This window comes from Bradyrhizobium archetypum (assembly GCF_013114835.1).
GTDB lineage: Bacteria > Pseudomonadota > Alphaproteobacteria > Rhizobiales > Xanthobacteraceae > Bradyrhizobium > Bradyrhizobium archetypum.
Genome location: NZ_JAAVLW010000014.1, coordinates 1 through 82,276, shown reverse-complemented (window position 1 = coordinate 82,276; position 82,276 = coordinate 1). Strand labels below are relative to the sequence as shown.

Genomic DNA, 82,276 nt, shown 5'->3' with positions numbered 1-82,276 from the left:
TGGCCCGCATCAGGACCGCCTCGGGATGGGCCTCCGGCTCGAACGCCGACGGCGTCATGACGACCCGCGAAATCGGCTTTCCCCGTCCGGCATAATCGCGGACCACATCTTCGACGTCGTCGATCCCGCCGAGCACCGGCACGTTGCGTATCGACTGCCCGCGGTCCGCCGCCGACGGCGACAATACGCCGACCGGCCAAAGCTGCTTGACCGCACCGCTCTCGATCGCGCGCAGCAGCACCTCCGCATCGGCGGCGCGGCCGATCAACAACGTCGCCGACGCGCCTTCGGTCTGGGCGTGGCGGCGAACGCGGGTGTAACGGAAATAGCGATAGCCGAAGCGGAGCGCGCTCAGCGTGAACACCTGCAGAAACCAGTAGAGAATGATGGTGATACGGCCGAACAGTACCGGCGCCTTGCCGTTCGACGCACCGAAAATGAAGGCATAGTCCAGCACGACGAGCGCGACCGCCAGAACCGTCGCCACACGCAGGATGTTCAACGCATCGGGCAGCGAAATGAAGCGCCATTTCGTCGTCGTCAGCTTGAAGACGTAACAGATCACGACGCTGAAGGCGACGAAGAACGGCAGAATGCGCAACACCGGCGGCAGGCGCGCATAGAAGGCTTCACCCCCGTCGAAACGCAGGTAGAAGCTGGCGAGCAGCGCAACCGCCGTCGCCAGCGCATCATGCGCTGCAATCAGGTAGTTGCGACGGGTCAGTTGCGAAAGAGGCGTCATTCCTGTGGCCGGCCGCGGAAACGATGGGGATTCGCTGGGCGTCCCATGTCCGCTGATATCTTATCTCCGGCGCGCATGCCAGCAATCATGGCGGGGCCGTTGCGGACCCTTGCGCGGCGCCGGACCTGGCGCGCAGGACCATGCCTCCGGCTACCCCGACCCCCAGCACATACATCCAGCCTTCATGAAAATCGAAGATGTGGGAATTGAAGAGCGACGTGAAGATATTCTGCACCACGACCAAAAGGCCGATCCAGTTGGCGAACCCGTCGCCTCGGAACAGGAGCAGGTGCAGGATCCACATCGCGTACAATATGACGACACCGAAAAGGCCCCATTGCACCGCGACGTTGAGCGTCTGGTTATGCGGGTTTCCGATCACCTCGCTGCTGGCCTGGTAGGAACCGGGCGTGGCGACGCGCTCGAACAGGCCGCGCGTTGCGCCGGTGCCGTGACCGATCAGCGGTGCCTCGGCGAAGAAGCCAAGAGACTTCCGCCAGAACTCGAGCCGCAGCCCGATCGATGTCGGTATGTTTTGCTCCTTGTAGAGCCGATAATCCCGGCCAAACGTCTCCGCGGTTTGGCGCAATGCTGGCGATGTCTGCCAGGCCACGGCAGCGAAGGCGGCCGCCACGCACAGGATGATGACGATGCTGCGCCACCTCAAATGCAACAGCGCAAACACCGCAAACATGATCGGCACCGTCACCAACGCCGTGCGCGACACCACCAGGAACGCCATGTTGACAAACAAACCGAAGGCGATGGCGGTGAGCAGTACGGCCAACGCAATCCGCTTTTCCCGCAGCAGCATGATGACCGGATAGGCGAGCGCGACCGCGCACAGCGTGAATTCCTGGCTCTGCGCGATGTAGTTCTTGACAAAGATGCCGCGCGCGGCGAGCTCCGGCGTCCGCAACGAAAGTTCGGGACGCAAAAACACCAGCCAGGACATCAGCATCAGCAGCGTGCACGAAACGAGGAACGCCACGAGCACCCACGATCCGCGCGCCGAGCGCTCGAAATGATAGAGCAGGACCGGAAGCAGCAGGAGCTTCGCGGCCGGCCCCACGGCATAGAGCCTCGCGGCCCAAGTGGCGTCCGACCACAGGGTTCCGACGAGCGTCAGAACGAACAGCGCGATCGGCAGCGCGGAAATCGGGCGCTTCAGCGAGGCAACAAAGCCTTTCAACTCGACCGTCGGCGCAACCGTGACAAGCAGGACGGCGCCGAAAATACCGACTAGCGAGGTCGACCATGGCAGCGACAGCGCAAGCAGGACAGCGACGACGTCGCTCACCTTCATCCACGCGGCTGGATCGCGCCAGACCGGCAGCGCCTTGGCCATCGGCGTGGAAAGTGCGTTTGCGCTCACGCCTTGCCTCCCCTGGCGCGGCCGACCAGCGACGTCGTGCTGTGGCCGGGCAGAATGTCGACGAGCATGACCTCGCCGCCGTCGGCCTCGACGATTTCGTGGCCGACAACCTGTTCGCGGGTGTAGTCGCCGCCTTTGACCAGCACGCTCGGCCTCACCTTCGCGATCAGTTCGATCGGCGTGTCCTCCTCGAAGATCGCGACGAGATCGACCGCCTCCAGCGCCGCCAGCACCTCGGCCCGCGCCTGCTCGTCCTGAACGGGACGTCCCTCGCCCTTCAGCCGCTTCACCGAGGCGTCGCTGTTAAGGCCGACGATCAGTCGGTCGCAGGCGCCGCGCGCGGCCGTCAGTATCTTGACGTGCCCGGGATGCAGAATGTCGAAGCAGCCGTTGGTGAATCCGACCCGCAGCCCCTGCCTGCGCCAGTCCGAAAGATGCGTATCGAGGTCGCCGCCGGCCGGCACGATCTTTTCTTCTGCCGCCAGCGACGCATGCGGCAGAATCTTCCGCCGCAGTTCCGACGGCGTCACGGTCGCAGTGCCCTTCTTGCCGACCGCGACGGCCGCCGCCGCATTCGCTATCCGGAGTGCCGCCTCCCAATCGGCCTTGGCCGCAAGCGCCAGCGCCAGCGCCGCGGCAACCGTGTCGCCCGCGCCGGAGACGTCGCGCACCTTGACCGGCAGCGCCGGCACGTGGATCGCTTCGCCGCCGCGAACCACCAACGTCATGCCGTGTTCGCTTTGCGTCACCAGCATCGCCTCGCAATCAGCCAGATTCATCGCGTCCTGCGCCGCCTCGGCGATGTTCTGGTCAGTATCGGCGCGGCTGCGGGTGGCTTCGGCAAACTCCTTGCGGTTGGGTGTCAGCAGTGTGGCGCCGCGATAGATCGCGAAATTGGCGCTCTTGGGGTCGACGATCACGCGCTTGCCGAGCTTCTTTGCGGTGTCGATGATGTTGCGGATGACCCGTGCCGTCAGCACGCCCTTGGCATAGTCGGACAACAGCACGATGTCGGCGCGCGGCAGATGCGGCAGGATCGCGTCGATCAGCGTTTGCTCGACGTCGGTTGAAGCCGGAACGACCAGCTCCCAATCCGCGCGAAGCATGTGGGTGGAAAAATGTTCGGAGACGAAGCGCACCTTCCGCGTCGTCGGCCGCAAGGGATCCGATACCAGCACGGCCTCGATCAACGTCTCCCGCGCCAGATTCGCCTTCAGCTTCGCGCCCGCCTCATCCTCGCCGACCAAGCCTGCAAAGATGCAGCGCGCCCCGAGCGAAGCGATGTTGCGCGCGACATTGCCGGCGCCGCCGACATTGGTCTCGCTGCGCTGGACCGCGATGACCGGCGCCGGCGCTTCCGGCGAAACGCGTGACACCTCGCCATAAACGAACTCATCGAGCATGAGGTCGCCGACGCAGAGCACGGTCTGACGGGCAATCGCCCGGCTCAGGGTTTCGAAGTCGAACATCTGTCTATCCGTTGCCCGTCAGCGAAAGCGATCGGCGCGATTGAGGAAATTCTTCACATAGGTTTCGACCGCGTCTTCCAGCGCGGTGAAGCCGCCATTATACCCGGCGCGCAGCAGCCGATCGACTTCGCTCTGAGTGAAGTACTGATAGCTGCCGCGAATAGCTTCCGGCATGTCGATATACTGGATGTTCGGCTTGGCGCCGAGCGCTGTATAGGCCGACAGCATCAGCTCGCGAAAGCTGCGCGCGGTGCCAGTGCCGACGTTGAAGATGCCGCTGACGGCAGGCGTTCCGAGCAGCCACATCGTGACGCGGACGACGTCATCGACATAGATAAAATCGCGGCGCTGGTCGCCATCGGCAATCCCTTCGCGGTGCGACTTGAACAATTGCACGGGGCGCCCGTCCCTGATGTCGTCGAAGCGCCGCGCCAGCACGCTCATCATCGCGCCCTTGTGATATTCGTTAGGGCCGAACACGTTGAAAAATTTCAACCCGGCCCATTGCGGCGGCAGCAGTTCGCCGCGCGCGGCGCGTTCGGCGACTGCCATGTCGAACAGGTGCTTGCTCCAGCCATAGAGGTTCATCGGCCGCAGCCGCTTCAGCGCGTCCATGGACTGGTCGTCACCAAACCCCTGTTCACCGTCGCCATAGGTCGCGGCCGAGGACGCGTAGATCAGCGGCGTCGCGTTCGCCGTGCACCAGTCCAGGAGCCGCATCGACAGGCGGAAATTGGTCTCGATCACGAGGTCGCCGTCGGTCGCCGTGGTCTCGGAGATGGCACCGAGATGGATGACGGCCTCCAGCCGGCGGCCCTTCAGCCAGTCCATCAGTTCCGGCGGCGGCACGAAATCGGCGAGCCGGCGCTTGGCCAGGTTGCGCCACTTGCCGTCATGGCCGAGCACGTCGCACACGGCCACGTCCCGGCCGGCGTCATTCAACGCAGCCACGACGTTCGACCCGATAAAACCGGCGCCCCCGGTCACCAGCAACATGCCATCCCCTGCCATGATTGTCCGGGCAAAGCTTTGCCCCACTCCCGCGCGGCAGGCAACTTTGGTTCTTTGGCGAAGCGAATATCGATAGATGGCTTTACCTGCCGATGGGGAGCAGTTACCGACGGGACCACAACCGGTTAGCCAACAATATAGCCAAAGTATGAACGTTAATTCATTCGATGGGATCGGAACGGAAGATGCCGCCGATACAAGGCCTATCCTGATCGTGCCCTACATGTGGATCGGCGATTTCGTACGCGGCCATACCGTCGTGCGGGTATTGAAGAAGCGCTGGCCGAATCGCCCGGTCGACCTCCTGGTGACCTCCCTGTGCGCGCCGTTGGTCGACTATATGCCCGGTGTCCGGGCGGGCATTGTCTGGGACCTGCCGCGCAGCCGGCTTGCGCTGGCCAAGCAGTGGGGCCTCGCATCCGAACTGCGCGCCCAGGGGTATGGAACCGCCCTCGTCCTACCCCGCACCTGGAAGGCTGCGATTGCGCCCACGCTGGCCAGGATCCCGGAGCGCGTCGGCTTTTTCGGCGAGGCGCGGATCGGGCTGATCAACCGGATGCGCTGGGGCGAGAAGGCCCTGCCCCGCTTCATTGACAAGAATGCCGCGCTGGCGCTGCCCTCCGGCGCAGCGCTGCCGCCGGAATGGCCGGTGCCGCAGCTCGTGGTGCCTTCAGAGGAAGTCTCGCGCTGGCGTCAGGCCAATGGCCTAGGCACGGGCCCCGCGGTGGCGATGGCGCCCGGTTCCGTCGGCGCCTCGAAACGATGGACCTATTATCCCGGCGCCGCACGGCTGCTGGTCGAGCGCGGGCTCGATGTCTGGGTGATCGGCGGCCCCGGCGAGAAGGCGCTGGCGCAGGAGATCGTCTCCGCTGCCGGCGACAAGGCCCGCGATCTCACCGGCAGCGACCTGCGCAACGGTATCCTGGCGATGGCGGCGGCCGGGGTCGCGATCTCGAACGACTCCGGCCTGATGCACATCGCGGCTGCGATCGGCACGCCGACCATCGGCATCTTTGGTCCCACCAGCCCCTATCTCTGGGCGCCGCTGAACGGTCTCGCCGCCACGGTTCTCCAGACCAAATCCGTGCTGCCCTGCCAGCCCTGCCAGCGCACCGTTTGCACCATGAACGACCATCGCTGCATGCGCGACATCGATCCCTCCTATGTAGCCGATGTCGCCCATCGCCTGTTGGTCAGTCAGCCGAGCGTCCGATAAACCGCGGCGATCGCCTTCGCCTCTGCTTCGAGGCTGAACTTCTCTACGGCCCGCGCCCGTGCCCGCTCGCCCATCGCCATTGCCGATGCCGGATCGCGCATCAGCGGCTCCAGCGCGGCGACCAGCGCGTCGGCATCGCCCGGTGGCGTCAGCACGCCAGTCACGCCGTCCTCGACTACAAACTGCGCTGCGCCGGCGCGCGATGCCACCAGCGCCGCGCCTGCCGCCATCGCCTCGATCAGCGTTAGACCGAAGCCTTCGTTGCGCGAGGTGAAAGCGTAGATCGTCAGCCGCTGATACCAGCGCTGCACTTCCTCGATTTCGAGTTCGCCGGTGATGACGATGCGCGATCGCAGCCCTGCGGCCTCGATTCGCTGCTTCAAATCATTGGCGAACGCTTGCTGCTCCGGCACGATCGCGCCGACAATGACGGCCGTGAAATCGGGATAGCACGGCAACAGCCGGCACATCGCCTCGACGAACACATCCGTACCCTTCTGCGCACGCACGCGGCCGAAGCAGCCGATCGCGTAACGTCCCGGCAGTTTCGCCTCAGCAAATGCCGCCGCCCGGTCGGACGGCGGCGCATAGCGATCGGTATCGACACCGTGCATCACCACCGTCGCCTCGCGCCGGAGAAACGACGCCGATAGTTCGGAGGTCGCGATGATCGCGTCCATCTGCCGGATCAGCCAGCGCGTCAGCCGCTTGTGATGCCGCTGCGCCGCCGAGGTGAAGACGAGTTTCAGCGGCCAGCCGAGCGCGCGCAGCAATACGCCCACGATCATCTCGTCGTTGCGCCGCGCATGCCAGATCAGCGGGTTGCGGCGGCGCCAGAGTTTCAAGAGATCGGCAAAGCCCATCCGCGCGATGCCATCCGGAGCGTGCGGCCCGAGCCATGCCGCGCGGTACATTTGGGCGAGTTTCGGCGCCACCATGCGGTTGGTCGCCGTGACGCCCGAATAGCGCCAGTGCAGATTCGGCACGATCAGTTGCAGATCACTGGCCAAATGGTTCTCGATCGGCACGTCCGGCTCCGTTTCGGCCAGTTCCTATACGCAACATTAAGCATAGTGACCAGTTCGGGCTGGGCCGAAACCCCCTCTTCACCGCGAGCCCCCTAGCATCGCCTGAAATAAAACGGGAGAGGTGACCCATGACCGTGCTCGTCACCGGTGGCGCCGGCTATATCGGAAGTCATACGGTTCATGCGCTGGTGGATGCCGGCGAAAATGTCGTCGTGATCGATAACCTGTCCACCGGATTTTCCTCACTTTTGCCTCGTCCAGTGCCGCTGTTCATCGGCGACGCCGGCGACGAAAACCTCGTCGAGAGCGTGATCGCCCAGCACCGCGTCGAGAGCATCATTCATTTCGCAGGCTCCGTCGTGGTGCCGGATTCGATGCGCGATCCGCTCGGCTATTACCGCAACAACACCATGACGACCCGCAGCCTGTTGAATTCGGCGGTGAAGAGCGGTGTCAGCCGCTTCATCTTTTCGTCAACGGCAGCCGTCTATGGCAATCCGGACCAGGTGCCGGTGCCGGAACATGCGCCGACGCGGCCGACGTCGCCTTACGGCTCCTCCAAGTTGATGACCGAAATCATGCTGCATGACACAGCCAGCGCGCACGACATGAAGTATGTCGTGTTACGCTATTTCAACGTCGCCGGCGCCGATCCGGACGGTCGCTGCGGCCTCTCAACCGTCGGCGCGACGCATCTGCTCAAGATCGCGGTCGAGGCCGCCACCGGCCAGCGTGCCAAGGTCGACGTGTACGGAACCGACTATCCGACGCCGGACGGAAGCTGTATCCGCGACTTCATTCATGTCAGCGACCTCGCGCAGGCCCATCGCGCCGCGCTGTCATATCTGCGCGGCGGCGGAAGCTCGATCACGCTGAACTGCGGCTACGGCCGCGGCTATTCAGTGCTGGAAACCATCGAGGCTGTGCGCCACGTCTCGATGCGCAATTTCGCGGTGTCGTATGCGCCGCGCCGCCCTGGTGACATCATGACCATGGTCGCCGACACCGGCCGCATCCGCTCCGTACTGGACTGGACGCCGCAATACGACAATCTCGAAACCATTGCCGGCCACGCGCTGACTTGGGAAAAGCGGCTGTTCAGCGAGCGCGGCGACCACCCGCAGCGGGTGGAATCGGCCTGAAATCAGGCGCTTATTTGGCTTGAAAAACCCCGCTTTAGCAGGCAAGGAGGCATCGCACGAGCCCTGACGCGCCGGGCTATCCAGGCGCCGTCAATGGAACGCGGATGACCGAACTTCCAAAGCAACCGACACGAAAAATCACCGACGATCCCTATGGCGCGGCGATCCTGATTCGCCGCCTCGTCATGGAACAGGGCATCGTCTATTGGCGGCGCTATCTCTTGGCGTTCGCGCTGATGGGCCTGGCGGCCGGCGCTACCGCGGGCTCGGCCTATATTCTGGGCCAGGTGATCAACCAGGCCTATGTCGACAAGAACGTGCTCGGCATCGCGCTGTTGTCGGGCGTCACGGTGATCTTGCTGTTCGTCAAGGGCGTGGCGACCTACGGCCATTCCGTGATCCTGTCTAAGATCGGCAACGCCATCCTCGCCAACAACCAGCGACGGCTGTTCGCCAAACTGATGAACGAAAGCATCGGGTTCTATTCCGAGCGGCATTCATCCGAATTTTTGGCGCGGCTGACATCGGGCGCGCGATCCATCACCGAAGTGATGGAGCTCCTGATCAATGCAGTCGGGCGCGACGTGCTGCTGCTGATCTCGCTTGTCGCGGTGATGGTCGCGCAGGATCCGATCCTGTCGCTAATCGGCCTTCTGGTGGTGCCGCCCGCGATGCTGTTTCTGCGCAAGCTGGTGAAGCGTATCAAGGGGCTCGCGCACAACCAGTTCACCGGCAGCGCCGACATCATGGAGACCATGCAGGAAGCGCTGCAGGGCATCCGCACGGTGAAGGCGTTCACGCTGGAACAAGCCATGCAGCGGCAGATCGACGAGAACATCGCGATCGTCGAGCGCAACTCGAACAAGATGGCGCGGGTGTCAAACCGCGCCAATCCGCTGATGGAAATGCTCGGCGGCTTCGCGGTGGCCGGCTGCCTGCTCTACGGCGGCTACAGCGTGGTCGCGCTCGGCGCCACGCCGGGCCAGTTCTTTTCCTTCATGACCGCGTTCCTGCTGGCGACCGAACCCGCCAAGCGGCTGTCGCGGCTCAATATCGATCTGAACAGCAAGCTGGTCGGCGCCAGGATGCTGCTGGAAATCGTCGACAGCCCGGCGAGCGAGCCGCCCGATGACCACAAGCCGGCGCTCAAGCTCTCGACCGCCCGGGTCGAGTTCCGCGACGTCGCCTTCTCCTACCGGCGGGACGAGCCGGTGTTGAAGCGTATGAGCTTCGTCGCCGAGCCCGGCAAGACCACCGCGCTGGTCGGCCCCTCCGGCGGCGGCAAATCCACCGTGCTCGCGCTGTTGCTGCGGCTCTATGAGGTGGACAGCGGTGACATCCTGATCGATGGCCAGAGCATATCGGCGGTCTCGCGGCGCTCGCTGCGGCGGCAGAGCGGCTATGTCGGTCAGGACGTCTATCTGTTCCGCGATACGATCGGCGCCAACATCGCCTTCGGCAAGGAAGGCGCCAGCCAGGTTGAGATCGTGGCGGCGGCGAAGGCGGCCTGCGCGCACGACTTCATCATGGGCTTTCCGCTCGGCTACGATACGCCGGTCGGCGAACACGGCACGCAGCTCTCCGGCGGCCAGCGTCAGCGCATTGCGGTGGCGCGGGCGCTGATCCGCAACGCGCCGATCATCCTGCTCGATGAAGCGACTGCAGCGCTGGATTCGGAATCCGAGAAGGCAGTGCAGGAAGCGATCGACCATCTCTGCCGGAACCGCACCACCATCGTGATCGCCCACCGCCTGCACACCATCATGCATGCGGATGCCATCCTGGTGGTCGAGGGCGGCGAGATCGTCGAACGCGGCCAGCACGACGATTTGCTGCGGCGCGGCGGCCGCTACGCCTCGTTCTTCCGCCTGCAGCAGCGCGAAGCCGGTCCGCCCAGTCTGGCGCCGGTCACCGCAACCGCGTAAAAGCGACCCGCCGGTTTTATATTGTAACCCGTTGAGACCCTTTTCATGAACGCAGCTTCCTACGTCATTCCTGCTCCTCCGCAGCCCTCGCTCCCCGTCGTCGGTGAGACGGGCTCCTATCCGGTCCGCCGCATTTGGTGCGTCGGGCGCAACTATCTCGAGCACATCCGCGAGATGGGCAATGACGAGCGCGCGCCGCCGTTCTTCTTCGGCAAGCATGCCGACATGCTGGTGCCCGACGGCGCCACGATCCCCTATCCGCCACTAACCAAGGACCTGCATCACGAGGTCGAGCTGATCGTCGCGATGAAGAGCGGCGGCCTCAACATTCCCGCCGACAAGGCACTCGACCATGTCTATGGCTATGCGGTCGGCATCGACCTCACCCGCCGCGACCTGCAGATTGCCTCCCGCAAGAAGGAGCGGCCATGGGAGATCGGCAAGTCGTTTGACTACTCCGCGCCGTGCTCCGCGATCCAGCCGGCTTCCAAGATCGGCCATCCCGCCAAGGGCAAGATCTGGCTAACGGTGAACGGCAAGGAAGCGCAAAAGGGCGATCTCACCGAGCTGATCTGGAACGTGCCTGAAATCATCTGGCAGCTCTCGCAGCAGGTGAAGCTCGCCGCCGGCGACATCATCATGACGGGAACGCCGGCCGGCGTCTCGCAGCTCCAGCCCGGCGATCAGATCGAATGCGGCGTCGACGGCGTCGGCACGCTGAAGGTTGCCATCGGCAAGCCGGAATAGGCCGCGCGAAAGCAAGACATAGAGCCCCGGACCTGATCCGGGGCTTTTTCGTTGCGGGAGCCGCAGGATGCGGTGGAGCGCAAGCGATACCCATCAAAGCGGTCGCGCCTGCACGCCAAGCGAAGATGTGCTGCGTTGCGGTTGCAAGATCCGCAAAACTGCCGCAGATTTCGGATATAGCCGGAGAACAACGGCAAACATCAGATTGGAGGGCACGTCCATGATCAAGGTCAGCGTAATGTATCCCAATACACCCGGCGGGCGCTTCGATCACGACTATTACCGCGACAAGCATATGCCGCTCGTGAAAGCCCGCATGGGCGAGGCCTGCAAGTCCTACACGGTCGACAAGGGGTTAGCCGGCGGCGCGCCCGGCGCTCCCGCCACCTATGTCGGCATGTGTCACATCTTCTGCGACTCGATCGAGGCATTTCAGACCGGATTCGGGCCGCACGCCAAGGAGATCATGGCCGACATCCCGAACTATACCGACCAGTCTCCGGTCATTCAGATCAGCGAAGTGGTCGTCGGTTGATGCCGTAGCCGTCGGTTTCGATGCTTAGGGCGGGTGAGCGAAAGCGTAACCCGCCGTCTTAGGCGCATCCATTACCATCGGGCGCCCCTATTGCGCGCCACGAGGGTCTAATGATTGCGGTGCGCGCGTTCATCGCAACGCCGACAGAACGATCAGTCCAACGATCCCGACCATCAGGCTGTATTTCAGCGTGTAGTAAACCTTGCGGTTCCACTCCTTCACGCGCCGGCTGGCGAGGTGGACGTCGTATAGCTTGCCGAAGACCTTGTTGAGCACACCGACATGCTCGCCTTCCATGTTCTGCGTCGCGGAGGCCTTGACGATGTGGTGGCTGACCCAGCGGTTGATCGCGGTCATGAAGCCGTATTTCATCGGACGTTCGACGTCGCAGAACAGGATGATACGGTTGACGTCGGTGGCGTTCTCGGCGCTGTGGATGAAGGTCTCGTCGAACATGAAGGCCTCGCCATCGCGCCAGACGCACGGCACACCGTCGACCAGGATCCGGCATTTGTCCGAATTGGGCGTGACGAGGCCCAAATGATAACGCAGTGAGCCCGCAAAGGGATCGCGGTGCGCGCCGAGCTTGCCGCCGGGCGGCAGCATGGCAAACATCGCGCCGTGAACCGTCGGGATCGAATTTAGAAGTTCGACCGTCTTCGGACACAGGCCGCGGGCCGAGGGAAGAAAGTCGTCATACCATTTCAGGTAGAACCGCTTCCAGCCGCTCTTGAAGAACGAGTAGAAGCCCCAGTCGTTGTTCTTGGCGGCGGCGCGGATAAAGCCCTCGTCGAACAGCCGCACCGCCTCCTCGCGGATCGTCTCCCAATTCTCGCTGAGCTTTGCCAGTTCAGGAAAGCGCTCGACCGGGATCACCGGCTGGTTCGGAACCGCCGAGCCCGCATACATCAGCACATTGTAAGGCGCGAGATAGGTTGAGTGATCGCCGAGCTGACGCGCGATCCGAAGCCGCTCGCGGCCGCGGAAATGCACGTAGAGCGTGGACGCGACAAGGATGTAGAGGACGACAAGTTGTGGCGCGAAAAGCTGCTGCAGCATTTTCCGGTTCCTGTACCCGTGATGCGCGGAATTGATCCGCTGCCCGATAGGCCTGGGCTGGTGCTGGTTCCGTTGATTACATTTCGGCCCATATTTCACCATGCTACCGGAGCGGGAGCAAGGTCCGAAAGCCCGTTCGAGGTGTTGCAAGAAGGCGTCAGCGCGGCAGGCAGCAAGCACTCGATCTTCTCTGCGCCCCTGGCGAGCGGTTCTTGCACAGATGATATGGCGAGATCGCGAAGTCATACTCCCTTGTCGTCACCCGCGAAGGCGCGTGACCCCAGCAATCCAGAGAAGCCATGGATTAGTAGCCGCGGCGTACTAGACGCCTTCCCGCTGGAGCCTGTCATCGGGCGCGCGTTTGCGCGACCCGGTGGCGGGGCATGACGGCTTTACTTGCGTCGAGACTGCCTCTCAGCTCCGCAGTGCCTGCAGTCCCTTGAACGTGAGTCGCTTCGGATCGCGGACGCCGGCCAGGTAGAACTTGCGGATGAAGGCAATCGCTGCCTCGCGGTCGCAATCAGTCAGCGCCACCAGGGCATCGACGGCAATTCGCTGGGCATCCATGGGCTTCCTCGTGCTGTCAGGTGCCGCAAGTCACTCAGCGTAGCAGCACGCCGGTTAATCTGGCGTTAACCGTGAGGATAGTTTGGACGATTCGCCTTCACGCCCGTATACGCGAAATGACGCATGGAGTATCCGGACACGGGCCCTGAATGCTGCCGGCCTCACGAATACTGCATCACGCCGTCGTCGATCTTGCCGTAGCGCAAGCTGACGATATCGAGCGCGTAGTTCTGATACAGCCGCCACGGCCGCTTCGACCCCTGCTTGGGCAATTTTGCGATCGAGCGCTGCACATAGCCGGACGAAAAATCCAGCGACGGCAATTCCGTTACCGACGGATCGACATTATGCGGCATGCATTGCTTATAGCCGTTCCGCTCCATGTAGTTGATCAGACGGCAGACATATTCGCAGGTCAGATCACACTTCAGCGTCCATGATGCATTGGTGTAGCCGAACGCCGAGGCCAGGTTCGGGATGTCCGAATACATCATGCCCTTGTAATTCAGCGTGCGCGCGAAATCGATCGTGCGGCCGTCGACGCTGACCTCGAGGCCGCCGAGCACCTGCAGGACCAGGCCGGTCGCGGTGACGATGATGTCGGCTTCGAGCTCGCTGCCGTCCTTCAGCCTGATTCCGTGTTTGGTGAAGGTATCAATCTCGCTGGTGACGACGGAAGCGCGCTTGTCGCGGATCGACTTGAAGAGATCGCCGTCCGGCACCAGGCAGAGCCGCTGCTCCCATGGATTGTAGCGCGGCGTAAAGTGCTTAGCCACGTCGTATTCCGGCCCCAGCGCCATCTTGACGCCGCCAAGGATCAGTTGTTTGGCGCGTTCAGGCTTGCGGCGGCAGAGTTGGAAGAAATACATGCCGAACAGCACGTTGCGCCAGCGGATCAGATGATAGGCGAGTTTCGCGGAGAGATTCTGGCGCAGCTTGTTGGCAAGCGCATCTTCTGCCGGCCGAGCCACGACATAAGTCGGCGAACGCTGCAGCATGGTGACATGCGCTGCCGCCTTGGCCATTTCAGGCACCAGCGTCACCGCAGTCGCGCCCGAGCCGATCACCACGACGCGCTTGCCGGCGTAGTCAAGGTCCTCGGGCCATTTCTGCGGGTGCACGATCTGGCCTTGGAAATCCGCCGAGCCGGAAAACTCCGGCGTGTAGCCTTCCTCGTATTTGTAATAGCCCGAGCACATGAACAGGAAATTGCAGGTGAAGCGGACCGTCTCGGTCGCGCCCTCGTCCACCGTGCGCTCGGCTTCCACCGTCCATCGCACATCCGCCGACGACCACGACGCGCGTTTGACGCGGTGGTGAAATCGGATCTTCTTGTCGATGCCGTTGTCGATCGCGGTCTCGCGCACATAGTTGAGGATCCGCGGCCCGTCGGCGATCGCCTTCGGCTCGGTCCACGGCCGGAACGAATAGCCCAGCGTGTACATGTCGCTGTCGGAGCGGATGCCGGGATACCGAAACAGATCCCAGGTGCCGCCGATGCAATCGCGGCCCTCGAGGATCACGTAACTCTTGCCGGGGCACTTCTCCTGCAGGTGATAGCCCGCCCCGATGCCGGACAGGCCGGCGCCGACAATGAGGACGTCGAAATGTTCTGCCGTGTCGGTCATGGCGATCTCCCTGCTTTCAGATGTAATGGGCAGCAGGCAGAAATTGCAACTCGCATTGTGAGCTCACCGCAGCGATACATGATGTATCGAAGCGCCGGCAGAATTCGACGGCCTTTCCGGCGCGAAAGCGCCAGAAATCACGGCAGCTTGTACAGCCCGGCCAGCAAAAAAGCCCCGGATCGCTCCGGGGCTTGTCGAGGCTCTGTGTTCGCTCGGTGGCGGCGTCCGCACCACAGGCGGCCTGAAATCAGTAGCGGTAGTGATCCGACTTGTAAGGACCTTCCGGCTTGACGCCGATATAGTCGGCCTGGTCCTTGCGCAGCTCCGTCAGCTTGACGCCGATCTTGGCGAGATGCAGGCGGGCCACCTTCTCGTCCAGCGTCTTCGGCAGCACATAGACCTTCTTCTGGTACTTGCCGTCCTTGTTGTTGGCGAACAGCTCGATCTGCGCCAGCGTCTGGTTGGTGAAGGAGGCCGACATCACGAAGGACGGATGGCCCATGGCGTTGCCGAGGTTCACGAGGCGGCCTTCCGACAACAGGATGATGCGGTGCTTGTCGGGGAATTCGATCTCGTCGACCTGTGGCTTGATGTTGGTCCACTTCAGGTTACGCAAGCCGGCGATCTGGATCTCGTTGTCGAAGTGGCCGATGTTGCAGACGATGGCGCGATCCTTCATCGCGCGCATGTGGTCAATGGTGATGATGTCCTTGTTGCCGGTGGCGGTGACAAAGATGTCGGCGCGCGGCGCGGCGTCTTCCATCGTGGTGACTTCATAGCCTTCCATCGCCGCCTGCAGCGCGCAGATCGGATCGACTTCGGAGACCATGACACGGCAGCCGGCCTGGCGCAGCGAGGCGGCCGAGCCCTTGCCGACGTCGCCGAAGCCCGCGACCATCGCGGTCTTGCCGGACATCATCACGTCGGTGCCGCGGCGGATGCCGTCGACCAGCGATTCACGGCAGCCATAGAGGTTGTCGAACTTCGACTTGGTGACGCTGTCGTTGACGTTGATGGCGGGGAACAACAGCGTGCCCTTGTTCGCCATGTCGTAGAGGCGATGCACACCCGTGGTCGTCTCCTCCGAGACGCCCTTGATGTTCTTGGCGATCTCCGCGAAGTAGCCCTTCGGCTTCTCCCTCAAGAGGCGCTTGACGAGCGCATAGAAGATCTCCTCTTCCTCCGAGGTCGGCTTGTCGAGGAACGCGGTGTCGCCCTGTTCGGCGCGATAGCCGGCATGCACCAGCATGGTGGCATCGCCACCGTCATCGAGGATCATGTTGGGCGTGCCGCCGCCGTGCCAGTCGAACAGTTTGGCGGTGTAGTCCCAGTATTCGGTCAGCGTCTCGCCCTTGACCGCAAATACCGGAATGCCGGCGGCCGCGATCGCGGCGGCCGCATGGTCCTGCGTCGAATAGATATTGCACGACACCCAGCGGATATCGGCGCCGAGCGCGGCCAGCGTCTCGATCAAGACCGCGGTCTGGATCGTCATGTGCAGGGAGCCGGCGATGCGGGCGCCCTTCAGCGGCTGCTTGGGTCCGAATTCCTCGCGCGTCGCCATCAGGCCCGGCATTTCGGTCTCGGCCAGCGAGATCTCCTTGCGGCCGAAATCGGCGAGCGAAATGTCCTTGACGATGTAGTCGGTGAAGGCGGACTTGGTGGGGGCGTTCATGAGAGCTTCCTGCTTTCTAGTCGTCATTCCGGGTCGCCCAAAAGAGGCGAACCCGGAATCTCGAAATGATGGATAAGAATTCCGGGTTCGCTTGCTGTCGCGAGCGCCCCGGAATGACGCAAAAGTCAGATCGCGCGCTTGAGCGGTTCGACGAGATCGGTCTTCTCCCAGGAGAAGCCGCCTTCATTGTCGGGCGTGCGGCCGAAATGGCCATAGGCTGCGGTGCGAGCGTAGATCGGCCGGTTGAGGTCGAGATGGGTGCGGATGCCGCGCGGCGTCAAATCCATCGCCTTCGCCGCCGCCTTCTCGAGCTGGTCCTCCGGCACCTTTCCGGTGCCATGGGTATCGATATAGATCGACAGCGGCCGCGCCACGCCGATCGCGTAAGCAAGCTGCAGCGTGCAGCGATCAGCAAGACCAGCGGCAACGATGTTCTTGGCGACGTAGCGCGCGGCATAGGCCGCCGACCGGTCGACCTTGGTGGGGTCCTTGCCGGAGAACGCGCCGCCGCCATGCGGGGCCGCGCCACCATAGGTGTCGACAATGATCTTGCGGCCGGTGAGGCCGGAATCGCCATCGGGACCACCGATGTAGAACTTGCCGGTCGGATTGATGTGCCAGATGGTCTTGCCGTTGATCCACTCCTTCGGCAGCGCCTCGCGGACATAGGGCTCGACGATGTCACGAATCTGATTGGAGGAGAGGTCCTCGATCAGATGCTGATGCGAGACCACGATCTCACGCACAGCGACAGGCTTGCCGTTCTCGTACTGCACGGTGACCTGGCTCTTGGAGTCCGGACCAAGCACCTTCTCGCGGCCGGAGTGACGCGCTTCTGAAATCAGCCGCAGGATCTTGTGAGCATAGAAGATCGGCGCCGGCATCAGGTCGGGCGTCTCGTTGGTGGCGTAGCCGAACATGATGCCCTGGTCGCCTGCGCCCTCTTCCTTCTTCTCGCCCGGTTGCAGCGCATCGACGCCCTGCGCAATGTCGGCCGACTGCGGATGCAGCAGGATCTCGATGTCGGCCTTCTGCCAGTGGAAGCCTTCCTGCTCGTAGCCGATGTCCTTGATCGCTTCGCGCACCACGCTTTCGATCTGGTCGTTGGTGACCGACGCCGGACCGCGGGTTTCGCCGGCGATCACGACCTTGTTGGTGGTAGCGAGCGTCTCGCAGGCCGCACGGATCTGCCACGGATCGATGCCCGCCTTCGGCCCTTCTCGGTAGAACAGGTCAACGATCTCGTCGGAAATCCGGTCGCAGACCTTGTCGGGATGCCCCTCGGAGACCGACTCGCTGGTGAACAGGTAAGACGCGCGCATCAAGCAGACCCCTTTTTTCGTCGAACTCCGACGGTTGTTTGTGAATGTGTTCCTGAAGTGTCAGTCGCGACGGCGCGAAATGACGTAGGATTCGTCGTAAAACCAAAGCCCATTATGCTTGCGCAGAACCTCTCTCGTGGCATCGAGGGTCCGGCTGTTTTCCGTCATTTCCGCCAGCCGGTCGTCTTCGATCTGGGCGACATACACCGCCGCATTCCACGCTGCAAAGGCCGTCGAGGTTCCGATCGAACCGGTGACCTCGTTGGGCAGCGCTTCCATATCATAACGGAAGATGGAACGGTTATCGGCGTAGGCATTAAAGTTAAGGTCCCGCCCAGCCGACCCCAGCTCATATTTCACCGCGCGCAATAGCTCATGGCGGCTTACCGCGAAAGGATTTTCTCCGGGCCAAACCGACTGGATGATTTCGAGGCCCGGATCATGGCCATGGGAGTGGATTCCAATCAAACGGCCCCCTGCCCGCAGGGATCGAGCCAGTGGGGCAATGATCCGCTTGGCGCGGAAATTCACAGAGGATTTGGCCCGATAGGGCTGGGAAGCGATCACAAGGTCGAAATTGGCCTCGGTCCGGCCCGCCCGGGGGATAATCGAATCAAGCAGGAACCGGTGATCGTCGCGGTACAGCACCAACGCGACCGGGCGTTCATAGATCGGCATGCCCGATTTGGGGCTGATATTGGCCCGCCAGTTCTGTTCCAGAAACGGTCCCAACTCGGCGATCTGGGTCTCGAATTCCCCCGAAGAGGCTCCGCGCAGGGCGACCTCATGCCAGATCATGCCGGCAGCCGCGGCTGGTGAGGCCGGCGTCAGCCAGGGTGCCTCTGCATAATGCATGTTGGTCAGGACGACGACGGTCGCCGGGTGCTCGAACAGCCTGTCCGGCACCTTATCCAGTGTCAGGCGAACGTCCTCGAGGCTGAGCTCCTTGCCGGCGATGTAGAATGGCATATGGGGGAAGCGGCCGTGCATCGAGCGCATCACCCGCGCCAACACCGTGCCGTCACCGACGCCGGCGTCGAAGACGCGAAGCGCCGGCGGCCGCGGGTGCAGGCTGGACAATTCCAGCGCCACCCGCTCGGCGATCACCCGCTTCTCGCTGCAGGTGTGGACGAACAGCAGGTATTTCTGGCGGTTCTCGAAAAAGCGGAAATTGCTGCGCGGATCGCGCTTTTCCGGCGGCACGTCAAGGCCCCGCGGCGGCGGAAGGGCGCCGGTTGATGCCGCGATATAGGCCTGGATGCGGTCCAGCGTATCGACGGTGATGCGTTTACCCTCGCGTAGCCGATGCACCAGCTTGCCGTCATTGACGGCACGCCGTCCGAACGTCGTCTCCGCCATGTCGGCATGACGGCAGAATTCGGTGATCTTGCTGAGAATCTGGTCGTTCTTCATCGCGAAGAGTTGGGAAATCTCGGTGGGCAGCATCGGATGGCTGGATCGTCCTACCACGATCTGCCCACCGAAGGGAAGCCCTCCGCGGACGGGGCCGGCCTGCACCGGCGCCAGCCTTGAACCGCCATTCCGTGGGAGGCAACAAAGCGGTGTCGGCTACTTGCGATTGCCAATCATGGGGACCTGATGCGCCGCACAATCCTGCTACTTGCCCTGCTCGCCGCCGCGCTGTGGCCCGCGCCTTCCACAGCCCAGCCGCGCAACCAGCTTGGGCCGCTCTGCACCACGGACACCACGCCCGCCGATCAGCAGATCGACGCCTGCAACAAGATCATCGCGCTGAAGGTGTTTTCCGGCGAGAAGCTCGCGACCATCTATTTCTGGCGCTCGGTCGGCTGGAACAAGAAGGGCAACTACAACCAGGTCATCGCCGACGCCAGCGAGGCGATCCGGCTGCACGCAAGCACCGCTGCGTACAATCTGCGCGGCTCAGCCTACTACGACAAGGGCGAGTACGACATCGCGATTGCCGATTTCAACGATGCGCTGCGCATGGGGCCGCCGAGCGGTATCATCTTCCACAACCGCGGCAACGCCTGGCGCGGCAAGGGCGAATACGCCAAGGCGATCGCCGACTACGACCAATCGATCAAGCTCGGCCCGCCGTCCGCGTTCTCCTGGCAGAACCGCGGCATATCGAAACAGGCGCTCGGCGATCTCGATGGCGCAATATCTGACATCAACGAAGCGATCCGCCTCGATCCGACACTGCCGCAGCCCTTGAGCAGCCGCGCGGTGATCTGGCGGGCGAAGGGTGACCTCGACCGCGCCATCGTCGACAGCACGGAAGCCATCCGTCTGGCCACGGCCAAGGCGCCGGTCAACATCATGACGCCGCCTGGCAGCGTATTGATCTCGGCCTACATCCATCGGGCCCTCGCCTATGAGGCCAAGGGCGATCTCGACCGCGCCAGGCAGGATTACGCTGCAACCCTCGAAGGCAAAGCCTCCGACGCCGGCAGCAAGGCCAATCAGGCGACCGCGAAAGTTCGCCTCTCGTTATTGTCAGAGACGGTATCGCCCGCACCGCGAACGGCAACCGCACCGCCACCGCGGCCAGGCGGCGCGGTGGCGCCAGCTTCGCCAGCGGACGCAGCGCGGCGGACTCCGCCTGCCGCAATGGAGCAGCGTCAGCGCGCAGAGACCGGCAGGCGCGTTGCACTGGTGATCGGCAACGGCGCCTATGCGCATGTCAGACCGCTGCCCAATCCGACCAACGATGCGCGCGCGATGGCAAAAAGCCTGCGCGACATCGGATTCGTGGTGACGGAAGGCACCGACCTCGACCGCATGGCGATGCAGGCAACGATCCGCGACTTCCTGCGCGAGGCGGCGCGGGCGCAGGTGGCAGTGGTCTACTACGCCGGCCACGGCGTGCAGATCGACGGCCGCAACTATCTGGTGCCAATCGATATCCAGCTTCGCCCCGGCAGCGGTGTCACGGAAACCATGATGGACCTGGATACGATCATGGCCGGCCTCGATGATCAGGTCCGCACCAACATCCTGATCCTCGATGCCTGCCGCAACAATCCGATGGCGCCGAAGCTGGCTTCCACCGGTCCGGCCCGTGACATCGAAGTCGGTTCAGGGCTGGCCGCGCCGGCTAGCCTCGGCGCCGGCGCGACGCACGGCGCGGGCACGCTGATCGCCTTTGCGACGGCACCGGGACAGGTCGCGCTCGACGGCGAAGGCGCCAACAGCCCGTTCTCGGCGGCGCTGTCGCGCCATATCGGCACGCCCGGGCTTGAGGTGCAGCAAATGCTGACGCGCGTCCGCGCCGAAGTCTTCGCCGCGACCAAGGGCAAGCAGGTGCCGTGGTCGAACTCGTCGCTGCTGGGCGAGGTTTACCTGGCGGAAAGGTGATTGCCGGTGGTGCCGTCATTCCGGAAATGGTGCGCGAGCACCAGACCCGGAATCTCGAGATCCTCAGATGCGCAACTGCGCATCAGAGTTCGATGCTACGCATCAACCCGGGATGACGCTGCGCGTCATTTCCCCCACACCTCGTTCGCCACTTCCACCGCGAGGCTGAGCTTCGCCCACTGCTCTTCCTCGGAGAGGATGTTGCCCTCCTCGGTTGAGGCAAAGCCGCATTGCGGCGAGACCGCAAGCTGCTCCAGCGGCGCGAACTTGGCGGCCTCTTCGAGGCGGCGCTTGACGTCGTCCTTCTTCTCGAGCTCGCCGAACTTCGAGGTGATGACGCCGACCACCACGACCTTGTTGCCTTTCGGCAAGTAGCGCAGTGGCTCGAAACCTCCGGCGCGGTCGGAATCATACTCGAGGAAATAGCCGTCGTAATTGGTGCCGGCCAGCATGGTCTCCGCGACCGGCTCATAGCCGCCGGAGGAAATCCAGGTCGAGCGGAAATTGCCGCGGCAGACGTGGGTGGTGATCACCATGTCTGCCGGCCGCTCGGCGATCGCATAATTGATGATGCGCGCATAGATCTCCTGCAGACCATCCGGATTGTCGCCGCGCTCGCGCGCCTTCTGCAACTCCTCCTGCGAACAGAGATAGGCCCACACGGTATCGTCGAACTGCAGGTAGCGGCAGCCGGCGTCATAGAACGCCTTCACCGCCTTGCGATAGGTCTTGCCGAGGTCGAGGAAGAATTCCTCCAGATCGGGATAGACTTCCTTGGAGATCGACTTGCGGCCACCGCGGAAATGCAGCACCGCGGGCGACGGGATCGTCATCTTCGGCGTGACATGCGCGGTGTCAGCATGCTTCTTCAGGAAGCGGAAATGATCCAGCATGGGATGGTTGTCGGGAAAGTCGAGCTTGCCGATGACGCGGACGGCGTCGTGGCGGGTCTCGACGCCGGCGAACTGAATGCCAGTTTCGGGGTGGAACAGCTCACAGCCGGTGAGCTTGGCGAGAAAATCGAAATGCCACCAGGAACGGCGGAATTCGCCGTCGGTCGCCAGCTTCAGGCCGATCGAGGCCTGCTTGTGCACGACCTTTTCGATCTCGAGGTCTTCGGCCTTGCGCAGGTCCTCCGGCGTGATCTCGCCCTTCTCCAGCTTGGCGCGCGCTTCCTTGATGCGTGGCGGCCGCAACAGGCTGCCGACCTCGTCGGCGCGGAACGGGGGTTTGGTTCTCTGCATGGTCTCAACTCCCATCAATCTAGTGCGCGGCGGCACCGGCGACGCCGAGATAGCGCTCCAGCACCGCAGGATCGGCCTTCAACGCGCTGCTGGCCGCATCATGCACGATCGCACCGCGTTCCAATATCACAACCCGATCGGCCAGCCCCAGAATCTTTTGTGCGTTCTGCTCGACGATAATCGAGCAGATGCCCCCGGAGCGGGTGATGGTACCGAGCGCTCTTAGCAATTCCTCAACGATGATCGGCGCCAGTCCCTCGGTCGGCTCGTCCAGCAGCAACACCTTCGGATTGAGGGTCAGCGCGCGGCCGATCGCCAGCATCTGCTGCTCGCCGCCGGAAAGCTGGTTGCCGAAATTGTTGCGGCGCTCCTTCAGACGCGGGAACATCTCATAGACCTTTTCCACGGTCCATGCGCCGGGTTGCGCCACCGCGGTCATGTTTTCTTCGACCGTCAGCGAGCGGAAAATATTGCGCTCCTGCGGTACCCAGCCGATTCCTGCCCGCGCGCGCTGGTCCGGACGCATCGCGGTGATGTCCAGCCCGCCAAGGCCAATCGTGCCGCCGAACCGGCGGGTGATGCCGACGATCGAGTTGATCAGCGTGGTTTTGCCGGTGCCGTTGCGTCCCAATAACGCCAGCACCTGCCCTTCCCCGAGTGTCAGCGACATCGAGGGCAGCACAACGGCTTCGCCGTAGCCGGCGCGCAAGGCATCGATCGCGAGAAGATCACGCATCGGCCGCCTCGCCGAGATAGACTGCTTTCACTTGCGGGTCGCGCGCCACTTCGTCGGGCGGGCCCTCCACCAGCATGGCGCCGTTAACCAGCACCGAAATGCGGTCGGCGAAGGAAAACACCAGATCCATATCGTGCTCAATCAGCAGCACGGTAACGTCGCGCGGCAGCGCGGCAACGGCGGCCAGGATATCGTGCCGCTCGCTTTCGGGAACACCGGCGGCCGGCTCATCGAGCAGCAGGACGCGGGGCCGGGTCGCGATTGCCACTGCGATCTCGAGCAGGCGCTGCTTGCCGTAGGGCAGCGTCGCGGTGCGCTCGTTCATCACGTCGAGCAGATGAAAGCGCCCGAGCGTCTCCGCGATCTCCTGGTTGACGTCGCCGCGGGTGCCCATCCGCCGCCACCAGTCGCCGCCGCGGCCAAGCCGCTCGGAGACGGCAAGGCCGACAGTTTCGAGCGGGGTCAGATCGGCATAGAGCTGGTTGATCTGGAACGTGCGCGACAGACCACGCAGCACCCGCTTGTGGACCGCCAGGTCGGTGATGTCATTGCCTTCGAGCAGGATTTGCCCCGCATTCGGCTTGAGCACACCGGTCAGGAGGTTGATGACGGTGGTCTTGCCGGCGCCGTTCGGCCCGATCAAGGCATGGCGGGCGCCCTGCTCCACCTTCAGCGACAGGTCGCGCGTAACCCGCAAGCCACCGAACGACTTTTCCAGACCCCTGGTTTCGAGCGCGATCGTCATGGCGCATCGCTTTCGGGAACGGCAACGCCGGCCTTGCGTCCGAAGATCTGGCGAATGACGAGGTTCGGTCCCCACAGCACCCAGCGATGGATGCGCTCGCGGCCGACCAGCACCATCACCACCAGCACGAGCCCGATCCAGAACAGCCAGTATTGCGGCGTGATGGTCTGAAACAGTTCCTGCAGCATCTTGAACACGACCGCGCCGATCAGCCCGCCATACAGATAGCCGGTGCCGCCGATCACCAGCACCAGCATCAGATCGGCCGAGCGCTCGAAGGCGAACACGTCGAGCGAGGCCAGCGCCGTGGTTTGCGTGAACAGCGCGCCGGCGATGCCGGCATAGAATGCCGCGACCGTATAGATCGCGATCAGGCGGCGGTTGACGGGAACGCCGATCGCCGACGCCCGCAGCGGATTGTTTTTGATCGCGCGCAGCGACAGGCCGAACGGTGAGTTCACGATCCGCCGCGCCAGCAGAAACAGCAGGAACAGCACAATCAGGGAATAGAAGAAGCCGGTCTTGCCGAACATGTCGAAGGCGAACACGCCGAGGATCGGCTGCATCTCGATCCCCTGCAGTCCGTCGGTGCCGCCGGTGATGTTGGAGAAGCGCTCCGCCAGCGCTTCCAGGAGTAGCGCAATGCCAAGCGTCACCATCAGGCGCGTCAGGTCGACGCCGCGGATGACGAGAAAACTGGTGAGGAAGCCGAGCGCCATGGCAATGAGGCCGGCGACGACCAGTGCGATCACCGGCTCGTTGATGATGCCGTGCAAGGCCAGCAGCCCAGCCGAATAGGCGCCGACGCCGAAGAACGCGGCATGCCCGAGCGAAACAATGCCAGCGTAGCCGAGGATCAGATCGAGCGACAGCGTGAACAACGCCAGCCGCAGGATATCGGTCATGATCAGATAACGGGACGGAAACAGGAACGCGCAGGACAGCGCGAGAATCCAGAACGCGATCTCGGCCGGACGCCAGCGGGCGCGAGCGATGGCGTGGGATGAGACGTCGGAGACTGCGGTCATCGCAAGCTCATCGCGCGGCGGCGCGACCGAACAGACCGTTCGGACGCCAGATCAGGATGACGATCATGATGGTGTAGATGACGAAGGGTCCCATTTTCGGCACATAATACTTGCCGGCGACGTCACCGATGCCGAGTAAAAGCGACGCCAGGAACGGCCCGGTGATGCTGGAGGAGCCGCCCACCGTCACCACGATCAAAAAGTAGATCATGAACTTCAGCGGAAAATACGGATCGAGCCCGAGAATCTCGGCGCTGAGCGCGCCGCCGAGCCCCGCCAGGCCGCAGCCGAACGCAAAGGTGAAGGCAAACACCTTGGGTACGTTGATGCCGAGCCCGCCCGCCGCGCGTGGATCGTCGACCGCCGCGCGCAGGCGGCTGCCAAATCGGGTCTTCGACAGGATCAGTTGCAGCGCCACCGTGAGCAGGCCGCAGATCACGATGATCATCAATCGGTAGCGGCCGATGCCGACGCCGAAGAGGTCGAACTGGCCTTCGAGCGCCGCCGGCAGCTTGATGAAGATGCGCGACGATCCCATGATGTAGTCCACCGCCGCCACCGACATGAAGGTCAGGCCGATGGTGAACAGCACCTGATCGAGATGGCTGCGGGTGTAGAGGTGGCGGTAGAGCGTGCGCTCCAGCGCCACACCGATCAGCGCGCTGACGACGAAGGCCAACGGCAGCGCCGAGAAGAACGGCCAGCCCTGGTTATTTACCAGCACCGCGCAGATATAGCCGCCGGCCATGGCGAAGGCGCCATGGGCGAGATTGACAAAATTCATCAGCCCGAGCGTCACCGCCAGCCCGCAGGCCAGCACGAACAGCAGCATGCCGTAGGCGACACCGTCGAACAGGATGGTGAACAGCGTGGTCATGAATTACGCCGGAAGACCTTGATGGGTTGTCATTCCGGGGCAGCGCGCCAGCGCTGAACCCGGAATCTCTTTGCAATAACCTCCAGATCCCGGGTTCGCGCTGACGCGCGCCCCGGGATGACCTTCGGTCACTTCTTCGTCTTGCCGGAATCCTTCACTGCCTCGAAGGTCGCGAACTCGACGTTGTAGAGTTCGCCGTCGACCTTCTCGACCTTGCGGATGTAGATGTTCTGCACGATGTCGCGGGTTTCCGGGTCGATCATGATCGGGCCGCGCGGGCTTTCCCACTTCATGCCCTTCATCGCCGCGATCAGCGCGTCGCCATCGGTCTTGCCGCCGGTCTTCTTCAGTGCCTCGTAGATCAGTCGGATACCGTCATAGCCGCCGACCGCCATGAAGCCCGGGCGCTGGCCGAACGCCTTCTTGTAGGCGGCGACGAATTCCCTATTTGCTGCCGAGGGATGGGCCGCAGAATAGAGATGCGCGGTCACCGTGCCCAGCGCGGCGTCGCCCATGCCGTTGAGCAGGTCGTCGTCCATCACGTCGCCGGGGCCGATCACCTTGATGCCGGCCTTGTCGAGGCCGCGCTCGGCATACTGCTTCATGAAGTTGCCGCCCTGTCCTGCCGGCACGAACACGAAGACGGCGTCGGGTTTGGAATCCTTCATGCGCTGCAGAAACGGTGCAAAATCAGGATTTTGCAGCGGCACCTTCACCTCTTCCACGATCTCGCCGCCGCCGGCGGTGAAGTTCTGCTTGAAGAAGTTCAAGGCGTCGTTACCGGGCGCATAGTCGGAGGTCAGGGTCGCAACCTTCTTGATCCCGTTCTTCGCGGCCCAGTCGCCAATGATGGTCGATGACTGCGCCAGCGTGAACGACGTGCGGACGATGTAGGGCGAACGCTCCGTGATGATCGAGGTGCCCGCCGCCATCACGATTTCCGGAACCTTGGCCTGCGTCGCCAGCGGCGCGGCTGCAAGAGCTGCCGGGGTCACGCCGAAACCCGCGATGAAATTGACCTTGTCATTGACGATCAATTCCTGCGCGAGACGCTTGGTGTTGTCGGGAACCGCTGCGTCGTCCTTGAGGATGACCTCGATCTTCTTGCCGGCGACGGTGTCGCCGTTCTGCTGCATGTAGAGCTTGACCGCGTTGTCGATCTGCTTGCCGGTCGATGCTTGACCGCCGGTCATCGGCAGGATCAGGCCGATCTTGACAGTTTCCTGGCCGTGCGCTGGTGAAAGCGCCAGCATCGCGGCGACGGCGCCTGCGGCAGGCAACATGTGACTGCGAATGAACATGAACGTTTCTCCCCCTGGTCGGTCTTGTGCCTCGAACCGAGTCCCCGGCCCTTGCCGCACCATAGCTCAGTTTCTTCGGCCGAGTAGCGCGGCAACATGGCGTCCTTCGACGCCCCATTGTCAATCGGACGATGGGCGTGCCCGTAAGCTGCGTTACGGCCTCGCCTGCCCGGTAGCAGCGAAAGGTTCTAGGTACTATATCACCATCAAACTTCCCGCCCGTCCGCATTTGTACGATTGTACAAATAAACTGACCCTGTCAACAAAGATGCGCCGTTTCGATCCCGGGGACGGGCGGGCCTAAATCCACCACCTCAAAGGGTAAGTTTGTATCCTGCTGCCGATGCCGACCAGCGCGCGCCATATTGCCACGATCGTCGCCCTTGCCCTCGCGGGCTGCGGGCTGGGCGCTTGTGGAACCATCAATGAGAAACTCGCGGCCGGTGTCAGCGACGCCATTCCGGCGTGGGCCGGCGGCTTGCCTGCAGATGCCCCGCCGCGTCCGGGAACCGCGGAATACGATGAGTTCATGAAGGAGCGCGAGCAAAAGCGACTGTTGCCGGCTTCCGAACGGGGCGAGGAAACGAAGCCCGCGTCTTCATCCCAGGGCGAAACTCGTTAGCGCCGTCGCAGAGCGCGCTCAATCCATGAACACGACCGTCTTGCGACCGTTGAGAATCACACGGTCCTCGAGGTGATGGCGCACGGCGCGCGCCAGCACGCGCCGCTCGATATCGCGGCCCTTGCGCGAGAGATCTTCCGGCGTGTCGCGATGGCTGATGCGCTCGACGTCCTGATCGATGATCGGACCTTCGTCGAGATCGCGCGTGACGTAATGCGCAGTAGCGCCGATCAGCTTGACGCCGCGCTCATGGGCCTGGTGGTAGGGTCGCGCGCCCTTGAAGCCCGGCAGGAAGGAGTGATGGATGTTGATGCAGCGCCCGGACAGTTTTGCCGACATTTCATCCGACAAAATTTGCATGTAGCGCGCCAGCACGACGAGATCGGTCTTGGTGTCCTGCACCAGGTTCCAGACCGCCTCCTCCTGCTCGCGCTTGGTTTCCTTGGTGACGGGCAGATAGTGGAACGGGATCTCGCCAAAATCGAGCGAGCCATAGGTCTCGCGCGGATGGTTGGAGACAATCGCGGTCGGGATCATCTCGAGTTCGCCGGTACGCCAGCGATAGAGGATATCGACCAGGCAATGATCCGACTTGGAGACGAGCAGCATCACCCGCCGGCGGGTGGCGCGGTCGCGCATCTGCCATTCCATGCCGAAGCGATCGGCGATCGCGGTAAAGCCGGTCTGCAGCGCCTGCAATTCGACCGCGAGATCGGCCGCGGTGAATACCACCCGCATGAAGAACTTCCCGGTCTCGACGTCGTCGAACTGCTGGGCGTCCAGGATGTTCTGCCCATTATGGGCCAAAAAGGTCGACACCGCGGAAACGATTCCGGGGCGATCCGGGCAGGACAGAGTCAGGACGAATTGATGATCAGGCATGGCGGGACTTGATTAGAATTCAGGCAGAAGGATGAAACCTCGGATTTGCGGCTCTGCTCTATCACCGCGGAGGTGCTTGCGCCAATCCGGAAACCGGGGTCAGGATGAACAAAGCGCGAAGCAAAAGCGTTGGAGCGAGATCATGGCTGACAGATTGAACGGTTACCGCATCCTGATCCTGGAAACGCGCGAGGAAGCGCAGTTTTCCCGCCTACTCACCGAGCAGGGCGCCGACGTGCTGCAATGTCCGATGTTCACCATCCACGACGCGCCTGACCCGGCGCCGGTCGAAGCTTGGATCAGGCGCTCCATCGAAAAACCGTTCGACGATTTGGTGCTGCTGACGGGCGAAGGCCTGCGCCGGCTGATGAAGGTCGTCCGGCGCATCGGCGTCGAACAGGAATTTGTTGCCTCGCTCGGCAAGGCGCGCAAATTTGCCCGCGGACCAAAACCGGGCAAGGCGCTGCGCGAAATCGGGCTGGAGCCGCAGATGACGACGGAGAAGCCGACCTCCGAAGGCGTCGCTGAAATGCTGTCGCGCCTCGATCTCAACGGTCATCGTCTCGGCCTGCAGCTTTACCCGGACAAGGACCACAGCGTCCTGATCGGCGCGATCAAGGCGCAGGGCGCCGAGGTCGATACCGTGCTCCCCTACACCTATGATGCACAGGCTGCGGACACCAACATCATCGCTGCGATCGACGAGATGGCGTACGGCCGCGTCGACGCGATCGCGCTGACCAATCTCGGCCAGATCCGCCGCCTGATCGAGGTCGCCCGCGCGCGCGGCTGCGAGGATCGGTTACGCGAAGGGCTTGACCGCACACCAATCGCTTCGGTCGGACCGGCAGTGTCGGATGAATTGAAGTCGCACGGCCTGCGCACCGACATCTATCCGGCCGAGGACGCGTTCTTCATGCGGCCACTGATCTCGGCGATGGCGGCAGAGCTAGGCAAGAAGCCGCCGCGGGCGGTGGCAAGAGGCTGACAGACGGCTTGTGGCCGGCTCAACGTCCGCTTTACCGCTGAAGCAGACATTGCGCGCTGATCTGCGCATGTCGGTAAAGGGCCAGAACCGGAAGTGAGCACTACTTGCATCTCAACTGCGACTGGCTAGTTGACCGTGATATTCGCCGCTTTGATCAGCGGCCACCATTTTTCAATCTCGGACTGGTGATGGGCGGCCAGCGCCTCGGGAGTCTGCTGGTCGCGCGGCGGTACATCCATTCCGAGTTCGCTGAAGCGCTGACGCACCGCCGGGTCGGCCAGCGCCTTTACGACCGCCGAGTTGATCCTGGCGATCACGTCCTTGGGCGTGCCTTTGGGCGCCCACAGGCCGTACCAGATCTCCAAGTGGAGCCCAGGCGCGCCTGCCTCGTCCACCGTAGGGATGTCGGGGGCGGACGCCAAGCGTGTCTTCGCTGTGACCGCGAAAGCCTTGAGCAGACCACGCCGCGCATGCGGCAAAGAATTCGATACTTGGTCGACGACGAGGTCGATATGCCCCGCCATGAGGTCCTGCAAGGCCGGGCCGGTGCCGCGATAGGGCACGAACCGGAATTGGGTGCCAGTAATCCTCTGAAAGTACAGTGCGGCGATGTGCGACCCCGATCCGGGGCCGCTGGTCCCCGCCGACGCCTTGTCTTCGTTCGCCTTGAGCCACATGATCAGTTCATTCAGGTCGGTCGCCGGCACAGCGCTCTTGGAGACAATGAGCATGGGATTGCTCGGCAGTAGAGAGATCGGCTCGAAATCCTTCAGCAGATCGTACTGGAGCGGATAGACGGCGCCATTCACGACATGCGTGCTCCAATGGCCGAAGCTCAGCGTGTAGCCATCAGGCGCCGCCCGCGCGACGCGGCCGACACCGATCGAGCCCGCCGCCCCGACAACATTCTCAACAACAATGGATTGGCCCAGCGGGACTCTCATACCCTCGGATAGAATCCTCGCCGCCGTATCGGACGGTCCACCCGCGGCAAACGGCACGACCATCGTGACCGGGCGCAACGGATACATCTGGGCGGATGCGTCTGTGGTGCTGATGGTCGTCGTTGCAACTACAGCCATCATCGCTGCTCCGAGGCCGGGGCTTCCGAGCCAATGGTTCGTATGCATGGTCTTACCCTCCTTCGAGGGACCGGGAACCGGGATTGAAACACAAAGGCTATGCCTCGCGCCGGCAGAAATGAAATACATAGCGTGGCGGGTTGGTATAATCTGCGGTTATGCGGCTGGAAGCACGATTGCGCGCCTTTGCTGCGTTTGCCCGCCGACGCTCGTTCTCGGGCGCCGCACAGGAGCTCCGTATCAGTCAGCCGGCGGTCTCCAAGCACATTGCAGATATCGAGCGCGAGCTTGGCATGTTGTTGGTTGAGCGGCGCACACGTGATGGCACGTTGACCGCGGCTGGAGAGTTCCTCGCCAACCACGTGTTGCGAGCTGAAGGTATCTTGGTGCAGGCCGCGCGTGGCGCCGCCGAATTTTGCAAGCCGGGATCAGGCTCACTGACAATTGTCGCGTCTGGCGTTATCGGCACTTACCTCTTGCCGGAGGTTATTGCGCAGTTCCAGCATGCCTACCCAGGGGCGCGCGTTGCCCTGGAGCTCGGAACGTCGACCACAGCGGTCGAGTCACTCCGCTCTCATCGTGCCGAGCTTGGGTTCATTGGCAGGTACGTGACGGCGCCAGAGATCGAGGCTGAGCCGTTGCTTGAGGACAAGATACTCCTTGTAGGGCCGCCCCGACTTGCCAATGAGAGATTGTCCCGTAACGAACTCCGATCACTGACCTGGATCTCGCGCGAGGAGGGGTCGGCAACACGCGCTCTCGCTGAGGCTGCTTGCGCCGACCTCGGGATCGCGCCGAGGCGACGGCTAGAACTTCCGTCCTGGGAAGCCATCAAGCTCGCGGTACGGCGCGGATATGGCATCGCCGCGTGCAGCCGCTTTGCGGTAGAGGAGGAGCTGCGGGCCGGCTCTCTCACCCTCATTCCCGTTCGCCGGTGGAACGTCCAGAAGACGATGTCAATCATTCGCGTGCGCGACGCGGCCCTCACTCCCTCAGCCGAGCAGTTCCTGAGGCTGCTTCGCGCGCGCTGGGGTCGAATGCCATCGCGGGGCCCGCCACGAAAGCGACGACGAGGTGACCAAAAGAACTCCCGCTGAAGTCTGACTCGAGCACCGCTGCGTTCCAATCATCCGAAAGCGTCGCCTTCGGGTCTTGGTTGTGTAAAAACGTCTTAGCGGAAGCATAGACGCGTCGCGAGCTTGACGACCTGGTGGGGCGCAGTCGTTTTGTCGAGTTTGGCGGCTTTTTCGACATGGAAGCGCTCCTGATGCGGATATGAGCGGTCTTGGGCGGTTCTTCACAGGCAACGAACGCATGTCTGCGATGACTATGCCCTCATCGCCGCCATGAGCGGTTGGATACCCATGATGTTCATGACGCGCGTGAGATTGTAAGCCAGCACATGAAGTGCCATCTCGGCGGCAACCCATGGCAGCGTCTTCATCAAGAAGTGGGTTGCTCCCATCCGGGCCTTGATGGTGCCGAAGGGATGTTCGACCGTCTCGCGCCGCTGGCGCATCTTCTCCGGATGCGCGTCGAGTCGACGCTGAACGGATTCGAGAAGGTGTTCATGCTCCCATCGGGTGCTGCCATCGATCGCAACGCTGGCTTCCTCCGCGAACAGGCCCATGGCGCGGCAGAGCGCAACAAACCGAGCACAGACCAGCCGGATGGCACGGCCGTTGTCCTTGCGGAAATTCGCAATCGTCTTGTGATCGGGAATAAGGCGGCCGGTGAGCCACATTACCTCAACATTGCGTCCGGCCTCACGCTCGAGCCGGCGGCTCGACTGAACCCGGTTGAGGTAGCCGTAGATGTAGAGCTTCAGCAGCACCGACGGATGATACGAAGGCCGGCCCGTTGCCTCGCGATCAACGCCGCCGAATCCAAGCTCGGCCAGATCGAGTTCGTCGACAAAGACGTCGATGACGCGAACTGGATTGTCCTCGCCCCAGTCTTCCACGCATTCAGGAAACAGAGTGCTCTGCCCACGATCCGCACCCTCAATGAAGCGCTTCATCCGATCCCCCACAAATCGTGCGGGAATCATATCGCGCGAATCACGTCAGGCGCAGCGTTTTCACACAACCAGGGTCACTTGCGGACATCACGACGCAGTTGGTCCGCGTCTGCTTCGCGCCCGCAAGCAGACATTGCCGATCGCGGCCACAAATCCTTGCCGCGGCGCGTTGGATGAATTGGCGCCCTAATCCACCTTGGCGCCGGCGAACTTGACCACCTTGCCCCACTTCTCGGTTTCGTCCGCGACCAGCTTGCCGAAATCGGCGGGCGAGCCCGGCAGCAGGATCGCGCCGATCTCGGCAAAGCGCGCCTTTGCCTTGGGATCGGCGAGGATTTCATTGACTGCCTTGTTGAGCCTATCGACGATTTCCGGCGGCGTGCCCTTTGGGGCGGCGAGGCCGTACCAGGCGCTGGCCTCGTAACCCGGCAGATAATCGGCGACCAGCGGCAGGTCCGGCAGCACGTCCGAGCGCGTCGTGCTGGTGACCGCGAGCCCGCGCAGCTTGCCGGATTTGACGTGCTCGGCGCAGGTCGGAAGGTTGTCAAACATCACATGCATCTGGCCGGACAGCATGTCGGTGAGCGCCGGCGCGCCGCCTCGGTATGGCACATGCTGCATGTTGATGCCGGTGAGCATCTTGAACAATTCACCCGACATGTGGATCGTCGAGCCGTTGCCTGACGAAGCCATGTTGAGCTTGCCCGGATTGGCCTTGGCGTAGGCGATCAGTTCGGGAATCGACTTGATCGGTAGTGACGGATGCACCACCACGACATTGGGAAAGCGGATGATGCCGGCGATCGGCTCCATCTCCTTCATGAAATCGAACGGCAGCTTGTCGTAGAGCGTGGCATTGATAGCGTTCGCCGGCGCCACCAGAAGCAGCGTGTAGCCGTCGGGCGCGGCGCGCAGCACCTGCTCGGTTGCGATATTGGTGCCGCCGCCTGGCCGGTTCTCGATGACGAAGGATTGGCCGAGCTTTTCCGACAGCCACTGCCCCATCAGGCGCGCGGTGAGGTCCGCCGAGCCGCCCGGGGTGTAACCGATCACAAGGCGGACCGGCCGCGAGGGATAGGCTTGTGCGCTTGCGATGCTCCACGTGACCGGAAGTGCGGCGGCACCCGCAACGAGCTGCAAGAATTGGCGACGCTGATATTGCATCATGCTTCCTCCGACGATACTGCGCCGGCAGCTCTTGCGGCCGCTCGGCGTGGGCATCCTAGAGCATGATCGGGAAAATTGGGTACCGATTTTCAGCCGGGCAACGCAAAACGCTTTTCGCGTTGATGGTGGCTGACCGTGCTTTCGTTCGGCGAGCTAGACACTCACCGCGTGCTCGCTGAGGTAAGCCTGATAGGCGAGCCTGATGCCATCTTCCAGCTTCGTAGTGGCGCGCCAGCCGAGCCTGGCCAGCCGGCTGACATCAAGCAGCTTGCGCGGTGTGCCGTCCGGCCGCGAGGTGTCGAAACTGATCGCGCCGACATAACCGACAGCCGCTGCGACCAGGCGTGCGAAGTCAGCGATCGTGATGTCCTCGCCGGTGCCGATATTGACCAGCTCGCTATTCGAATAGGTCTTCATCAGATGGATGCAGGCATCCGCGAGATCGTCGACATAGAGGAATTCGCGCCGCGGCGTCCCGGTGCCCCAGACCACGACCTCCCTGGCGCCCGCAACCTTCGCCTCGTGAAAGCGGCGGATCAGCGCCGCGACGACGTGGCTGTATTCGGGGTGATAATTGTCGCCGCTACCGTAGAGATTGGTCGGCATCACGTTGATGAAGTCGGCGCCGTATTGGCGGCGATAGGCCTCCACCATCTTGATCCCGGCGATCTTGGCGATCGCATAAGGCTCGTTGGTCGGCTCCAGCGGGCCCGTGAGCATCGAATCCTCGCGCAACGGCTGCGGCGCCAGCTTGGGGTAGATGCAGGACGAGCCAAGGAACATCAGCTTCTCGGCGCCATTGACATGGGCGGCATGGATCACATTCGCCGCAATCGCCAGATTGTCGTAGAGGAATTCGGCGCGCAGCGTGTTGTTGGCGACGATGCCGCCGACCTTGGCCGCCGCCAGAAACACCACCTGCGGACGTTTGGCGGCGAACCATTTGTCGACCGCGGACTGATCGCGCAGATCGATTTCGCTGCGGGTCACCGTCAGCAGTTCGACGTCCTCCCGCGCCAGCCGGCGCACCAGTGCGGCGCCGACCATGCCGCGGTGGCCGGCGACGTAGACCGTCTTGCCCTTCAGCTCAAACGGAACGCTTGCCATCGGCCGCCTCCCGCCGCGCGTCAGCGAGGTCGCTCGCAACCATCTCCTTGACCATCTGGGTGAAGGAGGTCTTGGGTTTCCAGCCCAGCTTCTCCCTCGCCTTGCTGGCATCGCCGACCAGAAGATCGACCTCCGTGGGGCGGAAATAGACGGGATCGATCCTGACAACCGTCTTGCCGGACTTCCTGTCGACGCCGGTCTCCTCGACGGCCTTGCCGCGCCATTCGATGCGGCGGCCGACTTCGGCAAAGGCGAGCTCGACCAGCTCGCGAACCGAGCGCGTCTCGCCGGTCGCCAGCACGAAATCGTCGGGCTTGTCGGCCTGCAGGATCAGGTGCATGCCCTCGATGTAGTCCCGTGCATGGCCCCAGTCGCGCTTGGCCTCTAGGTTGCCGAGATAGAGCGCCTCGTCGAGGCCAACCTCGATGCGGGCGACGCCGCGCGTGATCTTGCGGCTGACAAACGTCTCGCCCCGGATCGGGCTCTCATGGTTGAACAGGATGCCGTTCGAGGCAAACATCCCATAGGCCTCCCGGTAATTGACCGTGATCCAGTAGCCGTACAGCTTGGCGACGCCATAGGGCGAGCGCGGATAGAACGGCGTGGTCTCCTTCTGCGGCACTTCCTGCACCAAGCCATACAGCTCGGAGGTCGACGCCTGATAGAACCGCGTCTCCTTCTCCATGCCGAGGATGCGGATCGCTTCAAGAAGCCGCAGCACGCCGATGGCGTCGGCATTGGCGGTATATTCCGGGCTTTCGAAGCTGACGCCGACATGGCTCTGGGCGGCGAGATTGTAGATCTCGGTCGGCCTGATCTGCTGCATCAGCCGGATCAGGTTGGTGGAATCGGTCATGTCGCCGTAATGCAGCAGGAACGGTATCTTGCGGGCATGCGGATCCTGGTACAGGTGATCAATGCGCGCGGTGTTGAACGAGGACGACCGACGCTTGATGCCGTGAACCTCGTAGCCGAGGCCGAGCAGATACTCGGCAAGATAGGCGCCATCCTGTCCGGTGACGCCGGTAATCAACGCCACGCGCCGCTTTGAGTCCTGACCCGCCATATCTTCTCCAAACGCTGACGTCGCGGAGCGCATTAGCATTGCGCCGGTGCCAAGTCTATCGCCAAAGCCCCTTTGAAATCAGGCTGTTAGGCGCCTAATCACCGTGGTTACGCAGCCGTTCGAGTTCGATGATGGTGACGCCGCCATATTCGAGCCGCAGCAGGCCTTCCTTCTCCAGCCGCTTCAAGCACTGGTTGGCATTCTGTCGCGAAATACCGGATAGCGCTCCGATTTCTTCCTGGGTGATCTCGAGATGGCGCGTCATGTCCGGATAGAGAATCGGGTTGAACAGCGAGGCGATGGAGCGCGCGACGCGGCTGGTTGCTTCGAGCGTGCGGCCGTGTTCCACCGCGCCGATGAACTGGCCCAGCCGCTCGTTGAGCTGCCGGACCAGGAAGCGGTTGAAGGCGACGCTGTTCTCGAACAGCCAGAAGAAGGTGGCGCGATCCATCAGCGCCAGCCTCGTATCCCGCAGCGCGACCACGTCATAGCGGCGCGGCTCGCCCTTCAGCATCGAGCCCTCACCGAACCAGGCGCCGGCGGTGAGGCCGGCGAAAGTCGCCGCCTTGCCGCCGCTCGACACGGTACTCATCCGGGCAAGGCCCGTGACGATCCCGGTCCAGTAGTCGAAGGGATCGCCGCGCATGAAAATAAACTCGTTGGCGCGATAGGATTTCTCCACGATGCCGGCTCGGGCAGCCTCGATTTCCCGCTCGTTCAGTTCACGCGACCAGGCCGCGATGCGCTTGAGGTATTCCGCAGCAATCATGATCGCATCGACCGTCGCGTCCCCGTCGACTTCCTTGCTGCACCGCAACAGAAGTAGCCTGGCAAATTTTCCCGACGATTGTCAGGCAAAAGACATTTCAAACTATCGCATTGCCCTAAGGAGGGCCACCTCGGCCGGTGCGCCCCATGGCGCGCTGGTCGGGGTGCGGCGTTACCACGCGTGATGCCAGCCGCGGTCGACATCGTTAGTCGGATGGCCGGAAGGTCACTGCGGATGTAAGATTGCGGGTGCAATTGCGAACGATAGATAAAGAGCGCGGCAAGCGCCTTATCTGGAGGGAATGAGTGGCTCATACGTTGGAAGTGCGCGGCGTGTCGCTGCGCTTCGGCGGCGTCCGTGCGCTGACCGAAGTCTCATTCGGCGTGAACGAGGGCGAATTGTTCTCGATCATCGGCCCGAACGGCGCCGGCAAGACCTCAATCGTCAATTGCATTTCCGGCCGCTACAAGCCGACCGAGGGCCAACTGTTCTACCGCGGCAAGGACATCACCGGCCTCAATCCGAACGCGCGGCCGGGGCTCGGCATCGGCCGAACCTTTCAGAATCTGGCGCTGTTCCACCATATGAGCGTGCTCGACAACATCATGGTCGGCCGCCATCACCTCCTGAAGAACAACTTCATTACCGGCTCCCTGTACTGGCTGACCGGCGCCCGGCGCGAAGAACTCGAGCACCGCCGCAAGGTGGAAGAGATCATCGACTTCCTCGACCTGCAGTCGGTGCGCAAGGCGACCGCCGGCACCCTGCCCTACGGCCTGCGCAAGCGCGTCGAACTGGCCCGCGCGATGGCGCTGGAACCGCAACTGATCCTGCTGGACGAGCCGATGGCCGGCATGAACTTCGAGGAGAAGGAGGACATGGCGCGCTACATCGTCGATCTCAACGAAGAGTTCGGCATGACCGTCATGATGATCGAGCACGACATGGGCGTGGTGATGGACATCTCCCACCGCGTCATGGTGCTGGATTTCGGCCGCAAGATCGCCGAGGGCGATCCGGCCTCGGTCCTCGCCGATCCCCATGTGAGGCGCGCCTATCTCGGCGAGGAGGACGAGATCCTCGTCGATCCCGATGATACGCCGGCGCCTCGGGAGAGCGCGGCATGATGGACTACGCCGGACGCGCCGCCCAAGCCGATACCTTTCCAAAGCTGCTGCGTCTCAACGCCAGAGAGCACGGCGGCGAGATCGCCTTGCGCGAAAAGGATTTCGGGTTGTGGCGTGTCTTCACCTGGAACGATTACCAGACGCGCGTGCATGATTTCGCGCTCGGCCTGATCGAACTGGGCCTTAAGCGCGGCGACGTCATCGGAATCATCGGTGACAACCGCCCGGACTGGGCGGCGGCGGAAATCGCAACGCATGCGATTGGCGCGATGAGCCTTGGCCTTTATCGTGACGTGCTGGACGAGGAAGCGGCCTATCTGCTCAGCTACGGGGAAGCCAAGCTGGTATTCGCCGAAGACGAGGAGCAGGTCGACAAGCTGCTGGCGCTGGCCGATCGTGCGCCCGACCTCAAGCACATCGTCTATTCCGATCCGCGCGGCATGCGCAAATACGACGATCCGCGTCTGATGGAGGCGGAAAAGCTGGCCGCCATGGGCCGCGAGCGCGCCGCGCGCGAGCCTGGCAGCTACGACCGGCTGGTCGATGCGACAAGCGGCGAGGACGTCGCGATCCTCTGCACGACTTCGGGCACGACGGCGAATCCCAAGCTGGCGATGCTGGCGGCGGGACGCCTCCTCAAGCATTGCGCGACCTATCTGGCGTTCGACCCGAAGGGGCCGGACGACGAATATGTCTCGGTGCTGCCGCTGCCCTGGATCATGGAGCAGGTCTACGCGCTCGGGAAAGGGCTGCTCTGCCGGATGAAGGTCAACTTCGTCGAAGAGCCCGAAACCATGATGCACGATTTCCGCGAGATCGCGCCGACCTTCGTGCTGTTCGCGCCACGGCTCTGGGAATCGATCGCCGCCGACGTGCGGGCCGGGGTCATGGAGTCCTCGCCGCTGAAGCAGAAGCTCTTCGACATCGGCATGAGGACCGGGCTTTCGGCGCTGGCGCAGGGCAAGCATTCGATATTTGCCGATCAGCTCCTGTTCCGCGCGCTGCGCGACCGCCTCGGCTTCACGCGGCTGCGGTCGGCGGCCACCGGTGGCGCGGCGCTCGGACCTGACACCTTCAAGTTCTTCCAGGCGATGGGCGTGCCGCTGCGCACGCTCTATGGCCAGACCGAACTGCTCGGCGCCTACACGCTGCATCCTGCCGGCAAGGTCGATCCTGATACGACCGGCGTGCCGATGGCCGATGACATCGAAATCCGCATCGACAATCCGGATGTCAACGGCGTCGGCGAGATCGTCGTCCGCCACCCCAACATGTTCCTCGGCTATTACAAGAATCCTGAAGCATCAGTCGCCGATATCAAGGACGGCTGGATGCATTCCGGCGACGCCGGTTATTTTAACGATCAGGGCCAGCTCGTCGTCATCGACCGCATCAAGGATCTCGCTGAGACCTCGCGCGGCGAGCGCTTCTCGCCGCAATATCTGGAAAACAAGCTGAAATTCTCGCCTTACATCGCCGAGGCGGTGGTGCTCGGCGCCGGCCGCGACACGCTGGCGGCGATGATCTGCATCCGCTACTCGATCATCTCGAAGTGGGCGGAGAAGAACCGCATCTCGTTCACGACCTATACCGACCTCTCCTCGCGCCCCGAGGTCTATGCGCTGCTGCGCAAGGAGGTCGAGGGCGTCAACGCCACGCTGCCGCCGGCGCAGCGCATCTCCCGCTTCCTCCTGCTCTACAAGGAACTCGACGCCGACGACGGCGAGTTGACCCGCACCCGCAAGGTCCGCCGCAGCGTCATCAACGAGAAATACGCCGACATCATCGACGCGATCTATGCCGGCAAGAGCGACATTCCGGTCGATACCGTAATCCGCTTCCAGGACGGCACTACGCAGCGTATTCGCACCACGCTGCGCGTGATCGATCTCGGTGGGCCCGCGCCGATGGCGGAGGCCGCGGAATGAGGATGAAGTTTGCCGGCGGCGCCTCAAAACTGATCGTCATGCGCGGGCTTGACCCGCGCATCCATCCGCTTCGGAAAAAGTGCTTCTTCAGGCGATGGATCGCCGGGTCAAGCCCGGCGATGACAGCTTGCACGTCTGGTGACTTCGCATGAACACCCAGCTCCTCATCCAGCTCCTCGTCAACGGCCTAGTGGTCGGCACGCTTTATGGCGTGGTCGCGATGTCGTTCGTGCTGATCTACAAGGCGACGCAGGTCGTGAACTTCGCGCAGGGCGAATTGCTGCTGATCGGAGCATGGGTTTGCTGGTGGCTGCTCACCAAATATCAGGTGCCGTTCTATCTGGGCATGCCGATCACGTTGGTGTTCATGTTCCTGTTCGGCATCGCGATCCAGATCGTCATCCTGCGCCCGATGATCGGCGAGCCGATCATTTCCGTGATCATGGTGACGATCGCGCTGTCGACGGTGTTTTCGGCGCTGATGAAGTGGATGTTCGGCGTCAACCTGCAGCCGTTCCCGCGCATCTTCCAGACGCAGAACGTCAATTTCCTTGGCCTGCAGGTGCAGACCGTCTATCTGATGAGCCTTGCGGTATCGGTCGCGATGATGATCGGGATGGCGTGGTTCTTCCGCCTCTCCAAATACGGCCTTGCGATGCGCGCCACCGCCTTCAACCAGCAGGTCGCACAGTCGCTCGGCATATCAGTGAAAAGCGTGTTCGCGATGGCCTGGGCGATCTCGGCGACCGTCTCCGCCGTCGCGGGTGTCGTCGTGGCCGTCGTCAATGGCGTCTCGGCCGGGCTCTCCGCCTATGGCGTCAAGGTGTTTCCGGCGGCGATCCTGGGCGGCCTCGACAGCGTCGGCGGCGCGGTGCTCGGCGGCATCATCATCGGCCTATTGGAAAACGTCGCGCACTTTCTCGACAGCGAATATCTGCACTGGGGCAATCTCTACGAGATCGCGCCGTTCTACGCGCTTATCATCATTCTCATGATCAAGCCGTACGGCCTGTTCGGCACCAAAGATATCGAGCGGATCTAAACATTATGGCAGGCCAGACCCTCATCCCCGCCGGCGATTTCCGCACCACCTACGCGGCGGATACCACCGTGTTTCCGACCCCGACCAGCCGCAATGCGATGATCGCGGGCATCGTGCTGGTCTGCTTTGCGCCGTATGTCGTCAGCGCCTACGTCCTTAGTCTGTTGATCCAGATCGGTATCTTCGCCATTGCGGCCATCGGCCTCAACATCGTCGTCGGTTTCACCGGTCAGATCTCGATTGGCCACGCCGCGTTCTTCGGCTTCGGCGCCTTTACCTCGGCCTATCTCTCAAACCAGTTCAGCATCCCCGTGTTCTTCTGCATTCCGCTCGCGGGTGTGGTCACTGCCGCGGTCGGCCTGATCTTCGGCCTGCCCGCCGCGCGGCTGAAGGGGCTTTATCTGGCGATCGCCACGCTGGCGGCGCAATACATCCTGCTTGATTTCTTTGCGCGCGCCGAATGGTTTACCGGCGGCAGCGTTCCCGCCAGCGCCGAGCCGTTCTCGCTCTTCGGCTACACGCTGCGTGGCGACAGGCAATACTTCTATGTCGTGCTGGCTTACGTGATCGTCTGCTATCTCCTGGTCACCAACCTGATCCGTTCGCGTGACGGACGCGCATTGGTCGCCGTGCGCGACCATTATCTGTCCGCCGAGATCATGGGCATCAACCTGACAAAATACCGGACACTGTCGTTCGGGCTTGCCGCCTTCTTTGCCGGGGTCGGCGGTGCGCTCTATGCGCATTACAATCAGGTAGTTTCCAACGAGGGTTTTGGCATCGACCGTTCGATCATCTTCCTGGCCATGATCATCATCGGCGGGCTCGGCTCGATCATGGGCACGCTGATGGGCACCGCGTTTATGGTGCTGCTGCCGGAATCGATGGAATGGCTCAGCGTCGCGCTGCGCGACAGCCCGATCGATCAATTTCTCGGACTAAAGAATAACATCGCTTTCTTGCGCGAGATGGCCATCGGCGTGATCATCATCGTCTTTCTGGTGTTCGAGCCGGACGGACTCGCGCATCGATGGCGGCAGATCAAGGCATACTGGAAACTCTACCCGTTCTCGCATTGAGGTCGGAACGGGACGGACAACGAGAAGACCTCGAGAAGTAACCGGGAGGACTATGTCCATGACGATGAAGACACTGTTGAGCACAGCCTCGCTCGCTTTGCTGTTGGGTTCTACCGCGGCATCGGCCCAGGCGCCGATCTCCTTGGGGCATCTCGCCGACTATTCGGGACCGACCTCGGACGTTGGAACGCCGTTCGGACAGGGTGTCGCGGATACCTATGCGTGGATCAACAAAAGCGGCGGTATCAACGGCGCGAAGGTCAATGTCGACACCGTCGATTACGGCTACCAGGTGCCGCGTGCCATCGCCCAGTACAAGAAATGGTCTGGCGCCGACAAGGTCGCTGCCATTCTCGGCTGGGGCACCGCCGACACCGAGGCACTGACGGGCTTCTTGGCTCAGGACAAGATCCCCGACATCTCGGCCTCCTATGCCGCAGCACTCTCCGATCCGACCGGCGCCGGCGGCAAAGCCAAGCCCGCGCCCTATAACTTCTTCTATGGCCCGAGCTATTCGGACGCGCTTCGCGGCATGCTGACCTGGGCCGCCGAGGACTGGAAGGCCAAGGGCAAGTCCGGCAAGCCGAAATACGTCCACATGGGCGCCAACCACCCCTATCCCAACGCTCCGAAGGCGGCAGGTGAAGCGATTGCCACCGACCTCGGGTTCGAAGTGCTGCCGCCGATCGTGTTCGCGTTGACGCCCGGCGACTACAGCGCGCAATGCCTGACGCTGAAGAGTTCGGGCGCCAATTACGCCTATCTCGGCAACACCGCGGGCTCCAATATCTCCGTGCTCAACGCCTGCAAGGCAGCCGGCGTCGACGTTCAGTTTCTCGGTAACGTCTGGGGCATGGATGAGAACGCCGCCAAGGCTGCCGGTACTGCCGCCGACGGCGTGGTGTTTCCGCTGCGCACCGCGATCGCCTGGGGCGGCAACGCGCCCGGCATGAAAACGTTCACGGAGATCTCGAAGATGTCGGACGCGGCCGGTACCGCCTATCGTCCCGTGCACTACCTCGCCGGCGTCTGCACCGCGCTCTACATGAAGGAAGCGGTCGAGTGGGCGGCCAAGAACGGCGGCGCTACCGGCGAGAACGTCAAGAAGGGCTTCTACCAGAAGAAGGACTGGGTGCCGGCCGGCGGCGAAGGCATCTGCAATCCCTCCACCTTCACCGAAACGGATCACCGCGGCACGCTGAAGGTCGATCTCTATCGCATGAAGGTTGCCGGCGCGACCGACGCCCCGCTTAGCGATCTCGTCAAGAACGGCGCCATCAAGATGGAGAAGGTGAAGACGATCGACCTGCCGCGCAAGCCCGACTGGCTGGGTTGGTGAGGTCAGGAGGCGGCAGTAGACGCCTCCCACTCAACTGTCATCCTCCGCGAAAGCGGGGGATCCAGTACGCCGCAGCCACCTCGGTCGATCGCAGGCGGCTCTGGAATGCTGGATCACCCGCTTCAGTGCGCAATTGCGCACAAGGCGGGTGATGACGGCGATGGGTGGAGTGAAAGCGCGCTCCACTACTAACGCCAGGATGAAGAACATGACTGAAGCAACCGAACTCAACCGCCCTGCGAAGACGACCGCGCAAGCCGCTCCGCTGCTCAGCGTGCGCAACATCGAGGTAGTCTATGACAAGGTCATCCTGGTGTTGCGGGGCTTAAGCCTCGAGGTGCCGAAGGGCGCGATCGTGGCGCTGCTCGGCGCCAACGGCGCCGGCAAATCGACGACATTGAAAGCGATTTCCGGCCTGCTCAAGACCGAGGACGGTGAAGTCATTCGCGGCGAGATCCTGTTCGACGGCGAGCGCATCAACGGCATCGATCCCGACAGAATCGTCCGCCGCGGCATTTTCCAGGTGATGGAGGGACGCCGCATCATCGCCGACATGACGTCGATCGAAAACTTGAAGCTCGGCGCCTTCACCCGCACCGACAATGAGATCACCGACGATATCGACATGGTGTTCAGATATTTCCCGCGTCTGAAGGAGCGCACCGGGCTTGCCGGCTATCTCTCCGGCGGCGAACAGCAGATGCTGGCGATCGGCCGAGCGCTGATGGCGCGGCCTAAGATGATCCTGATGGACGAGCCGTCGATGGGCCTGTCGCCGCTGCTGGTCAAGGAAGTCTTCTCCATCATCAAGGAAATCAACCGCGACCTCGGCGTCACCATCCTGCTAGTGGAGCAGAACGCGCGCGCGGCGCTGTCGGTCGCGAGCCATGGCTACATCATGGAACAGGGCAAGGTGGTGCTCGACGGCACGGCCGACGAATTGCGCGACAATGAGGACGTCAAGGAATTCTACCTCGGCGGTGCCGGTGACCAGCGCAAGAGCTTCAAGAACCTGAAAAGCTTCAAGCGACGAAAGCGGTGGCTGTGAGCGCCATCCATCTGGCTCTAAGCGAGCACCTGCTCCGCTTCCGTGACTGCGCAGAGAACATGATAGAACGAAGACGCAGGAATGGTAGCGACCAGCGAGTTGCCCTCGCGGTCGAACTGGTCGTACCAGCCGCCTGCCACGGGGTGGCTGAGGTAATGCCGTTCAAGCCGCGCCAACGCCGCGCGCGCTTCATCCGCAGCCCCCGCCTCGCCCGACTCGGCCTGCGCGATCCACGCTTTTGCAATTTCGGTCTGCGGCCACAGCCGGCGCGTGTGCCGCCGGATATTGCCGTTGGCGTCACCCTCGTCGATCAGGCATCCCGTCGCGGCATCGCGATAGCGCAGCGCGGTTGCCAGCAATTCGCCGCGGTAGCGCCCCGTGGGGCAACCGGTGATGCGCTCAAAGCCTCTGAGCAGCCATGCCCACTCCGCCTGGTGCCCCGGTTCGACGCAGATAGGCTCGATCTTCGACCAGTCTTCCTCGAAATATTCGCCCAGCACCTGTCGCGGCTTGTCGTAGAGGTTGGCCAGAAACAGGCTGAAGAAGTTGCCGGCCCGGTTCTGGAACACAAGATCATGTGTTGCGTCGAACGCGGCAATCATCGCCTCGAACAGATGCATCTGCGGGTTCTGCCGGCGCGGCAGCGAAATCGGCAATCCTTCGTGGACCCCACCATGTGGCGAGCGCAGTTGCGTCTCGACAAAGTGGCACAATGCGTCGATCTCGGTGCGGATCTGCGCATCGCGATCAAGACCGTAAACGGCAGCAAGGGCGAGCAGGATAAAGGCGTGGTCGTAGGAATCGCGCAGCGGGTCCAGCGTGGCGCCGTCAGGCGCCAGCGTGTGGACAAAGCCCGGTCTGCCGTCGGGAGCCTTTGCCTTCGCCAGAAGATGCTCAAGCCCCTTGAGCGCGATCGCGCGGCCCTCGAGATACCAGCCCATCTGCGCGGCCTTGGCGTAGCAATAGATCTGACGGGCCTGCACGAAGACCCGGCGCGGCGCCATCGCATCGGCGCGGCCATCCGGACCAAGCCGATCGATAAAGCCGCCCGCCTTGTCGTCCCAGCCTTCGGTCGACCACAGCGGCAAGCAGTGCTCAACAATGCGAAGCTTCAGCTTGGCAACGATATCGGCCGAAACCGCGCCATCTTCTGCCGCAGCGGTATGTCCTTCAGCCATTGCGCCCCCTAGAACACGAGCAATACCGGTAGCCGCCGTCTGATAGCACGGCGACGGCGGCACGCAATCGGCCCCTTGTTGCGGAATCCTCAGTCATGACCGATCACTACGATGCCCTTGAAACCCGCGAGCCGGCCAAACGCGAGGCGGAGCTGTTTTCACGCCTGCCGGACGTGCTGCGCAAGGCGCTGGCCGCACCGGCCTATGCCGAGCGGCTGAAGGGCATCGATCCCGGTTCCGTGACCAGCCGTGCCGCGCTGGCGCGCCTGCCGGTGCTACGCAAGTCGGAACTCCCTGCCCTGCACAAGGCCGCACCGCCCTTCGGCGGCTTCGTGGCGGGGCCGCCTGGATCGTTCGGACGGCTGTTCACCTCGCCCGGCCCGATCTTCGAGCCCGAGCCGGTTCACGCCGACCCCTGGCGGGGCGCACGGGCGCTGTTCGCGGCCGGCTTCCGGCCCGGCGACGTCGTGCTCAACACCTTCAGCTATCATCTGACGCCCGGCGGCTTCATCTTCGACGCCTCGGCGCGGGCACTGGGCTGCGCGGTCATCCCGGCCGGCCCCGGTAATACCGAGCAGCAGTTCGAGCTGATCGAGGCCTATCGTCCGATCGGCTATAGTGGCACGCCCGATTTCCTCAAGATCCTGCTTGATGCGGCCGCAAGCGCAGGCCGCGACCTTTCCTCGATCAAGCGCGCGCTGGTTTCCGGCGCGGCCTTTCCGAAATCGCTGCAGGACGAAGTCAAGTCGCGCGGCATCGACGCCTACCAGGCGTTCGGCTCCGCCGATCTCGGCCTGGTCGCGTTTGAGACCTCGGCGCGCGAAGGCATGGTCGTCAACGAGGATCTGATCATGGAGATCGTGCGGCCCGGCACCGGCGATCCGGTGGCATCCGGCGATGTCGGCGAGATCGTCGTCACGTCGCTCGATCCGCATCACCCCTGGATCAGGCTTGCGCTCGGCGATCTCAGCGCAACGCTCCCGGGGGCGAGCCCGTGCGGGCGCACCAACATGCGCATCAAGGGCTGGATGGGCCGCGCTGACCAGACGACCAAGATCAAGGGCATGTTTGTCCGGCCCGAGCAGATCGCCGAGATCGGCAAGCGCCATCCCGAACTCGGACGGCTCCGCCTCGTGGTCACGCGGTCCGGCGAGACAGATGTGATGACGCTGAAGGCGGAGTCGGCATTGGCTGGCGGGACGCTACAGGGCGAACTCGCGGCAACGCTGCGCGCGGTGACGAAGCTCGGCGGCAATGTCGAATTGGTCACTGCAGGTTCGTTACCTAACGACGGCAAGGTGATTGCGGACGAGCGCACCTGAGCGATTTATCAAGAGGCGACTGGACAATACCTCCTTATGTTTTCAATAACTTACACATTTCATCTTGTGATTTTGCTCGCATATCTTGCATCGCCGATTTCTTCAACCGTCATGATGAAGGTTCTATGGTATTAAAACACCTCCAGCTACTGTTCCTCCGCGGACAGCGTCTGCTGCAAACGCGGAGGCGGTTTCGATTCAACAACCCGAGGTCTATCGAGCTGTTCGGCCGCTTTCAGGCTGAACAGACGTTTTAGTGCCCGGTCGATGCCTGCATCGAAACGTTCTTCAATATCTAAATCGGCCATCAATCGTTCGTTGGTGAGGAAGTTAGCGGCCGTCTCGGCGTAGCAATCCGATTTCGGCTGACGCTTCCGCACCATTGGCAAAAGCACACCATCTACTTCCTCCTTCAGCGCGACGATCCACTGCGTGGCAGTTTCGTAGGCATCGCCAGGCACCTTTTCCTTGAGGTGTTCTTTAAATTCCTTCGGCAGGAAGTCGACGATCATGGATACGCTAGACTTGCTCCGATCGCGGTAAAGAGCACAACTGAAGGCCATGAGGCGCTGATAATCGTCGAGCGCGTGCGGCCGCAATTCAGACGACCCATTTGTCAACCGGTACATCGTTATTTCCTGATTCTTGTCCATGAGCGGTGGCGGCTGATCCCACAGGACCGCATTTTCGACACGCTCGAGGGCCGCTTGAGTGTCAAAGCGCCGCTTGTCTCGGATTCGCCGTTTGCGCCACATGAAGGAAGCGACTGATTGAATGCAGTCCTCTTGAAGTGGCCCTCGCGGCTGGTACTGATCGATCAGGTCACGATGAAGTTTTTCGAATTCTGCGGAATTCTCCCAAGGAAACAGCTCCATACGGGAGAAGCCCCCGTGTTTCAGCGCGTTCGGCTTTCTATATCGACTCGGCGAGTCACTTTTTTTCTTTACCCCCGCGACCATTTGTAACTCCGCAAATTTTCATCTCGAGCAAGAGCGGCAAGATGCTTTGAGCGAGACCTTTCACGTGGCTTCTTCGACAAAGCGTGGTGAATGGTGATGCGTTTTAGAATGATGTAGGCGCCCCGATACCGCTTGCCTGCTTGAACATGCAATCTAGGCGGACTTGTCCGCTCATTGATCCTTGCGCGTTACCGCCACTTCGCTTTCCACAGACTTTTTTCTAGCCAAACTGTCGCCTTCTTCGCCGCTGCCCGAATCTCATCTGCAAGATAATCATCTTCGGATCTCCGGATGATTTGCCGGCAAAAAAGCATTGGCCAGGAGTTTCGAAACGTACCTGGCTGCTTGGCGAGCTCGAACATATGCCTCCGTAAGAGGCCTGCAGGTCGGCTAACTCCCCCTGAACCGCCTTCAGCTCGCGCTCAACGCCGGCTCGGCGGAAGTTACGATGTCACCGTTTCGGGCGATCCGGTCTAATCCTGCTTTCGTCCTTCGTCTAGCAAAGCCTTCCCATAGGGCGATGAGAAATTCGAAGCAGCAACCATCAGCCAGCATAATCGATCTGTCGAGCGTGCTTCATCTTGCGCAGAATGTCAGAGGTCGCCGGGTTTATAGATTTTTCTCGAAACGAGGCGACAACTTCTGGGCATGTGCCTCGCAGCAGTCTGCGGCGACTCTTAGTATGTGCAATCCGGACGTGCCCGTGCCAGCTTCGCTTCGGACCTGCCGCGGTCGATGGCGCGCAGGATCATGAAGCGCTCATGCACAATTGACGGGCGATTTGCCCGCTTGCAGGTAAAGGCCTCGTCCTCCTGAGCCAGGAGACACTCCGCTTCGGTTTGGCCCTTTCCGAGAGATTGCGCAATGCAGGTCCGGCGCGCCTGGAGCGGCCTTGCATCACCACCCGCCGGTCAAGAATGAGGAAACGACGTTTAGCGGCACTCATTGCCCGCGTCCTTTCTTGGCAGGTGGCGGCGGGCCGGGTGGCGCTGCTGCATTCGATCCTTGGAGACTATCCACCCGAGCGGAAAGCCCGCCCAGCTGTTCCGAAAGCAGCTTACGCTGGCCTTGCTCAGCCGATATCTGTCGCTGTAGACCGCTGATCTGTTCCGCGGCATGTTGCTGTGCTGCCTGGAGCTCTTGGATCGTTTGCTGGAGATTGGCCACAGTATCTCTAGCCGTCTTGTCAACGATTTCGGCAGCCAGAGACGGCTCAGCATTGGGGTGAACAGCCTCTAATGGCGAGGACTCGGATCCGGTTCGATTGCTGGCCCAAAGCACTGCGACAATGGCAATCGCGAGGAGAAGAAGCAGAACCCACGGCATATGCGGCGCGGTCGTCCTGGCTCGCTACTGATGCGGCTCTTGGGCGTGAAGTCGCTCATCATTTGGCTACTAAGCCGACAATGATCGATTCGTTCCCGTCAACCGGTGATAGCCGTGGCCGTTCTCGCTAGCGCCCTCCCCTCGCCTGGGATTGGATGGTTCGCAGGGCGGGAAGATGGCAACAGGGACCTATTAGTGCGGTGATGATGAATTGTTCGGTGCATTCAACAGAAACCAGCAAGGCCGGACGTATTTTTCACTTTGACGATGACCATGAGTACACGATCGAGAAAATCTCTCGGAGAAAATGGAATTTACGCACCAAGCGGATCAGCCGAGAAGCGTTCTGGCGCTGAGTGACACCTCATACCGTCAAACAACACAGAAGCCTCCTTCAATGCTGTTCTCAACCGAGCAACATCTTGCCGTAGCAAAGCTGGTGCGGAAAAACTGTGCAAATGGTAGCTCGACCGACCGCGAGCGTTTCGTTCGAATCTCGAACAGTTTTGTTGTCTGCGCCAGTCTGGCAGCAAAAGGTCGGGGTAGCATCTGCTTGGACAATTTTGGCTGGTCATCCGCCGATCCCGACTGGGATGGACTTGAGACAAAAATTGGCCGGCTGAGACCGCCTTACCATTCAGTCATCACCGTTAGTCCCGGGTCAGTTCTAGCTGCTCTAACGGGCGAACACGGCTCAAAATCTCAGAGGCGCGGTAGCGCACGCCTAGCTCCGCCCGCGACCCACTGAATCAATTGCGAAACGGATGATATCTGCTGGGTCGTCGTGCGCCGTCGCGAAGTGCTTGTTCTAGTGGTGCCTTGATGAGGATAGACAGAACCTCGAAGCGGTCTCGATGGGGGTTGCCAATCCGGGATCGACTTCGAACTAGCGCGCCACCTCCGGCCCAGTGAAATGGTCTAACGTCCATCATCATGTACTCGTCTTGAACGGGATCCGGGCAAATTGTGATCTTGAATTCTGTCTACTCTGGGTGTTTCATATACGCCGGTTGCCCCACACAACGAAGTTGATCTCCGCTGCTGTAGTATTCCGGAGCGTTGATCCATGGTCAATGCGCTCGTCATCCGCCGCAATACGCAACTGGAAAAAGCCCAGAGGGCGCTTCGCGCTGCGCAGTATGTGCGAATGTCGACCGACTTTCAGCGATACTCGATCCAGAACCAGGCCGCCGCCATCGCGGCTTATGCGCAGCAGCGGAACCTTACTATCGTTCGGACTTATGTCGACGAAGGACGCAGCGGTCTGAGGATTAAGGGGCGGCCGGGGCTTATCGAACTGATTGAGGATGTCCAGTCAGGAACCGCGGATTTCGACCATATCCTGGTCTACGACGTCAGCCGATGGGGACGCTTCCAGGACGTCGACGAGAGCGCACACTACGAGTTTGTCTGCAAGCGAAACGGCATCAAAGTTGCCTATTGCGCTGAACAGTTCGAAAACGACGGAAGCCTTGTATCGAGCGTTGTCAAGAACATCAAGCGTGTGATGGCGGCGGAGTACAGCCGAGAGCTTGGCGTGAAGGTGCACACTGGTCAGAGCCGAGTCGCAGCCCTCGGATATCGCGTTGGTGGCCCGCTCACGTTCGGCCTCCGCAGGGAACTGATCGATGAAAGCGCGGGTCCAAAAGGCAGGCTTAAAAAAGGGGAGCGCAAGGCTTTGCAAACGGATCGCGTGCGGCTTCAGCCCGGATCCGAAGAGGAAACCGCCATCGTCAAGTGGATTTTCCATCAGTTCGTCGTCGAACGAAAATCCTACAGCCAAATCGCGCGGGAGCTCAATCAAGCGAAGATCACCAATCAAGGGCGTCCCTGGAGCGGCGCCATGATCCGCATCATTCTTGTGAATGAAAACTATATCGGAAACATCGTTTACAACCGCACCACGCGACCCATTGGACAGAAGCTGATCAGCAATCCCAGGGATCGGTGGATTCGAGGTTTGGCGTTCATCGATCCGATCGTCGATCCGAAACTCTTCGCGCGCGCCCAAAAGATATTGGCCGAGCGGCGTATCCAGATCCCGGAAGATCAGATGTTGCTAAGGCTGCGGACGGCTCTCCATCGAAAGGGAAAGCTGAGTTGGACCATTATCGACAACACGCCCGGCCTTCCCGCTGCCTCGACATACTGGGAGCACTTCGGAACGTTGCGAAAAATCTACTCCCTGCTCGGGTATGATCCCTCGCGTTACTGCGACTGGATCGACAGTCGTGTTTATTGGTCTGACGTTTTGGTGAAGCACGCTACGCAAGTGGCCGAGGCACTAACGATAGATCAGAAAGCTAACGCTGTCGTCGAACAAAACGGCGCCGGCTTGATGGCGAATGGAAAGCTTAGGATCACCTTTCTGGTGGCGCGACATCTGCCGAAGAGAAATCCTTCCCCGCAGTGGAGAGCTCGCCGCGGGAAAATATCAGCCGGAGTCCTGATCGTATTTCGACTGAACGAACTCAACAAAGGCATTAAAGATTATGTGGTGATACCCGCTTCATGGGGCACCGGGGCTTACGTTGCGCTTTCGGATAAGGTTTTGGCTCGCGAAAAGGCCGTGCGCGTCGATAGCTTGGATGAGGTGATCCGAGAGATCAAAACCAGATTGATGGAAACCGACCATGCCGTGCCAACCAAGCCAAGCCGACAGAACAAGCGAAGGAAACTAAGCCGGTCCAAGACCAAGAACGGCGGCGGGCGGCACTGACGGATCGCAGATAGAGGTAAGCGCCCAACACCTTGCCGTAGTTTCTTCTAAAATCGCCGTTGAGCTTCGAAATCTCGACAAGCTCGGAACATTGATCGGACATATGCGAACCTCCTGGGAAGCAACCAGGTGCCGCATAATCAACTGATTTGCCTGGGCGGTCAACTGAATTTCTGATTTTCAGAAATGAGCACGAAGTGACGGGTTGTTGCCTCTAAGAAATCTGTTGAAAAGGACGCTATCAAATTCGCGCGATACCGGATCACGTCCATCAGCGCGTTGAGGCCATCCGTAACTCATCCCAGACCGTTGCACCTATCGCATAAGTGCGGGCGATTGTTAGAACCGCTATCCGCGGCATAAGCCATCTCCGCACCGCTGCCATTCTTTAGAGCCCGCCAGAGATTTCTGCGACGAGTTGTCAATCCCATCTGAGAGTAATGCCTATTGTCCATCCAAGACTCGCCCAAGGGTGGGTGGCGGCAAAAGCAACTCTCGGGTCGGAGCTACCTTCTGGGCTTGTTTAGGCGGACGCCCTCACCTCCTCCATTCTCATCGATGAACTGAACTCCGGCCGCCTCAAAAGCCGATCGGACAACCTGGAGTGTCGACCGGCGGGGCTCATGCGTACCGGCCTCCAGCTGCCTGATCGTCACGATGCCGACCTTTGCTCGGTCCGCCAACTCCTGTTGGCTCCAATCGAGGAGGCCTCTCGCTGCCCTGCACTGCATCGATGAAATCATTTCTGCGCCCTTTCGACAATTATGTCGAAAATGGATTGATTTGTCCAAAATATCTATTATAGTCACTTCTGTCGTTTTTAGATGGAGAAGGCAGATGCTTCCAAAGGATGGTACGCGGACAAGGCTAGGTTTTATTGGAGGATCAGACGCTCGATTCATAATGGGGGATGACCAAGCAAAGTTAGTGCGGTTGTGGCGCGAGAAGAGAGGTGAGCTCGAATCTGAAGACCTGAGCCAAGATCTCATCGTGCAGCTTGGTTGCATCACCGAGGACCTGAACCGTGCTTGGTACGAACGAAATACCGGTCACACCGTCGGGGATGTACAAAAGAAAGTTCGTCACCCGATCCACAAATGGATGGCAGCAACGCTGGACGGCCGAGTGCAAGAGACAGGGGGCGTGTTTGAAGCCAAGTTCATGCTGCCTTGGAATTTCTCCGAGGAAGCTGCAGCCGAGAAACACATGGCCCAACTACAGCACAACATGTGGGTAGTTGCTGCGCCGTCAGCCGTGCTCTCGATCATTACTGGCGGTGGTAAATGGGTCGAGATCAAGGTGCATGCCGACCCGCTCTACCAGCACCTCCTCCTCACAGCAGAGAAGAAGTTTTGGCGGTGCGTGCAGACGGGCGAGCTCCCTTCCCTCTTCGGGATCGAAACGCCACGCCCACGGCTCGAAGCTGTGAAGGTTGTGGACATGTCGCCATCGAACTCGTGGGCAGAGCTCGCGGCAACCTACTTGCGCACACGCGCGGCGCACCAGGATCACGAGATCACCAAAGCAGAACTTAAGAAGCTCGTGCCTGAAGACGCAAAGGAAGCTAGCGGACACGGTATCCGAGCGAAGCGCTCGAAGTCCGGTGCGATCAGTTTTGACCCGATTCAGATGGAGAACTCAAATGCACCAGTCCAGTGAGCGCATCGGCGCCATTGCGGCGGCGCTTGCCAAAGCGCAGGCTGAGCTGACCAACCCGGAAAAAACCCTGGTTGCGACCATCCGCTCGCCCTTTCCACGCGAGGAGGACCGCACCTTTCGCTACGCCTCTCTTGCTAGCGGCTTGGATATTGTGCGCAAGGCCTTAAGCCAGCAGGAGATTGCAACCATCCAAACCACCCGGATCGAGCCGAGCTCGGGGCAAGTTCGTCTGACCACTCTGCTTGCCCATTCATCCGGCGAATGGATTTCGGCCGACTGGCCGGTATGTGCCGCGAAGGACACTGATGCGCCGCACCGGATGGGGGCGGCCTTGACCTATGCCAGGCGTTACGCCCTGTTCGCACTGGTTGGTATCGCTGGCGAGGACGACTTGGACGCACCTGACGCCTTGCCCGGCCTGCCACAGCCCCGGCCGAATGCGACGCACGCAGCCGACGACAAACGCAATAAGCCCGTTCTGCACCGTGCGCCAACGCTTAGCCAAGATCAGTCCGCCCAGCTGCGGGACCAGATGCTCGATGAGATCGGCAGCTTAACCACGGAGAATGAGCTACTCGCCTGGGCCAAAGACGGACTATCTCGGAAGAACGCTCTGCTGGAAGCAGATGCCCGGTTGATCGAGATCGCCTATCAGCAGAAGATCGGCGAAGCCGCGCATCCTTCTGAAAATGTCGCGACCTCACCGGCGGAACCGTCCGTCCCCGGCGTCCTGCAAAATGCGGCGGCGACGCTTGCATTGCCGAAGGAGCCTACGCGCAAGCGAAGCAAGGGGCACCTATCCTTCGTACGAGGACAGCCTTGCCTGATCTGCCAACAAACCCCGTCGGACCCACACCACCTGAAGTTCGCGCAACAGCGCGCCTTAGGACGCAAGGTCAGCGATGAGTTCACGGTGCCACTCTGCCGCACCCATCACCAAGACTTGCACCGGCACGGCAACGAAAAGGCCTGGTGGGCAAATATGCAGATCGCGCCAATGCCTATTGCCAAACAACTGTGGGACGCTAGCCAGACCGATGGCCAGGAAAGAGCCGCGATAATGGCAAACGCCGCACACACATCGATGTCCAAGGGACTCGCAACATGAATGCGCCCTTCAATACCGCTCAAAACCTTACAAAATCCGACTTGCCCGCGGAGTTCGAATCTCTCTCGCCCCCACCCTTACTTCTGCACTCCCTCGAAAAATACAATCTGATGCGCCAAGCAATATTCGCTGACCTCGCACCAAGTAGCGTGATAGAGTGGCTGCTAGCGATCGATGTGGTGGAATTATCCTGGGAGATCCAGCGCTACCGAGTATTGCGGCACAAACTGTTGGATCACTACCGCGAAAAAGCTATCGAACAGACTCTTCGCCGGATCGATCTCGCCGAATTGCCGCCCGAGATGGAGGACGCCGCGCACGACTACATCCGACGAAACGCCCGGATCTGGCGAGTAGACCCTACGGCGGCACGCGAAATGGACGGACACCTTGCGACCTACAGGTACGACTCGAATGCAATCAACACTCAGGTCTATCTGCAGGCACGCGATGTCTTCTTGGCTTTTGAGGACCCTGCTAAATAGCGCTCAAACCCGCCGCATGTCTTTACCCCGTTAGATGAACAATCGCCGCCACATGGGAGATAACGCAAAGCGCCGTCATCGTTCAGAATGATAGAGGACGAGGGCACCTAGTTAGCTGCTCGGGGCCTAAACAGAGATGCAGAACGGGCCAATTCCCGGTGCCCTAATTAGGACGCTCCGAACTTGAAATTTGGACGGACTGCGCTCCCGTGCTTTCAGCCACCCGCCAATCGAGGTGGCCTTACTCGTCCGCCAGCACCATGAGGCCCCAAGCCATCGTCACGGTGATCGGTATGGCCAACAGAGAGGGGCGCCGGCAAAGGCTCTCAGCGACCGAGCAGGCAGAGCCGCCCGACCATCCATCGCTGTAAGCTAATCCAATGAAAACTATCGATAGTGTGGCGAGACACGCTGCCATAACGATCGCAGAAATACCAAGGCTACGCATTTTCAGCACTCAAGAACCAACCGGAAAATATTCCAATGGAACCCAAGCAGAATTCTGTCGAGATGAGGGCCAGGTTCCATCGTCTTGAGGAAATATGGTGGCAGAGAGTGCATCGTGGATGGCTTTAGCCTGAAGTTGCCAACAAAGGTTCGCTCAAGGAACGTGACCCGTCCCTCCGTGAATTAATGCTGCGCGAGATCCTCCCTTAGTTGCCGAGGATCCTCCCTTAGTTGCCGAGGATCCTCCCTTAGTTGCCGAGAATGACCTTCTGACCTAGCCCCAAAATTGCCTCCCTCATAGAATGCTCTGCTGGAGGAGGATGCCGGTTGATCGAAACCGAGTAGCAACAGAGGCTTCGAAAAATTACCCTACCCGCGGAGTCAATGGACGGCATCGAACAGCGCGAAGCATCCACCAACGATGCCCCGAAACGGGTGGGGGGCTCATCTTGCTTTTTCCAAGGACCCCGTCAGAATGCTTGCAAGGCGCACCTCTTGCTCGTCCGCAGTCAGCCGTTCCTAATCTACAAACGAGTTGGCTCAGAGACCCGCATCACCTGAAGTTCGCCCACAGGCAAATCGGGCCATCGCGGAAATCAAATTTGAAAACATGCATCGGACAGGGTGTCCCCATCCTACGCGCGCCTTTTCCTGTATCTCGCTCGATCCGCGGCCTCGCGCCACCGTCGAACAACCTCGGCAACAACGATGTATGTGCCGACCATTAACAAAATTGCCTCAATCATGGCTTGCCCGGACGGGTTGCGAATAACTGGACTTTACTCCTTCCTTAAATGGTTGCAAAGGCGAAGTCCTACAACTGATGAGGGTTCCCGAATGCGCTTGGTCCGGTACAAACACCTCGCCCATGCAAACGAACGCCGGCCAATTCCATGATACGACAGGATGCTATCGATGAGTAGCCTCCTTTATTGGCCTCTTACGGCCTAAACTTTCGATGTTTGTGCTTGTGAACCCAACGATTGTCCGAACGCTATGTACGAAATAAAGAGACCGGCAGTCTTCTTCGATCGCGACGGAGTGCTGAATGAAGACAGCGGTTATGTGTTCGAGATCGCTAAGCTGAAGTGGATAGATGGCGCACGCGAAGCGGTGAAAGCCGTCAATGATGCAGGGTGCTTTGCATTCGTAGTGACAAACCAGTCGGGGGTGGCCAGGGTATTTACGAGGAAACTCACATTGAAGCGTTGCATCAACATATGGTGGACTTGGCCAAGTTCGGAGCTCACGTAGATGCATTCGAATACTGCCCTTTTCATCCTGACGCATCGATAGAGCGATACCGGCGGGCAAGCTATCGGCGCAAGCCTGCTGCAGGAATGATCAACGACCTCTTGGAACGTTTCCCCGTGGATGTCAGTCGGAGCATTCTCATAGGCGACAAGTCTACTGATGTAGAAGCAGCCCGGGCCGCGGGAATAAAAGGATATTTGTACGCAAGCGGCCAGCTCGCCGACTTCGTCAGGCCGCTCTTGCCTCACAATAAGGCGCGCCCAACTGAGTGAGCCTGTCGCGTTGCAATCCTGTCCGATACCAAATAGACACGCAGCTCAAATCTGCTCCAGGAGGGCGATGCGTACTGCGCTGCCATGGAGCACACCAATCGCCATTTTGCTGATTTTTTAGGAGGCATCATTGCATCCACAAGTTCCTAGGCGGCGCGTGGCGCTGATCACCGGCGTCACCGGCCAGGACGGCGCCTACTTGGCCGAATATCTGCTTGGCCTCGGCTATGAGGTCCACGGCATCAAGCGGCGCTCGTCCTCGTTCAACACGGCGCGGATCGATCACCTCTACCAGGACCCGCATTCCCGCCAGGTGCCGTTCCTGCTGCATTACGGCGACATGACCGACTCGACTAACCTGATCCGGCTGATGCAGCAGATCAGGCCGACCGAGATCTACAACCTCGCCGCCCAGAGCCATGTCGGCGTCAGCTTCGAAAGCCCGGAATATACCGCCAATGCCGACGCCATCGGCGTGCTGCGGCTGCTGGAGGCGATCCGCATCCTCGGCATGGAGAAGGAGACGCGGTTCTATCAGGCCTCGACGTCGGAGCTCTACGGCCTGGTCCAGGAGGTGCCGCAGAAGGAGACCACGCCGTTTTACCCGCGCTCGCCCTACGGCGTCGCCAAGCTGTACGGCTACTGGATCACCGTGAACTACCGCGAGGCCTACGGCATGTTTGCCTCGAACGGCATCCTGTTCAACCACGAGAGCCCGATCCGCGGCGAGACGTTTGTCACCCGCAAGATCACCCGCAGCATCGCCCGCATCGAGGTTGGCCTGGACGAGGCGCTCTATCTCGGCAACCTCGAAGCCAAGCGCGACTGGGGCCATGCGCGGGACTATATCGAGGGCATGTACCTGATCCTGCAGGCGGATGCGCCCGACGATTTCGTGCTGGCGACCGGCGAGACCCGCTCGGTGCGCGAATTCGTCGAACTGACGTTTGCCGAAGTTGGCCGCCGCATCGAGTGGCGCGGCCAGGGCGTCGACGAAACCGGCGTCGACGCCAAATCCGGCAAGACCGTGGTCCGCATCGATCCCGTCTATTTCCGGCCGACCGAGGTCGATCTTCTGGTCGGCGATGCCAGTAAGGCGCGCGAGAAACTGGGCTGGAAGCCGAAGACGTCGTTCGTCCAGATGGTCAAGGAAATGGTCGCGAACGATCTCGATGAAGCGCGGCGGGAGGTCGCCAATGGCAAGCCTGCCGTTTGAGCTGAAGGGCAAGACGGTCTACGTTGCCGGCCACCGCGGCATGGCCGGCGCCGCGCTGGTGCGGCGGCTGGCTGCAGAACACGTCGAACTGCTGACGGCAACTCGCAGCGAGGTCGATCTGCGCGATCAGGCCGCGGTCAACCGCTGGTTTGCCGTCAACCGGCCCCAGGTGGTGTTTCTGGCGGCCGCCAAGGTCGGCGGCATCGTCGCCAACAACACGCTGCGCGCCGAATTCCTCTATGACAATCTGGCCATTGCTTCGAACGTGATCCATGCGGCGCATGTCCATGGCGCCGAGAAGCTGATGTTCTTAGGCTCCTCCTGCATCTATCCCAAGCTGGCGCCGCAGCCGCTGCGCGAGGATTCCATGCTGACGGGGCCGCTGGAGCCGACCAACGAACCTTATGCGATTGCCAAGATCGCCGGGATCAAGATGGTGGAGGCCTATCGCAGCCAGTACGGCGCCGACTTCATCAATGTGATGCCGACCAATCTCTACGGCCGCGGCGACAATTATCATCCTGAATACAGCCATGTCGTCGCCGCCCTGATCCGCCGCTTTCACGAAGCCAAGATTGCCGGCGCCGACAAAGTCGTGGTCTGGGGCACCGGCACGCCGCGGCGCGAATTCCTCTATGTCGACGACCTGGCCGACGCCTGCATCCATTTGATGATGACCTATTCGGATCGCGAGCTGGTCAATATCGGCACCGGCGAGGACATCACGATCGCCGAATTCGCCCACGTGGTCGCAGCAACCGTCGGCTACAGCGGCGAGATCGGTTTTGACACTTCGCGCCCGGACGGCACCCCGCGAAAACTGCTCGACGTCAGCCGCTTGGCAAAACTCGGCTGGCGGGCCGGCACGAAGCTTGAGGACGGCATCCGGCTCGCCTACCAGGCTTATCTCAGTGAAATCCGGGAGCCAGCCGAGTGTTAGCCACCGAGCGAAGCTCCGAAGCACGCCGCTCTTGCCCAGGTTGGCGCGCATCTCCATCTGTCGGGAAAGTCAACAAGTAAGAACGGGTGTTTTCGATGGCCCTCATGAGGTTCGCGGCGTTTTAGCCAGAAAATGGCTATGCCCTCTGATTTAGCATCAGCGTTGCTAATGGCGAGACGCTGGCTTCAGAAAGAGATGAGAACAGAATGGACGATGGTCGACTTGTTGTCTTGCTAACGGGTGCGAATGGCTTCGTAGGCCAGAATCTTGCCCCCGTGTTGAAACGTAACGGCATGATCGTTAGACAAGCCGTGCGAAAGCCCTCGCCCGACGCAACTTCGATAATGATCGGAACTATCGGTCCTCATACCAACTGGGCAGAAGCGCTCGCCGGTGTCGATGCGGTGGTGCATTTGGCAGCCCGAGTTCATCACCCACGCGAAGAACATGCTGCAGACGTTTACCAATCCATCAATACCGATGGCACGTTGCACCTTGCCCGGTGCGCAGCCGAAGCGGGGGTTAGCCATTTTGTTTACCTGAGCACAGTCCTCGTTAATGGGAGCAGCACTGACGGTCGACCTCCCTTTCGTGAGAATGACCTCTTAACGCCCCGCGGAGTCTACGGAGCGTCGAAAGCTGCCGCAGAAGCAGGCCTTGAAGCTATGGTGAAGTATACAAGCATGAATTTTACGATCATTCGCCCGCCACTGATTTATGGTGCAGGCGCGCTCGGTAATTTTAAACTGCTGGCTGCGGCGGTGAATAGAGGGATCCCGTTGCCGTTCGGTTGTATCCAGAACCGGCGCGCCTTTCTAAGCGTCGCAAACTTAGCGTCGTTCATAGTGCACCGACTTACTCATCAGCACGGTAGGTTCGACATCTTTTTAGTGGCTGATGAGGAGCAAATTTCAACGCCAGAATTTGTTCGACGGATCGAAAAAGCTTTAGGCAAGAAATCGCACATCGTGCCTTTTCCGTTGTTTGCACTCAACGCGTTATTCAGGATCAGCGGTCGTTCTGAAGCCTACAATAGTGTGGCCACATCGCTGGAGATCGACATGTCTAAAGCTCTGAAGACCGGATGGCGGCCACCGCTTGGTCTAGACGAAGGTCTTCGGAATGCTCTGGCTCCACTCTAGTTCTCAGACGGCATTGACTCGTTCGTGATGACCTCCATCGGGATTAGCCTCACTAAGTCGTGCTACCATAGCGCTGTCTTGCACGCTGGACTGTAGCTACAAAGTCCGACGCAAACGAAGCCACGCGAGAGTGGACATCCGGCAAGAGATTTCTGATCAATGTGGGTTCAGAATTCTGCGATATCTTCGCAAGATGATCGGCGAGTGATGAAGCGTCATCGACATCGAAATAGTCAGCTTTGCCATCTGCTTGTTCACGATGTACGTCAATGCTCGACAAGACCATCGGCACGCCAAATGATTTGGCCTCCTCCACCGTAGTACTCCAACCCTCGAATCGGGACGGATTGAGAAGAGCCGCGCTAGCCCGAAGCAGCGCATAGACCTCAGCCAATGGAATCATACCCAAGTATCTGAATTCTTGCTCAAGCCCTCGGTCGACCACTTGTTGCATAATCTTATCAACGAGTTGCGGCTCGTTTGGATCAGGTGCTCCGGATGCCACCACAACGACACGCTTGCCACTATTTGAGAGCAGTGCAAGCGCATCGATTACAACTTGGTGGTTCTTGTGACGCCAGAATTGATTTGGAAGATAGAAATAGTTTGGCGGCAGGTCGTAGTTTCGAGCGACTTCAACCGGATCCAATCTCAAGAGCTCGGGAGCAGGCTCGCTCGCGAACTTCACAACGGCGGTTCTTCCTTTTGCATTGGGATAGCTTTTTAAGCAGTCTCGCTCTGCGCTCTCGCTGCTGAGCATTATCGTCCGGCCCGACATGATCTGCAACCGAAAGCCAATGTCGCGGCGCCATCGAGCGCGCGTGGAAAACAGATGTGGAAGTGCCAGATGCTGCATGTCCGGAATCCACGCGACGCTTGGGTAATAGGTAGACCAGCCAAAGAAGCGCGCCGACTCAAAAACTGCATCAATTTGTTTCCGTCGAAACTCCGATGCCGCCGCAAAGTCCCGCCCAAGACATATCGGCGTGAGAGACTGCAATGCTCCTCGATCAAACGCGGTTGATTGCAGGATTTCGACGTCTGGAATTCGACCCAACGCTTCGAGATCAGAGAAATCGTCGCGTTCGCCGGCGAACACGACTGGCCTGATTGCGCCCTGACAGTACTGCCGCAAGGCGGCAAATAGATTGCGCTGGTAGTTATATCCTCCGGCCCAGCTTTCGCGGGAAATCATGGTGAAGGCGAGACGAATTGGGCTCCCGTTGCTCAACGAGTATCTTCCTTGAACCAATGGACGTAATCGGCGATGCCTCGCGACAGCGGAATTTCCCACGCAAAAGGTAAAGTTCGAACTTTCCCGCCATCTGCGACGAGGCTGAACGGATCGCCGGGACGAACTACACCGGAGAAACGCACGCTAGCCTGCTCACCCCAGCTTTTCGTCAGGATATCGGCAACCTCGGCGACCGTCGTACCCGAACCACACCCACCGTTGATCACCTGCAACTTTTCCTGTTGCGGCCGTGTCGCCAAACTTGACAGGAGCCTAACCACGTCGCGCACGTCGACCCAATCGCGGACTTCGTCTCCCGTGCCGCCCAGCATGAGTTCGCGCTCGCCTCGCTGCAGGCGCGAGCACATATCCCACAGGAGCTGCTTACGGAGAAACATGCCGTAGACGGAGAACAGGCGAACCACCATCGTTCGCAGTCCAAAATGAGCGGCATAGCTCCTACAAAGCTGTTCCATCATCAGCTTGTGGTAGCCGTAAGGCGAGAGCGGCCGTGGTTCGGCTTCTTCAGATAAGATTCCGGAGTGGTGCGCGCCGTAGACAGCCGCGCTGGAGGCGACAATCAGCCGGCAATTTGGAGCGGAATGGCGCATCCACTCAAGCAGCCGCGCCGTGCTATTGACGGTGCGCGAAAAGTCTTCAAAGGGCTGCGCGATCGATAATCCGACCGAAGCTCCGCCGGCAAGATGGAAAATCGCTGACGGCTGTTCGGCCCGCTCCGCCAGCGCGTTTAGATTGGCAGCGTCGATTTCGCCATTCAGCCAGTGCTCCAGACCTATTCGACGCTTTTCAACGTCTCCGATCGCGCCGTGCCCAATGCCATGAACGCGATCGCCGCTATCAGCCAGCAGCCGGACGAGATGCCGACCGATGAAACCATTGGCACCGGTAACCCACATGCTCATGCCGGTCCCTTGTGACAGACAAATGAGTAGAGCCGGCCGGGTCGGTGGTCAAAGCGCTCTGCCATTGAAAGCAGCGATGCGAAGATGCTCGTGGAAGCGAGTGCGGCACCCCAAACGGGCTTGATCGGAATTTTGTCCGTCAATCTTTCCACGACGGCCGCTCGCAGCGTCTCAATTGTATATGGAAACAGATTGATCGGACTCTTCAGCGGCGCAAGCACCTCGATCGTGGCAAATCCCGCAGTCCTCAGAGCCCCGACATATTGATCGAGAAGAAACGCGCGCTCACCGCCATAGAGGTGATGAAGGGGATGCTGATCGAGGAATTCCCTAAGGTCGGCTTCCTTGCTTATCACGTGTTCTCGCGCGGCGATCAGTATTCCGCCGGGGCGAAGCACGCGGAACACTTCCCGACAAGCGCTGTCCAGATCGCGCATATGGTGCAGCACGGCGCGCGCGAAGACGACATCGAACGTGCCCTCAGCGAACGGAAGGTGCTCGGAGAATTCCTCGACCACCTCGATCGGCAGACGGGCCTCGGCCGCGAGCCCACGGATCGCCGCCGTCCCGACCACCGCACTGGGATCAGGCTCGAGCGCAGTGACTGTAAATCCGCTCCGCGCCAGCGCATAGCTGGCAATCCCACGACCGGCGCCAACGTCGAGCGCCTTGCCGGTCCGGTGCTGCAGGAGCTTCGAAACCGCCTTCCATTCGGCACCGGCAAAATAGCGTTCGGCGGCATCGATCAGAGGGTCGTCATAGAAGGCATCGAGCACGAGTTGGCGCTTGTCCGGCTGGTTGCGCAGCCAGATCACGGCATCTTCCCACGTCGTGAAAGGCTTCTCGTTAAACATAAACTTACTAACCCCGCGCGCTGGTCAGATCAGTTCCTGAAATTTCGTCCATTGCAGCTGTTTGCTATAGCGCTCTCTCACCATGACGCAACCCGCCCGAGCGATGGATCTCGCCAAAGTTTCATCTCTCATGAGCCTTTGGATCAACTCCGGTATTTGCTCGGGCGAGGAATATTCCAACATGGTTTCGCCATCGACGAAACCCTCCGGATAACGCCCTGCGTCCGTCAAAAGGACCGCCCCGCATCCCGTCGCCTCAAAGCATCTCATATTACCGCGATCCTCCCCAGCCATGTCTACCGCACCATTGAATACGATACTGCTTTTGGCGATCGCGGCATACGCATCTCTGCCATACAACGGATCGGCGCGATTCTTGCGAATTTCGTCAGGATGGCGGTATGAGCGAAGTGCCGGCACAGGAGGAAGAAAATTTGCCAGTCGGGTGAGGCGCGAATCTTCGAGGTAAAAGCGCGCCCGGATGCCAGGCGTTGAAGCGGCAGCCCGGAGTGCCTGGCTGCGTTTGACGTGGTGGCGCGAGAATCCTCCGATGAAGATGAGGTTAAGTTCATCACTTCGGCCTGCGGCATACGTATCCATCACGGGATCGTGCGCCGGGAAAAAATACGCAACGCGACAGCCTTTTTGTCGCCAACGCTCGAGAATTGAAGGAAAGTTGCATACGATCAGGTCGTATTTTGTCAGGTCTGCGCTTCCGGAGGGCGCGGCTCGCCAGCCGATGGACTTCTTCACGCATCCGGGCAATTTCGCAACAAACTCGCTACCGTAACGGATCGGATCGAGATTATAGAATACCTCAGTGCGATGCTGCTCGATCTGCGCGAGCAGAATTTGCTCCAGGTTCCTTGTCCGCAGACCATTCTCTTTCGCCCACAGCACCTGCAGGCTTTCATCGTCGCCATTGGTGTAGAACGCATCAGGGCTATCGGTGAGCACGGGCAGAAGAATATGGGACGCAGTGAATCTCGTATCCAGAAATTGCGCTCGTCCCGCGGCAAAGCTTCGATAAGGCAGCTGACGACGATGGACACGGAATCCACGTGATAAGCCGTTGTTCTGGAAAACGCGCATAACTATCGATCCGCTGGGTTTGCGTCAGGCGGGGGGCCCAATGAACGGATTACCGTCGCCGGATTCCCAACTGCCAAGGTGTATGGCGGAATATCGCGGGTAACAACCGAACATGCTCCGATTACAGCTCCCTCTCCGATAGTCACTCCTTTCAGCACGCTCACATTGAATCCGATCCAGGCCCTGTCGCTCACCACCACTGGCGCATGCGCGATGTGCTCCCAGCCTTTCCGGCCGGCACCCCATTCGCGAACATCGTTCCGACGATTCACCCAATCGATGCTATGGGAATCGTGATCCACAATCGTAACTCCCCACGACATGATAACATCGTCGCCGATGACGAGGCTTCGATAGCAGATCAGATGGCTTCGTCCGATAAATGTGCGATCTCCGATCTGAATCTTGCCTCCGGTTTCCTCGAAACTAATGTCGGCGTGAACGATCGAATCTTCTCCTACGGACAAGGTGTTGCCGGCCACCCGCCTGATACGGCGCCATGCGATCGCCGATCCACGTCCGATATTCACCGCATGCGAAAGCCGGCTCTTCCAACCGAGGATGGCATCGACGCTTGTCAGGATGAGGCTTCGCATATCAGGACCTTGCCAGCATCCATTTCATATTCAGATACGGCCAGACGCGGCCGACTGATTCCCATTCCCACGTCTTCGACGATGTCAGGCGGCCGACCGTCCTGCGTAGGCCCGCTTCGTCCACCAGTTCGGCGAAGGCGGGCACCTTTTGATCGAGCAGACTGGCAGTCCAGCCGGCGAGTGGTCCGTTCAACCATTCGGGCATCGGCGAGTTGAATCCCACCTTCCGGCGTCCCTCGCGAATGGATTCCGGCATCAAGTTAGCCATTGCCCGCCGCGCGATAGCCTTTGAATAGCCATCGGAGAACTTGCACGACTCCGGCAATGCCATCGTGTACGTCACCAAACGCCAGTCCATGAACGGCATCCGGACCTCGATGCCGTGGGCCATCGATAGTCGGTCGAAATTTCGCAAGATGGTCGGCAGCACAGTGCTGTGAAACATCCCGTAGAGCCGCCGGTTCAATGGGCCCCAATCGCGGGGCAGCACGTCGTCATCGCCGACCAGCGGAAGCTGAGCTGGAACGTCGCGCAGACCGCCACGCAGGAAATAGTGTCCCCGGCGTTTGATCATCAGCGTCCGCAACAGATCGGCGCCTCGCTTCGCCAGTGCCGAACCGGAGGCAAGTCCTGCAAGCACGTTTCGCATCCAGAACGCTCCCGATTGCCCGTCCTGAAGATAAGCTCCCATCAGTTCGTCTGCGCCGTGGCCATCCAGCGACACCGTCACGTTGTGCCGCCTGAGCTCTCGATAGATCAGCCAGGCGGCGCTCGGAAGCCCGATATAGACGTCATCATTGTCGTCGAGGATTCGATCGAGTTCGGTCAACGCGTCGGCCCGCCCGATCTCGAGGAATGTCGGCACAACATCCGCCCAGGCCGCGGCCTCCTCCGCCATCGGCCGCTCATCATTCGAGGCGCCGGGAAACGTCGCAACGAAGGCATGACGCCACGAGGTACTGTCCCGCGGGCCCATGCCGGCCTTTTCGTGCGCGGCCATGGTACAGATCACGGCCGACGAATCGAATCCTCCCGACAGGCAGGTCCCGATCGGGACATCGCTGCGCATCCGAAGCGCGACAGCATCTTGAAATAGCTCGCGAAAACGCTCCAGCCGTTCGGTTTCGTTGGACGGTATCGCCGGCAGGTGATCCACCGTCCGCCACCAGCGCCGGATTTCCAACCTCCCCCGGCGCAACCACATGCAGTGACCACCCTGCAGCCGACGCACCTCCTGGTAAAGCGTCCGCTCGCTGCCCTCGACCCCGAAGGCATCGAGCATGAGCCGGCGCGCCACATCGATATCCAACGACACGTTAATCAAGCCACTTCGCACCAGTGCGCGCTGCTCGGATGCAAAAACAAAGCGCTCCGATGTCAGTGCATACAACAGCGGCTTGATGCCGAAGCGGTCGCGCGCCAGAAACAGTTCCTCGGTTTTGGTATCGAAGATCGCCAGCGCCCACATTCCATTAAAGCGTGTCAGCATGCCTTCCCGCCAGGCTTGCCAAGCGGCCAGAATTACCTCCGTGTCCGACTGGCTGCGGAAGATTGCCCCCTGCGCCTCAAGCTCGCGCCGCAGTTCGAGGAAATTGTAGATCTCGCCATTGAACACAATCACGTGGCGGCCGTCGCCGGAAACCATCGGCTGATAGCCTCCATCGCCGGGATCGATGATTGCCAACCGGCGATGGCCAAACGCCAGATTGCGCTTCGCGCTAAACCAGCTTCCCTCTCCAAGGGGGCCGCGATGCGCGACTAGGTTCGTCAGTCGCGAGATCTCCGTCGGTTCGACCACATTGCCGCGGAGGTTCACGATACCCGCAATACCGCACATGCTTATGCAACTCTCATCGGCAAGAAACGACGTGCAATCAGGCGCAAATCGCGCCTGCAAGCCGCACCGTGCGGTCCCACTCCCGAAACAACGACAACAACTACAAAGATGATCCCCGCGGCCAGACCATATGCTACCCCAACATACCACCAAAACGGGATCAGTTCGGAAATAAATCCGGCGGCGCAATATCGCAAGCCAAGCGCGATTACGATCCCCGCTCCCAAGGGTAGCAGCACAAAGTGAGCCACCCGCGACCACAATCCGATGAGGCCAAAGCTCTGGCGCAGGAGGATCATGGTTACGATGATCTGAGCGATCATGCCAATGCAGGAACTCCAACCTGCGGCCCGCCATCCGAAATAGGGCAGAGCCACCGCACTGGTGGCGAGGGTAAATACTGCGGTCACCAGCGAGATCAGGGCGTTAGAACGGGACCGGCCGCTGGCGACAAGATAGGATGCGAAAACGTTGGCGCTGCATCCAAGCATACCTGCCACCGCCAGCACCACCAGCAGTTGCTCCGCCTGATCACCGACCTCTCGACCGGCCCAAAGCTGAAGCAGAGGGCCTGACACGGGAATCAGCGCGCCGAGCGCAGTCGCGGCCAGCACGTTGAGCACCCAAGAGGAACGAAACAGGAGATCCGCAATGCGATCACTCGATTCCTTTTGCAGACTACTAAAGAATGGGAACAGGATCTCTCCGACTTTAAGGATGCCGATATACATGGCTTCCTCAAGCCGCTGGGTGATTGTGTACAAACCAACGAATTGAGGCTGGAGGAACGCACCGAGCAGGTAGCGATCTGCCTGCCCCGCGACAAGGCCGCTGGTTTGTGCAGCGAATTGCCAGCCGCCAAGATGGATGAGTTTGCCAAGTGGAGCTCTGTGAAGCGCCGGACGTGCCAGCCAGTCCCCAATTGAAAGGCGCGCCAGCAGCATCGCGCCTAGCAGGCTTGTCGCAAAGCCCAAGGCCTGGCAACCGACAAACGTCGAAGCCTGCGGCCAACGCGGGACCAGGATGACCATTGATCCCGTCGACACGAGCGTGCTGACGGTGCTGATCAAAGCGATACGCCGGTAGTCCTGGCGCGCCGTGAACAAGGCGAGGAACACGGCGGAAAGGGCTTGGCACAGCCAGCCGCTGGCGCCAAAGACAAAAGTTAGGCCGAGATCCTCGGCGGTCCTGCCCTGCAGGCCGAAGGCCAAGCGCGCGGCCAGCGGGCCGACCATAGAAAGACTCATCACGATCACCAGGCCTATGCCCCCCGCCAGCATCAAAGCCGTGGCGAAGAGGCGGCGTGAGGCCTCACGCTCACCTGGCGATAATCGCTGCGCCAGTTCCCGCGTGGTTGCCAGCGCCAGAGCATTGCTGAATGCTAGCGCTGGCGCGACGCAAGCCATCACCAGGCCAGCGACGCCAAAGGCGGCGAGACCGATGCGGAACGCCACGAACGGCAAAATCAGGAGGTTCAAACCCACGCTGATGAGAAACGCGGCCACATTCCACGCGGAATTTCCCAACAGACGATGACTTTTCCTTTCGGCTGTCAGATCAGCGATCATGCTGCAAGTTTTCCAAACCAGCTTTCATCTCAAAAACCTCTGATCAGCTCAATCACTTCGTCAAGTTGTTTCGTGGTGATTTCCGCATACATCGGTAGAGATAGGATCTGGCCTTGGTCACGATGCGCATTTGGGAACTGTTCGACGCGATGCTCCAAGCGAGCATAGGCGGGCAGAAACGGCAGGGCCGTTGGGTAATTGATTGCGGTCTGGACGCCCTTGGAATTCAGATGGGCAGCCAATGCGTCGCGACGCGCGTGACGGATTGTGTACAGATGATAGACATGGCTGCGGTCCGGCGCGGTCGCGGACACCAAGACATCCTCAATCTGGTTGAGGCCCGCGTCATAAACTTTGGCGGCATCCTGGCGCGCCTTGGTCCAGGCGGCGAGATGCGGCAATTTGGCTGATAGGATCGCCGCCTGCATGCCGTCGAGGCGACTATTGATGCCCTCGATCTGATGCTGATGTTTCACCAGCCCGCCGTGGCGCGCGAGCATGGTCATGTGCTCCGCCAGCGCGCTGTCGTTGGTAACAACGGCGCCCGCGTCGCCCATCGCGCCCAAATTCTTTCCCGGATAGAACGAATAGGTTGCGGCCGCGCCGAACGTGCCAACCTGCTGGCCCTTGAAGCGCGCCAGATGTGCTTGTGCGCAATCCTCCACTACCCAGAGCTTGTGCTTGCGCGCAATGGCCATGATTGCGTCCATATCAGCGGGCTGTCCATACAGATGCACCGGGATGATGCCGACCGTCCGCGGTGTGATCGCGGCCTCAACCGCCGCGGGATCGATTGTGAACGTGGTTCCGTCGGTATCCGCGAAAACCACGGTGGCGCCGGCATGGGTGATCATCGCCGAGGTGCTGATCCATGAATGCGCCGTGGTAATCACCTCATCGCCCGGCTCAACTTTCAGCGCCGCCATGGCAAGATAGAGTGCATCGGTGCCGTTGGCGCAGGATACGCAATGCTTAACGTCGACGGCCGCCGCAAATTCCCGCTCGAACGCGTCGACATAGGGGCCACGAATAAAGGCATTGTCGCGAATGACTGACGCGATCGCGCGGTCGATATCGCTCTTGATGGTCTCGTATTGCAGCTGCAAATCGGCAAACGGTACCGGCATTCGAACAACTTCCTATCTTCGCGAGGCTAGCCGGCGCGCCGGGTTACCCGCGTAGGTGCCCGCCGTAGTTATATCCTTGGTCACGACCGAACCCGCTCCGATCACGACATCATCGACAATGCGCACCGGCATGATCGTGGCGTTAGAGCCGATCGAAACCCGATTACCTATTGCCGTTTCCCGCCACAGTTCCTTACGGCCACGCGCGGGACCGCCGCTCGAAAAGGTATCATTAACGAACGTCACGCCATGGCCGACAAAGCAGTCCTCTCCGATCGTCACCAGTTCGCAGATAAAGGCATGCGATTGCACGCGCGTGCGTGCCCCAATAACTGCGCTCTTCTGGATTTCGGTAAAGGGTCCGACAAAGCAGTCATCGCCAATCTTGCAGCCATAGAGATTGCAGGGCTCAACGATTCTGACACGCGAACCGAATTCGACGTCACGCACACTGACCTGATGGATGTCGGGCTGGCTCACGACACCACACCCAGCCGGCTTAGCTTGGGCGTAAAGCGCAGCGCGACTTGCTCGCCAGTCTCGATAGACTCATAGAGAGCCGAGATTAGTTCCAGACTTTTGCGTCCTTCAAGACCGTCTACCAATGCTGCACGTTGATGGATCAGACAATCGACCACATGCTGATAATAGGCCTGATGACCGAAGCCGTAGACGTTTGGCGGATTAACAGAAAATTTCTCGATTACCTCCTTGTCCGCGGGGAGGTGGTCGACAAACTGCCAATGCCTAATCTGATTGACGGCGAAACCCGCGATTTCAACCATACCCTTTTCCCCCAGGATGGAGAGCGAGCCTTCGATATCCGTGGGCCGCGCGGCGGTGGTCGCCTCGATGATTCCCAAGGCACCGTTGCGGAATTTCAACGTCGCGACCGCGGTGTCTTCAGTCTCGATCCTTGCAAGTGCCGTAATTGCTCGCGCGTGGACGCTCACTACATCACCAAAGAACCACTCCAGCATATCGATATGATGGCTGGCCTGATTGGTGAGCACGCCACCGTCATAAGCCCACGTACCCCGCCAATCGTCCTGGTCATAGTAGGCCTGGTCGCGACACCAACGGACGCGCACGGTCCCCAGAACAAGCCTTCCGAACCGGCCGGCTTCTAGCGCCTCGCGCGCTTTGATAACGGGTACGTTGAAGCGGTTCTGCTTGACCACGAACAACTTGGTGCCGGCTTCGTCGCAGGCCCGGATCATATCGTCAGCATCCTGCAGGCGGAGTGCCATCGGCTTCTCGACCACAACATGTTTCCCGGCTCTCGCGCAGGCGATCGCGTGCTGGGGATGTAGCCCGCTGGGCGTCAGCACCACGACGGCATCGATGTCCTTCCGCGCAAGAAGATCGTCAATGTCGTAGTGCGCCGGAACGCCGAATTTCGACGCGACGCCGTCGGCACGCGCACGGACGGTATCGCAGACGGCGATAAGCCGTGCACGGTCGATATGATTGCCGCCCAAGAGGTCGGAGTGACGCTTGGCGATGCGTCCGCAACCGAGCAAGCCAAATCTGATCATGAAAGCTATCCTATGAGCCCAAAGGCTTGCCCCTTGGACGCCGCGCGCATCCGGCTGAGTTCCTAGTTTCGGCAATCTGCAATACTAGGAAAAGCGCAAAACAATCAAGAGGGTTGAGTTCCCGTGACGTGTATCGGAAACTGCACCCCTCAAAGGGGAGCCCGCGCGTCTCATGAAAAACCCAATGTGCCAGCGCCCGAATCGGGCGCATTTTAGGTGCTGCAGTTGCAACGACCCTTCGGGTCGGCCCCTTGGCAAGGTGACTTCAACTCTTGGAACTTTCAGCCTCACCACAACCTGCGGCTTTTGACCCCATGACTGCGGCCAGCTTCCTATTGGCCACCTCGTCCATATTCGGCGCCGCCCTATATCTCTTTTATAGGTGCCGCGGCCGCATCTCGGCCACCTCCATGCTGCTCAGTTTCCTGCTGGTGCTTTATGGTCCAGCGTACCTCGTTTACATGCTCTACTACAATCAAAGCTCCTTTATCTATCAAGAGCTGATGCAGGCACCTTACTTCGATGAAGCCGTAAAATCTCTGAACCTTGCGATTACGATTCTGTATCTGTGCTGCATCTTGGGGATTGAATTGATCGACCGCTTGGCAGGGCGGAGAACAAAGAAGCTGACCGAAGCACTGGACAACTGGAACGCTCATCCGCCTCGGAGCGTATTCCGGTTTAGGGGTTGGTTGATTGCGGTTAATATCGGCTTGATCGCATTGATGATCTGGACCTCCATGCGAGAACTGCATCTCGCAGTAATATTGGGGTACTTTGAGACAGCGGGTTCGCAAGCGGCCAAGGCAGATTATCGCCTGTCGTATGCCGGCAGTGATTCCTATCTCTACCGAATCGCCCTGATGTCGGTCGCACCTTTTTTCCTGATTTGGGGATTTCTCGAAGGTCTGATCAAGCGCAACTGGCTGTTGCTCGGAAGCTCCTGCGTGCTGTTCGCCCTCACTTTACTTGGCCGGGTGGAAACGCTCAGCAAAGCGCCCATAGCTCTGCTCGGGATGCAAATTGCCTTCGCTGCGCTGCTCTCCTTCCGGAACCGAATTGGCTTGAGCGTTGTCGTCGGAGCCGTCGTTGCGGCTCCCCTCCTGTTTTATCCTCTGATCGAACTATCGATACCCGAGGCCTCGCGCCCTATGTCAGCCACAGAGTTTTTCTTTTGGCGCACGTTCTTCATCTCGAACGAAGTGCTGCTGGAATACTTCAACGCAATTCCATATTACATCTCTCACACTTGGGGCTCCAACATCCGCATTGTGGCCACTCTCTTTGGCAAGGAATTTCGGCCGGCTTACGAAGAGGTTGCCTTGTTGTGGCGGGGCCAACCTGGCTCGACTAGCAACGCAATGTTCATTGCCGACGCCTGGGCGGATTTCTCTTTCTTCGGAGTCGCTGCAGCCAGCGTTCTGGCCGGAGCGATATGTAGAACGGTTGACGTTATCTTTGTTGCCGAAGGCAAGTCACCTATGACTATAGCGCTCCTTGCATGTTCATTCATCGGCATTATCCACCTCATGCTCAGCTCGATACAATCGGCAATGCTCAGCGGCGGATTGGCTAGCATTCCGCTGATGCTATTTGTTTTCGTCAAGGCACGGAACCTTCTGCGCCTGCGCAAGCTGCGATGGCACAGAATGGTCGCGCCCTAAGTGAGGACAAATGGCTATACTTAAGTCACTTGCGCTTATCTTCGCCCCGCTGTTCGGGATTATTGGCCTGCCTGCAATTGTGAGCGGCCAGTCCGTCAGTAACAACGAAATCAGACTCGGAACGATCTTCAGCCGCGATGGACGGCCCGAAGACCGACAGATACACATGCGAGTGCTCACCGAATACTTCAGGGAGATCAACAACGAAGGCGGAATTAACGGCCGTCCGATCGAGATCGTCTCGTACGACGACGAGGGAGATTCAAAGAAGACACTGGATTTGACACGACAGCTCGTGGAGCAGGATCGCGTAGCGTGCCTGTTCGATCTAAGCGCCCGAGCGAACGAAGTGATCCGCCCCTATGCGCGCTTCAAGAAGATACCCGTTCTGTTCCCCTCCCCAACGGCTTTCCGAGAGGCGGAAATACTGGGAAGCTACATATCCCAGCATTTTCCAGATGCCACCGTGGCCGTGCTTAGACCAGCGGGCAGGTCTGGGACAGAATACCTCAACGGATTTTACGAAGGTTTGGGAATGGAGCGCGCGCGAACTGCAATTACGAATGCTCAAGAGATTAAGAGTCTCGATCAAAGTGTGAACCAGGTCGAGCCAGTAAGTAGAGGTCGTGCGGGGTTGCTGGTTATGTTCGGCCCAGCCGATCAGCTACTAAAGCTGACAAGCGACCTTGCAAAGTTGGAATGGAACCCCCTTCTTATCGTCAACGGTGCCGCATTGTCGCTCGACCTGCAACAATTCACCTCTTCTGCAGGCATAGTCTCAGTATCGACTCCGAACCATATCGCCGCGGTCAATTCAGCATTTAGCCATAAGAATTTGAGGCGTGAAGATCGGAACTCCACCGCTGCGGCTTATGGCTACGTTTTGGCAAAATCCATCGTATCTACGTTACGAAGCTCCAGCGAGATGAACCGTTGCGAACTGAATGTTGTGCGTTCCAAGGGCCATATTTGGGAAGTAGTCGATTCGAGGATCCCTTGCGAGCCCAGTCCAAGGCCGCAATGAGCTCAGGCACTATTTTGGCCCGGTGCCCCAGTTCAACATGTGAAATCGCACACGACTAGATGCCGAACCATCGTTCGAGGACAACACGCTGACCGCCAAACCCAATACCAGGAACAGCGGCAGATCTCTTCCGATCTGACCGTAAGCCATGCTGAGCATGATCATAAAGGCATTGAGTAAGAACACGAAACGCAGGTCGCCATCGGGGCGAGCCGGCTTGAGGAGCAACAGGGGTATCAGGGCGATCAAGGTCAGAAATGCTGCCCCACCCATCCAACCGAACTCGACAAATGCTTGCAAAAGGTCGTTATGAGGTGACGCACCTTCGAAACACCCCAGTCGGCCAAACGACATAAATCCAAAACCAAAAAGACCAGCGCGGGGAATAAGATTGGCAGCGTCCGAAATGAGCTGCTTTCGAATAGCGATCGAGTTTCGCGTATTCACGCTCTCGCAATCAGCCGTCGTCGCTTCCGGATTTCTCCGTGCAGCGTAAGATGGAGGAAGGATCGTTGCCGAGCCGCCGCTCACCTCTCCCCTTGCTCCCTCGATCGCGTACCGCACATAGAGATTTGCATTGTCGAAACGAGCAAGCAATCCCAAAGCAGTTGACGCAACAAGGATAGCTAACATGCTTAGCGCAAAGCGGCGCTGCTGCTTCAACAACAATGCAGAGAGAGCCGTGCAAACCATGATCGCGAGCAAAGAGAACCGAACCATTGAAGCGGCAAAAACCGCCATCGAGAACGCGATCAGTAGGACCAGCACATTCCGAATCCAGGTAGGGCTCCGATATTCCGATGATAATAGCAGAATAATAAGGATGCCGAGCGAGACCGAAAAAGCTGTTGTCGCGTTATCAAACCCCAACACAAACGGTCGCCCCAACTCGCCATGTAAAACTAGATACGGGACCGTTAGCGCCGTTCCTACCGAAAGGATCGCGAGCGATATCCAAAAGCAAACCGCTCTCAATACAGGCACATCCTCTTTCACAAGCGATCGCCCGGCGAAATATGCCGATACTGTCAGGCCCAGCAAGACAAGTTCCCGCAAGTCGACCTGCTGAGGATTCCTGGAAAATGATATGCCCGCGCAAGCAATCAGGGTGAGCACGGGAATATCCAGTATGGAGAAGCGGAAACCCTCCAACGAGCCAAAAACCGCAATCATTATCACAGTCAAGCTCAGATACGACGCGGTAAATGCGCCGTAACCGTTCAGCCCCAATGATCCGTATATCAGGGCAAATACAGACGACGCAGAGATAGCCAGAGCGAAGGCAAAACTCGCTGCCTTTGGCACTCTAATCATTGTCCTGCCCCCCATCCGTCGATCCCTAATGATATCTCCAAGCGCGCAAAACGCAAACTAAGGCCAGATACTTGGGCCTGAAAGCATTGAGATCTTATCCTCGACTCTTTCGGAGGCGCCTTTGATCGCATGAATCTGGGTTCCTCTCGGGCCACATCTCCACATTCACGAGTTCACCGCGAGCCTCGGATCGAAGCGCTCGACCGCCATCCGAGGGTCGCCAGCGGCGCGTCCGAGGGTTTGCTAAACCGGCATACCCGCTATTTCCGCTTGACAAAATAGGAGGAAGACATACCGATGCGCGCAATCTTGCATCTATCTGTTCCGGGATGCGCGCGTGATCGCACGAGCCGTAACTATGTCCCGCAAATGAATTCAAAGTTGGCGATCACAAACTTGATACAAGTGGGCAAATGGCAAAGCAGTCCCAACTGACGTTGTTATTGGATGGAGGGCTTGCGAGTAGAACCTTAATAGAACCAATCTCAATGAGAGCAAAGGATCGTACGCGCGATCGGAAACATGCTCTCAGCCGACCTTCCACTTTGTTTCGTTCTGCTTCCAGTGCCATTTTCCCGAAATAACCGTCAACAACCGATAGGTCGCAGATGAGGTTTCTGATTACAGGAGGCTGCGGGTTTATCGGCTCGGCGGCGGTGAGATATCTGGTGCAAGCCGGCCATCAGGTTCTTAATATCGACAAGCTGACCTATGCAGGCGATTCCAGAACTGTCGCCGCTGTTGCCGACTTTCCCAACTACCGCTTTGAGAAACGCGATATACTGGACCGCGATGATATCGCTGTGTTGTTTCAGAGGTTCGCGCCGCAGGCGGTTTGGCATTTTGCTGCCGAGACCCACGTCGACCGCTCAATTGAGGATCCCGGTAAGTTCATAGACACGAACGTGACTGGCACGTTTGCGATGCTGCAATGCGCTCTTCAGTTTTGGAGCAATTTGAATTTGGTGGAGCAGAGTGCCTTCCGATTCATTCACATTTCCACAGATGAAGTTTACGGCAGCCTTGGCGATCAGGGGCTTTTCAACGAAACGACTGCTTACCGCCCTAATTCACCTTACGCAGCGAGCAAGGCGGGAGCCGACCACTTGGTCCGCGCATGGTATGCGACCTTTGGCTTGCCCACGATAATTTCCAATTGTTCAAACAACTACGGACCCTTCCAAAACCGAGAGAAACTGATTCCTACGATTATCCGAAAAGCGATCGCCGGCCAACCGATTCCAATCTATGGTCAAGGCCAGAACGTCCGCGATTGGCTCTACGTGAATGACCATGTGGCAGCAATCGCGGCCATTTGCACCAAAGGTACGGTGGGCAGCAATTACAATATTGGGGGACTCTGCCAAGTTAGCAACATAGCGCTAGCAACAGAAGTTTGTAAGCTTTTGGACGAACGACGGCCACGCCGAGACGGCCAAGGTTATGCACAGTTGATTCAGTTTGTCGCCGATCGGCCGGGGCATGACTATCGCTACGCGATAGATTCAACGAAAGCTCGGCAAGAACTTGGCTGGCTACCTGCGGAAAGTCTGCAAACCGGCTTGTCCAAGACGGTGGATTGGTATCTCGAGCACATGGATTGGACATTGGATGACTTAAATGCCGATGACCGTCTGGGGCTAAGACTGTCGGTCGCGCAATCGACACAAGGTCGATCATGAGTAAATGGAAAGGCATTATTGTCGCCGGAGGGAGCGGGAGCCGTTTGTTTCCGCTTACTCACGTCGTGAACAAGCACCTACTGCCAGTCTACGACAAGCCAATGATTTACTACCCACTCACCACCCTTATGCTCGGCGGGGTGCGGGACTTTGTCATTGTTTCCAATCCTCAAGCTCTCGATCAAATGAGCACGTTGCTTGGCGACGGGAAGCGTTGGGGGATCACTATTGTGTACCGCTCGCAAGATCGACCAGGCGGAATAGCGGAGTGCTTTCGCATAGCGGCGAACGACATCAAAGGGTGCAATGTCGCACTCGCACTTGGAGACAACATTTTCTTCGGTGCCGGCCTCCCCCGCTTGTTATTGGAGGCAATGGCTCAAGAAAGTGGGGCGACGGTATTCGGCTATGAGGTGGCGGATCCCTCGGCTTATGGAGTGGTTGTCCTCGATGACGGCGGCCGCGCAATAGACATAGAAGAGAAACCAAGAAATTCGCGATCGCGTCTCGCCATTCCGGGCCTCTATTTTTATGACGAGCGTGTTCTCCAAATTTCGAATGAGATTGGGCCCTCAGCACGTGGAGAGCTTGAAATAACGGATGTGAATCGCCGGTATCTAGCGATGGGTGATCTGAGGGTGAGGCTGTTCGGTCGGGGCGTCGCTTGGCTGGACGGTGGAACACATCGCGATCTCTTCGAAGCGGCTCAATTTGTGAAGGTAGTGGAAGAACGTACAGGACTCAAAATCGCCTGTCCGGAGGAAGTCGCCTTACGCATGAAGTTCATTGATCAGTCTGCATTTGAGCGTCTGATTGATCCGAACCCCAAGACCGAATACCAACTTTATCTCCGCTCGCTTCTCGAAGCCTCTCCGCTGACCGAGAGATAGTGGCAATACGATCGATGGATGCTGGCTTGGAAGACGTGCCGACTGAGATCGTTCCATTCAATTAGCCGTATGCAACGCCGCGCTCGATCTCGCTGCATTGCTGCTCGATATCAAGAGCGGCGATGAAGTCATCCTGCCCTCCTATACGTTCGTGTCGACCGCGAACGCCTTTGTGCGGCGCGGCGCGGCCGTCTTTGTCGATATCCGGGAGGACACGCTCAATATCGACGAACAACTGATCGAGGCGGCATTCACACAGCGAACCCGCGCGATCGTGCCGGTACACTATGCAGGCGTGTCCTGCGAGATGGACTCAGTCGTCGAAATCGCAGAGCGCCACAACCTAAAGATCGTGGAGGATGCCGCCCAAGGCATAATGGCAAGCTACAAGGGCGCGCGCTTGGCGATCTCGGCAGCTTCAGCTTTCATGAAACGAAAACATCAGTTCGGGCGAAGGCGGCAGCCTTCTGGTAAATGATCCCGAATTGGTGTACCGCGCCGAGATCATGAAAGAAAAGGCAGTGACCGAAGCAGGTTCTTCGTGGCAAAGTTGATAAGTATACTTGGCAAGATGTTGGCTCCGCCCTTTTTGCCGCACGAGATCACGGCTGCCCTTTTGTGCGCTCAACTCGAGCATGCAGAGCGGCTTACAGCGGGCGGCTAGCGAGCTGGAATCGCTACCAGGAAATGTTAGCTCGTTCTCGCCGAACTCAAGCAGTGGGGATGACGCAACGTTTCACTACGTGCCGCTGCATTCATCGCCACCCCGCCAGCGGTTCGGACGGGCCCATGGCGAGCTTTCACTGACGGCGTCACTCTCGGAGCGACTTGTGCGGCTGCCGATGTGGTTGTGTTTGAATGAAGCACAACAGCGGGTCTGTGATGCGCTGCGTGCTAATCTTTTGAGCTAGCTTGCCTATCGACCACCTCTCAAGCAGAATGCGTGCTAGCGAATCATAACGCTATCGATTGATTTGTCGAGCTCGTTCGCAAGCTTGTCGCGCAGCGTCGCGGGTTCGGGTCGGCTTAAGTACAAACTGCTCGAATTCAGTCAGTGGGACATCTCGCACGGACCGAACGGACCCAACTTCTTTGTAATCACGCAGAATATCGATCCCATAGCGCTGAAGCAAATTCGCTGAAAAAGCCGTGGATAAACCCGGCTCCGTGAGTATCCACATAGCAGCAAGGACGTCACAACTTTCGCTCGCGAGGGCAGCGATGAAGAACTGATTGCTCCCCGTATATCCCGCCAGTATCCAGCTGGCTCCCGGCGGGCGTGCGCCCATTGCATAAACTGATCCGGGACTTCGGCCGCTAAGGTCAAGCAAAGGATCGCCTGTCGAGAGTCCGTTGTCTGCGGCTATTCGCCTTAGGTTTCGGGTATAGGTCGCCGCTTCATCCGTCAGGAAAAGGGTGGCGTTGTTGGGGCCGATTTCAGTCTCGTTCGTCTGCTGAAGTAACTGTTGTGTTTGCCGGTAAGGATTTGCTATCGCGGTCAAAACGACGCCGGTGGTGACTAGGAGAGCTCCAGCAGTAATGGGAGTGAGGCTTCGCCATACCGCATTTCTCGCCGACAGCTCCGCGCCGATGACAATGCTGCCCAAAAGCCAGAAAAGCCCCGCGCGCCCACCCTGTTCCCAATAGTTGTTACCTGTCCCAAACGCATAGACGTAAGGCAAAGTAACAAGAAATGCGGCGAGTGCAACACTGTTGCGCGAGGGGAGCCGAGAGCTCCATTGGGAAGCGAAGAAGAAAGATAATACGACTGCGAAGTTGATCGCCCAAAAGTACATAGGCTGAAAGGGATAATGGGGAATGTTCGGCAACACCGCGCGTGTGCTCGCCGCGATGCTCAATCCCGTTAGAGCGATCGCTGTGACCGCTGCGCCGACTCTTGCGGCGGCACCTGCCCGCGTAGCAAGAAATGTCGCAGCGAAGGTTACGGCTAGCAGCAAGAGAAAAATGACTTGCTGTACTTTGCCGAAAGAGAAAGAGTCCATGCGAAACATACGCGCGATAGGTTGGTCTGGCGTGAGTAGAGCACCAACTCGAGCACCATTCAGAACACGATCAACGAACCTGCCCAGCGAACCGTCAATTGCGAGCGCCGATCCCAACAGCAGCACGGCCGCGACAACGACAGAAATCACCAATCCACGCATCCATAGCTTGCCTGCAGCAATGAGATAGACGAGGACTACGCATCCGAGCACTGCAGCCGATGTCGGCTTCGCCAGAAACGAAAGTGCACCGGCTGTTCCGACCAAGATCCATCCGGTGAGGCTGAGCGTCGACGCTCCGCGAGAGGTCATCTGCACGCCAATGGCTGCGAAGATTAGTGCAGTGAAGGTCAATGAATTGTAATTAGGAGTGGGCAGCCACAGGTCAAAAAACGTCAATGAGTTGGCTGCGATGACCAGTGCTAATGCTACGATCCAGATGCGCTCCCTTGATTCGCCATCATTCCGTTCCGCAGCGATCGAGTGAAGCAAAGACGCGCAAAGGGCGAAGGCTGATCCGAAGATGATCAGGATGTTTGCTTGCCTAAGCAAGGCGATGTCACCGCCCAAGACTCTGTAAAGGGGATGATACACGAATCCGAACTGGGTGACCGAGTCGCGATAATTCCACGGCGATGAAATCCAATTCAGATAGAACCCTTCGTCGGTAAAGTCAAAGCCAGACCGGCAACTCGACAGAACCCAAACGAGTAGCAGCATGGCCGCGACAACGCACGCGCCTAACGCAAACCGCTCCAGCCATCCTGCAAGAGCGGACGTCTTCGAGACTCCCTTGCGCGCAGTGGAAATGCACCCAATTCTCACACAATAACCAAGCCTTCTGTAACGGGGCGGGATCGTAACCATACCGACTATAGTGTTCAGCGAGTGACCTAAACGGGTTAAGCCGCTGCGACCGTCTTCTCTCCGCTTTTTAAAATCGACTGCAAGCTGATGACTGATCTTGCCGAGTGAAGCTAGCTCCATCCAGCGCCCTCTTCAACTTTTGGCTGGATTACGAGAGCAGTGAAGAATCATCTGCTAATACTCACGATAAATCCGGCCAAACTGTTGCCCAATAGACACGCCGATCGAAAAAGAACAACTCGATGGGCAACCTGCCCCGGCTAGCCTGGCTTCTTCTGCATGAGCTCGCGGATCAGGCCGCAATAGCCGGCCATGGCGATCTCAAAATCAAAACGCCTTGAGATTTCGGCCGCGCGCTCTGCCCGCTGTGGGTCGTCGGCCCGGGCGGCGCGACTGACCGTTTTCGCCAGTTCGCCGGCGTTGCCGGGCTCCACCACCCAGCCGACATCGTGCTCGGTCACCGTCAGCGCCGCCTCGGCATCCGTCTCGGAAACCAGGATCACCGGACGGCCGATCGCCAGCAGATTGTAGAACCGGCTGGGCACCGATACGCCGGCGACGTTCCTGCGGTAGGGAATGATCCAGACGTCCGCCGCCGAAAGAAACGCCTCTAGCTGCCCCTCCTCGACGCGATCGACCAGGGTCATGTTCGGGAGCTTTGCCTCAGCCTGCATAGCCTTCAACTGGTCGAACCCGATCCCCCAGCCCGACAGCAGGAAATGGATATCCTTGTCGTCGCGCAGCCGGCGCGCTGCTTCGAACACGATGACGGGATCGTGGGTAAAGCCGAGATTTCCTGACAGTCCGACGACGAAGCGGGCGGAAAGCGAACGGCGGTACGGATTGCCCGGATCGATCGCGCGAATGCCACGCGCAAGTGTCGCCCAGTTCGGAATGAAGCGGATCTTGTCACTTGTCATTCCGCCATAGCGCAGTAGCAGCTTCTCGGTGTCGCGGCCGATGATGACGACGGCATCGAGCGCGCGAAACATCGGCGCGTTCAAGGCGCGCATCGCTTTCGCCACGATCGAGTGCGGCTTCAACAGCCCAGCCATGACGAGGACGTCGGGATAGAGATCGTGCATGATCAGCGCCGATCTCGCGCCTTTCAATTTGGCCGCCGCGGCAAAAGCGTAAGGCAGCATGAAGGGCGCCGGCACGGTCAGCGTGACGTCACCGCGCCGCAACCTCGCCAGCAGCACGAAAAACATCCGGACCGTGAACAGCAATTCGGCCACGGCGCGCTTTCCCAGCGCGCCCTTGCCCGGCATCCAGTTCTTGACCTCGACGACCTCAGGCTTGCCCGCTTGCGCCGATATCGCGGAGCCCGCCGTTCCCGACAGCACCAGCACCTCGGCCTCCTGCGCCGCGCGGTCGGAAATCGCGGCCATGATCGCCGCCGTCGTGCTCGGATCGGGCGGATAGTGCTGGCTGACGACGACGACTTTTCCGGACTTCTGCATCATGGCTTCCGAAGGGGCACGAATGGCCGCGGGGACCGGGCGAGATCGCAAATCAGGCGGCGTTCGATCCGAATTCCGGCACGGCATCCTTGAGCACCGCACGGATGGTGGAACGGTCGTCTCGCGCAATCGCCTCTTCCAGCGCCGCGAGCCATTTGCGCAACATTTGCATCGGCGGCTCGTTCGGCTTGGCCGCCATGATGCCGGCGACCCCGATCTCCACCGGCGGCTCCTCGCTGGCGAACAGGATTTCGTTCAGCCGCTCGCCCGGTCGCATGCCGGTGAACACGACTTCGACATCAATGCCGGGCTCGAGGCCGGACAGGCGGATCATCCGCTCGGCGAGCTCCACGATCTTGACCGGCTGTCCCATGTTGAGGACGTAGACGGAGACATCGGGCCGCGCCGGCGTCAGCGCGTGCGTCGCAGCCGTCAACACAAGATCGCAGGCTTCGCGGATGGTCATGAAGTACCGGACCATGTCGGGATGCGTCACCGTGACCGGGCCGCCGGCCTCGATCTGCGCCTTGAATTTCGGCACCACCGATCCGTTCGAGGCCAGCACGTTGCCGAACCGCACCGAGATCAGCCGCATA

Annotated in this window: 70 protein-coding genes and 1 pseudogene; 30 read left to right on the top strand and 41 right to left on the bottom strand. The window is 60.2% G+C overall.

The window, feature by feature from the left end; genetic code table 11:
• The 4 genes from HCN50_RS31570 to rfaD all read right to left on the bottom strand — a co-directional run.
• On the bottom strand, window positions 1-742 hold a 742-nt coding region (locus HCN50_RS31570), incomplete at its 3' end, for a nucleoside-diphosphate sugar epimerase/dehydratase (RefSeq protein WP_376700346.1).
• 85 nt (window positions 743-827) lie between these two features.
• Window positions 828-2,117 carry an O-antigen ligase family protein gene (locus HCN50_RS31565; RefSeq protein ID WP_376700345.1) on the bottom strand — a complete coding sequence of 430 codons (1,290 nt, stop codon included), beginning with the start codon at window positions 2,115-2,117 and terminating at the stop codon, window positions 828-830.
• Entirely contained in the window at window positions 2,114-3,586 is a 1,473-nt protein-coding gene (rfaE1, locus tag HCN50_RS31560; protein WP_171713781.1) for a D-glycero-beta-D-manno-heptose-7-phosphate kinase, read from the bottom strand. Before rfaE1 ends, HCN50_RS31565 begins: the two co-directional genes overlap by 4 nt.
• A gap of 18 nt (window positions 3,587-3,604) precedes the next feature.
• Entirely contained in the window at window positions 3,605-4,582 is a 978-nt protein-coding gene (rfaD, locus tag HCN50_RS31555; protein ID WP_171713780.1) for an ADP-glyceromanno-heptose 6-epimerase, read from the bottom strand.
• A 163-nt stretch (window positions 4,583-4,745) separates the two neighbouring features.
• Between rfaD and waaF the strand changes: the two genes are divergently transcribed.
• Window positions 4,746-5,813 carry a lipopolysaccharide heptosyltransferase II gene (gene waaF, locus HCN50_RS31550; protein ID WP_171713779.1) on the top strand — a complete coding sequence of 356 codons (1,068 nt, stop codon included), beginning with the start codon at window positions 4,746-4,748 and terminating at the stop codon, window positions 5,811-5,813.
• Here waaF and HCN50_RS31545 read toward each other — a convergent pair.
• Window positions 5,795-6,841 carry a glycosyltransferase family 4 protein gene (locus HCN50_RS31545; RefSeq protein ID WP_171713778.1) on the bottom strand — a complete coding sequence of 349 codons (1,047 nt, stop codon included), beginning with the start codon at window positions 6,839-6,841 and terminating at the stop codon, window positions 5,795-5,797. The two genes, waaF and HCN50_RS31545, sit on opposite strands and share 19 nt — an antisense overlap.
• A 128-nt stretch (window positions 6,842-6,969) precedes the next feature.
• Here HCN50_RS31545 and galE point away from each other — a divergent pair, with 128 nt between their 5' ends.
• The 4 genes from galE to HCN50_RS31525 all read left to right on the top strand — a co-directional run bounded on the left by galE (window position 6,970) and on the right by HCN50_RS31525 (window position 11,190).
• The gene (gene galE, locus HCN50_RS31540) at window positions 6,970-7,983 is read left to right on the top strand and encodes a UDP-glucose 4-epimerase GalE (RefSeq protein ID WP_171713777.1); all 1,014 of its coding nucleotides are present in this window, start codon (window positions 6,970-6,972) and stop codon (window positions 7,981-7,983) included.
• Between the two features lie 104 nt (window positions 7,984-8,087).
• Window positions 8,088-9,908 (top strand): ABC transporter ATP-binding protein, encoded by a 1,821-nt coding sequence (locus HCN50_RS31535; protein WP_171713776.1) that lies wholly within the window; start codon window positions 8,088-8,090, stop codon window positions 9,906-9,908.
• Window positions 9,909-9,953: 45 nt separating this feature from the next.
• Complete coding sequence (locus HCN50_RS31530) at window positions 9,954-10,655, top strand: fumarylacetoacetate hydrolase family protein (RefSeq protein ID WP_171713775.1); 702 nt, start codon at window positions 9,954-9,956, stop codon at window positions 10,653-10,655.
• A gap of 220 nt (window positions 10,656-10,875) precedes the next feature.
• Entirely contained in the window at window positions 10,876-11,190 is a 315-nt protein-coding gene (locus tag HCN50_RS31525) for an EthD family reductase (RefSeq protein WP_171713774.1), read from the top strand.
• A 129-nt stretch (window positions 11,191-11,319) separates the two neighbouring features.
• On the opposite strand, the gene HCN50_RS31520 is transcribed toward HCN50_RS31525, so the two are convergent.
• The 6 genes from HCN50_RS31520 to HCN50_RS31495 form a co-directional block, all read right to left on the bottom strand.
• Complete coding sequence (locus HCN50_RS31520; RefSeq protein WP_171713773.1) at window positions 11,320-12,249, bottom strand: aspartyl/asparaginyl beta-hydroxylase domain-containing protein; 930 nt, start codon at window positions 12,247-12,249, stop codon at window positions 11,320-11,322.
• A gap of 414 nt (window positions 12,250-12,663) precedes the next feature.
• Complete coding sequence (locus HCN50_RS31515; RefSeq protein ID WP_171713772.1) at window positions 12,664-12,816, bottom strand: hypothetical protein; 153 nt, start codon at window positions 12,814-12,816, stop codon at window positions 12,664-12,666.
• A gap of 161 nt (window positions 12,817-12,977) precedes the next feature.
• Entirely contained in the window at window positions 12,978-14,444 is a 1,467-nt protein-coding gene (locus tag HCN50_RS31510; RefSeq protein WP_171713771.1) for a flavin-containing monooxygenase, read from the bottom strand.
• Window positions 14,445-14,691: 247 nt separating this feature from the next.
• Entirely contained in the window at window positions 14,692-16,119 is a 1,428-nt protein-coding gene (gene ahcY, locus HCN50_RS31505) for an adenosylhomocysteinase (protein ID WP_171713770.1), read from the bottom strand.
• A gap of 125 nt (window positions 16,120-16,244) precedes the next feature.
• Window positions 16,245-17,441: a methionine adenosyltransferase gene (gene metK, locus HCN50_RS31500; protein WP_171713769.1), complete on the bottom strand. Its 1,197-nt coding sequence runs from the start codon at window positions 17,439-17,441 to the stop codon at window positions 16,245-16,247.
• 60 nt (window positions 17,442-17,501) lie between these two features.
• Window positions 17,502-18,854, bottom strand: a complete 1,353-nt coding sequence (locus tag HCN50_RS31495; protein WP_171713789.1) for a hypothetical protein — start codon at window positions 18,852-18,854, stop codon at window positions 17,502-17,504.
• Between HCN50_RS31495 and HCN50_RS31490 the strand changes: the two genes are divergently transcribed.
• A complete protein-coding gene (locus HCN50_RS31490) occupies window positions 18,747-18,974 on the top strand; it encodes a hypothetical protein (protein ID WP_171713724.1) in 228 nt (75 codons plus the stop codon). The two genes, HCN50_RS31495 and HCN50_RS31490, sit on opposite strands and share 108 nt — an antisense overlap.
• A 66-nt stretch (window positions 18,975-19,040) precedes the next feature.
• Window positions 19,041-20,780 carry a caspase family protein gene (locus tag HCN50_RS31485; protein ID WP_171713768.1) on the top strand — a complete coding sequence of 580 codons (1,740 nt, stop codon included), beginning with the start codon at window positions 19,041-19,043 and terminating at the stop codon, window positions 20,778-20,780.
• A gap of 125 nt (window positions 20,781-20,905) precedes the next feature.
• Here HCN50_RS31485 and HCN50_RS31480 read toward each other — a convergent pair whose 3' ends face one another.
• From HCN50_RS31480 to HCN50_RS31455, 6 genes are all read right to left on the bottom strand, one after another.
• Window positions 20,906-22,024 carry a cobalamin-independent methionine synthase II family protein gene (locus HCN50_RS31480; protein WP_171713767.1) on the bottom strand — a complete coding sequence of 373 codons (1,119 nt, stop codon included), beginning with the start codon at window positions 22,022-22,024 and terminating at the stop codon, window positions 20,906-20,908.
• A gap of 19 nt (window positions 22,025-22,043) precedes the next feature.
• Complete coding sequence (locus tag HCN50_RS31475) at window positions 22,044-22,760, bottom strand: ABC transporter ATP-binding protein (protein ID WP_171713766.1); 717 nt, start codon at window positions 22,758-22,760, stop codon at window positions 22,044-22,046.
• Complete coding sequence (locus HCN50_RS31470) at window positions 22,753-23,505, bottom strand: ABC transporter ATP-binding protein (protein ID WP_171713765.1); 753 nt, start codon at window positions 23,503-23,505, stop codon at window positions 22,753-22,755. The genes HCN50_RS31475 and HCN50_RS31470 overlap by 8 nt, the downstream gene beginning before the upstream one ends.
• Window positions 23,502-24,533, bottom strand: a complete 1,032-nt coding sequence (locus tag HCN50_RS31465; protein ID WP_171713764.1) for a branched-chain amino acid ABC transporter permease — start codon at window positions 24,531-24,533, stop codon at window positions 23,502-23,504. Before HCN50_RS31465 ends, HCN50_RS31470 begins: the two co-directional genes overlap by 4 nt.
• Before the next feature lie 7 nt (window positions 24,534-24,540).
• Window positions 24,541-25,410: a branched-chain amino acid ABC transporter permease gene (locus tag HCN50_RS31460; protein ID WP_171713763.1), complete on the bottom strand. Its 870-nt coding sequence runs from the start codon at window positions 25,408-25,410 to the stop codon at window positions 24,541-24,543.
• A gap of 128 nt (window positions 25,411-25,538) precedes the next feature.
• Window positions 25,539-26,663 (bottom strand): ABC transporter substrate-binding protein, encoded by a 1,125-nt coding sequence (locus HCN50_RS31455; protein ID WP_376700347.1) that lies wholly within the window; start codon window positions 26,661-26,663, stop codon window positions 25,539-25,541.
• A 391-nt stretch (window positions 26,664-27,054) separates the two neighbouring features.
• Between HCN50_RS31455 and HCN50_RS31450 the strand changes: the two genes are divergently transcribed.
• The gene (locus HCN50_RS31450) at window positions 27,055-27,333 is read left to right on the top strand and encodes a hypothetical protein (protein WP_171713761.1); all 279 of its coding nucleotides are present in this window, start codon (window positions 27,055-27,057) and stop codon (window positions 27,331-27,333) included.
• An 18-nt stretch (window positions 27,334-27,351) separates the two neighbouring features.
• Here the strand turns inward: HCN50_RS31450 and purU are convergent, their stop codons facing one another.
• Entirely contained in the window at window positions 27,352-28,215 is an 864-nt protein-coding gene (gene purU, locus HCN50_RS31445) for a formyltetrahydrofolate deformylase (RefSeq protein WP_171713760.1), read from the bottom strand.
• A 142-nt stretch (window positions 28,216-28,357) separates the two neighbouring features.
• On the opposite strand from purU, the gene HCN50_RS31440 reads away from it, so the two are divergent.
• Window positions 28,358-29,203, top strand: coding sequence for a uroporphyrinogen-III synthase (locus tag HCN50_RS31440; RefSeq protein ID WP_171713759.1), 846 nt, complete (start codon window positions 28,358-28,360; stop codon window positions 29,201-29,203).
• A gap of 125 nt (window positions 29,204-29,328) precedes the next feature.
• Here HCN50_RS31440 and HCN50_RS31435 read toward each other — a convergent pair whose 3' ends face one another.
• A complete protein-coding gene (locus tag HCN50_RS31435; protein WP_171713758.1) occupies window positions 29,329-30,333 on the bottom strand; it encodes a tripartite tricarboxylate transporter substrate-binding protein in 1,005 nt (334 codons plus the stop codon).
• 128 nt (window positions 30,334-30,461) lie between these two features.
• Between HCN50_RS31435 and HCN50_RS31430 the strand changes: the two genes are divergently transcribed.
• Window positions 30,462-31,382 (top strand): LysR substrate-binding domain-containing protein, encoded by a 921-nt coding sequence (locus HCN50_RS31430; protein ID WP_171713757.1) that lies wholly within the window; start codon window positions 30,462-30,464, stop codon window positions 31,380-31,382.
• Window positions 31,383-31,870: 488 nt separating this feature from the next.
• Here the strand turns inward: HCN50_RS31430 and HCN50_RS35065 are convergent.
• The 5 genes and pseudogenes from HCN50_RS35065 to HCN50_RS31405 all read right to left on the bottom strand — a co-directional run.
• Window positions 31,871-32,305 (bottom strand): annotated as a pseudogene (locus HCN50_RS35065) (transposase); the annotation flags it as partial.
• Between the two features lie 186 nt (window positions 32,306-32,491).
• A complete protein-coding gene (locus tag HCN50_RS31420) occupies window positions 32,492-33,472 on the bottom strand; it encodes a Bug family tripartite tricarboxylate transporter substrate binding protein (RefSeq protein WP_376700344.1) in 981 nt (326 codons plus the stop codon).
• 153 nt (window positions 33,473-33,625) lie between these two features.
• A complete protein-coding gene (gene fcl / locus HCN50_RS31415; protein ID WP_283812148.1) occupies window positions 33,626-34,579 on the bottom strand; it encodes a GDP-L-fucose synthase in 954 nt (317 codons plus the stop codon).
• On the bottom strand, window positions 34,560-35,645 hold the full coding sequence (gene gmd, locus HCN50_RS31410; protein ID WP_171713755.1) for a GDP-mannose 4,6-dehydratase: 1,086 nt from the start codon (window positions 35,643-35,645) through the stop codon (window positions 34,560-34,562). The genes fcl (HCN50_RS31415) and gmd (HCN50_RS31410) overlap by 20 nt, the downstream gene beginning before the upstream one ends.
• A 94-nt stretch (window positions 35,646-35,739) precedes the next feature.
• The gene (locus tag HCN50_RS31405; RefSeq protein ID WP_171713786.1) at window positions 35,740-36,414 is read right to left on the bottom strand and encodes a Crp/Fnr family transcriptional regulator; all 675 of its coding nucleotides are present in this window, start codon (window positions 36,412-36,414) and stop codon (window positions 35,740-35,742) included.
• Window positions 36,415-36,719: 305 nt separating this feature from the next.
• On the opposite strand from HCN50_RS31405, the gene HCN50_RS31400 reads away from it, so the two are divergent.
• From HCN50_RS31400 to HCN50_RS31375, 6 genes are all read left to right on the top strand, one after another.
• A complete protein-coding gene (locus tag HCN50_RS31400) occupies window positions 36,720-37,541 on the top strand; it encodes an ABC transporter ATP-binding protein (RefSeq protein WP_171713754.1) in 822 nt (273 codons plus the stop codon).
• Window positions 37,538-39,469 carry a long-chain fatty acid--CoA ligase gene (locus HCN50_RS31395; protein WP_171713753.1) on the top strand — a complete coding sequence of 644 codons (1,932 nt, stop codon included), beginning with the start codon at window positions 37,538-37,540 and terminating at the stop codon, window positions 39,467-39,469. Before HCN50_RS31400 ends, HCN50_RS31395 begins: the two co-directional genes overlap by 4 nt.
• Before the next feature lie 148 nt (window positions 39,470-39,617).
• Window positions 39,618-40,511: a branched-chain amino acid ABC transporter permease gene (locus HCN50_RS31390; RefSeq protein ID WP_171713752.1), complete on the top strand. Its 894-nt coding sequence runs from the start codon at window positions 39,618-39,620 to the stop codon at window positions 40,509-40,511.
• Between the two features lie 5 nt (window positions 40,512-40,516).
• Window positions 40,517-41,590, top strand: coding sequence for a branched-chain amino acid ABC transporter permease (locus HCN50_RS31385; protein ID WP_171713751.1), 1,074 nt, complete (start codon window positions 40,517-40,519; stop codon window positions 41,588-41,590).
• Window positions 41,591-41,648: 58 nt separating this feature from the next.
• On the top strand, window positions 41,649-42,929 hold the full coding sequence (locus HCN50_RS31380; RefSeq protein ID WP_171713750.1) for an ABC transporter substrate-binding protein: 1,281 nt from the start codon (window positions 41,649-41,651) through the stop codon (window positions 42,927-42,929).
• A gap of 208 nt (window positions 42,930-43,137) precedes the next feature.
• A complete protein-coding gene (locus tag HCN50_RS31375) occupies window positions 43,138-43,977 on the top strand; it encodes an ABC transporter ATP-binding protein (protein WP_171713749.1) in 840 nt (279 codons plus the stop codon).
• 17 nt (window positions 43,978-43,994) lie between these two features.
• Here HCN50_RS31375 and HCN50_RS31370 read toward each other — a convergent pair whose 3' ends face one another.
• On the bottom strand, window positions 43,995-45,155 hold the full coding sequence (locus HCN50_RS31370) for an AGE family epimerase/isomerase (RefSeq protein WP_171713748.1): 1,161 nt from the start codon (window positions 45,153-45,155) through the stop codon (window positions 43,995-43,997).
• A gap of 95 nt (window positions 45,156-45,250) precedes the next feature.
• On the opposite strand from HCN50_RS31370, the gene HCN50_RS31365 reads away from it, so the two are divergent.
• A complete protein-coding gene (locus HCN50_RS31365; protein ID WP_171713747.1) occupies window positions 45,251-46,477 on the top strand; it encodes a phenylacetate--CoA ligase family protein in 1,227 nt (408 codons plus the stop codon).
• 146 nt (window positions 46,478-46,623) lie between these two features.
• Here HCN50_RS31365 and HCN50_RS31360 read toward each other — a convergent pair whose 3' ends face one another.
• Window positions 46,624-47,436, bottom strand: a complete 813-nt coding sequence (locus HCN50_RS31360; protein WP_171713746.1) for a hypothetical protein — start codon at window positions 47,434-47,436, stop codon at window positions 46,624-46,626.
• A 2,392-nt stretch (window positions 47,437-49,828) separates the two neighbouring features.
• On the opposite strand from HCN50_RS31360, the gene HCN50_RS31355 reads away from it, so the two are divergent.
• Window positions 49,829-51,481: a recombinase family protein gene (locus tag HCN50_RS31355; RefSeq protein ID WP_171713745.1), complete on the top strand. Its 1,653-nt coding sequence runs from the start codon at window positions 49,829-49,831 to the stop codon at window positions 51,479-51,481.
• A 506-nt stretch (window positions 51,482-51,987) separates the two neighbouring features.
• Here the strand turns inward: HCN50_RS31355 and HCN50_RS31350 are convergent.
• The gene (locus tag HCN50_RS31350) at window positions 51,988-52,212 is read right to left on the bottom strand and encodes a helix-turn-helix domain-containing protein (protein ID WP_311968252.1); all 225 of its coding nucleotides are present in this window, start codon (window positions 52,210-52,212) and stop codon (window positions 51,988-51,990) included.
• A 106-nt stretch (window positions 52,213-52,318) separates the two neighbouring features.
• Here HCN50_RS31350 and HCN50_RS31345 point away from each other — a divergent pair, with 106 nt between their 5' ends.
• The 7 genes from HCN50_RS31345 to HCN50_RS31315 all read left to right on the top strand — a co-directional run bounded on the left by HCN50_RS31345 (window position 52,319) and on the right by HCN50_RS31315 (window position 60,004).
• A complete protein-coding gene (locus HCN50_RS31345) occupies window positions 52,319-53,140 on the top strand; it encodes a YqaJ viral recombinase family protein (protein ID WP_171713743.1) in 822 nt (273 codons plus the stop codon).
• Window positions 53,124-54,248 carry an ERF family protein gene (locus tag HCN50_RS31340; protein ID WP_171713742.1) on the top strand — a complete coding sequence of 375 codons (1,125 nt, stop codon included), beginning with the start codon at window positions 53,124-53,126 and terminating at the stop codon, window positions 54,246-54,248. The genes HCN50_RS31345 and HCN50_RS31340 overlap by 17 nt, the downstream gene beginning before the upstream one ends.
• The gene (locus HCN50_RS31335; RefSeq protein ID WP_235977337.1) at window positions 54,245-54,733 is read left to right on the top strand and encodes a hypothetical protein; all 489 of its coding nucleotides are present in this window, start codon (window positions 54,245-54,247) and stop codon (window positions 54,731-54,733) included. The genes HCN50_RS31340 and HCN50_RS31335 overlap by 4 nt, the downstream gene beginning before the upstream one ends.
• 1,667 nt (window positions 54,734-56,400) lie before the next feature.
• Complete coding sequence (locus tag HCN50_RS34000) at window positions 56,401-56,706, top strand: HAD hydrolase-like protein (RefSeq protein ID WP_235977336.1); 306 nt, start codon at window positions 56,401-56,403, stop codon at window positions 56,704-56,706.
• A gap of 130 nt (window positions 56,707-56,836) precedes the next feature.
• Window positions 56,837-57,922 carry a GDP-mannose 4,6-dehydratase gene (gmd, locus tag HCN50_RS31325; RefSeq protein WP_210265173.1) on the top strand — a complete coding sequence of 362 codons (1,086 nt, stop codon included), beginning with the start codon at window positions 56,837-56,839 and terminating at the stop codon, window positions 57,920-57,922.
• Window positions 57,903-58,862 carry a GDP-L-fucose synthase gene (gene fcl, locus HCN50_RS31320; RefSeq protein ID WP_283812147.1) on the top strand — a complete coding sequence of 320 codons (960 nt, stop codon included), beginning with the start codon at window positions 57,903-57,905 and terminating at the stop codon, window positions 58,860-58,862. The genes gmd (HCN50_RS31325) and fcl (HCN50_RS31320) overlap by 20 nt, the downstream gene beginning before the upstream one ends.
• 206 nt (window positions 58,863-59,068) lie before the next feature.
• Window positions 59,069-60,004, top strand: coding sequence for an NAD-dependent epimerase/dehydratase family protein (locus HCN50_RS31315; protein WP_171713741.1), 936 nt, complete (start codon window positions 59,069-59,071; stop codon window positions 60,002-60,004).
• Between the two features lie 52 nt (window positions 60,005-60,056).
• Here HCN50_RS31315 and HCN50_RS31310 read toward each other — a convergent pair whose 3' ends face one another.
• From HCN50_RS31310 to HCN50_RS31265, 10 genes are all read right to left on the bottom strand, one after another.
• Window positions 60,057-61,235, bottom strand: a complete 1,179-nt coding sequence (locus tag HCN50_RS31310; protein ID WP_171713740.1) for a glycosyltransferase family 4 protein — start codon at window positions 61,233-61,235, stop codon at window positions 60,057-60,059.
• On the bottom strand, window positions 61,232-62,161 hold the full coding sequence (locus HCN50_RS31305) for an NAD-dependent epimerase/dehydratase family protein (protein ID WP_171713739.1): 930 nt from the start codon (window positions 62,159-62,161) through the stop codon (window positions 61,232-61,234). The genes HCN50_RS31310 and HCN50_RS31305 overlap by 4 nt, the downstream gene beginning before the upstream one ends.
• The gene (locus HCN50_RS31300; protein WP_311968251.1) at window positions 62,158-62,976 is read right to left on the bottom strand and encodes a class I SAM-dependent methyltransferase; all 819 of its coding nucleotides are present in this window, start codon (window positions 62,974-62,976) and stop codon (window positions 62,158-62,160) included. Before HCN50_RS31300 ends, HCN50_RS31305 begins: the two co-directional genes overlap by 4 nt.
• A gap of 63 nt (window positions 62,977-63,039) precedes the next feature.
• Entirely contained in the window at window positions 63,040-64,107 is a 1,068-nt protein-coding gene (locus HCN50_RS31295) for a glycosyltransferase family protein (RefSeq protein WP_171713737.1), read from the bottom strand.
• 2 nt (window positions 64,108-64,109) lie between these two features.
• Window positions 64,110-64,703 carry an acyltransferase gene (locus tag HCN50_RS34350; protein WP_171713736.1) on the bottom strand — a complete coding sequence of 198 codons (594 nt, stop codon included), beginning with the start codon at window positions 64,701-64,703 and terminating at the stop codon, window positions 64,110-64,112.
• A 1-nt stretch (window position 64,704) separates the two neighbouring features.
• On the bottom strand, window positions 64,705-66,600 hold the full coding sequence (asnB, locus tag HCN50_RS31285) for an asparagine synthase (glutamine-hydrolyzing) (protein WP_235977335.1): 1,896 nt from the start codon (window positions 66,598-66,600) through the stop codon (window positions 64,705-64,707).
• On the bottom strand, window positions 66,543-68,108 hold the full coding sequence (locus tag HCN50_RS31280) for a lipopolysaccharide biosynthesis protein (RefSeq protein WP_210265172.1): 1,566 nt from the start codon (window positions 68,106-68,108) through the stop codon (window positions 66,543-66,545). The genes asnB and HCN50_RS31280 overlap by 58 nt, the downstream gene beginning before the upstream one ends.
• Before the next feature lie 29 nt (window positions 68,109-68,137).
• On the bottom strand, window positions 68,138-69,235 hold the full coding sequence (locus HCN50_RS31275; RefSeq protein ID WP_171713735.1) for a DegT/DnrJ/EryC1/StrS family aminotransferase: 1,098 nt from the start codon (window positions 69,233-69,235) through the stop codon (window positions 68,138-68,140).
• Between the two features lie 12 nt (window positions 69,236-69,247).
• Window positions 69,248-69,715: an acyltransferase gene (locus tag HCN50_RS31270; RefSeq protein ID WP_171713734.1), complete on the bottom strand. Its 468-nt coding sequence runs from the start codon at window positions 69,713-69,715 to the stop codon at window positions 69,248-69,250.
• Window positions 69,712-70,773, bottom strand: coding sequence for a Gfo/Idh/MocA family protein (locus tag HCN50_RS31265; protein WP_171713733.1), 1,062 nt, complete (start codon window positions 70,771-70,773; stop codon window positions 69,712-69,714). Before HCN50_RS31265 ends, HCN50_RS31270 begins: the two co-directional genes overlap by 4 nt.
• Before the next feature lie 272 nt (window positions 70,774-71,045).
• Between HCN50_RS31265 and HCN50_RS31260 the strand changes: the two genes are divergently transcribed.
• Together HCN50_RS31260 and HCN50_RS31255 are read left to right on the top strand one after the other, a co-directional pair.
• Window positions 71,046-72,437, top strand: coding sequence for a hypothetical protein (locus tag HCN50_RS31260; RefSeq protein WP_171713732.1), 1,392 nt, complete (start codon window positions 71,046-71,048; stop codon window positions 72,435-72,437).
• Between the two features lie 10 nt (window positions 72,438-72,447).
• Window positions 72,448-73,461 carry an ABC transporter substrate-binding protein gene (locus tag HCN50_RS31255; RefSeq protein ID WP_171713731.1) on the top strand — a complete coding sequence of 338 codons (1,014 nt, stop codon included), beginning with the start codon at window positions 72,448-72,450 and terminating at the stop codon, window positions 73,459-73,461.
• A 9-nt stretch (window positions 73,462-73,470) separates the two neighbouring features.
• Here the strand turns inward: HCN50_RS31255 and HCN50_RS34560 are convergent, their stop codons facing one another.
• On the bottom strand, window positions 73,471-74,766 hold the full coding sequence (locus HCN50_RS34560) for an O-antigen ligase family protein (protein ID WP_171713730.1): 1,296 nt from the start codon (window positions 74,764-74,766) through the stop codon (window positions 73,471-73,473).
• A gap of 617 nt (window positions 74,767-75,383) precedes the next feature.
• On the opposite strand from HCN50_RS34560, the gene rfbB reads away from it, so the two are divergent.
• The 3 genes from rfbB (at window position 75,384) to HCN50_RS33985 (ending at window position 77,825) form a co-directional block, all read left to right on the top strand.
• Complete coding sequence (rfbB, locus tag HCN50_RS31245; RefSeq protein ID WP_171713729.1) at window positions 75,384-76,457, top strand: dTDP-glucose 4,6-dehydratase; 1,074 nt, start codon at window positions 75,384-75,386, stop codon at window positions 76,455-76,457.
• Complete coding sequence (gene rfbA / locus HCN50_RS31240) at window positions 76,454-77,347, top strand: glucose-1-phosphate thymidylyltransferase RfbA (RefSeq protein ID WP_171713728.1); 894 nt, start codon at window positions 76,454-76,456, stop codon at window positions 77,345-77,347. Before rfbB ends, rfbA begins: the two co-directional genes overlap by 4 nt.
• A gap of 97 nt (window positions 77,348-77,444) precedes the next feature.
• Window positions 77,445-77,825, top strand: a complete 381-nt coding sequence (locus HCN50_RS33985) for a DegT/DnrJ/EryC1/StrS family aminotransferase (RefSeq protein WP_235977334.1) — start codon at window positions 77,445-77,447, stop codon at window positions 77,823-77,825.
• A gap of 484 nt (window positions 77,826-78,309) precedes the next feature.
• On the opposite strand, the gene HCN50_RS31230 is transcribed toward HCN50_RS33985, so the two are convergent.
• The 3 genes from HCN50_RS31230 to HCN50_RS31220 form a co-directional block, all read right to left on the bottom strand.
• The gene (locus HCN50_RS31230) at window positions 78,310-80,337 is read right to left on the bottom strand and encodes a hypothetical protein (RefSeq protein ID WP_171713727.1); all 2,028 of its coding nucleotides are present in this window, start codon (window positions 80,335-80,337) and stop codon (window positions 78,310-78,312) included.
• A gap of 140 nt (window positions 80,338-80,477) precedes the next feature.
• On the bottom strand, window positions 80,478-81,680 hold the full coding sequence (locus HCN50_RS31225; protein WP_171713726.1) for a glycosyltransferase family 4 protein: 1,203 nt from the start codon (window positions 81,678-81,680) through the stop codon (window positions 80,478-80,480).
• 52 nt (window positions 81,681-81,732) lie between these two features.
• Window positions 81,733-82,276, bottom strand: a 544-nt coding sequence (locus HCN50_RS31220; RefSeq protein WP_171713725.1) for a polysaccharide biosynthesis protein, incomplete at its 5' end; no start/stop codon positions are given.

Excerpts from the sequence above, each read along its gene's own strand:
- HCN50_RS31515 (WP_171713772.1), bottom strand. The coding sequence starts at position 12,816 with ATGGATGCCCAGCGAATTGCCGTCGATGCCCTGGTGGCGCTGACTGAT.
- HCN50_RS31230 (WP_171713727.1), bottom strand. The coding sequence starts at position 80,337 with ATGGAGCTAGCTTCACTCGGCAAGATCAGTCATCAGCTTGCAGTCGAT.
- HCN50_RS31455 (WP_376700347.1), bottom strand. The coding sequence starts at position 26,663 with ATGCTGGCGCTTTCACCAGCGCACGGCCAGGAAACTGTCAAGATCGGC.
- HCN50_RS31465 (WP_171713764.1), bottom strand. The coding sequence starts at position 24,533 with ATGACCGCAGTCTCCGACGTCTCATCCCACGCCATCGCTCGCGCCCGC.
- HCN50_RS31225 (WP_171713726.1), bottom strand. The coding sequence starts at position 81,680 with ATGCAGAAGTCCGGAAAAGTCGTCGTCGTCAGCCAGCACTATCCGCCC.
- waaF (WP_171713779.1), top strand. The coding sequence starts at position 4,746 with ATGAACGTTAATTCATTCGATGGGATCGGAACGGAAGATGCCGCCGAT.
- HCN50_RS31535 (WP_171713776.1), top strand. The coding sequence starts at position 8,088 with ATGACCGAACTTCCAAAGCAACCGACACGAAAAATCACCGACGATCCC.
- galE (WP_171713777.1), top strand. The coding sequence starts at position 6,970 with ATGACCGTGCTCGTCACCGGTGGCGCCGGCTATATCGGAAGTCATACG.
- HCN50_RS31435 (WP_171713758.1), bottom strand. The coding sequence starts at position 30,333 with ATGCATACGAACCATTGGCTCGGAAGCCCCGGCCTCGGAGCAGCGATG.
- HCN50_RS31395 (WP_171713753.1), top strand. The coding sequence starts at position 37,538 with ATGATGGACTACGCCGGACGCGCCGCCCAAGCCGATACCTTTCCAAAG.
- HCN50_RS31475 (WP_171713766.1), bottom strand. The coding sequence starts at position 22,760 with ATGCGTGATCTTCTCGCGATCGATGCCTTGCGCGCCGGCTACGGCGAA.
- HCN50_RS31390 (WP_171713752.1), top strand. The coding sequence starts at position 39,618 with ATGAACACCCAGCTCCTCATCCAGCTCCTCGTCAACGGCCTAGTGGTC.
- HCN50_RS31355 (WP_171713745.1), top strand. The coding sequence starts at position 49,829 with ATGGTCAATGCGCTCGTCATCCGCCGCAATACGCAACTGGAAAAAGCC.
- HCN50_RS31380 (WP_171713750.1), top strand. The coding sequence starts at position 41,649 with ATGACGATGAAGACACTGTTGAGCACAGCCTCGCTCGCTTTGCTGTTG.
- HCN50_RS31470 (WP_171713765.1), bottom strand. The coding sequence starts at position 23,505 with ATGACGATCGCGCTCGAAACCAGGGGTCTGGAAAAGTCGTTCGGTGGC.
- HCN50_RS31280 (WP_210265172.1), bottom strand. The coding sequence starts at position 68,108 with ATGATCGCTGATCTGACAGCCGAAAGGAAAAGTCATCGTCTGTTGGGA.
- HCN50_RS31450 (WP_171713761.1), top strand. The coding sequence starts at position 27,055 with ATGCCGACCAGCGCGCGCCATATTGCCACGATCGTCGCCCTTGCCCTC.
- HCN50_RS31460 (WP_171713763.1), bottom strand. The coding sequence starts at position 25,410 with ATGACCACGCTGTTCACCATCCTGTTCGACGGTGTCGCCTACGGCATG.
- HCN50_RS31345 (WP_171713743.1), top strand. The coding sequence starts at position 52,319 with ATGCTTCCAAAGGATGGTACGCGGACAAGGCTAGGTTTTATTGGAGGA.
- HCN50_RS31265 (WP_171713733.1), bottom strand. The coding sequence starts at position 70,773 with ATGATCAGATTTGGCTTGCTCGGTTGCGGACGCATCGCCAAGCGTCAC.
- HCN50_RS31385 (WP_171713751.1), top strand. The coding sequence starts at position 40,517 with ATGGCAGGCCAGACCCTCATCCCCGCCGGCGATTTCCGCACCACCTAC.
- HCN50_RS31520 (WP_171713773.1), bottom strand. The coding sequence starts at position 12,249 with ATGCTGCAGCAGCTTTTCGCGCCACAACTTGTCGTCCTCTACATCCTT.
- HCN50_RS31405 (WP_171713786.1), bottom strand. The coding sequence starts at position 36,414 with ATGATTGCTGCGGAATACCTCAAGCGCATCGCGGCCTGGTCGCGTGAA.
- HCN50_RS31375 (WP_171713749.1), top strand. The coding sequence starts at position 43,138 with ATGACTGAAGCAACCGAACTCAACCGCCCTGCGAAGACGACCGCGCAA.
- rfaD (WP_171713780.1), bottom strand. The coding sequence starts at position 4,582 with ATGTTGCTGGTGACCGGGGGCGCCGGTTTTATCGGGTCGAACGTCGTG.
- gmd (WP_171713755.1), bottom strand. The coding sequence starts at position 35,645 with ATGGCGGGTCAGGACTCAAAGCGGCGCGTGGCGTTGATTACCGGCGTC.
- fcl (WP_283812147.1), top strand. The coding sequence starts at position 57,903 with ATGGCAAGCCTGCCGTTTGAGCTGAAGGGCAAGACGGTCTACGTTGCC.
- HCN50_RS31485 (WP_171713768.1), top strand. The coding sequence starts at position 19,041 with ATGCGCCGCACAATCCTGCTACTTGCCCTGCTCGCCGCCGCGCTGTGG.
- rfbB (WP_171713729.1), top strand. The coding sequence starts at position 75,384 with ATGAGGTTTCTGATTACAGGAGGCTGCGGGTTTATCGGCTCGGCGGCG.
- ahcY (WP_171713770.1), bottom strand. The coding sequence starts at position 16,119 with ATGAACGCCCCCACCAAGTCCGCCTTCACCGACTACATCGTCAAGGAC.
- metK (WP_171713769.1), bottom strand. The coding sequence starts at position 17,441 with ATGCGCGCGTCTTACCTGTTCACCAGCGAGTCGGTCTCCGAGGGGCAT.
- HCN50_RS31420 (WP_376700344.1), bottom strand. The coding sequence starts at position 33,472 with ATGATGCAATATCAGCGTCGCCAATTCTTGCAGCTCGTTGCGGGTGCC.
- HCN50_RS31315 (WP_171713741.1), top strand. The coding sequence starts at position 59,069 with ATGGACGATGGTCGACTTGTTGTCTTGCTAACGGGTGCGAATGGCTTC.
- rfaE1 (WP_171713781.1), bottom strand. The coding sequence starts at position 3,586 with ATGTTCGACTTCGAAACCCTGAGCCGGGCGATTGCCCGTCAGACCGTG.
- HCN50_RS31510 (WP_171713771.1), bottom strand. The coding sequence starts at position 14,444 with ATGACCGACACGGCAGAACATTTCGACGTCCTCATTGTCGGCGCCGGC.
- HCN50_RS31530 (WP_171713775.1), top strand. The coding sequence starts at position 9,954 with ATGAACGCAGCTTCCTACGTCATTCCTGCTCCTCCGCAGCCCTCGCTC.
- HCN50_RS31350 (WP_311968252.1), bottom strand. The coding sequence starts at position 52,212 with ATGCAGTGCAGGGCAGCGAGAGGCCTCCTCGATTGGAGCCAACAGGAG.
- HCN50_RS31255 (WP_171713731.1), top strand. The coding sequence starts at position 72,448 with ATGGCTATACTTAAGTCACTTGCGCTTATCTTCGCCCCGCTGTTCGGG.
- HCN50_RS31365 (WP_171713747.1), top strand. The coding sequence starts at position 45,251 with ATGACCGATCACTACGATGCCCTTGAAACCCGCGAGCCGGCCAAACGC.
- HCN50_RS34350 (WP_171713736.1), bottom strand. The coding sequence starts at position 64,703 with ATGCGAAGCCTCATCCTGACAAGCGTCGATGCCATCCTCGGTTGGAAG.
- HCN50_RS31305 (WP_171713739.1), bottom strand. The coding sequence starts at position 62,161 with ATGAGCATGTGGGTTACCGGTGCCAATGGTTTCATCGGTCGGCATCTC.
- HCN50_RS31340 (WP_171713742.1), top strand. The coding sequence starts at position 53,124 with ATGCACCAGTCCAGTGAGCGCATCGGCGCCATTGCGGCGGCGCTTGCC.
- purU (WP_171713760.1), bottom strand. The coding sequence starts at position 28,215 with ATGCCTGATCATCAATTCGTCCTGACTCTGTCCTGCCCGGATCGCCCC.
- HCN50_RS31480 (WP_171713767.1), bottom strand. The coding sequence starts at position 22,024 with ATGCAGAGAACCAAACCCCCGTTCCGCGCCGACGAGGTCGGCAGCCTG.
- HCN50_RS31360 (WP_171713746.1), bottom strand. The coding sequence starts at position 47,436 with ATGGTCGCGGGGGTAAAGAAAAAAAGTGACTCGCCGAGTCGATATAGA.
- HCN50_RS31525 (WP_171713774.1), top strand. The coding sequence starts at position 10,876 with ATGATCAAGGTCAGCGTAATGTATCCCAATACACCCGGCGGGCGCTTC.
- HCN50_RS31275 (WP_171713735.1), bottom strand. The coding sequence starts at position 69,235 with ATGCCGGTACCGTTTGCCGATTTGCAGCTGCAATACGAGACCATCAAG.
- HCN50_RS31295 (WP_171713737.1), bottom strand. The coding sequence starts at position 64,107 with ATGCGCGTTTTCCAGAACAACGGCTTATCACGTGGATTCCGTGTCCAT.
- HCN50_RS34000 (WP_235977336.1), top strand. The coding sequence starts at position 56,401 with ATGGTGGACTTGGCCAAGTTCGGAGCTCACGTAGATGCATTCGAATAC.
- HCN50_RS31440 (WP_171713759.1), top strand. The coding sequence starts at position 28,358 with ATGGCTGACAGATTGAACGGTTACCGCATCCTGATCCTGGAAACGCGC.
- HCN50_RS31335 (WP_235977337.1), top strand. The coding sequence starts at position 54,245 with ATGAATGCGCCCTTCAATACCGCTCAAAACCTTACAAAATCCGACTTG.
- HCN50_RS31495 (WP_171713789.1), bottom strand. The coding sequence starts at position 18,854 with ATGAAGAACGACCAGATTCTCAGCAAGATCACCGAATTCTGCCGTCAT.
- HCN50_RS31490 (WP_171713724.1), top strand. The coding sequence starts at position 18,747 with ATGCACCAGCTTGCCGTCATTGACGGCACGCCGTCCGAACGTCGTCTC.
- HCN50_RS31370 (WP_171713748.1), bottom strand. The coding sequence starts at position 45,155 with ATGGCTGAAGGACATACCGCTGCGGCAGAAGATGGCGCGGTTTCGGCC.
- fcl (WP_283812148.1), bottom strand. The coding sequence starts at position 34,579 with ATGGCAAGCGTTCCGTTTGAGCTGAAGGGCAAGACGGTCTACGTCGCC.
- rfbA (WP_171713728.1), top strand. The coding sequence starts at position 76,454 with ATGAGTAAATGGAAAGGCATTATTGTCGCCGGAGGGAGCGGGAGCCGT.